This is a genomic window from Falsiruegeria sp. JB4-1 (genome assembly GCF_055693495.1).
Window position 1 is genome coordinate 3181155 of the sequence record NZ_JBVFTZ010000001.1, and the last position, 112195, is coordinate 3293349.

At 58.4% G+C, this 112195-nt stretch carries 105 protein-coding genes, 17 pseudogenes and 2 riboswitches (2 of these 124 only partly in view); of the genes and pseudogenes, 50 read left to right on the forward strand and 72 right to left on the reverse strand.

The window, feature by feature from the left end:
- Positions 1-345 carry the end of an alpha/beta fold hydrolase gene (locus ACZ1HE_RS16310; protein ID WP_472622456.1) on the forward strand. 546 nt of this gene lie to the left of the window's left edge, so the window shows 345 of its 891 coding nt (coding positions 547-891); the start codon falls outside the window, past its left edge; its stop codon occupies positions 343-345.
- Positions 342-953 (forward strand): glutathione S-transferase family protein, encoded by a 612-nt coding sequence (locus tag ACZ1HE_RS16315; protein WP_472622458.1) that lies wholly within the window; start codon positions 342-344, stop codon positions 951-953. The genes ACZ1HE_RS16310 and ACZ1HE_RS16315 overlap by 4 nt, the downstream gene beginning before the upstream one ends.
- Positions 954-1140: 187 nt before the next feature.
- Here ACZ1HE_RS16315 and ACZ1HE_RS16320 read toward each other — a convergent pair whose 3' ends face one another.
- From ACZ1HE_RS16320 to ygfZ, 4 genes are all read right to left on the reverse strand, one after another.
- Positions 1141-1539 carry a hypothetical protein gene (locus tag ACZ1HE_RS16320; RefSeq protein WP_472622460.1) on the reverse strand — a complete coding sequence of 133 codons (399 nt, stop codon included), beginning with the start codon at positions 1537-1539 and terminating at the stop codon, positions 1141-1143.
- Positions 1540-1592: 53 nt separating this feature from the next.
- Positions 1593-2201, reverse strand: coding sequence for a carboxymuconolactone decarboxylase family protein (locus tag ACZ1HE_RS16325; protein ID WP_472622462.1), 609 nt, complete (start codon positions 2199-2201; stop codon positions 1593-1595).
- Between the two features lie 125 nt (positions 2202-2326).
- Positions 2327-3253: an ABC transporter transmembrane domain-containing protein gene (locus ACZ1HE_RS16330; protein ID WP_472622464.1), complete on the reverse strand. Its 927-nt coding sequence runs from the start codon at positions 3251-3253 to the stop codon at positions 2327-2329.
- A gap of 71 nt (positions 3254-3324) precedes the next feature.
- A complete protein-coding gene (gene ygfZ / locus ACZ1HE_RS16335) occupies positions 3325-4059 on the reverse strand; it encodes a CAF17-like 4Fe-4S cluster assembly/insertion protein YgfZ (protein ID WP_472622466.1) in 735 nt (244 codons plus the stop codon).
- A 72-nt stretch (positions 4060-4131) separates the two neighbouring features.
- Between ygfZ and ACZ1HE_RS16340 the strand changes: the two genes are divergently transcribed.
- Positions 4132-4809: a TIGR04283 family arsenosugar biosynthesis glycosyltransferase gene (locus ACZ1HE_RS16340; protein WP_472622468.1), complete on the forward strand. Its 678-nt coding sequence runs from the start codon at positions 4132-4134 to the stop codon at positions 4807-4809.
- On the opposite strand, the gene ACZ1HE_RS16345 is transcribed toward ACZ1HE_RS16340, so the two are convergent.
- From ACZ1HE_RS16345 to parE, 3 genes are all read right to left on the reverse strand, one after another.
- The gene (locus ACZ1HE_RS16345) at positions 4797-5564 is read right to left on the reverse strand and encodes a hypothetical protein (RefSeq protein ID WP_472622470.1); all 768 of its coding nucleotides are present in this window, start codon (positions 5562-5564) and stop codon (positions 4797-4799) included. The two genes, ACZ1HE_RS16340 and ACZ1HE_RS16345, sit on opposite strands and share 13 nt — an antisense overlap.
- Positions 5565-5834: 270 nt before the next feature.
- Entirely contained in the window at positions 5835-6239 is a 405-nt protein-coding gene (locus ACZ1HE_RS16350) for a hypothetical protein (RefSeq protein WP_472622472.1), read from the reverse strand.
- On the reverse strand, positions 6236-8194 hold the full coding sequence (gene parE / locus ACZ1HE_RS16355; protein WP_472624515.1) for a DNA topoisomerase IV subunit B: 1959 nt from the start codon (positions 8192-8194) through the stop codon (positions 6236-6238). The genes ACZ1HE_RS16350 and parE overlap by 4 nt, the downstream gene beginning before the upstream one ends.
- Positions 8195-8438: 244 nt before the next feature.
- Between parE and ACZ1HE_RS16360 the strand changes: the two genes are divergently transcribed.
- Both ACZ1HE_RS16360 and ACZ1HE_RS16365 read left to right on the forward strand, forming a co-directional pair.
- A complete protein-coding gene (locus tag ACZ1HE_RS16360) occupies positions 8439-9683 on the forward strand; it encodes an adenylate/guanylate cyclase domain-containing protein (protein WP_472622474.1) in 1245 nt (414 codons plus the stop codon).
- A complete protein-coding gene (locus tag ACZ1HE_RS16365) occupies positions 9680-9886 on the forward strand; it encodes a hypothetical protein (protein WP_472622476.1) in 207 nt (68 codons plus the stop codon). The genes ACZ1HE_RS16360 and ACZ1HE_RS16365 overlap by 4 nt, the downstream gene beginning before the upstream one ends.
- Before the next feature lie 136 nt (positions 9887-10022).
- Here ACZ1HE_RS16365 and ACZ1HE_RS16370 read toward each other — a convergent pair whose 3' ends face one another.
- Complete coding sequence (locus tag ACZ1HE_RS16370; protein ID WP_472622478.1) at positions 10023-10562, reverse strand: winged helix-turn-helix transcriptional regulator; 540 nt, start codon at positions 10560-10562, stop codon at positions 10023-10025.
- A gap of 39 nt (positions 10563-10601) precedes the next feature.
- Between ACZ1HE_RS16370 and ACZ1HE_RS16375 the strand changes: the two genes are divergently transcribed.
- Complete coding sequence (locus tag ACZ1HE_RS16375; protein WP_472622480.1) at positions 10602-10979, forward strand: VOC family protein; 378 nt, start codon at positions 10602-10604, stop codon at positions 10977-10979.
- A gap of 167 nt (positions 10980-11146) precedes the next feature.
- Here ACZ1HE_RS16375 and efp read toward each other — a convergent pair.
- Positions 11147-11711, reverse strand: a pseudogene (gene efp / locus ACZ1HE_RS16380) (elongation factor P).
- Between the two features lie 219 nt (positions 11712-11930).
- Here efp and ACZ1HE_RS16385 point away from each other — a divergent pair.
- Positions 11931-12251: a DUF6280 family protein gene (locus ACZ1HE_RS16385; protein WP_068332272.1), complete on the forward strand. Its 321-nt coding sequence runs from the start codon at positions 11931-11933 to the stop codon at positions 12249-12251.
- Positions 12252-12307: 56 nt separating this feature from the next.
- Here ACZ1HE_RS16385 and ACZ1HE_RS16390 read toward each other — a convergent pair whose 3' ends face one another.
- The gene (locus ACZ1HE_RS16390) at positions 12308-12877 is read right to left on the reverse strand and encodes a cobalamin biosynthesis protein CobQ (protein ID WP_472622482.1); all 570 of its coding nucleotides are present in this window, start codon (positions 12875-12877) and stop codon (positions 12308-12310) included.
- A gap of 169 nt (positions 12878-13046) precedes the next feature.
- On the opposite strand from ACZ1HE_RS16390, the pseudogene ACZ1HE_RS16395 reads away from it, so the two are divergent.
- Positions 13047-14518, forward strand: a pseudogene (locus ACZ1HE_RS16395) (cobyric acid synthase).
- On the opposite strand, the gene ACZ1HE_RS16400 reads toward ACZ1HE_RS16395, so the two are convergent.
- From ACZ1HE_RS16400 to ACZ1HE_RS16425, 6 genes and pseudogenes are all read right to left on the reverse strand, one after another.
- Positions 14500-15573, reverse strand: coding sequence for a hypothetical protein (locus ACZ1HE_RS16400; RefSeq protein WP_472622484.1), 1074 nt, complete (start codon positions 15571-15573; stop codon positions 14500-14502). The pseudogene ACZ1HE_RS16395 and the gene ACZ1HE_RS16400 sit on opposite strands and share 19 nt — an antisense overlap.
- Positions 15574-15649: 76 nt before the next feature.
- Positions 15650-17069: pseudogene (locus ACZ1HE_RS16405) on the reverse strand (TolC family outer membrane protein).
- A 94-nt stretch (positions 17070-17163) separates the two neighbouring features.
- Positions 17164-17816, reverse strand: a pseudogene (locus ACZ1HE_RS16410) (protein-L-isoaspartate O-methyltransferase family protein).
- 114 nt (positions 17817-17930) lie between these two features.
- Positions 17931-18044, reverse strand: coding sequence for a DUF2474 family protein (locus ACZ1HE_RS16415; RefSeq protein ID WP_472622486.1), 114 nt, complete (start codon positions 18042-18044; stop codon positions 17931-17933).
- Entirely contained in the window at positions 18044-19045 is a 1002-nt protein-coding gene (gene cydB / locus ACZ1HE_RS16420; RefSeq protein ID WP_472622488.1) for a cytochrome d ubiquinol oxidase subunit II, read from the reverse strand. Before cydB ends, ACZ1HE_RS16415 begins: the two co-directional genes overlap by 1 nt.
- An 11-nt stretch (positions 19046-19056) precedes the next feature.
- Positions 19057-20470, reverse strand: a pseudogene (locus ACZ1HE_RS16425) (cytochrome ubiquinol oxidase subunit I).
- 207 nt (positions 20471-20677) lie between these two features.
- Between ACZ1HE_RS16425 and ACZ1HE_RS16430 the strand changes: the two are divergent.
- Positions 20678-21094, forward strand: a complete 417-nt coding sequence (locus ACZ1HE_RS16430) for a VOC family protein (protein WP_472622490.1) — start codon at positions 20678-20680, stop codon at positions 21092-21094.
- Between the two features lie 49 nt (positions 21095-21143).
- Here the strand turns inward: ACZ1HE_RS16430 and ACZ1HE_RS16435 are convergent, their stop codons facing one another.
- Positions 21144-22109, reverse strand: coding sequence for an NAD(P)-dependent oxidoreductase (locus ACZ1HE_RS16435; protein ID WP_472622492.1), 966 nt, complete (start codon positions 22107-22109; stop codon positions 21144-21146).
- Between the two features lie 123 nt (positions 22110-22232).
- On the opposite strand from ACZ1HE_RS16435, the gene ACZ1HE_RS16440 reads away from it, so the two are divergent.
- From ACZ1HE_RS16440 to cobJ, 9 genes and pseudogenes are all read left to right on the forward strand, one after another.
- On the forward strand, positions 22233-22517 hold the full coding sequence (locus ACZ1HE_RS16440; protein ID WP_472622494.1) for a LysR family transcriptional regulator: 285 nt from the start codon (positions 22233-22235) through the stop codon (positions 22515-22517).
- 35 nt (positions 22518-22552) lie between these two features.
- Complete coding sequence (locus ACZ1HE_RS16445; RefSeq protein WP_472624517.1) at positions 22553-23023, forward strand: LysR substrate-binding domain-containing protein; 471 nt, start codon at positions 22553-22555, stop codon at positions 23021-23023.
- Positions 23024-23187: 164 nt separating this feature from the next.
- Positions 23188-23398, forward strand: a riboswitch (cobalamin riboswitch).
- 88 nt (positions 23399-23486) lie between these two features.
- Positions 23487-23987 (forward strand): DUF1636 family protein, encoded by a 501-nt coding sequence (locus ACZ1HE_RS16450; RefSeq protein ID WP_472622496.1) that lies wholly within the window; start codon positions 23487-23489, stop codon positions 23985-23987.
- Entirely contained in the window at positions 23893-24918 is a 1026-nt protein-coding gene (gene cobW, locus ACZ1HE_RS16455) for a cobalamin biosynthesis protein CobW (RefSeq protein WP_472624519.1), read from the forward strand. Before ACZ1HE_RS16450 ends, cobW begins: the two co-directional genes overlap by 95 nt.
- Positions 24919-24933: 15 nt before the next feature.
- A pseudogene (cobN, locus tag ACZ1HE_RS16460) lies at positions 24934-28229 on the forward strand (cobaltochelatase subunit CobN).
- Complete coding sequence (gene cobG / locus ACZ1HE_RS16465) at positions 28226-29353, forward strand: precorrin-3B synthase (RefSeq protein ID WP_472622498.1); 1128 nt, start codon at positions 28226-28228, stop codon at positions 29351-29353. Before cobN ends, cobG begins: the two are co-directional and overlap by 4 nt.
- Positions 29353-29982 carry a precorrin-8X methylmutase gene (locus tag ACZ1HE_RS16470; RefSeq protein WP_472622500.1) on the forward strand — a complete coding sequence of 210 codons (630 nt, stop codon included), beginning with the start codon at positions 29353-29355 and terminating at the stop codon, positions 29980-29982. Before cobG ends, ACZ1HE_RS16470 begins: the two co-directional genes overlap by 1 nt.
- Positions 29979-30708 (forward strand): annotated as a pseudogene (locus ACZ1HE_RS16475) (precorrin-2 C(20)-methyltransferase). Before ACZ1HE_RS16470 ends, ACZ1HE_RS16475 begins: the two are co-directional and overlap by 4 nt.
- A complete protein-coding gene (cobJ, locus tag ACZ1HE_RS16480) occupies positions 30705-31466 on the forward strand; it encodes a precorrin-3B C(17)-methyltransferase (protein ID WP_472622502.1) in 762 nt (253 codons plus the stop codon). The pseudogene ACZ1HE_RS16475 and the gene cobJ overlap by 4 nt, the downstream one beginning before the upstream one ends.
- Here the strand turns inward: cobJ and ACZ1HE_RS16485 are convergent.
- Positions 31463-32200, reverse strand: a complete 738-nt coding sequence (locus tag ACZ1HE_RS16485; protein ID WP_472622504.1) for a cobalt-precorrin-6A reductase — start codon at positions 32198-32200, stop codon at positions 31463-31465. The genes cobJ and ACZ1HE_RS16485 overlap by 4 nt on opposite strands.
- Between ACZ1HE_RS16485 and cbiE the strand changes: the two genes are divergently transcribed.
- From cbiE to ACZ1HE_RS16530, 9 genes and pseudogenes are all read left to right on the forward strand, one after another.
- A complete protein-coding gene (gene cbiE, locus ACZ1HE_RS16490; RefSeq protein WP_472622506.1) occupies positions 32199-33410 on the forward strand; it encodes a precorrin-6y C5,15-methyltransferase (decarboxylating) subunit CbiE in 1212 nt (403 codons plus the stop codon). The genes ACZ1HE_RS16485 and cbiE overlap by 2 nt on opposite strands.
- Entirely contained in the window at positions 33407-33775 is a 369-nt protein-coding gene (locus tag ACZ1HE_RS16495; RefSeq protein ID WP_472622508.1) for a cobalamin biosynthesis protein, read from the forward strand. The genes cbiE and ACZ1HE_RS16495 overlap by 4 nt, the downstream gene beginning before the upstream one ends.
- Positions 33772-34568, forward strand: a pseudogene (gene cobM, locus ACZ1HE_RS16500) (precorrin-4 C(11)-methyltransferase). The gene ACZ1HE_RS16495 and the pseudogene cobM overlap by 4 nt, the downstream one beginning before the upstream one ends.
- Positions 34561-35889: a cobyrinate a,c-diamide synthase gene (locus ACZ1HE_RS16505; RefSeq protein WP_472622510.1), complete on the forward strand. Its 1329-nt coding sequence runs from the start codon at positions 34561-34563 to the stop codon at positions 35887-35889. Before cobM ends, ACZ1HE_RS16505 begins: the two are co-directional and overlap by 8 nt.
- Positions 35886-36614: a uroporphyrinogen-III C-methyltransferase gene (gene cobA / locus ACZ1HE_RS16510; RefSeq protein ID WP_472622512.1), complete on the forward strand. Its 729-nt coding sequence runs from the start codon at positions 35886-35888 to the stop codon at positions 36612-36614. The genes ACZ1HE_RS16505 and cobA overlap by 4 nt, the downstream gene beginning before the upstream one ends.
- A complete protein-coding gene (gene cobF, locus ACZ1HE_RS16515) occupies positions 36607-37365 on the forward strand; it encodes a precorrin-6A synthase (deacetylating) (RefSeq protein ID WP_472622514.1) in 759 nt (252 codons plus the stop codon). The genes cobA and cobF overlap by 8 nt, the downstream gene beginning before the upstream one ends.
- 28 nt (positions 37366-37393) lie before the next feature.
- A riboswitch (cobalamin riboswitch) is annotated at positions 37394-37607 on the forward strand.
- 37 nt (positions 37608-37644) lie between these two features.
- Positions 37645-37815 carry a CbtB domain-containing protein gene (locus ACZ1HE_RS16520; protein WP_472622516.1) on the forward strand — a complete coding sequence of 57 codons (171 nt, stop codon included), beginning with the start codon at positions 37645-37647 and terminating at the stop codon, positions 37813-37815.
- Positions 37816-37819: 4 nt separating this feature from the next.
- On the forward strand, positions 37820-38518 hold the full coding sequence (locus ACZ1HE_RS16525; protein WP_472622518.1) for a CbtA family protein: 699 nt from the start codon (positions 37820-37822) through the stop codon (positions 38516-38518).
- A 71-nt stretch (positions 38519-38589) separates the two neighbouring features.
- Positions 38590-39084 (forward strand): hypothetical protein, encoded by a 495-nt coding sequence (locus tag ACZ1HE_RS16530; RefSeq protein WP_472622520.1) that lies wholly within the window; start codon positions 38590-38592, stop codon positions 39082-39084.
- A 197-nt stretch (positions 39085-39281) separates the two neighbouring features.
- Here the strand turns inward: ACZ1HE_RS16530 and ACZ1HE_RS16535 are convergent, their stop codons facing one another.
- On the reverse strand, positions 39282-39644 hold the full coding sequence (locus tag ACZ1HE_RS16535; RefSeq protein WP_472622522.1) for a DUF1636 family protein: 363 nt from the start codon (positions 39642-39644) through the stop codon (positions 39282-39284).
- The gene (locus tag ACZ1HE_RS16540) at positions 39641-41191 is read right to left on the reverse strand and encodes an acetolactate synthase large subunit (RefSeq protein WP_472622524.1); all 1551 of its coding nucleotides are present in this window, start codon (positions 41189-41191) and stop codon (positions 39641-39643) included. The genes ACZ1HE_RS16535 and ACZ1HE_RS16540 overlap by 4 nt, the downstream gene beginning before the upstream one ends.
- A 119-nt stretch (positions 41192-41310) precedes the next feature.
- Between ACZ1HE_RS16540 and ACZ1HE_RS16545 the strand changes: the two genes are divergently transcribed.
- The 7 genes and pseudogenes from ACZ1HE_RS16545 to mdoH all read left to right on the forward strand — a co-directional run bounded on the left by ACZ1HE_RS16545 (position 41311) and on the right by mdoH (position 50812).
- Positions 41311-41784, forward strand: a complete 474-nt coding sequence (locus ACZ1HE_RS16545) for a DUF302 domain-containing protein (RefSeq protein ID WP_472622526.1) — start codon at positions 41311-41313, stop codon at positions 41782-41784.
- 75 nt (positions 41785-41859) lie between these two features.
- Positions 41860-43478, forward strand: a pseudogene (locus ACZ1HE_RS16550) (thiamine pyrophosphate-binding protein).
- Entirely contained in the window at positions 43465-44649 is a 1185-nt protein-coding gene (locus ACZ1HE_RS16555) for a CaiB/BaiF CoA transferase family protein (RefSeq protein WP_472622528.1), read from the forward strand. The pseudogene ACZ1HE_RS16550 and the gene ACZ1HE_RS16555 overlap by 14 nt, the downstream one beginning before the upstream one ends.
- 179 nt (positions 44650-44828) lie before the next feature.
- The gene (locus tag ACZ1HE_RS16560; RefSeq protein WP_472622530.1) at positions 44829-46199 is read left to right on the forward strand and encodes a tetratricopeptide repeat protein; all 1371 of its coding nucleotides are present in this window, start codon (positions 44829-44831) and stop codon (positions 46197-46199) included.
- A gap of 23 nt (positions 46200-46222) precedes the next feature.
- Positions 46223-47446, forward strand: a complete 1224-nt coding sequence (locus tag ACZ1HE_RS16565; RefSeq protein ID WP_472622532.1) for an OpgC family protein — start codon at positions 46223-46225, stop codon at positions 47444-47446.
- Entirely contained in the window at positions 47443-48945 is a 1503-nt protein-coding gene (locus ACZ1HE_RS16570; RefSeq protein WP_472622534.1) for an OpgD/OpgG family glucan biosynthesis protein, read from the forward strand. The genes ACZ1HE_RS16565 and ACZ1HE_RS16570 overlap by 4 nt, the downstream gene beginning before the upstream one ends.
- Positions 48946-48962: 17 nt before the next feature.
- A pseudogene (mdoH, locus tag ACZ1HE_RS16575) lies at positions 48963-50812 on the forward strand (glucans biosynthesis glucosyltransferase MdoH).
- Between the two features lie 284 nt (positions 50813-51096).
- Here the strand turns inward: mdoH and ACZ1HE_RS16580 are convergent.
- Both ACZ1HE_RS16580 and ACZ1HE_RS16585 read right to left on the reverse strand, forming a co-directional pair.
- Positions 51097-51918, reverse strand: coding sequence for a CE1 family esterase (locus ACZ1HE_RS16580; RefSeq protein ID WP_472622536.1), 822 nt, complete (start codon positions 51916-51918; stop codon positions 51097-51099).
- The gene (locus ACZ1HE_RS16585; protein WP_472622538.1) at positions 51915-52388 is read right to left on the reverse strand and encodes a rhodanese-like domain-containing protein; all 474 of its coding nucleotides are present in this window, start codon (positions 52386-52388) and stop codon (positions 51915-51917) included. The genes ACZ1HE_RS16580 and ACZ1HE_RS16585 overlap by 4 nt, the downstream gene beginning before the upstream one ends.
- 225 nt (positions 52389-52613) lie before the next feature.
- Here ACZ1HE_RS16585 and ACZ1HE_RS16590 point away from each other — a divergent pair, with 225 nt between their 5' ends.
- The 7 genes and pseudogenes from ACZ1HE_RS16590 to selD all read left to right on the forward strand — a co-directional run bounded on the left by ACZ1HE_RS16590 (position 52614) and on the right by selD (position 60722).
- Positions 52614-55478, forward strand: a complete 2865-nt coding sequence (locus ACZ1HE_RS16590) for a monovalent cation/H+ antiporter subunit A (RefSeq protein WP_472622540.1) — start codon at positions 52614-52616, stop codon at positions 55476-55478.
- Position 55479: 1 nt separating this feature from the next.
- Entirely contained in the window at positions 55480-55824 is a 345-nt protein-coding gene (locus ACZ1HE_RS16595; RefSeq protein WP_472622542.1) for a Na+/H+ antiporter subunit C, read from the forward strand.
- Positions 55821-57384 (forward strand): annotated as a pseudogene (locus tag ACZ1HE_RS16600) (monovalent cation/H+ antiporter subunit D). Before ACZ1HE_RS16595 ends, ACZ1HE_RS16600 begins: the two are co-directional and overlap by 4 nt.
- Positions 57381-57878, forward strand: coding sequence for a Na+/H+ antiporter subunit E (locus ACZ1HE_RS16605; protein ID WP_472622544.1), 498 nt, complete (start codon positions 57381-57383; stop codon positions 57876-57878). Before ACZ1HE_RS16600 ends, ACZ1HE_RS16605 begins: the two are co-directional and overlap by 4 nt.
- The gene (locus ACZ1HE_RS16610; protein WP_472622546.1) at positions 57875-58144 is read left to right on the forward strand and encodes a K+/H+ antiporter subunit F; all 270 of its coding nucleotides are present in this window, start codon (positions 57875-57877) and stop codon (positions 58142-58144) included. Before ACZ1HE_RS16605 ends, ACZ1HE_RS16610 begins: the two co-directional genes overlap by 4 nt.
- Positions 58145-58157: 13 nt before the next feature.
- A pseudogene (locus tag ACZ1HE_RS16615) lies at positions 58158-58537 on the forward strand (Na+/H+ antiporter subunit G).
- A 115-nt stretch (positions 58538-58652) separates the two neighbouring features.
- Complete coding sequence (gene selD, locus ACZ1HE_RS16620) at positions 58653-60722, forward strand: selenide, water dikinase SelD (protein ID WP_472622548.1); 2070 nt, start codon at positions 58653-58655, stop codon at positions 60720-60722.
- Positions 60723-60820: 98 nt separating this feature from the next.
- On the opposite strand, the gene mnmH is transcribed toward selD, so the two are convergent.
- The gene (gene mnmH, locus ACZ1HE_RS16625; RefSeq protein ID WP_472622550.1) at positions 60821-61885 is read right to left on the reverse strand and encodes a tRNA 2-selenouridine(34) synthase MnmH; all 1065 of its coding nucleotides are present in this window, start codon (positions 61883-61885) and stop codon (positions 60821-60823) included.
- A gap of 139 nt (positions 61886-62024) precedes the next feature.
- Here mnmH and ACZ1HE_RS16630 point away from each other — a divergent pair, with 139 nt between their 5' ends.
- Positions 62025-62492, forward strand: a complete 468-nt coding sequence (locus tag ACZ1HE_RS16630) for a MarR family winged helix-turn-helix transcriptional regulator (RefSeq protein ID WP_472622552.1) — start codon at positions 62025-62027, stop codon at positions 62490-62492.
- 8 nt (positions 62493-62500) lie between these two features.
- On the opposite strand, the pseudogene ACZ1HE_RS16635 reads toward ACZ1HE_RS16630, so the two are convergent.
- Positions 62501-63167 (reverse strand): annotated as a pseudogene (locus ACZ1HE_RS16635) (SOS response-associated peptidase).
- A gap of 117 nt (positions 63168-63284) precedes the next feature.
- On the opposite strand from ACZ1HE_RS16635, the pseudogene pdeM reads away from it, so the two are divergent.
- Positions 63285-63946 (forward strand): annotated as a pseudogene (gene pdeM / locus ACZ1HE_RS16640) (ligase-associated DNA damage response endonuclease PdeM).
- Position 63947: 1 nt separating this feature from the next.
- Here the strand turns inward: pdeM and ACZ1HE_RS16645 are convergent.
- Complete coding sequence (locus tag ACZ1HE_RS16645; protein WP_472622554.1) at positions 63948-64991, reverse strand: LytTR family DNA-binding domain-containing protein; 1044 nt, start codon at positions 64989-64991, stop codon at positions 63948-63950.
- Between ACZ1HE_RS16645 and ACZ1HE_RS16650 the strand changes: the two genes are divergently transcribed.
- Positions 64896-65261, forward strand: coding sequence for a PaaI family thioesterase (locus ACZ1HE_RS16650; RefSeq protein ID WP_472622556.1), 366 nt, complete (start codon positions 64896-64898; stop codon positions 65259-65261). The genes ACZ1HE_RS16645 and ACZ1HE_RS16650 overlap by 96 nt on opposite strands.
- Here ACZ1HE_RS16650 and folD read toward each other — a convergent pair whose 3' ends face one another.
- From folD to ACZ1HE_RS16675, 5 genes are all read right to left on the reverse strand, one after another.
- Positions 65262-66164 carry a bifunctional methylenetetrahydrofolate dehydrogenase/methenyltetrahydrofolate cyclohydrolase FolD gene (folD, locus tag ACZ1HE_RS16655; protein WP_472622558.1) on the reverse strand — a complete coding sequence of 301 codons (903 nt, stop codon included), beginning with the start codon at positions 66162-66164 and terminating at the stop codon, positions 65262-65264.
- Positions 66165-66225: 61 nt separating this feature from the next.
- On the reverse strand, positions 66226-66531 hold the full coding sequence (locus tag ACZ1HE_RS16660; RefSeq protein WP_472622560.1) for a chorismate mutase: 306 nt from the start codon (positions 66529-66531) through the stop codon (positions 66226-66228).
- A 55-nt stretch (positions 66532-66586) separates the two neighbouring features.
- Positions 66587-68263, reverse strand: a complete 1677-nt coding sequence (locus ACZ1HE_RS16665) for a formate--tetrahydrofolate ligase (RefSeq protein WP_472622562.1) — start codon at positions 68261-68263, stop codon at positions 66587-66589.
- A 178-nt stretch (positions 68264-68441) separates the two neighbouring features.
- Positions 68442-69017 carry an MOSC domain-containing protein gene (locus tag ACZ1HE_RS16670; RefSeq protein WP_472622564.1) on the reverse strand — a complete coding sequence of 192 codons (576 nt, stop codon included), beginning with the start codon at positions 69015-69017 and terminating at the stop codon, positions 68442-68444.
- A 459-nt stretch (positions 69018-69476) separates the two neighbouring features.
- Complete coding sequence (locus ACZ1HE_RS16675) at positions 69477-70370, reverse strand: AraC family transcriptional regulator (protein ID WP_472622566.1); 894 nt, start codon at positions 70368-70370, stop codon at positions 69477-69479.
- A gap of 168 nt (positions 70371-70538) precedes the next feature.
- Here ACZ1HE_RS16675 and ACZ1HE_RS16680 point away from each other — a divergent pair, with 168 nt between their 5' ends.
- Positions 70539-71489 carry an SDR family oxidoreductase gene (locus ACZ1HE_RS16680; RefSeq protein WP_472622568.1) on the forward strand — a complete coding sequence of 317 codons (951 nt, stop codon included), beginning with the start codon at positions 70539-70541 and terminating at the stop codon, positions 71487-71489.
- Between the two features lie 273 nt (positions 71490-71762).
- Here the strand turns inward: ACZ1HE_RS16680 and ftsH are convergent, their stop codons facing one another.
- The 15 genes and pseudogenes from ftsH to ACZ1HE_RS16755 form a co-directional block, all read right to left on the reverse strand.
- The gene (gene ftsH, locus ACZ1HE_RS16685) at positions 71763-73679 is read right to left on the reverse strand and encodes an ATP-dependent zinc metalloprotease FtsH (RefSeq protein WP_472622570.1); all 1917 of its coding nucleotides are present in this window, start codon (positions 73677-73679) and stop codon (positions 71763-71765) included.
- Positions 73680-73754: 75 nt separating this feature from the next.
- Positions 73755-75008 (reverse strand): tRNA lysidine(34) synthetase TilS, encoded by a 1254-nt coding sequence (tilS, locus tag ACZ1HE_RS16690; RefSeq protein ID WP_472622572.1) that lies wholly within the window; start codon positions 75006-75008, stop codon positions 73755-73757.
- Positions 75005-75825: pseudogene (ybgF, locus tag ACZ1HE_RS16695) on the reverse strand (tol-pal system protein YbgF). Before ybgF ends, tilS begins: the two are co-directional and overlap by 4 nt.
- A gap of 3 nt (positions 75826-75828) precedes the next feature.
- The gene (gene pal / locus ACZ1HE_RS16700; protein WP_472622574.1) at positions 75829-76338 is read right to left on the reverse strand and encodes a peptidoglycan-associated lipoprotein Pal; all 510 of its coding nucleotides are present in this window, start codon (positions 76336-76338) and stop codon (positions 75829-75831) included.
- A 94-nt stretch (positions 76339-76432) separates the two neighbouring features.
- A pseudogene (tolB, locus tag ACZ1HE_RS16705) lies at positions 76433-77751 on the reverse strand (Tol-Pal system beta propeller repeat protein TolB).
- A complete protein-coding gene (locus ACZ1HE_RS16710) occupies positions 77748-78836 on the reverse strand; it encodes an energy transducer TonB (protein WP_472622576.1) in 1089 nt (362 codons plus the stop codon). Before ACZ1HE_RS16710 ends, tolB begins: the two are co-directional and overlap by 4 nt.
- A gap of 9 nt (positions 78837-78845) precedes the next feature.
- The gene (gene tolR, locus ACZ1HE_RS16715; RefSeq protein ID WP_472622578.1) at positions 78846-79322 is read right to left on the reverse strand and encodes a protein TolR; all 477 of its coding nucleotides are present in this window, start codon (positions 79320-79322) and stop codon (positions 78846-78848) included.
- Positions 79323-79325: 3 nt separating this feature from the next.
- Positions 79326-80021 carry a protein TolQ gene (gene tolQ, locus ACZ1HE_RS16720; RefSeq protein ID WP_472622580.1) on the reverse strand — a complete coding sequence of 232 codons (696 nt, stop codon included), beginning with the start codon at positions 80019-80021 and terminating at the stop codon, positions 79326-79328.
- A gap of 106 nt (positions 80022-80127) precedes the next feature.
- On the reverse strand, positions 80128-80511 hold the full coding sequence (ybgC, locus tag ACZ1HE_RS16725; RefSeq protein ID WP_472622582.1) for a tol-pal system-associated acyl-CoA thioesterase: 384 nt from the start codon (positions 80509-80511) through the stop codon (positions 80128-80130).
- A gap of 296 nt (positions 80512-80807) precedes the next feature.
- Complete coding sequence (locus tag ACZ1HE_RS16730; protein ID WP_472622584.1) at positions 80808-81092, reverse strand: hypothetical protein; 285 nt, start codon at positions 81090-81092, stop codon at positions 80808-80810.
- Positions 81082-81960: a hypothetical protein gene (locus ACZ1HE_RS16735; protein WP_472622586.1), complete on the reverse strand. Its 879-nt coding sequence runs from the start codon at positions 81958-81960 to the stop codon at positions 81082-81084. Before ACZ1HE_RS16735 ends, ACZ1HE_RS16730 begins: the two co-directional genes overlap by 11 nt.
- Positions 81961-82131: 171 nt before the next feature.
- Positions 82132-82542 carry a DUF4383 domain-containing protein gene (locus ACZ1HE_RS16740; protein WP_472622588.1) on the reverse strand — a complete coding sequence of 137 codons (411 nt, stop codon included), beginning with the start codon at positions 82540-82542 and terminating at the stop codon, positions 82132-82134.
- The gene (locus ACZ1HE_RS16745; RefSeq protein ID WP_472622590.1) at positions 82539-84026 is read right to left on the reverse strand and encodes an FAD-binding oxidoreductase; all 1488 of its coding nucleotides are present in this window, start codon (positions 84024-84026) and stop codon (positions 82539-82541) included. The genes ACZ1HE_RS16740 and ACZ1HE_RS16745 overlap by 4 nt, the downstream gene beginning before the upstream one ends.
- Entirely contained in the window at positions 84023-85021 is a 999-nt protein-coding gene (locus ACZ1HE_RS16750; RefSeq protein WP_472622592.1) for an alpha/beta fold hydrolase, read from the reverse strand. Before ACZ1HE_RS16750 ends, ACZ1HE_RS16745 begins: the two co-directional genes overlap by 4 nt.
- Before the next feature lie 274 nt (positions 85022-85295).
- Positions 85296-85856: an ABC transporter ATP-binding protein gene (locus ACZ1HE_RS16755; RefSeq protein WP_472622594.1), complete on the reverse strand. Its 561-nt coding sequence runs from the start codon at positions 85854-85856 to the stop codon at positions 85296-85298.
- Here ACZ1HE_RS16755 and ACZ1HE_RS16760 point away from each other — a divergent pair.
- Positions 85855-85977 carry a hypothetical protein gene (locus tag ACZ1HE_RS16760; protein WP_472622596.1) on the forward strand — a complete coding sequence of 41 codons (123 nt, stop codon included), beginning with the start codon at positions 85855-85857 and terminating at the stop codon, positions 85975-85977. The two genes, ACZ1HE_RS16755 and ACZ1HE_RS16760, sit on opposite strands and share 2 nt — an antisense overlap.
- A 26-nt stretch (positions 85978-86003) precedes the next feature.
- On the opposite strand, the gene ACZ1HE_RS16765 is transcribed toward ACZ1HE_RS16760, so the two are convergent.
- From ACZ1HE_RS16765 to ACZ1HE_RS16820, 12 genes are all read right to left on the reverse strand, one after another.
- On the reverse strand, positions 86004-86735 hold the full coding sequence (locus ACZ1HE_RS16765; protein WP_472622598.1) for an ABC transporter ATP-binding protein: 732 nt from the start codon (positions 86733-86735) through the stop codon (positions 86004-86006).
- Entirely contained in the window at positions 86719-87678 is a 960-nt protein-coding gene (locus ACZ1HE_RS16770; protein WP_472622600.1) for a branched-chain amino acid ABC transporter permease, read from the reverse strand. Before ACZ1HE_RS16770 ends, ACZ1HE_RS16765 begins: the two co-directional genes overlap by 17 nt.
- A 1-nt stretch (position 87679) precedes the next feature.
- Positions 87680-88531 (reverse strand): branched-chain amino acid ABC transporter permease, encoded by an 852-nt coding sequence (locus tag ACZ1HE_RS16775; RefSeq protein ID WP_472622602.1) that lies wholly within the window; start codon positions 88529-88531, stop codon positions 87680-87682.
- 65 nt (positions 88532-88596) lie between these two features.
- A complete protein-coding gene (locus ACZ1HE_RS16780) occupies positions 88597-89877 on the reverse strand; it encodes an ABC transporter substrate-binding protein (RefSeq protein WP_472622604.1) in 1281 nt (426 codons plus the stop codon).
- Between the two features lie 96 nt (positions 89878-89973).
- Positions 89974-90384: a Rid family hydrolase gene (locus ACZ1HE_RS16785; protein ID WP_472622606.1), complete on the reverse strand. Its 411-nt coding sequence runs from the start codon at positions 90382-90384 to the stop codon at positions 89974-89976.
- Positions 90381-91562, reverse strand: coding sequence for a malate dehydrogenase (locus ACZ1HE_RS16790; protein ID WP_472622608.1), 1182 nt, complete (start codon positions 91560-91562; stop codon positions 90381-90383). The genes ACZ1HE_RS16785 and ACZ1HE_RS16790 overlap by 4 nt, the downstream gene beginning before the upstream one ends.
- Complete coding sequence (locus ACZ1HE_RS16795) at positions 91562-92185, reverse strand: BMC domain-containing protein (RefSeq protein WP_472622610.1); 624 nt, start codon at positions 92183-92185, stop codon at positions 91562-91564. The genes ACZ1HE_RS16790 and ACZ1HE_RS16795 overlap by 1 nt, the downstream gene beginning before the upstream one ends.
- On the reverse strand, positions 92182-93561 hold the full coding sequence (locus tag ACZ1HE_RS16800; RefSeq protein WP_472622612.1) for an aldehyde dehydrogenase family protein: 1380 nt from the start codon (positions 93559-93561) through the stop codon (positions 92182-92184). The genes ACZ1HE_RS16795 and ACZ1HE_RS16800 overlap by 4 nt, the downstream gene beginning before the upstream one ends.
- On the reverse strand, positions 93561-94745 hold the full coding sequence (locus ACZ1HE_RS16805; RefSeq protein ID WP_472622614.1) for a hypothetical protein: 1185 nt from the start codon (positions 94743-94745) through the stop codon (positions 93561-93563). Before ACZ1HE_RS16805 ends, ACZ1HE_RS16800 begins: the two co-directional genes overlap by 1 nt.
- 22 nt (positions 94746-94767) lie before the next feature.
- Positions 94768-95076, reverse strand: a complete 309-nt coding sequence (locus ACZ1HE_RS16810) for a BMC domain-containing protein (RefSeq protein WP_472622616.1) — start codon at positions 95074-95076, stop codon at positions 94768-94770.
- A 42-nt stretch (positions 95077-95118) separates the two neighbouring features.
- Positions 95119-95385: a EutN/CcmL family microcompartment protein gene (locus tag ACZ1HE_RS16815; RefSeq protein WP_472622618.1), complete on the reverse strand. Its 267-nt coding sequence runs from the start codon at positions 95383-95385 to the stop codon at positions 95119-95121.
- Entirely contained in the window at positions 95385-96677 is a 1293-nt protein-coding gene (locus ACZ1HE_RS16820; protein WP_472622620.1) for a glutamine synthetase family protein, read from the reverse strand. Before ACZ1HE_RS16820 ends, ACZ1HE_RS16815 begins: the two co-directional genes overlap by 1 nt.
- 91 nt (positions 96678-96768) lie before the next feature.
- On the opposite strand from ACZ1HE_RS16820, the gene ACZ1HE_RS16825 reads away from it, so the two are divergent.
- Positions 96769-97908: an FAD-dependent oxidoreductase gene (locus ACZ1HE_RS16825; protein ID WP_472622622.1), complete on the forward strand. Its 1140-nt coding sequence runs from the start codon at positions 96769-96771 to the stop codon at positions 97906-97908.
- Here the strand turns inward: ACZ1HE_RS16825 and ACZ1HE_RS16830 are convergent.
- The 5 genes from ACZ1HE_RS16830 to ACZ1HE_RS16850 form a co-directional block, all read right to left on the reverse strand.
- Positions 97905-98255, reverse strand: coding sequence for a hypothetical protein (locus tag ACZ1HE_RS16830; protein ID WP_472622624.1), 351 nt, complete (start codon positions 98253-98255; stop codon positions 97905-97907). The two genes, ACZ1HE_RS16825 and ACZ1HE_RS16830, sit on opposite strands and share 4 nt — an antisense overlap.
- A gap of 88 nt (positions 98256-98343) precedes the next feature.
- Complete coding sequence (locus ACZ1HE_RS16835; protein ID WP_472622626.1) at positions 98344-99039, reverse strand: type 1 glutamine amidotransferase; 696 nt, start codon at positions 99037-99039, stop codon at positions 98344-98346.
- On the reverse strand, positions 99036-100460 hold the full coding sequence (locus ACZ1HE_RS16840; RefSeq protein ID WP_472622628.1) for an FMN-binding glutamate synthase family protein: 1425 nt from the start codon (positions 100458-100460) through the stop codon (positions 99036-99038). The genes ACZ1HE_RS16835 and ACZ1HE_RS16840 overlap by 4 nt, the downstream gene beginning before the upstream one ends.
- Positions 100445-101158: a GltB/FmdC/FwdC-like GXGXG domain-containing protein gene (locus tag ACZ1HE_RS16845; protein WP_472622630.1), complete on the reverse strand. Its 714-nt coding sequence runs from the start codon at positions 101156-101158 to the stop codon at positions 100445-100447. Before ACZ1HE_RS16845 ends, ACZ1HE_RS16840 begins: the two co-directional genes overlap by 16 nt.
- Positions 101155-102099: a class II glutamine amidotransferase domain-containing protein gene (locus tag ACZ1HE_RS16850; protein WP_472622632.1), complete on the reverse strand. Its 945-nt coding sequence runs from the start codon at positions 102097-102099 to the stop codon at positions 101155-101157. Before ACZ1HE_RS16850 ends, ACZ1HE_RS16845 begins: the two co-directional genes overlap by 4 nt.
- A gap of 128 nt (positions 102100-102227) precedes the next feature.
- Between ACZ1HE_RS16850 and ACZ1HE_RS16855 the strand changes: the two genes are divergently transcribed.
- Positions 102228-102899: a GntR family transcriptional regulator gene (locus tag ACZ1HE_RS16855; RefSeq protein WP_472622634.1), complete on the forward strand. Its 672-nt coding sequence runs from the start codon at positions 102228-102230 to the stop codon at positions 102897-102899.
- A gap of 493 nt (positions 102900-103392) precedes the next feature.
- Here the strand turns inward: ACZ1HE_RS16855 and ACZ1HE_RS16860 are convergent, their stop codons facing one another.
- The 5 genes from ACZ1HE_RS16860 to ruvC are packed head-to-tail and all read right to left on the reverse strand — an operon-like array spanning position 103393 to position 106560.
- The gene (locus ACZ1HE_RS16860; protein WP_472622636.1) at positions 103393-104010 is read right to left on the reverse strand and encodes a hypothetical protein; all 618 of its coding nucleotides are present in this window, start codon (positions 104008-104010) and stop codon (positions 103393-103395) included.
- Complete coding sequence (locus ACZ1HE_RS16865; RefSeq protein WP_472622638.1) at positions 104007-104315, reverse strand: nucleoside triphosphate pyrophosphohydrolase family protein; 309 nt, start codon at positions 104313-104315, stop codon at positions 104007-104009. Before ACZ1HE_RS16865 ends, ACZ1HE_RS16860 begins: the two co-directional genes overlap by 4 nt.
- A 40-nt stretch (positions 104316-104355) precedes the next feature.
- Positions 104356-105375, reverse strand: coding sequence for a Holliday junction branch migration DNA helicase RuvB (gene ruvB / locus ACZ1HE_RS16870; protein WP_472622640.1), 1020 nt, complete (start codon positions 105373-105375; stop codon positions 104356-104358).
- 7 nt (positions 105376-105382) lie between these two features.
- Complete coding sequence (gene ruvA, locus ACZ1HE_RS16875; protein WP_472622642.1) at positions 105383-106066, reverse strand: Holliday junction branch migration protein RuvA; 684 nt, start codon at positions 106064-106066, stop codon at positions 105383-105385.
- The gene (gene ruvC, locus ACZ1HE_RS16880) at positions 106063-106560 is read right to left on the reverse strand and encodes a crossover junction endodeoxyribonuclease RuvC (protein WP_472624521.1); all 498 of its coding nucleotides are present in this window, start codon (positions 106558-106560) and stop codon (positions 106063-106065) included. Before ruvC ends, ruvA begins: the two co-directional genes overlap by 4 nt.
- Positions 106561-106895: 335 nt before the next feature.
- On the opposite strand from ruvC, the gene ACZ1HE_RS16885 reads away from it, so the two are divergent.
- Positions 106896-107111 (forward strand): DUF1127 domain-containing protein, encoded by a 216-nt coding sequence (locus tag ACZ1HE_RS16885; protein ID WP_472622644.1) that lies wholly within the window; start codon positions 106896-106898, stop codon positions 107109-107111.
- 131 nt (positions 107112-107242) lie between these two features.
- On the opposite strand, the gene ACZ1HE_RS16890 is transcribed toward ACZ1HE_RS16885, so the two are convergent.
- From ACZ1HE_RS16890 to ACZ1HE_RS16905, 4 genes and pseudogenes are all read right to left on the reverse strand, one after another.
- Positions 107243-107587 carry a hypothetical protein gene (locus tag ACZ1HE_RS16890; protein ID WP_472622646.1) on the reverse strand — a complete coding sequence of 115 codons (345 nt, stop codon included), beginning with the start codon at positions 107585-107587 and terminating at the stop codon, positions 107243-107245.
- Positions 107588-107687: 100 nt separating this feature from the next.
- The gene (locus ACZ1HE_RS16895) at positions 107688-108566 is read right to left on the reverse strand and encodes a 50S ribosomal protein L11 methyltransferase (protein WP_472622648.1); all 879 of its coding nucleotides are present in this window, start codon (positions 108564-108566) and stop codon (positions 107688-107690) included.
- Positions 108566-109960 carry an MATE family efflux transporter gene (locus tag ACZ1HE_RS16900; protein WP_472622650.1) on the reverse strand — a complete coding sequence of 465 codons (1395 nt, stop codon included), beginning with the start codon at positions 109958-109960 and terminating at the stop codon, positions 108566-108568. Before ACZ1HE_RS16900 ends, ACZ1HE_RS16895 begins: the two co-directional genes overlap by 1 nt.
- Positions 109961-109966: 6 nt before the next feature.
- Positions 109967-111198: pseudogene (locus ACZ1HE_RS16905) on the reverse strand (MFS transporter).
- A 284-nt stretch (positions 111199-111482) separates the two neighbouring features.
- On the opposite strand from ACZ1HE_RS16905, the gene ACZ1HE_RS16910 reads away from it, so the two are divergent.
- Entirely contained in the window at positions 111483-111725 is a 243-nt protein-coding gene (locus tag ACZ1HE_RS16910) for a hypothetical protein (RefSeq protein ID WP_472622652.1), read from the forward strand.
- A gap of 93 nt (positions 111726-111818) precedes the next feature.
- On the opposite strand, the gene ACZ1HE_RS16915 is transcribed toward ACZ1HE_RS16910, so the two are convergent.
- Positions 111819-112195: the 3' portion of a bifunctional metallophosphatase/5'-nucleotidase gene (locus ACZ1HE_RS16915; RefSeq protein ID WP_472622654.1), read on the reverse strand. Its footprint extends 1201 nt past the window's final position; only the last 377 of its 1578 coding nucleotides appear in the window; the start codon falls outside the window, past its right edge; the stop codon is at positions 111819-111821.

Sequence of the window (112195 nt, forward strand, 5' to 3'; positions counted from 1 at the left end):
ACTCTGGCCAAATACAGGATCGAATGGGCGCGCCCTGGTCGGTTGAACGCCATGTTGAACTGGTACCGCGCCTCGCCCCTGCAAGTGGCCGCCCCGGGACAGCCGATCATCGACCTGCCCGCCCTCCCCCTGGACCGTCTGCGTGTACACTGCCCTCATCTGCTGATTTGGGGACCGGACGACAAGGCGCTTTTGCCGCAATCGACCGAAGGCCTGGAAGATTTTGCCGCAGAGCTGACACGGGTTACCATCCCCAACACCGACCATTGGCTGATCCACCAGGATCCGCGAGCTGTGGCACAGGCCATTCTGGACTGGATGCCCAACACAGGAGCACCATCATGATCAAGGTTCACCACCTCAACCGCTCGCGCTCGCTGCGCATTCTGTGGCTGCTCGAAGAACTGGGGGTTGATTATGATGTCATCCGCTACGAGCGGGACGCCAAGACCAACCTGGCCCCACCGGAGTTGCTGACCGTACATCCTCTGGGCAAGTCTCCGGTGATCGAGATCGACGGCCAGATGGTATCGGAATCGGCAGCCATCGTAGAAGTGCTCTGTGCGCTTTATGGCCCCCATCTGGTGCCGCACGCGGGTACACCAGAGCATTGGCACCATCTGGAGCTGATGCATTTCGCCGAAGGGTCAGTGATGACACCCATCCTGTTGAACCTGTACGTCGGGATGCTGGGGGACGCGGGCGCACCGCTTCACCCACGCATCCAGAACGAGTTGACTAACCACTTCGATTATCTAGAGAGCGTCCTGCGGCCCTCGGGCCACTTTGTTCTGGATGACCTGTCGGCGGCCGACATTATGCTGAGCTTTCCTGTCAGTATCATTGGTCGCCTGGGCCGCAGCAGCGAATACCCCGGATTGACGGCCTTTACCGAGACTATCGAAGCCCGACCAGCCTATGTTCGCGCATTGGAAACTGGCGGCGGATCCTGAGTCGAAGCACTCCCGCCCCCGCGGCGTGCCCTGACGGGCCCTTGCGGCGTTGGGCCCAGCGCCAGGCCAAGGGCCTGGCGCTGCCCCGCCCAACGGGAGGAGGTGCATCTTTGATGCATTGACGACGGGCGGGAGCTCGCCTTACCCGGGCCCAAATCACTGGCGTCCCGTTCTTATCCGCTGTGCTTTAGTTAAAAGATCCGATGGCGTTCAACTCAGCAACCGCCACATTGTCGGCCTTACCAAGTTTTTCAACGTAAACCTGTTCTTGTCCAACCGGCACCACAAACAGGGCGATACGCAGTTCGTCATCGTCAAACAGCATTGACTCAAAATGGATGGACTTGTCCCGCTCCAAACTCCTTATCGTTTCCCGGGCCATTCCAGCATCCGCGAATTGAACGATAACCATTCCGGGTATAAACTCGACCTGTGCAGATTGGTGTTCAACTTGTTCAGACAGTTTTTGTGGTTCCACATAGGGCGCACTGTCAATTGCCGTTGAGAATATCACTGCTGCAGCCATCAGAAAAAAATTCATCGGATTCAGGTCTCGGCTTTCATAGTTTGTAAGTTCGAAACCCAACTATGCCTTCACCTTTCGACTTCAATACTGTCAGGCACGACATTTTACCGGACTCAATTGTGCCCCCAGTCATCTGGGTCGGTCGAATTGTTGGGGGATAAGCCCAAAACATCACCCTTGGTCGAACACCCAAGTCCCAGAACCGTCCGATTGGCGTATGAGAAATATGAACTCACCTGATTGATCTCTAGAATGCAACCATCGTCCCATCCCACAGCACGCAGTGCGATCACATCAGCCTCGACCATTTCGGCCGGAGCCTCGGTCAATTTGCGAGCGTATAGCATGGCCGCCACCTGAGCCTCGTCCAAAGGCACATCCGTCAGATCACGCGCTTCTATCCCGGCGCGGACCGCCAGGCCACGCTGTTCATCCCCCAGCAGGCGTTGCAAGCCCTGGAAATGATGCTCGACGCAGTAGGCACAGCCATTCAGCGAACTGACCCAGACGCCCAACGTTTCCAGAAACCATTTCGGGATCTTGTTGCCCGTATGGTGCAAAACGTTCTTGTAGAGCACCATGTGCCCTTCCATGGAATGCGGCCGCAGGGAATGGGACATCATGATGTTGTCCACATTGTTGTCCGGGCCCGTCACACGTTGATACAGCTTCTTGAGCTTGCCTGTTGCCTGTTCAAACGGAATGGTATCAATCCAGCTCATGGGGGATGGTCCTTTGTCTAGGTGTTTCAAACAGAGCTTAGTGACGATCTATTCCAACTTCGAGGCAGAAACGACCGCCAACTTGCAAGGTCTCTGAGCAGTACAGGCGGGCGTTCCAGATCCGCTTAGGCCACTTGTTCCCTGGGCTGCGCAAACAACTCGCGCAGCAATTCATATTTGATCCGGTTGGCACTGACCTGACGGTAGAACGCGATCAAGAAAGCAGTCGGAGCCTGAATGCGCCCCAACCCGATTGTCGCGGCAACCACCGTGCCGATGTCCGTCTGCCCATAGATCACCATCCATCCCCCAAGAAGCAGAACGGCCACTGTTCCTGTTCCATTGATGGTGCTGAGCAGAAACTTGGTCGACAATTTCCAGATAAACATGTGACGCCGCGCTTCAAATATCTCGTCAAAATGAGCTTTAACCTCAGCTTCGGCCTCTCGCACGGCGTTGGCCGTCAACTGGTCTGTCGCCTTACGCAACACCCGCACTCGTTCGGCGACATATTGATTCACCTTGCGCTGTGTTCCCAAAACAATGACCACCTGCGGCAGGATCATCAGAAGTGCGATGGTCCCAAGACCGGGTTGCGAAGTTGCAATAAAGCCGATCACACTGATCAATGTGCCGATTTGCACCACCGGTTCCGAAATGGCCGCGCCTGCAAACTTGCCCAGCTCTTCGGCCTCGGCGGATACAGCCGTCGACAGGGTCCCCTTGCGCAGGCCGCTGCCCTGAGTTTCAGCGGTGATCGCCCCCTCGACCAAGCGAGTGCGGATCAGGCGGATGATGTCCTCGCCAAGCAACCCCGACCGATAGCCCATCAGCCATTTCAGGCCCAGGCTCAGCAGGATCGCCAGCATCATGAACATGCAATACCAGAGCAGATCCTCGTCGTTGATCTCGTTCTCGGTCAGCAAGTTGACGATGTCTTTTTGAAATTCCAACGGTACAGCTGCCAGAAAGGCAATCGCGAGCGACAGGATAATCAGGACGATCTGACGCCCCGAACTGACCCGCCAGATGGCTGCATAAAGCTGAAACATGCGATGTGTCCTTAAGACCCCTATCCTGACGACACTCTGCCGGTCTTTTACTTGGATTTCAAACTGTTGAGTTACTCGAGGTGAACAGTGGCCTCTCCGGCTTGCATATCCCCCTTGGCACGGTCAAAGCGCAGATAAGCGATCCCCTTGCCACCCGATTGGGTAAAAAGCGTGCCCACCGATTTGCCATTGGCCGAGATTTCCGTACCCGTGGGGGCCGCCCCGTCTATCAGCACCTGCCGCAATCCTTTGCGCAGTTCGGTCTTGTGCTTCATGCGTGCCGTGACCTCTTGGCCAACATAGCAGCCCTTTTTGAAATCGACGCCCTGCAACACCTCAAATCCGCATTCCAGAACATAGCTGTCCGGCGTCAGTTCGATCCCGGTTTCGGGGATGCAATGCTCGACTCGGATCGCGTCCCAATCACTGCCATCATCGCTGGTCGGTGCCGTCGTATAAGCGCGCCAGCCCATCGCCTCATGCCTCGGATCGGGCAGCGCATCTTCGGGCGCATCGCCGGTGCCGCGTTGCAGGTTCATTCCGCTGTCGGCAATCTGAACATCGGCGCGCAACTTGTACATGCTCAGCCGTTTGACCAGCCCATCGGCCAGCTCCTCGGCCACGTCCAGCAGAACATCACCGCCATCGCGCACCAGAAAGAAATCGGCCAGATACTTGCCCTGCGGCGTCAGGATCGCGGCATAGACCAGTCCCTGATCCAGCTTGTCCACGTCATTGGTCACCAGCCCTTGCAGGAAGGTGACAGTGTCCGCGCCGCTCAGGCGCAGGATACGGCGGGCGGTCATGGCGGTCCCTCGTTTCAAATCCACGCGCCAGTGATATAGGAGAACGCAAGCCAGTGACCAGAGGGGACATACATGCCCGCCAAAATCAGTATCGTGATCCCCACTCTGAATGCCGAGACCACGCTGGCCCGCACGCTAGAGGCGTTGATGGAAGGGCTCGGACAAGGCTTGATCCGCGAACTGATCATCACAGATGGCGGATCGACCGACGCAACGCTCAAGATTGCAGAGGAAGCGGGGGCCGAGATCGTGACAGGTGCGTCCTCGCGCGGCGGGCAACTCCGCCGTGGATGCGCGGGGGCCAAGGGCGATTGGCTGTTGATCCTGCACGCCGACACCGTGTTGGAGGCGGGCTGGGCCGAGGTCGTTGCCGAGCATATTCAACACAACCGACAGCCTGCATGGTTCCAGCTGAAGTTCCGCGCGCGAGGGATTATGCCTGCTTGGGTCGCGGGTTGGGCCAACTTGCGGTCGCGCCTCTTTGGGTTGCCCTATGGCGATCAGGGGCTGTTGGTGCGCCACTCTGACTATGACAAGGCGGGCGGTTATCCTGATCAACCGTTGATGGAAGATGTGGCACTGGTCCGCGCCTTGCCACGTAAGACAGGACTGCCCGTGCGTGCGATCACCAGCGCCGAGCGATATCAGCGCGCAGGCTGGCTCAAGCGGGGCACCCGAAACCTTTGGACGCTGATGCGCTACTTCGCCGGAACCTCACCCGAGACGCTGGCTGACGGCTATCGCCGCTGATCCAGCAGTTCGACCACGGATTTGCCCAGCCGGAAGGGTGCCGCGAAGCTGACCAGACACAGCGCGATCACCTGCAGGATCAGGATATGGGCGTTGTCCTGCAGATACTCCCACTCGTCTTTCAACTTGCCGACCTGCTCAACCAGATCGTCATAGGCCATCGCCAGGATCAGGTAATCGCCCGCGATCGTCGGCACCTTGCGGCGCATGTTGTCTACGGCGGTTTTGGTGGGCTCATCGAGCGTTGTGAAGACAAGGAACTGATCAGGATCGAATGCGTTGGCCTGTTCAACCATCTCATCCATTTCGTCCGTGTCATCGCCGCCCCAGCCGAACAGCAAGCTCAGCCCCGCCAAAGGTGCGACCTCATTCGTGACGGCGATGAACAGCGGCAGTTCGGCGTTGGACGCGGTGGAGGCTGAAAGGAACTCGACCTTGTCACACAGCACCGCAATGTCGCTGTCATACGCGGGGTCACAGAACCGCAGCCGGAACCGCGCGGCGTCGCGGTCGAAGGCTGATGTGGCGGCATAGGCGATGTCGATCTGGCGATCCAGGCGCGAGCTGTCGGCTTTGTAGAGCCCCGCCAGCACCGCCACCAAGGCCCCGATGCCGCCCAGTACGACCCAGACCAGATCCGCCAGCTTCCACGCCCGGTGGCCAGCGGGTTTGCGGAACAGAAACCCGGTGCCGATGCAGCCTGTCAGGAAAAAGGCAATGAGCAGGGGGAGTTGGTTGTCAGCGATGAAATTCATGGGGGAGTTTAGGCGGCTGGATGGGTGACGCAACAGCCCTCACGCATTTGTAGGGTTTGTGTCGCCCTCTCGGTCACCCCCAAGCAAAATGCCCGGCATTTTGCCGCGCCTGACCTTCCCCCCGGGAAGGCGCTTCACGCCTCCCCAAGGTCAGGCGCGCGACTTTTCCCTTCTCAGAAGGGTCGTCTAAATCAATTCAGGAAAGATTGGACAAATCTAAGAACGTGGCAAATTTTTCAACGGCCTGTCTTTGCTGTGCTTTCGCTTGATCTACGCAGCCTTGTTCCTTCTCTCTCTCTTCTCTTTCAAACAAAAGTTGAAATCACGGCCAAGATCGTCTGCGTTCGACAATAGCGCTTCGATCTCTGTTCCGAAGAGAATCCTAGCGTGATGTTTCTGATACTGAAGTTCTCTGAAGTACTCGTCAGAGACTTTATTGCGCCAAATTATTTCATCCAAAAAACGAGTGTAGGTTTCGTAGACCTTGAAGCGTTTATCATACAGTGAAGCCGCAACAGCTGCTTTAGAGGCGCGAAATTGGCGATAGGCAAAGACGACGATGGCGAGGGCGAGGCCCATTTCGGCAATGGCGAGCCAAGGTTCGCCTATAATAACCTTAAGAAGTTCGCTGAATTCCCGCAGGTTTTCCCTCGCAGTAACAGTCGTGCAACTCAAACATCCAACTCCTCCACAAACCGCGCGTTCTCCTGAATGTACTGGAACCGCAGTTCGGGTTTTTTGCCCATCAGGCGTTCGACCAGGTCTCCGGTTTCGCCCGGTTCGTCCTCGTCAATCGTCACCCGGATCAAGGTGCGCGAGTTCGGGTCCATCGTGGTCTCTTTCAGGTCCTTGGCGTCCATTTCGCCAAGACCCTTGAAGCGCGACACGTCGATCTTGCCCTTGCCGCCCAGACCCTTTTCCAGCCACGCGTCCCGTTCCGGCTCGTCTACGCAATAGACGCGCTTGGCGCCTTGGGTCAGGCGGAACAGCGGCGGGCAAGCCAGATACAGGTGGCCCGCGTCAATCATGGGGCGCATCTGGGTGAAGAAGAACGTCATCAACAGCGCCGCAATGTGTGCGCCATCCACGTCCGCGTCGGTCATGATGATGACCTTGTCATAGCGCAGGTCATCAACGTTGAATTTTGTCCCCAAGCCAACGCCAAGCGCCTGCGTTAGGTCGCTGATCTCGGCGTTCGAGCTGAGTTTCGAACTGGCCGCGCCCAAAACGTTCAGGATTTTACCACGCAGGGGCAGCAGGGCCTGGGTCTTGCGGTTGCGTGCCATCTTGGCCGAGCCACCCGCCGAGTCGCCCTCGACAATGAACAGCTCGGTGCCGTCGCGGTTGTTTTGCGAACAATCCGTCAGCTTGCCGGGCAGGCGCAGTTTCTTGGTGGCCGATTTGCGCGCGGTTTCTTTTTCCTGACGCCGCTTCAGCCGCTCTTCGGCGCGCAGGATCAGGAAGTCGAGGATCGCACCGGCAGATTTCGTATCCGCCGCCAGCCAGTTGTCGAAATGGTCGCGGACCGAGTTTTCCACCAGCCGCTGCGCCTCGACCGTGGCAAGGCGGTCTTTGGTCTGACCCACAAACTCTGGCTCGCGTATGAAGCAGCTGACCAGCGCACAGCCGCCCGTGATCAGGTCCTCGCGGGTGATCTGCGCGGCTTTCTTGTTGTTGACCAACTCGCCATAGGCCTTGATCCCCTTGAGGATCGCCGCCCAGAACCCGGCCACATGGGTGCCGCCTTCGGGTGTGGGAACGGTGTTACAATAGGACTGGATGAAGCCATCGCGCGACGGCGTCCAGTTGATTGCCCATTCCACCTTGCCCGGTGTGCCAAACTTTTCCTTGAAATCGACCGTGCCACCAAATGGCACTTCGGCGTAGGTCGATGCGCTTCCCAAGGTCTCGGTCAGGTAATCCGACAGACCTCCGGGGAAGTGGAAGGTGGCGCTGGTTGGGGTTTCGCCATCGTCGATTTCCGATTTCCAGCGGATTTCCACGCCCGAAAACAGATAAGCCTTGGAGCGGATAGATTTGAACAGCCGCGCGGGTTTGAACCGGTGATGGCCAAAGATCTCTTCATCTGCGTGGAAGGTGACCGTTGTGCCACGCCGATTGGGGGCCGAGCCGACCTTTTCGACGCCACCCAAAGGAATGCCGCGCGAGAACCGTTGTTCAAACAGCTCTTTGTTGCGCGCAACCTGAACCACCATGGAATCAGACAGCGCGTTGACGACGGATGCGCCTACGCCGTGCAGGCCGCCCGAGGTCTCATAGGCGTCGCCCGAGAACTTGCCGCCCGCGTGCAGGGTGCACAGGATCACCTCGAGCGCGGATTTGTCGGGGAACTTGGGGTGCGGATCAATCGGGATGCCGCGGCCGTTGTCGCGAATGGTGATCGCGTAATCTGCGTGCAGCTCAACCTCGATCCGGTTGGCGTGGCCTGCAACGGCTTCGTCCATCGAGTTGTCGAGTACCTCAGCCACCAGATGGTGCAGCGCGCGCTCATCGGTGCCGCCGATGTACATACCGGGGCGTTTGCGGACCGGTTCCAGCCCTTCGAGCACCTCGATCGAGGAGGCGTCATAGGTTGCGGAGGGGGCTCCGCTTAACAGATCTTCAGGCATGTCGCTGCTCATGTTCTTGGGCTCTTGTTTGGCAGTCATTATGGCAGGTGATGTGGTTGGGGAAAAGGGGGCGCAGGGTGTTGTGTACAACTTGGCGCGTCGGCGGTGCCAGCGAACTGCCTATTTGCCCGTGTTTTGTATTAAATGCCAAGGCTGTCGGGCGATGACCTGGAGCTTTCACGTGGCTGCTCTGTTGCGCGCGCCGTCCTTGCCCGCGTGATCAGAATCACGCAAGCTCTGGCTCATGTCACAACCCAATCACGACTTTGCCGCGAACCCAGTCAATGAGGCTGACGCCATCCGCGAGTTGAGCGTCGAGAAGTCCGTGGAAACGGTGCGCAACATTCCAGCCACGGTCTTTTCCAATTTGGCCATCTGTTGCCTGACCTTCATGGTCAGCCCGACTTGGGTCATCGCCTCTGGGGCGATCTACGCTTACGCGTTGATCGTGTTTCACAACGCTCTGTTGATGCGCCTCTATCTGTATTTGAGGCGCAAGCCACGACCCAAGCAGGTTCGGCAAAGGACACATCGGCTGTCCGCGCTTATCTCGTTGTTGGGCGGCTGTGGCTGGGCGATTTTCATCCTGCTGGTTCTGGCGTCGTCCCCAACTGACGTTGCCCTGCTCATTTCCATTTTTGTTGTGGCCACATCCATTGGGGCGCTTGTCATCTCGCCGAGCTCTCCGGCGGTCAGCTTGGCTTTTGGGTTGCCGATCCTGTCTGCCTTTTCATTTGGCGCAGGCATGTTCGGTCATTTTAGCCCGGTGTTGGCGGCCATGGTTTGGGTCACGGCTATGGTGGGTGTGCCTGGTTTTGCCTTGACCAATGCGCGCAACGCCTGGGATCGTGCGTGTCTGCATGTTCAGATTGCCGAAGAGCGAGCAGAACGATTGGCCATGATGGAGCAACTGTCCGAACGGCTTGGCAAATACATCTCTCCGCAGCTGTATCAATCGATTTTCGCCGGAACGCAAAAGGTCGAGGTGGCCTCGCAGCGCAAGAAGCTGACGGTGCTGTTTTCGGACATCGTGGAGTTCACCACCATGACCGAGCGGTTGGAAAGCGAGGAACTGACTTCGCTGCTCAATCAGTATCTTACCGAGATGTCCGATATTGTGTTGCGGTATGGCGGAACACTAGACAAGTTCATCGGCGACGCGGTGGTCGTCTATTTTGGGGATGCCGCAGACGGGGCAAGCGCGCAAGAAAACGCAATCAGTTGTGTTCAGATGGCACTGGCGATGCGAGCGCGGATGTCGAAGTTGCGGGAGTCGTGGCGAGAGCAAGGGTTGGACGCATCCATCGATCTACGCATCGGAATTAACACGGGGTTTTGCACAGTAGGCAATTTCGGTTCCGATCAGCGCATGGATTATACGATCATTGGGAGCGAGGTGAACTTGGCCGCGAGGATGGAAGCATCCGCTGACGCCGGGGAATCCTTTTGGCTCATGAAACAAATGCCTTGGTCAAAGGCGCGATTTTGACCGAACCTGCCGGAGCTGTGACGGTAAAAGGGTTCGCCCGCCCTATCGAAACATACAACGTTCTTGGCACAAGAGAGGCCCATGTCCCTTCAGAGCACAGCGCGGCCGTCACGTTCGTAAAAGATCCCTCGCGAATGACATCTTTGGAAAAGGAACGCGCACGCAACGAGCTGCAACAGGCGATGCAGCGTTTGAGCGATTGAAGGGCCTGTTTATTTCGAAAGCTGAAGCCGAACTTCACTTTTGAGGTCTGCGGATGCGTCGATGTCCCAAGCATGGGCTGCGTCAAAACCTGGTGGCGACCCGGCACGTGTAAGTAATGAAAGGTTTGTGCGCACGTCAGCGCAGCGTGATAAACGGACAAGCCATCTCGCTGATCGCATGCCCGGTGTTGATCGCGTGATAGATCGGATGCGGCGGCCTGCCGGCGCCATCCACGGTTCGGCTGATCCAGTCATGGTCTTCAAGTATTTGCAATGATTGCGACAGGGCGCGATCCGTGATCGTCCCGAGCTGATGTTTGACGCTGGTAAAGCGGCTGGGTCGGTTCAAGGTCGTCAAAATCGGCAGGGTCCACGATCTTCGCAGCAATGCCTTGTGATCGCCAGAAACGGTATGAATACGATGCGCCAATCCAGCTGCAATCTGCCCGTTCGGGGTCAATCGAAACTCTGGACGCAACGGATGACCATGCCCTGGGTTGCGTTCCAGAAGCCCGATGTCGATCAGATGGGCCAGGCTTTGCGCAAATGCCGTCCTGCTGGCGCCAGTTGCAGACAATAGTGGCGCCTGGCGTCCCGGAACTCCGGAATGAAGGTGCGCTAGGATCGGCAGCGCCCAAGCCCGTGAGGTGATGTTGACAAGTAGCTTTATGTCCATAAAGTATAGCTAGTATATTTTATGTCGAAGGGAAAGTTGATGTCGCTCGTTTCATTGGAAAACACCATTACGCTCGCCATGTCGGTCAAAGATCGCCACAAAAGCGCGCTTTGGTTTCATGACATGTTGGGATTTGATCTTGTCTACCACGCCGATGATGCTGGATGGTCCGAGGTTCAGACCAAAACAGCGGGCGTTACCATCGGTCTGGGTGAGCAAACCGAACCAATCCCCGGAAATTGCGTGCCCGTGTTCGGAATTGGCGATCTTGACGCTGCTCGCAGGGACCTCGAAGCCGCAGGTGTTGCCTTCGATGGCGCAACTGAAGTGGTCGAAGGCATGGTTAAAACCGCAACCTTCTACGATCCTGACGGCAACGCAATGATGTTGGCACAAGATTTGACGAGCGGCAGTTGAATTTCAAAACCATAGTTGTAGGTGACTGAACTCGGGCCAAATCTGACCGACGCAGGGCAAAACGGTTTGGATCTGAATCGTGCAATTGGACATGCTACCAAATGAAAAGCGCCGCCCAATTTGGGCGGCGCAGTATGTCTATTGCTCTTTGGTCACAAGTACGATTGTCAGGCGCGTTCCGAATATTCCATCGTCTCGGTGTTCACCACGATCATTTCATCCTGACCAACAAATGGCGGGACCATGACTTTGACGCCGTTATCCAGGATCGCCGGCTTGAACGAGTTCGCCGCTGTTTGACCTTTGACAACCGGCTCAGTCTCGACAATCTGGCAGGTCACTTTCTGCGGCACGGTGGCGTTCAGCGCCTCAGCTTCATAAAATTCGACAACAATTGTCATACCATCTTGCAAAAACGGGCGACGATCGCCCAGCAACTCGGCTAAGCAGTTCGATCTGCTCATAAGTCTCGGTATCCATAAATACGAGCATACCGTCGCTTTCGTACAGGAACTGTTGGTCTTTCTGCTCAAGACGCACACGTTCCACCTTGTCGGCAGACCGGAATCTTTCGTTAAGTTTCGATCCGTTGCGCAGGTTACGCAGTTCAACCTGGGCAAAGGCACCACCCTTCCCCGGCTTCACATGATCGACCTTGACCGCGGCCCACAGACCATCGTTGTGTTCCAGAACATTGCCTGGGCGGATTTCGTTCCCGTTGATCTTGGACATGACATATTTCCTTCACACATGCTTGATGCACAGTTTCGCGATCCTATATCTGGCGGGACGCGACCTGGCAAGACAACGATACCTTGTGCTGCACACGCAGAAAGCCATGCAAATGACGCAACGGCGCTATGCAAAAACAGGGTACCCGAATCGGAACCGATCGGTCATAAGGAACGCCACGCCGGAAATTGCAAGAGCAAGAACAACAAGGAAGACGAGATGAAAGATTTCGTTGACGGCACTGCCTTTAATAATGAGCAAGGCAATCGTGCACGTAAACTTTTCGCAGCCGTTGTGTTGGCTGCGCTGGATGACGCCATCGCCGACGACAAGAAGTATGGCAATGGTCCTGAGCAGATCGCTCGTTGGGCACGGTCACGCGATGGCCGCGAAGTGCTGAGCTGTGCTGGAATCGACCCGAACGAGCGTGTCGTATCCGGCCTGATGGAATTCGTAGGCCGTGGTGTGCGCACCTCGGTTGCTCTGTCACGCGAAGAAAGCGAGCGTCGCAACGCTGCGCAACAGGCAGAAGCCGCCTGAATACATTCTGCTGCTGAATGAAAAAGCGTGCTCCTGGGGAGCGCGCTTTTCCTTTTTTAAAAGTGCACAAGCCATTGGCTGGCCACCCATAGTTCAGCCGCTAGCAGGCTGCCAAACCCAACCCTGCCCCATTCGTTAATCCCTCGGTGCCACAAGTGAAGGTAAGCCAGCACACAAGTCGACACTGCGATCGGAACAATCCAATGCGCGTGATGGCCGCGGTCCCAATAACTTAGGGGGCTATGAAACACCCAAGTGCTAAAGGGCCAGAAATGCGCACGACCGTCGCCGGCATGCAGTAGAAAATCAGTTCCCAAGTGTAAAAGCCCTGCACTGGCGAAGGCAGTCATCGGACGCCATTCCAACCTCAAAGCAGCGAACAACAGCGCTCCCCAGACGAAAAAAGAATTGTCGACGGCAAATACCGTTTGCCAGGCATTCGAGAAGTAGAGCTCGCCAAACACCACATGCTCGGGGATACCCAAGACAAACAGGGACACTCCGGCCAGCAAGTATAGCGAAACATCGGGCGTCACTGCGCCAAGCAACGCGCTCCCCATAATGCGGCGGTGACCGGGTACGCCAAATGCAGCGGCACCGATCAGAAGATGAGCGGGTGTATTCATTTGTCGTGTGCCCCGCTTCGCAGACAGCATCGCGCACCCAAAAACACGTTCGGTCGACGGCGAGAGCAGCTTTTTTCGTTTTCGAACAAACGGGATACACACATGGTCGCTTCCGGGCTTTCCCTTTTAGCTCAAATCAGGTCATCTGCCCCCAACATAGGAGGCACGCATGGTTCGGACCATCATGATTCAAGGCACCGGCAGCAATGTCGGCAAATCGATGTTGGTTGCGGGACTCGCACGTGCTTTTACACGCAGGGGACTGCGTGTCGCGCCGTTCAAGCCGCAGAACATGTCCAACAATGCCGCTGTTGCCGAAGGGGAGAGATCGGGCGCGCCCAAGCATTGCAGGCCCGCGCGGCACGACGTGCGCCACACACCGATATGAATCCGATCCTGATAAAACCCGAAACCGACACTGGGGCACAGGTCATCGTACAAGGCCAGCGACATGGCACCATGCGCGCCGGGGATTACCGTAAAGGCAAGGCTCAGTTGCTTCAGTCGGCGCTTGAGAGCTTTCACCGGCTTTGTTCCACTGCTGACCTCGTGTTGATAGAAGGCGCAGGTAGCCCGGCCGAAACGAACCTGCGTGAAGGCGACATTGCCAACATGGGCTTTGCCTGCGCAGCGGGGGTGCCGGTTATCCTTGTCGGCGACATTCATCGTGGCGGCGTCATCGCGCAAATCGTCGGCACGCAGGCCGTCCTGGAAGATACCGATCTGGCACAGATCAAAGGTTTTGCCGTGAACCGGTTCAAAGGCGATATTTCCCTGTTTGACGAAGGGCGGGATGACATTGCTGAGCGCACTGGCTGGCCGTGTTTGGGGGTTGTGCCGTGGTTTCACGACGCCTGGAAACTTCCAGCCGAAGACATGATGGACATCCGGTCTCACAAGGGTGGCAGTTGCAAGGTCGTGGTCCCACAGTTGGAGCGCATGGCAAACTTCGACGATCTGGATCCGCTATCCGGAGAACCCGGTGTGTCGGTCGAGATTGTTCCCGCAGGCCGCCCCCTACCCGGAGATGCTGATTTGGTCCTTCTGCCCGGCAGCAAGTCGACGATTGGCGATCTGGCCTATTTTCGAGCGCAAGGTTGGGACATTGACTTACACGCTCACGTCCGGCGTGGCGGGCATGTTGTCGGGCTCTGCGGTGGCTATCAGATGCTGGGCAAAACAATTGACGATCCAGATGGAATCGAAGGATTCACCGGTCAAGTTGAGGGATTGGGACTGCTAGACGTTCACACCGTTATGGTGGGACAGAAAAAAGTCACGCAAACCGAGGCGACCGACGTTCACACCGATTTGCCGCTTTATGGGTACGAGATTCATATCGGCCGCACTGAGGGTCTTGATTGTGATCGTCCCTGGTTGCGTGTCGGCGAGCGCCCTGAAGGTGCAGTTTCAAAATCAGGGCGAGTTCGCGGGAGTTACCTGCACGGTCTGTTTTCTTCTGACGCCTATCGCGCCAAATTTTTGCAGAACCTTGGCCACTCTTCGGATCTCGCCTATGAGGACAGTGTCGAGGAAACCCTGGATTCCTTAGCCGACCATATCGAGCGTCATATGGATCTCGACCTACTGTGGACCTTGGCTCACAAACCAAAGGCCGGTTCTCATCTTTCCAGTTCGTGAGCCGTCAACGCCCGGTGAATTTCCCGCCGCACCAGCTTGCGAACGTTTCGGGTGATCCGTTCACCCAAAGCACCCTGCAATTCTTCGCGCACGATGTCGGCCACCAATTCCCGCAGGCTTTCCTCATCAAGAAACGCCTCATCTGACGGGAATGCGGAAGCATCTTCGCCCTGATACTCAGTGGTTTCTTCAGGCGAAACATATGCTTTTGCGCGGGCGTGCACTGCCTCGGCTACTTCGTCAACTGCCTCTTCAACCACGGCATCCGACGCTATGTGGTCTTCCCACTCCATGGCAGCGATCCGCGTTCCGGCATAAGCATCCTGCCCCTCGTCATCGGGTTCCCACTGCTCTTGGGTCTGCGCAATGGCTGTTTCCAAGGCTTCGATCTTTGTCGTAAGCCGTTCCACATCTGGATCGGCTTCCCAATCCACCTCGTCCACTTGAAGGTCCGAATCCTCTGACATCGAGTCGGCTGTGCCGAAATCCATGCCGTAAACGCCGCCTTCACTTTCGTCAGATGCCTCAACGTCTTCGTCTTCGGCTTCGGCTTCGGCTTCGGCTTCGGCTTCGGCTTCGGCTTCGGCTTCGGCTTCGGCTTCGGCTTCGGCTTCGGCTTCGGCTTCGGCGACTATGTCCGATTCCGGTTCCGAAACAACTTCAAATTCTGAATCCAGAACAATCGGTGCGGATTGATCGACATCCTCGACTTCGTCATCGGAATCGACATCGGACGCATCAATATTTTCGCCTGCGTCCTGGGCCGCTTCGAACAAAGTCGCATTTGGATTGTTCCAAGGTGCGGCAAGGTCTCGCATCTCCACTTCGGCTGCTTCATCTGGCGTGTCTTTATCTGACACACCCAGATCAGCCTCCGTGGGCTCTTCCTCGATAGGGTCAGCGACCCGCAGCGCAGGCGTCAACACCAACCTATCTACGCTTGGTGTCGGCTTTTCTACCTTTTGCCGCGTCTCTGTACGACTATCTTCGCTTACCAGACGTCTGATCGAAGACAGAACATCTTCGATCTGAACATTGGTGACTGGATCAGACATGTGTTGCTACCACTCTTAACCTCAGGTCGTAAGTGTAGCGGTAGTCAGGGATTCTCACAACAGATAGAGAGAATTCTCATTTCTTCCCTAGTGCTTCCAAGACACGGTCCAAGTCCTTGCTGCGTTTTGAAACAGCGGCAGGAGCATCCTTGACGAGATTGTAATACAGGGTCGGGTCGTAAATTTGCACCGCAAGCCCAAGACGCTCGGCTGTCAACAACCCTTGAGCGGACAGCAATTGATAGGCTGCCAGCGAACGCTCAACACGCGCCCGGATTTGAGATGTCTGTGCGTCCAAAAGTTCTTGTTCCGAGGTCAAAACATCCAGCGTCGTCCGCGCACCCAGCGTCGCTTCTTCCCGAACTCCATCAAAAGCCACCTGTGCTGCACGAACCCGCTCGTTGGTTGCAGTCAGGTTGGCTCCGGCGGTTTCAAACCGCACATAAGCCTCGTTCACCGCCTGAATGACGTCTTTCTGAATGTTCAACAGGTTCGCCTTGATCGAGATCGCGTGTCGCCATTCCACGACGCACCGTGGCCGCGATGCGACCACCTGCGTAGATCGGTTGCCGCAGCTCGATCGCAGCACTTGCCGTGTTGTTGTAGTCCGAAAGACCGAAGTTGTCGGTTAGACCGATGTTCGCGCGAAATTGAGCAGTCGGCCCGAGTGAGGCTCTGATCTGATCTACCGTCAAGTCAGCTGCCTTGACCTGATGTTGCGCCGACAGAATGCTGGGATGGTTACGCACCGCTATCGATACGGCGTCGTTGATCGACGCAGGATGATTAGGCAATCTCGGCTGCCCTGCCGTCCGTCCCGGATCCCGCCCAACAGCAGTCACATATTCAGCTCTCGATGCAACCAATGCACCTTGGGCGTCTGCCAGGTTGGCGCGTGCAGCCGCAAGTCGCGATTCGGACAAGGCAACGTCGGTACGGGTCACTTCACCGACTTCGAACCGATCCTGCGAAGCCCGAAGCTCTTCGCCCAGAACCCGCACGTTGTTTTGACGTAGCACAACGTTCTCTTCCTGAAGCAGAACGTTCAGATAGGCCGAGACAGCCCGGAACAAAATGCTTTGCTCGACCTGTAACAAGGTCTGTCGCGTGGCCAACACCGTTTCCTGTGCCGCTTGCTTGGCCAGAACGCTGGCCCCACCGTTGTACAGGAGTTGCGTGAACTCTAGACCAGTGAAACCGGTCGAATTTCGCGTTTCTGTTACCAAGTTGCCTGTCTGGTTCCGAACCAGCGCTCTCTGGATCCGAATGGTCCAGTCAATTACAGGTCGCAGCGCTGATACTGCGATAGCCACATCTTCGTCTGCAACCCGCAGCAAAGCGCGGTTCTGCTCCAGAAGCCCGCTCGTGTTGTATGCTCCAATCAGCGCATCAGCGAGGTTGTCCGCATGCCCAGCCTTGGGCACGAACCCGATCATCAAGGCACCCGCCGAAACTGCGAGGGCCTTTGCAAGTTTTTTTACTACTGCTCTGTGCATTGCCAGCCTCTCTACCGCTGTACAAATTTTTGTTCAGATTGCGCCCAAACGGGCAAACAGGCAAGGTCACGACCAAACCGAGCCTGCAAAAATGTCACAACACGAACTTTCGCGCCCGTTCAAACCCGGGAAGAACAGGTGCTGTGGCATTAAATTGAAACTTCCAAACAACACGCTCTTTGGATTTGTAGCCGATCTTGGCGCTCCCCAAGTCACCTTCCATAAAAATACACCCGATGCGTCCGCCTTCCTTGACCTGATCCAACAGAGTTTGCGGCACGTCTTCTACACCGCCCTGAATCAAAACAACGTCATACGGCCCGTGTTCAACTGCCCCTTCGGCCAAAGGTCCAACATGCACGACTGCGTTGTCGGCGCCTGTTTCCATCAAAACGTCCTGCGCTTCGCTGGCAAAAGTTTCGTCTTCTTCAACGGCCACTACCAATTGCGCCATTCGCGCAACGACGGCAGTTGAATACCCATGGGCCGAACCGACATCCAGAACAGATTCATCGATCCCGATGTTCAGCCCGTCCAACAGTTTGGCCAGTGTTCGAGGCTCCAGAAGGCAACGCCCCCTCCTAAATCAAGTAGATCCTCTGCATAGGCAGCCTCGCGCAGGGTATCGGGCACAAAATTCTCACGCGGAACGCTCAACATTGCTTCGATGATGGGGAATTTGGTCACATCAGAGGGCCTTACCTGAGTGTCGACCATCATGCGCCGACGCGCAGAGAAATCTGTCATAGCGAGCTCATCATTCTAACTGTTGCTGGGCTTTTGCCATATCCCGACACGCCCGGCAACGCCCATGAAAAAATATCATGTTCCAGTTCAGCGAAACCATCCGCTTTCGCACCTTTAAGTACCGGGTATGATTTGCCGCAAAAGCAGGGCAACGATGGCGATTGCCGCAACTGACATTATCCAGATCGCAACAAACCAAATAATGCGCTTCATCAACCCGCGTTCCATCAATGGTACCCGGCATCGGCATCAATTTTCCCTCGAAACACCCAATAAGCATAGGCCGTATAGGCAAGGATCATCGGCACCAGAATAACCGTTCCCACCAAAGCAAAGGCCAGACTTTCATCCGGCGCTGCGGCTTGATGAATTGTAACCGAGGGCGGCACCATGTCGGGATAGAAACTGATTCCGATGCCAATGAAACTGATCACAAAGACGGCTTGGCTGGCCAGAAACGGCATCACGTCCCGCCCGGACGTCAGCCCACGGTACAGCATGTACCCGGCAAACGCCAAAAGCACTGGGACGATCCCCGAATACAGGATCGCCGGGAAGGTGAACCACCGCTGGAAGTAGGCCGGATCCTGGAACGGGGTCCACAGGCTCACCGCGCCGATCAGGGCAAAGGTGGCAACACCCAATGGCAAGGCCCGTGCGCGCATGGCCGATTGTAGCTCGCCTTCGGTTTTCATCACCAACCAGGTCGCCCCCAATAGCGCGTAGCCCACGACCAACGCACATCCGGTGAGGATCGAAAACGGCGAGAGCCAATCCCACCATCCGCCCGCATAGGCGCGATCCATGACCTCGATCCCTTGCACCAGCCCACCAAGGGCCACGCCCTGACAAAAGGCCGCGACGGTTGACCCGCCGATAAAGGCTGCATCCCAAACGCCGCGCCAGCGTTCGGTCCGCCAGCGGTATTCAAACGCCACTCCGCGAAACACCAGTGCCAACAGCATGACGATGATCGGCATGTATAGCGCGGGCATGACGATGGCATAGGCCACCGGAAAGACGGCAAAAAGCCCTCCGCCCCCCATCACCAACCAGGTCTCGTTCCCGTCCCAGACCGGCGCGACAGAGTTCATCATGACGTCGCGATCCTTCTTTTCCTTGGCAAAGGGAAACAGGATACCAATGCCAAGGTCGAAACCGTCCAGCACCACATAGGTCATGACCGCAAAGGCGATGATCCCTGCCCAGATTGTCGGTAGATCCAGCATGCCCGTCCTCCTTACTCGCCCGGCGTTTGTGATGTGTCGTATTGCGCAGGCGGTACGATCCCGGCTGTTCGCAACGGTCCTGCGCGCGTTGGGTCATCCGTGCGCTCTCCGGGTGCCTTGTGCATCAGACGAAGGATATAAAACGTGCCTGCACCAAAGACGAAGAAATAGACCACGATGAACATCAGAAGCGATGTCGCCACGGCTAGGCGCCTCGACCGGAGACAGCGAGTCGGACGTGCGAAGTAGTCCGTAGACCGTGTAAGGCTGCCGTCCGACCTCGGTCGTGATCCAGCCTGCCAACACGGCGACAAATCCGGTTGGCCCCATCAACACGGCGGCGCGGTGCAGCCAGGTTGAGGTGTAGAGCCGCCCCCGCATCCGTTGCAGCAAGCTCCAAAGCCCGACGCCCAGCATGGCAAAGCCAATCCCTACCATGACACGGAACGACCAGAACACGATGGCTACAGGCGGTTCCTCGTCATCGGGCACCGTGTCCAAACCATCCAGCGGCGCGTTCAGGTCGTGTTTCAGGATCAGCGACGACAGCTTGGGGATCTCGATGGCATAATCGACGCGCTTTTCCTTCTGGTTCGGGAACCCGAACAGGATCAGTGGCGCGCCATCGGGGTGGCTGTCGAAATGCCCCTCCATCGCCATGACTTTCACCGGTTGATGCTCTAGCGTGTTCAGCCCGTGGGAATCGCCCGCAAATATCTGGATCGGTGTGACGATGGCGGCCATCCACATGGCCATGGAAAACATCTTGCGCGTGCCATCTGTCGCCCGGCCGCGCAAAAGCTGCCAAGCCGCGACACCTGCCACCACAAAAGCGGTCGTGAGATAAGCAGCCAGAACCATATGGGCCAAGCGGTGTGTGAACGACGGGTTGAACACAATGGCCCACCAATCAACGGGAATGAACTGCCCCAATTCGTTGATGTCGTACCCTGCAGGTGTTTGCATCCAGCTGTTGACGCTCAAGATCCAAGTGGCTGATGTCAACGTTCCAACCGCCACAAGTCCCGTGGCCATCATGTGCAGCCTCTCGCCCACCTTGTCGCGTCCAAAGAGCATGATGCCCAGAAACCCAGCTTCAAGGAAGAACGCTGTCAGCACCTCGTAGGCCATCAAAGGCCCGATCACTGGTCCGGCTTTTTCGGAGAACACCGCCCAATTGGTGCCGAACTGGTACGACATGACGATGCCCGACACGACGCCCATGCCAAAGGCGACGGCGAAGATCTTTTTCCAGTAGTTGAACAGCGTCAGATAAACCTGATCCCGGGTCCGCAGCCACTGCGCGTTGAGCACTGCCAGATAACTGGCAAGCCCAATCGAGAAGGCCGGAAAGATGATGTGAAAGGACACTGTAAAGGCAAATTGCATCCGCGCCAGCATCTCGGCTGAAAAACCATCAAACATTCAGACCCCTTTCTGGAACATAATCCCGGGTTGAGTACTTGGCCTTGAGGAGACTGGTCTGAGCCTATTGCTTTGTCATTCTTTTTCAATGGTTACGGATGACGCATGGTAGAAATGCCGTGGCGCTTTGCGCAGCTGTCTTGATCGCTGGTGTCATGCCAAAAATGCGTTAGGGTCAAACAATCATCGCAAAAGGAGCGGACCAGTATGATTGCATATGTGACGGTCGGGGCCGACGATATGACGCGCGCCGAACGCTTCTATTCTGCTTTTCTACCGGCCCTGGGATATAAGCTGGACTGGTATCATGGCGACCTGAGTTACGCGCTGCCGGTCGCACCGGGTGAACGGCCGGTTTCGCCGGATTTTTACGTCAAAGCGCCCTTTGACGGTGCAGCCGCAACACCCGGAAATGGCGTCATGGTTGCGTTTGAAGCGCAAAATCAGGCACAGGTGCGCGACCTTCACGCCGCCGCACTTGTCGCAGGTGGTCATGACGAAGGGCAGCCGGGGTTTCGCCCGGATTACGGTCCCCGCTTCTATGTCAGCTATTTGCGCGATCCACAGGGCAACAAGATCGCGCTGTTTTCCAGCAACCCGGACGACCCCGCCCGGGATGAATAGTAAAGTGCCGCACTTTGCGGTGCGGCACTCTTTGGTTCACAGATAAGATCTATTCCGCCGCTTGCTGCCCTTTGCCCTGCGGGATCACCTCATATCCGGGCTCTTCCGGCTCATCATCGCACATTTCGGGCGGAAAGCCGGGGGCCAGAATGTCCAGACCGGTCGCTTCTTCCAGACGCTTGATGATGTTGGGCGACAGCTCACGCTCGCCAAAACGCGCGATGCCATCGTCAAAGATGTCTACCAGCATTGGTGCGATTTCGAGTGGAACATTGTTGCGTTTTGCCACCTCATGGAACAGACCTGCGTCCTTTTTCACGAGATCCATGGTGAAAGAGATGTCGCGCGAGCCGTTCAGGATCACCTGACTTTCGGTTTCATGCACAAAGGACGTGCCCGAGCTGATTTTCATCGCCTCATAGGTGGTGTTCAAATCCATGCCCGCCGCCTTGGCCGTCACCAACGCCTCGCAGCAAGTGACCAAGTTTGCCGTCGCCAGATAGTTGGTCACAACCTTCAGAATCGAGGCCGACCCCAACTCCCCCGTGTGCAAAACGCGGCGGCCCATCGTGGTCAGGAACGGCAAGATGCGCTCGAACGTGTCGCGATCACAGCCCGCGAAGATCGAGATGTTGCCAGTGTCCGCACGGTGGCACCCGCCAGATACCGGGCAATCCACGGCTGCCCCTCCACGTTCGATCACCATTGCGCCCAGACGTTTGGCTTCGGCCTCGTCCGTCGTGGACATCTCCATCCAGATCTTGCCTTCGGTGACTTCGGGCAGCATCTCCTGCATCACCGCGTCGGATGCCGCGGGCGACGGCAGGCAGGTGATTACCGCGTCGCAATCGCGCATCAACTGCGCCGGGCTGTCCCCCCGTGCCGCACCGCGCGCCACGAAGTCATCGACCAGCGCCGCGTTCAGATCATGCACCGTTAAATCGATGCCATTGCGCAAAAGCGAGCCCGAGAGCTTGCCGCCCACATTGCCCAAACCGATGAAGCCAACTTTCATGATGTATCCTCCCAAGCGGGCTGCTTGCCCGCATATACGATTCTTGGGCGAAGTATTCCGCGTGACATGCGCCAAGAGAAACGAATAATAATGCAGTAAATGACTAAAATATTTTGGTGATAAATGAACCGCCTTCCCAATCCTATCTGGCTGCGCACGTTCGAGGCCGCCGCCCGGCACTTGAACTTTACCGAGACGGGGCGCGAACTGGGACTGACCCAAACCGCCGTATCGCTTCACATCCGCTCGCTTGAGGGCAATCTGGGAGCCAAGCTGTTTACCCGCGCAGCACGTCGGTTGGATTTGACTGAATTGGGGCAGTCTTATGCCCTGACCGTACGCCGGGCGCTATCGGACATCTCACTCAGCACCAATGCGCTGTTTGGGGGGACAGCCACCAAACCCTGACAATACGCGCCGCCATTTCGACAGCAACCTATTGGATCGCAGCAGAGTTGCCCGCCTTCAATGCCCTCTACCCCGACATTCCTGTGCGTCTGGTGTCGAACATCTGGGTCGACAGCACCAAGGTGGATGACGTCGATGTCGAAATCCGTCTGGGCTATGGCGATTGGCCGGGTTTGCGTGCCGAAAAGCTGTGTGATGAAACCATTGTCCCGGTCTGTCGCGCTGATACCCCGAAGCCAAACCTCGACTCGCTCCAATCGGGGTCACTGATCCACATCTTGGGCTATGAAGACAACTGGGCCCGATACTTCGAGGCGCAGGGCCTGCCCCCGGCCAAGCAACCGCCCCGACATTCGGTGGATACAACGGTCGCCGCCCTGCAACTGGTCATGGGTGGCGCGGGTTATGCCACGATTCTCGGCCGGTTTGCCCAAAACGCCATCGATCAAGGCGCTCCATTACAAATCGCAGGGCCTGCGATTCCTTTGCACAGTCGCACTATCTGATTCATGCCGACGAGCCAGTGACGCAATCCGCCTCATCCCAGCTATTCACCGCATGGCTGCGCGACAGGATCGACGGTCATGCCGCTGGCTGACCACATCCGGTCGCTTTTCTCTGACAGGCTCGCCGCACATCCGTCGCAAGCTTGACAAGGCCCGCCCGCATGGCCCATGTCGCTTGCGTTGGTGTCTGTGAAAACAGATGAAAAGGGAATGTGTCAGTCAGGTCCAACTTGATCAAACACAGCCGCCCCCGCGACCGTGACCGGAGAGGGTGCCCAAGCCACTGGCCTATCAGGCCGGGAAGGCGGGTCACCCAACAGAGAATCCTCTCTGATATCCGCAAGCCGGGAGACCTGCCAACACATGAAAGACCAGACCGGACGGGGTGTTCCGGTGACGGCCCATGCGTCTGACCATGGCCCGCGCATACCCCGTCCCCCGAAACCCAAGGGGGATGAGAGAGATGAGTGATTTTGCACCAGTTGAGCTGCTGGTCTGCACCACGTGCCGACGTGGGCTGCCGATCGAAGATGACGCACAACGACCCGGCACATTGCTGCACAAGGCACTGGAACAGGCAGAGCTGCCCGAAGGCGTAGCGCTAAAGGCCGTCGAATGCCTGTCCAACTGCGATCAGGGCTGCTCGGTCGTGCTACGCGGCGGTCCGTCGCGCTGGACCTTTGTTTATGAAAACCTGAACGAATCCGACGACGTCGACGTGATCGTTGAAGGTGCCACCAAATACCACGCCACCGCTGACGGGATTGTCCCCTGGCGCGAGCGTCCCGTCCATTTCCGCAAAAACTGCGCCGCGCGCATCCCCCTCTTGGAGTGTGAATATGTCCTCTCTCGAAAAACTCCCCGTTACTGTGATCACCGGCTTCCTCGGCTCGGGCAAAACCACGCTGGTGCGTCACCTGATGCAGAACCCGCAAGGCAAGCGTCTGGCGGTCATCGTCAATGAATTTGGCGATGTGGGTGTCGATGGCGAGATCCTGAAATCCTGCGCCATCCCCGATTGCCCGGCAGAAAACATCATGGAGCTGGCAAACGGCTGCATCTGCTGCACCGTGGCTGATGATTTCATCCCCACGATCGAGGCGCTGATGGCGCTGGAGCCGCGCCCAGAACACATCCTGATCGAAACCTCTGGTCTGGCGCTGCCCAAACCGCTGCTGAAAGCCTTTGACTGGCCCGATATCCGCTCAAAAATCACTGTCGATGGTGTGATCGCTCTGGCCGATGCAGAAGCCGTCGCCGCTGGTCGTTTCGCGCCCAATGTCGAGGCCGTGGACGCACAGCGTCTGGCTGATGACAGCCTTGATCACGAAACACCCCTATCCGAAGTGTTTGAAGATCAGATTTCCTGCGCCGATATCATCCTTCTGACCAAACCCGACTTGGCTGGCCCCGAGGGCATCGCCAAGGCGAAAGAAGTTATCGCCGCCGAAGCACCCCGCCCCCTTCCGGTGGTTGAGGTTGCCGAAGGTGTCGTTGACGTCCGTGTTGTTCTGGGGCTGGAAGCAGCCGCCGAGGATGACATGGACGCCCGCCCCAGCCATCACGACGGCCACCACGATCACGAGCATGACGACTTTGAGAGCATCGTTGTCGAACTACCTGAGCTGACAGACCCAGCAGAGTTGGTCACCCGGATCGAACGTCTGGCCAACGAGCTGAACATCCTGCGTGTCAAAGGTTATGCGGCTGTCGCGGGAAAACCGATGCGCCTGCTGGTTCAGGCCGTTGGTGCCCGCGTGCGTCATCAGTTCGACCGCCCGTGGAAGGCGGAGGAGAACCGTTTGGGTCGCGTCGTGGTCATCGCCGAGCATGACGACATCCAAGAGGCGCGCATCCGCGACATCCTCGCCGGTCAAACCGAACCGGCAGAATAAGGACCAAGACCGCCAATGCACGTCGTCTTTCGCGAAAGCCACGGCCTGGATGAGGCCGATACACCGATGGACCTGGGCCAAACGCCCGGGGATCTGGTTGTGCTGTCATTCTCGGACAGTGACCTGGGGGCTTTTGCGGCAGGCTGGCATCGCGGCGGCGGTCCCGAGGGGCGCATGCCCTCGCTGCGGCTGGCAAACCTGGCCGCGCTGAAACATCCCCTGTCTGTAGATACCTACGTCGAACAGACGCTTGAGGGAGCCAAGGGCATCCTGATCCGCCTGATCGGCGGGGTGCCTTACTGGGCCTACGGCTTGCAGCAGGTGCTGGCCTTGGCGCAGGCCAAGGGGTTGGCGCTGGCTGTTTTGCCTGCTGATGGGCGCGAGGATACGCGGCTGGACGACTATTCCACCCTGCCCGTCTCGACCCTTCGGCGGCTGGCGCATTTATGCGATACCGGTGGCGAAGTGGCTGCCCAGGCGGCCTTAGCACAGATGGCGCTGGCAACCGGGCTTTATGCCGGACCGGTCATGGGGTCCAAATCCCTGCCCGAGTTTGGTGCCTGGTGTCCTGATCACGGTGTTATTGCACCCGATGTTTCATTAGAAGGCGACAAACCCCGCGTATTGGTCACCTTTTACCGCGCCTATCTGACGGCTGCGGACACTGCTCCCGTCGCGGCCCTGATCACGTCACTTCGCAACCGTGGCTATGATGCGGTCGGCCTGTTTGCGCCATCGCTGAAAGCCCCAAGAGCCGCCGACTGGCTGCGCGAGCAGATGCAGGTGCTGTCCCCGGCGGCGATCATCAATGCGACGTCCTTTTCGGGACGCGGCGCGTCGGGCACCTCTCCGCTTGATGCCGCAGAGGTTCCGGTGTTTCAGGTCGCCCTGTCGACCTCGCGGCGCAAGGCCTGGGCTGAAGCCGAACGCGGCCTGTCGCCTGCGGACCTTGCCATGCATGTGGTGCTGCCCGAGGTGGACGGGCGCATCAACACCAGCGTTGTGTCGTTCAAGGAACCGGGCAAAAAGGACGTGGACCTTGAATACTCCCGCTTCACCCATCGGCCAGACGCGGACCGGATCGAAGCTGTTGTTAACCGCGTCAGCGGCTGGCTGAACCTGACGGCCAAACCCAAGGCGGACCAAGTGCCGATCTTGGTGCTATCGACCTATCCCGGCAAGGACTGGCAGATGGCCCACGCCGTGGGTCTGGACGCTTTGGCCTCGGCCGAGGCGATGTTGGTGGATTTGCAATCTCAAGGCTATGCAACTGAAAGCAGCGCACCAATTGCTGAGGAATTGCAAAATGCGGCTATTTCGTGGCCGGTTGAAGAATACTGCCAAGCCCTCGCCACAGTCTCGCCTGAGTTACGCCAAAATTTGCAAGACACATGGGGTGAACCCGAAAGCGATACGGCATTTTCGCAAGGAGCATTCCACTTCACAGCTCTGAAACGCGGCAAGGCGATCATCGCCCTGCAACCCGAACGCGGCACGCCAGACGTGCGCGAAGACGACTATCACGACCTTGGCCGCACCCCGCGCCATTCCTATGTCGCCTTCTACCTTTGGCTGCGCCACGCGCTGAACGCCGACGCTCTCATCCACATCGGTGCGCATGGCACGTTAGAATGGTTGCACTGGCAAATCCGTGGCTCTGTCACACGACTGCTGGCCCGAGGCGCTGGTGGGCGAACTGCCCGTCATCTACCCCTTTATTGTCAACGACCCCGGCGAGGCCGCGCAGGCCAAGCGCCGCATCGGTGCCGTCACCCTTGGCCACATCCCGCCCGCGATGCGCGAAAGCGGCACACCTGATCGGATGGTGCGGCTCGAAGCATTGCTGGATGAGTTTTCTAACGCCGACGGGCTTGACCCCAAACGCCGCGACCGGTTGCAATCGGACATCCGGGACGAGGCGCAGGCGATCGGGCTGGAAAACGATCTGGGTCTTGACCGCGCCACCAGCACCGCCGAGGCAATCACCCGCATCGACCGCTTTGTCTGCGACATCAAAGAAAGCCAATTCGGCGACGGGCTGCATATCTATGGCCGCGTGCCAGAGGTGACAGGCAACTTCGACCCCACCGCCTCGGCACATTCGGAACGGCAGGGCCTTTTGGACGCGCTGGCGGGCAAACGGATCGAATCTGGTCCCTCCGGCTCGCCCTATCGCGGGCGGACAGATGTGCTGCCCACAGGCCGCAATCTTTACACCACCGACCCGCGTTCGGTACCGACACGCGCAGCCTATGCCCAAGGGGTAAACCTGGCCGAAGAGCTGGTCCGGCGGCATCTGCAAGAGGAAGGCGACTACCCTCGGGGCCTGATCGTCGACCTCTGGGGCTCGGCCACCATGCGCACTGCAGGTGAGGAATTCGCCATGGCACTGCACCTGCTGGGCGTAAAGCCCATCTGGGATGCGGGCAGCGAGCGCGTTTCGGGGATCGAGGTTCTGCCAATCACCGATCTGGACCGCCCCCGTTTGGACGTCACCCTCCGTGTATCCGGCCTGTTTCGCGATGTTTTCCCAACGTTGTCAGCACTATTCGGCCAAGCCATTCGCGCGTTGTGCGCCCGCGACGAAGCACCCGACTGGAACCCCTACGCCGGTCAGAAACCCGCCGCGCGTGTCTATGGCCCCGCGCCCGGCAGCTATGGTCTGGGCATGGGGGAACACAGTGAGGCCTATACGGATGAGGCGCGCGAGGCCGCCGGAAACGCTTGGCTCAACGCCAGTTCCTTTGCGCTGGAAGGCGAGCATGTCGCGCAGGACCTCGACGGGATCACCGATCGCGTGGCCAAAGCCGACAGCTTTGTCCACCTGCAGGACCTGACCGAAACCGACCTGCTGCTGGCCAATGACTATGCCACGCACGAGGCGGGGTTCGCGGCAGCCAAGAAGGTAACCGGCGGCACCGCGCAGCTTTATCATCTGGACAACACCAACCCCGAAAACCCGCGCGCGCGCACCCTGCCCGAGGAAATCAGCCGCGTCGTGCACGCCCGCGCCGCCAATCCCGGCTGGATCGCAGGTATGCAGCGGCATGGGTTCCGTGGTGCTGCCGAGATCGCTGCAACCCTTGATCACATGGCCAGCTTTGCGCATCTCTCGGGCAGCGTCGCGCCGCATCTATTTGATCTCTATCACGACGCCACCTTGGGCGACGCGCAAGTCGATGCCTTCCTGCAAGAGGCCAACCCCCAGTGCGCATCAGGCGATGCTCGACAAGTTCCGCGCGCTTTATGAGGCCGGGCTGTGGGACACCCGCCGCAACTCGCTGCGGGCCGAAATGGAGGGGCTGCTGTGACAGACCCACTGGTCCGAGGCTGGTGCCCAAGCGCCCATCGTCCGATGATGTCGGGCGACGGCCTTGTGGTGCGCGTCCGGCCCCGGATGGCCCGGCTGACCGCGAAGCAGGTGATTGGCCTGTGTGATGTGGCCGAGCGTTACGGCAACGGTACCATCGACCTGACCAACCGCGCCAACCTGCAAGTGCGCGGCGTGGCTGAGCGGGACCACGCGCCATTGCTGGATGACCTGGCCGCGTTGGATTTGCTGGATGCAGCGCCGGGGATCGAACGCAAGCGCAACATCCTTGTCAGCCCGCTTTACAGCGAGGGTGACCTGACCACACGCCTGGCCCAAGAGCTGACAGACCGTCTGGCTGAACTGCCTGATTTACCTGCCAAGTTTGGCTTTGCGGTCGACACTGGCAATGCCCCGGTTCTGTCTCAGAATTCCGCCGACATTCGGCTGGAATGCAGCAACGATGGTTTGATCGTGCGCGCCGATGGTCGACCAACCGGGCGGCAAGTGACCGAAGAAAAGGCCATCGACCAAGTCATCGAACTGGCACACTGGTTCGCCGACAATCACACCGACGCGCTGCGACGGATGGCAACGCTGACCGAGCATGTGGACCTCCCCAGCACCTGGCAGGACACCGCACCAAATCCGGTCGGCACACCCTTGCAGCCCGCACAAACCCCGATCGGCCCTGCTTATGGCGCACCTTTTGGTGCTCTGCCCGCTGTTGCGCTACGCACCTTGATCAACACAGCAAAGGCCAACGCATTGCGGGTCACGCCGTGGCGGCTCTTCCTCCTCGAAGGTCGCGCACCGACCGAGGCATCGGATTTTGTGACCGCAACAAACGACCCGCTTCTGATAACCGACGCCTGCCCCGGCGCGCCGCTCTGCCCGCAAGCCGAAGTTGAGACCCGCGACATCGCCCGAGCGCTCGCCCCAAAGGTGGGTGTCAGCCTGCATGTTTCGGGCTGTGCCAAAGGGTGCGCCCGCCAATTGCCTGCCGATGTGACCCTGATTGGCCGCGACGGACATTTTGATCTTGTAAAACATGGCCGCGCGGGGGATGTGCCCAGTCAGCGCGGGCTGACACCCGAAACACTGATGAGCATGGATCTGACCTGATGCCTTATGAATACGAAACCAACGGCGCGGCCATCTACAAGCAGTCTTTTGCGACGATCCGGGCCGAGGCCGATCTGGCCCGCTTTGACGCCGAGGAAGAACAAGTCGCCGTGCGCATGATCCACGCCGCTGGCATGGTTGGGCTGGAGGAGTTTGTTCACTTCTCGCCCAATTTTGTGAAGGCTGCCCGCGACGCCATGGAGGTCGGCGCACCAATCTTTTGCGATGCGCGCATGGTCTCCGAAGGCGTCACCCGCTTTCGCCTGCCCGCCGACAACGAGGTGATCTGCACCTTGCACGACGAGCGCGTGCGCCCCTTGGCCGAAAAGATGAGCAACACCCGCTCGGCAGCTGCTCTTGAACTGTGGCGCGACAAGCTCGAAGGTTCGGTCGTGGCCATCGGCAATGCGCCAACCGCGCTCTTTCACCTGCTGAACATGCTCGAAGACCCCGACTGCCCCCGCCCCGCCGCCATCATCGGTTGCCCGGTGGGCTTTGTCGGCGCGGTGGAATCCAAAGACGCTCTGTGGGAGGCGCAACCCGTGCCGTCCTGCATCGTCAAGGGCCGTTTGGGCGGCAGCGCTATCACCGTGGCCGCCATTAACGCCATCGCGAGCCGCGCAGAATGAGCAAAGGCGTCATATACGGCACTGGGCCTCGGCCCCGGGAACCCGGACCTGATGAGCGTCCGCTCGGACCGCTTGCTACGGAATGCGCGCCATGTGGCGTACTTTCGCAAGGCCGGCAAATCCGGTCAGGCGCGCGGCATCGTCAACGGCATGCTGCCCGAGAGCGTGATCGAGTTTCCTATGGAATACCCGGTTACAACCGAAATCCCGCTGAGTGATCCGCGCTATAATGAAATACTTGCAAGCTTCTACGAAGACTGCACCGCGCACCTCAAAGAACTGTCGGATCAGGGCGAGGATGTAGTGGTTCTGTGCGAAGGCGACCCGTTCTTTTACGGCTCGTTTATGCACCTCTATTCCCGCTTGCGCGATCAGGCCGCGGTTGAGGTCGTGCCCGCCATCACCGGCATGTCAGGCGCCTGGACCGCAACTGGCGATCCGATCACTTGGGGCGACGATGTACTGACCGTGCTCGTTGGCACCCTGCCCGAGGATGAATTGACCCGCCGCATGTCGGACACCGACGCGCTGGTGGTGATGAAAATCGGACGCAACATCGACAAAGTGACACGCGCTCTGAAGGCATCCGGCCTCTATGACCGCGCCTGGATCGTGGAATTTGCGCAGATGCCCAACCAGCGTGTTTGCAAGCTGAGCGAGAACTGCGAGGGGCTGACACCCTATTTCTCGATCATCATCGTGCACGGACAGGGCCGCAGACCATGACAGGCTGGGTCAAGATCGCAGGCCTTGGACCGGGGAACGAGGCACTGGTGACACCTGAAGTCACAGCTGCACTGGCCGACGCCACAGACATCGTAGGCTATATCCCTTACGTCGCGCGCATAGCCGAACGCCCCGGCTTGACCCTGCACCCCAGCGACAACCGGGTCGAGATCGACCGCTCGCAACACGCGCTGGAAATGGCCCGCGAGGGCAAGCGCGTGGTCGTCGTCTCGTCGGGTGATCCCGGCGTCTTTGCCATGGCGTCCGCGGTGTATGAGGCCGTGGACAACGGCCCGGCAGACTGGCGCAACCTGGACATTCAGGTATTGCCCGGCATCACCGCGATGCTGGCGGCTGCGGCCCGTGTGGGCGCGCCCCTGGGACATGATTTCTGCACCATCAACCTCAGCGACAATCTGAAACCGTGGGATGTGATCGAGAACCGCCTGCGGCTGGCAGCACAGGCCGATTTCGCGATGGCGTTCTACAACCCTCGCGCCAAATCCCGGCCTGGCAAGTTCGAACGCACGCTCGAAATCCTGCGCGAGGAATGTGAACCCGAACGGCTGATCATCTTTGCGCGCGCGGTGTCGCGGGCAGATGAGGCGATCCGGGTTTCTACATTGGGTGAAGCCACCCCCGAGATGGCGGATATGCAGACCATGGTGATCGTCGGTTCTTCGCTGACACGCACTATTGATCGAGACGGTGATCCAATCGTCTATACCCCGCGCTTCATCGCAAAGGCCGAGGGTTAGAACCCGTTATGCGCCAGCCAGTCCAAAATCTGCGTCGTGGTCCCCAGTTCCGTTCTTTCCGGAACCTTGGGCCGATCGATCATAAGGACGGGCAGACCCAAGGCGCGCGCCGCATCCAGCTTGGCCCGCGCGCCACTGCCGCCCGCATTCTTGGACACAACCAACTGCGTGCTATGGCGGCGCATCAGCGCGACATCGCCCTCAACGGTGAACGGCCCGCGCGAGACCTCTACTTCGGCGTTGGGCATCGGCACACTGCCCGGTTCGTCCACCAGGCGCAGCAGGTAGTGGTGCTGGGGCTGGGCCGCGAAGTCCGCCAGATGCATGCGACCCACAGCCAGGAACACGCGCTGAGCAGGACCGCTCAAAGCCTCGACAGCAGTGTCGATATTCGCGACATGGATCCAATTATCTGCCTCTCCTTCCACCCACGCAGGGCGCGTCAATGCAGCCAGCGGCGTGTCAGTCTGGGCGCATGCCTGCGCGGCATTCCCGCTCATCTGCGCGGCAAAGGGGTGCGTGGCGTCGATCACATGGGTCACGCCATGGTCGCGGATGTAACGCGCCAAACCTTCGGCCCCACCAAAGCCGCCAACGCGGGTTGGCAGCGGCTGAGGGCGCGGATTATCGACGCGCCCCGCATAAGAATAGGTCGCGTTGAGCCCCTGTTCTGCCGCAGCTTTGGCCAAGGCATTGGCTTCGGTTGTGCCGCCAAGAATAAGGAGGTTGGACATGTCTGACATTCCGTTCGAAAAACCGTGGCTCACCGTGATCGGGCTGGGCGAAGATGGACTGGATGGCCTGTCGCCCGCAACCCGTCAAGTGCTGGATCAGGCCGAGGTCATCATGGCCCCACCCCGGCATCTGTCATTGGTTGCGCACGGGCACCAAGAACGGGTCGAATGGCCGGTGCCATATGCGGACGGATTTGCCAAATTGCTGGACCTGCGCGGACGGCAGGTGGTGGTTCTGGCCTCGGGCGATCCATTCTGGTTCGGTGCAGGTTCGGTCATCGCGCGCAATATCGCTTCGGGTGAATGGACAGCGCTACCCGGCCCATCAACATTTTCGCTGGCCGCCGCGACGCTTGCCTGGCCGCTTGAAAAAACCCTGACTATGGGCCTGCACGCCGCACCGCTGACCCGGTTGCGTCCACATCTGGCGCCCGGTCTGCGCGCCATTGTGCTGCTGCGCGACGGGGACGCCGTGCTGGCGCTGGCGGATTGGCTGACCGCACTTGGGTTCGGCGAAAGCAAACTGAACGTCATGGAGGCGCTTGGCGGACCCCACCAACGCCTGCGCTCGTCCAAGGCCTGCGACCTGGAATTCGATGACATTCAGCACCCGGTCTGCGTGGGCATTGATGCGGCGGGCGGTGGCCTGACCATTCCCAAAGCCAGCGGCAAACCCGACGCGATCTTTGAAACTGACGGGCAGATTACCAAGCGCCCTGTACGTGCGCTGACCTTGTCGGCCCTGGCCCCGCAACGCGGTGAGCACCTGTGGGACATTGGCGGCGGCACCGGGTCCATCGGGATCGAATGGCTGATGTGCGACCCGAGCCTCACCGCCACCACGGTGGAGCCGCGCGCCGACCGGGCCGAGCGCATTCGGCGCAACGCCGACGCCTTGGGACAGGATCGGTTGGAGGTGGTGCATGGCAAGGCACCAGCCGTTCTGGACGGCCTCGAAGCACCGGATGTGGTGTTTATCGGCGGTGGCTTGAGCGACGATCTGCTGGCCTGGCTCGAGGAAAACCTGGACACGGGAAGCCGCCTTGTCGCCAATGCGGTAACCTTGGGAAGCGAGGCCGTTCTGGCGCAGTGGCACGAGAAACTGGGCGGCGATCTACTGCGGATCGAACTGGCACACTCAGCGCCTTTGGGACCGCGCCGCGGCTGGAAGTCGACCTATCCGGTGGTCCAATGGAGTGTTACGCTATGATCGTTGCAGGCCTTGGGTTTTCGTCGCAGGCGACGGCGGACAGCCTGCGCACGGCCTATGCTCTCGCCAGCGTCGGGCATGACGTGATGGCAATTGCGACCGTTGCCGACAAGGAAGGTCACCCGGCCTTGACCGAATTCGCAGACAGCTTGAACCTACCGCTGCACCTGTTGCCCGCTGCCGATCTGGCAGGCCAGCGGACGCTCACCTGTTCTCCCCGCAGCCGTGCCACTTATGGGACCGGCAGTGTAGCCGAGGCCGCGGCCTTGGCCGCCGCCGACCATGGCTCCCGACTGCTGGCACCTCGACATATCTCGACCGACCGTCTTGCCACTTGCGCGGTCGCAATTGGAGTATCCTCATGACCGTTCATTTCATCGGCGCCGGACCGGGCGCTGCCGACCTGCTGACCTTGCGAGGCCGCGATATCATCGCCTCTTGCCCGGTGTGCCTCTATGCCGGATCGCTGGTGCCAGAGGAAATTCTGAGCCACTGCCCAGACGACGCCAAAGTGATCAACACGGCGGCAATGGATTTGGATGCAATCATCGCCGAAATTAAAGTCGCTTATGATGCGGGCCAAGATGTAGCACGACTTCACTCCGGCGACTTGTCCGTGTGGTCTGCCATGGGCGAGCAGATCCGCTGCGGCTGAAGGCAGAGGGCATCCCCGTAAGCGTCACGCCCGGTGTGCCGTCATTTGCCGCTGCTGCCGCCGCCCTGGGCACCGAACTGACTCTGCCCGGTTTGGGGCAATCGGTGGTGCTGACCAGAACACCAGGGCGCGCGTCGTCCATGCCCGAAGGTGAAAGCCTTGAGAACTTTGCCCGAACCGGCACGACGTTGGCGATCCACCTGTCGATCGGCAATCTGGACAAGGTGATCGCGGACCTGACTCCGCACTATGGCGCGGATTGCCCCGTCGCAGTGGTTTATCGCGCCAGCTGGCCCGATGAGCAGATCATCCGTGCCACGCTGGAGACGCTGAAGGATACGCTGGACGAGAAGATCTCGCGGACCGCGCTGATCCTCGTGGGGCCGGTCTTGAAGGGCGAAGGGTTCGACGAGAGCTGCCTCTATTCCACCGACTACGATCGCCGCTATCGCCCGCAAAGCGCCGATAGCCCTTGGTCAAGCTGGAGCCATGGGGATGACTGAAGCGATGACAAACCCTCCGGGCGTCCTGATTTCGGCCCCCTCCTCGGGGACCGGCAAAACAACCGTCATGCTGGGTCTTTTGAGGGCCTTGGCCGAGGACGGCCTGACCGTGCAGCCGTTCAAAAGCGGGCCGGACTACATCGATCCGGCCTTTCATCTGGCCGCCGCCAAACGCCCCTCGTTCAACATGGACAGCTGGGCGATGGGAGAGGAACTACTGGGCGCAATTGCCCGCGAGGCCGAGGGCGCCGACATCGTTGTGGCCGAAGGATCAATGGGCCTCTTTGACGGGGTCGCCAAACCGGGCGCGGTTGGGCATGGTACAAGTGCCGAGACCGCTTTGCGCATGGGGTGGCCCGTTGTGCTGGTGCTGGATGTGGGCGGACAGGCGCAGTCGGCTGCAGCCACCGCGTTGGGCTTTCGGATGTACAACCCGGACCTGCCCTTCGCTGGCGTCATCCTGAATCGTTGCGCCAGCCCGCGTCACGAGCGGTTGACTCGTTTGGGCATGGAGCGTGCGGGCCTACCTGTTCTAGGTGTCCTGCCCCGCCGCGGTGACTTGACCTTGCCCGAGCGCCATCTGGGCCTGATCCAGGCCGTAGAGCATCCCGATCTTGAAGCTGCTATCACCGGCTATGCCGCGTTCCTGCGCGAACATGTTGATCTGGATGCGATCCGGGCGGCGGCCTCCTCTAGCCCCACGGGGCCATCATCGGCCGCACTGCCGCGTCCCCCGGCGCAACGGATCGCCCTGGCCCGCGATGCTGCGTTTTCTTTTACCTACCCGCATCTGTTGAAAGGCTGGCGTGAGGCTGGAGCTGAGATTCTACCATTTTCGCCCTTGTCGGATGAAGCCCCCGCACAAGATGCAGATTTGGTTTGGCTGCCCGGTGGCTATCCCGAACTGCACGCGGGTACGTTAGCAGCGGCAGAAACCTTCCGCACGGGCCTGCGTAAACACGCCGAAACCAAACCGGTTCACGGAGAATGCGGTGGTTACATGGCTTTAGGCGAGGCGCTGGTCGACAAAGAAGGCACACGCCACCAAATGGCCGGGTTGCTTGGCCTTGTGACTTCCTACGAAAAACGCAAGTTCAACCTGGGCTATCGCAAGGCTCAACTGGTCGCTCCAATGCCCGGTTTTGCTACCGGCACGGGGCTGCGCGGGCATGAGTTCCACTATTCCTCAATCCTGGAACAGCCCGATGCACCACTTGCACGCGTGTTTGATGCCGAAGGGGCGGAAGGGCCACAGACCGGCTCGGTTCGCGGTCATGTCACCGGCACTTTCTTTCACCTCATTGCAGAAGACAGCAAATGACAGGCTTTGTTTCCTTTATTGGTTCTGGCCCGGGTGATCCGGAACTGCTGACGCTCAAGGCCGTGAATCGGATGGGCGATGCCGATGCAGTGCTGTTTGACGATCTGAGCAGCGGTCCGATCCTGACCCACGCTCGCGATGACGCAGACCTTGTGGGCGTTGGCAAGCGCGCAGGACGCCCTTCGCCCAAGCAAGATCATGTGAGTCGCCTGCTGGTGGATTATGCCCTGACCGGGGCCAAGGTGGTGCGCCTGAAATCCGGCGATGGTGGAATGTTCGGACGGCTAGAGGAAGAATTGGTTGCCTTGCGCGAGGCCGGGATCGAATACGAGATCATTCCCGGCATCCCTTCGGCCGTGGCCGCCGCCGCTGCTGCGGGCATTCCCCTGACCCGCCGCCTGACCGCACGCCGCGTACAGTTCGTGACCGGCCACGATGTCAGTGGCAAGCTGCCCGATGACCTGAACCTGCCCGCATTGGCCGACAATCAGGCAACAACCGTGGTTTTCATGGGCAAACGCACCTTTCCATTGCTGGTTGAAGCATTGCACGAACACGGCTTGCCGCTCGACACACCCGCTCTGCTGGCCGAGGCGGTTTCGACCCCGGATCAGGCTTTGCATCGCTCAACCATGGGCGAGCTGGCCCAGCGCCTGAGCACCGAGATCGGCACGGCACCCGCGCTTATCCTTTACGGTCCGCTGGCGGAGTTCGACGATGTATGAGCTGAACCTGATTGGCATCGGCACCGGAAACCCAGATCACGTGACCTTTCAAGGCGCGCGGGCCATCCGCGAGGCCGACCTGATCCTGATACCGCGAAAAGGCGAGAACAAAGCCGATCTGGCGGGGCTGCGCGAAGAGATCATCGCGCAGGTTACGGAAACGCCCTCCGAGATTGCGTATTTTGACATCCCCAAACGCCGCGCCGAGGATGGCTATTTGCGCGGTGTCGACGAATGGCACGACGCCATCGCCCTGCGATGGCAAGAGGCTATTGCGGCGCACCCGCACGCCAAACAGGTGGCGCTGTTGATTTGGGGCGATCCATCGCTTTATGACAGTTCACTCAGAATTGCGTCGCGACTGGAACCTTACCCGACGACGCGTGTGATTCCGGGCATCACGGCCCTGCAAGCACTGACGGCGGCTCATGCAATCCCGATCAACGATATCGGCGCGCCTTATGTGGTTACAACCGGGCGTCGCATTCGCGACGATGGTTGGCCCGAGGGTATGCACAAAGTTGCTGTGATGCTAGATGGCGAATGCTCGTTCCAGAGCCTAGAGATGGACGAATATCACATTTGGTGGGGCGCTTACGTGGGGATGAAGGAACAGATTCTCATCTCTGGTCAACTCGACTCGGTCGCAGATGAGATTCTCGCAACACGGGCCAGAGCACGAGCCGATCACGGCTGGATCATGGATATTTATTTACTCCAAAAGCGTCAAAACGGCGCGGAAGCGTCGTAAATCGCAATTGCACCATCCCCCTATTCGCGGTTACATGAAGGGGCTTGGTCCTGCCGGAGCAATCCGGATGCTAAGAGGGAATTTGGTGCGGTCATGCAAGTGATCAAGGCCAAAGCCGCCCCCGCGACTGTAAGCGGTGAGCCTTTGCTCAAACAGCCACTCTTGGGGATTGCCCCTTGGGGAAGGCGAGCACAAGGCGCTGACCCGCGAGCCAGGAGACCTGCCAGGCACGGAACTTTAACACCTGCCGTCGGGTGCGACGGCTTAGGAGGACGACACATGACGACCAAAACCATCAAGGCATCCGCCGCCGGTTCAAGCATTCTGCCTGCTCTGTTTGCAGTGGTACTGGGCCTGGGGATCATCACCGTAACCGGTCACGTTCAGGCATCGGGCCTGCATGATGCCGCGCACGATGTACGCCACGCAACTGGCTTCCCCTGCCACTAAGGCCATGATCAGTCGTATTCTGACCAGCGCGTTGTTCGCTGGCGCTGCAGCCGGGTTGATTACAGCCCTGCTGCAGTTGGTATTTGTGCAACCCGTGTTGCTGCACGCCGAACTCTACGAGGGCGGTGAATTGGTGCATTTCGGCGCCGAAGCCGTCAGCGCGCATCCCGACCTGCCAGGCATGTTCGCCGATCCGGTGCGCGACGGGTTGAGCATCATCTTCACCATGCTGACCTACACGGGCTATGCACTGGTGATGGTGGCCCTGATGTCTGTGGCCCAGGGCCAGGGGCACGAGATCAATGCCCGCACCGGGCTGCTGTGGGGTCTGGCAGGCTTTGTGGCATTCCACTTTGCTCCTGGCCTGTCGCTGGCACCTGAGGTGCCTGGCGTGGCGGCTGCCGAAGTCGGCGCACGTCAGATCTGGTGGACTGCGACGGTCGCTGCTGCTGGCATCGCAATGTGGCTGATCGCCTTTGGTGGCAATATCGTCAGCTATGTAGTCGCAGCGTTGCTGCTGATGGCGCCGCATCTGATTGGTGCGCCGGAACCGTCCGTGTTCAGTGGCCCGGTCCCGACCGAAATCGGTGCGCTCTTTGCCGCCCGCGCTTTTGGCGTCGGCATGGCGGCCTGGGCTTTGCTGGGAACATTCGCCGGATACTTCTGGCAATCAGAGAGTGCCCGCGCCGAAGCCACGGCCTGATCTTAATGTCATAAGACCCTGCCGAGCGTCTCTCGGCAGGGTTTTTCTTTGTCTTTTCCTGAGGATGGTACATGTCCCGATCCCTCGCTCTTTTTGCCATCGGCCTGGTGTTTGGTGGCGGTGCAGGCTTTGTCGTCGCCGCAAGCAATGGCGTGACTTTTGATGGTCACGATCACGGCGATCCGGCTCATCACGGTGTGGCTGCCACCGAATCCATGGCGCACGACCACTCGACGCCGGTGAACATCGCGGCAGGCAGCGACGCGCCATCCGTGAGCGTCGAGGCCTTCAAGGACCCGATGTCTGGCTGGAATCTGAAAGTCACGCCTGTGAACTTCGCCTTTTCACCCGAAAACGCGTCACGTGCAGACGTACCCGGCGAAGGCCACGCCCATGTCTACGCCAACGGTGATAAGCTGGGGCGTCTCTATGGCAACTGGTATCATCTGACGAACCTTCCCAAGGGTGAGGTCGAGATCAAGGTGTCTCTGAACGCCAACAGTCACAGCCCGTTGATGGTGGACTCGGTCCCGGTCGAAGCAACGACAGTCATCCAGGTCGATTGATTGCGACCACTGTGGCGAGGGCCCTCCCGCCCGTCGTCGATGTTTCTGACGAAACACCTCCTCCCGTTGGGCCAGGCATTGCGCTTCGCGCAATGCCTGGCCCAAAGCCGCTAGCGGTGCCGACGCAGTCGGGATCGCTCGGGTGCGGGAGTTTCCCCTGTTTGATTTCAATAGATGGAAATTGGAAACCTAAAGAATCAAAGGGCGGGTATCCGCGCCCTCAGACAATGCCGCAGTCGCCCGCAGGGACGAGCGTCTTCTATCCAGCCGCCTGGACTGTCCAGATAGGTTTGACAGGTGGCGGCTACGTCCGCTGCATCTTCAATCAGGGACAGCCCTGCAAAGACATAGCTCGCCCTCCCCTTACCTTGCAGGCTGATAGACACTGGCTGCGCGCAAGCGCTAAAGCATTCGTGCTCGGTCAGCGTCACGAGATCCAGCAACCCTGCCTGTTGCAAAGCCTGCGATAGTGCAGCCCTCTCGCCTGCGCGATCGCGCTCTCCGCTGCACGTTGTGCACAAATGCAAAGTCATCAGTTGCACTGAAACTGCTTCGCTCACATCGACACCTCGATGAAGCGTGGTCCCGCGACGGCAAAGGCATCCTCCAATGCATCCGAAAACGCCTCGGCACTTTCAACCCTCACACCATCAACTCCCATGGCGCGGGCCTGTGCGATCCAGTCGATCCGAGGGCGGTCCAGTGTCAGCATATCGATGGCACGCGGTCCGGGGTTTTGGACGCCCACATTGGTCAGCTCGCCGCGCAGGATTTGATAGGAATGGTTGGCCCAGATCACCACAGTGATGTCCAGCTGCTCACGCGCCATGGTCCAGAGCGCTTGCGGCATATAAAGCGCTGATCCGTCACCGGTCAGCGTCAACACCTTGTGATCCGGGCAGGCAATCGCGGCGCCGATGGCACAGGACAGTGAATAGCCGATGGAACCGCCGCAGTTGTTGAGCCAGGTATGAGGAGCCGCCCCTTTGGTCACGGGGTGAAAAGCGCGGCCCGTGGTGATGGATTCGTCCACAACGATGGCGCCTTCGGGAATTTTCTGCCCAAGCACCTGAGCGATACTGTCCGGGTTTAGGGGCCCGGTCACCGAAAACTCAGGGTTGCGCGTTGCCAGATCAGGCTTGGCTTCCTCTGCCCTTGCTGCCCGACAGAGTCCCTCCAATGTGCCGTGCAGATCGGCGCTCCAATCCGCCAATTCAATGATCTCGGCCCCGTCCGCTGTCAAAACCGCAGGCTTGCCGGGATAGGCAAAAAATCCGATCGGAGCCCGCGCGCCAACCAACACGATGCGTTTGAAGGGCGCCAGAACCTCGACTGCCAGATCAATCGGATAGGGCACGCGCGCAACCGGCACCCGGCCTGCCCCGCGCTCCATCCGGGCGTTGGACCATTCCGACAGCAGGGCGCAGCCCGTCTGCGCCGCGATCTTGCCGGCCAGTTCCAAGGCCTCGGCCGTCAATGCGTCACCGCCCAAAAGCAACAAGCTCTCGGGTCCGTCCAAGGCTGCGGCGGCCTCTGCGATGTCAGCCTCCGTCGGCGCTATGCGGATCGGGGCCGCCAAGGGCGCGGCCACTTGGCCGCCATTTGTCCAAGCCGTGTCAGACGGCAAGATCAACGTCGCGACCTGTCCCGGCGCCGTGTTTGCGGCCTGCACCGAGCGCGCCGCATCCGCCCCAACATCCGCAGCCGATTTGGCGCTATGCACCCAATGAGACACCGGGGCCGCCAGCCCTTCGATATCCGCCGTCAGCGGCGCGTCGAGCTCCAGATGAGAGGCCGCGTGTTCGCCCACGATGTTGACGACACCCGACCCGGCTTTTTTGGCGTTGTGCAAGTTCGAGATGCCATTCGCCAAACCCGGGCCAAGGTGCAGAAGGGTCGAGGCCGGTTTGCCCGCCATCCGATAATACCCGTCTGCGGCTCCGGTCGCGACGCCTTCGAACAAGGTCAAAACCGAACGCATGCCGGGGATGTGGTCCAACGCAGCAACGAAATGCATCTCGGACGTGCCGGGGTTGGTGAAGCAGACCTCGACTCCGCTATCCAAAAGCGTGTGCACCAGGCTCTCTGCCCCGTTCATCTCCGTCATCTCTGCCTCACTCACTGATGTTCTCGGCGACCTTAGGGCGACAATCTGGGCCACGCAATCGTGACCACACCCGCGCGGTGTTTGATGGCACAAGGATGTGGTCGCAAAAAGGAGAGGTCATGTTTCGGATCGTCGCTGTATTGGGTGCTTTGATGCTTGCCCTGCCCGCATGGGCGTACGACCTGTACCCGCGCGAAGGGTGGGCCGTCCATTCCACGACACAGACCTTTGAGGGTTTGATCAAGGCCGTGAAAGACGCCGTCAAATCCAATGGGTTGATTGTGGTAACACAAGCGGGCCCCACCAAGGCGGCTGCCAATCGCGGTATTACGATCCCCGGAAACCGGGTGATTGGCGTCTTTAACAATGACTTCGCCGTGCGTGTGCTGGAAACCTCGACAGCGGCGATGATCGAAGCGCCAATCCGTATGTATGTGACAGAAAACCCCGACGGAACCGCGACGCTGTCTTACAAACTGCCCTCGCATGTTTTGGCCCCCTACGCCGACGAGGGTGGCGCTGCGTTAACAAGCATTGCCAAGGAATTGGACGACAAGTTTCAGGCCATCACCGAGGACGCAACAAAACAGTAACACTGACGTGATCGGCCTTGCGCCTGCCTGCGCTCTCCGCAATCTCGCATTTTGAAACAGTTCGGAGTGACTCGTATGTCCAACCCATCCCCTCGCGCCGCCGATCTACTGGCGCGTCGCCTTTTTGAAGCCGGATGCCGACACGCGTTCGGGATGCCGGGGGAGAAGTGTTGACGCTGGTAGATGCGCTCGAACAGGCAGGAATTGCCTTTCATTTGGCCAAGCATGAGAACGCTGCCGGCTTCATGGCCGAAGGCGTGCATCACGCCGACGGTGCGCCTGCCATTCTGGTCGGCACGCTTGGACCGGGGGCAATGAACGGGATCAATGTGGTCGCCAATGCACTGCAAGACCGGGTGCCGATGATCGTGCTGTCGGGCTGCGTGGACGAGGATGAGGCGCTGACCTACACCCACCAGGTGATGGATCATCAGGCCGTTTTCCGCCCCATCACCAAAGGCAGCTTTCGCCTGACCGCCAAGGGCGCCGACATTATTGCCGACAAGGCGGTGTCGCTGGCGATGCAACCCCGCCCCGGACCGGTTCACATCGACGTCCCAATCTCGGTCGCTGACACCCGGGTGACAGGCGTGCCCTTGCGCCGTCTGGCCCCGGCGGCCCCCGTCGTGCCACAAGGCGCAAAGCTGGCGCAGGCGCGGGATTGGCTGTCGCGCAGTGAACGTCCGATTGCGATTGTAGGTCTGGACGTGCTGACCGAAACATCGGCCTGCGTGTTGCGCGCTTTTCTTGAGCATTACCAGATCCCGTTTGTCACCACATACAAAGCCAAGGGCATCCTGCCCGAAGATCACCCCCTGTGTCTGGGCGGCGCGGGCCTGTCGCCACTAGCCGACAAGCATCTGTTGCCACTGGTTGAACAGGCGGATTTGATCCTGTGTCTGGGCTATGACCCCATCGAAATGCGCCCGGGTTGGCGCGAAGCCTGGGATCCGAACACTCAACGCGTGATCGACGTCGCCACCGTGCCCAACGACCACTACATGCATCAGGCCAGCCTGAACTTTGTCGCCCATGTCGGTGAAACGCTTGAGGTTCTGGCCAAGGGCAACGCGGCCCGCGCGGTCTGGACCGGCGGGGAACCGCAAGCAACCAAAGCAGAACTGGCCAAGGCCTTTCCACAGGATGACGATTGGGGGCCTGCTGCTGTGATCGCCGAAACCCGCGCCGTGATGCCATCTGATACGTTGGCCACAGCCGATAGTGGCGCGCATCGCATTCTGCTCAGCCAGATGTGGGGCTGTTCCGAACCACGCGGCCTGATCCAGAGCTCGGCGCTTTGCACCATGGGCTGCGCCGTGCCAATGGCGATTGGACGCAAGCTGGCACAACCGGATCGCCCTGTTGTAAGCTTCTCGGGGGATGCGGGCCTGTTGATGGTTGCCGGGGAATTGGCAACCGCCGCCGAACTGGGCACCAACGCGATCTTTGTGGTCTTTGTCGATGCCAGTCTTGCCTTGATCGAGCTGAAACAACGCCAACGTCAGATGCCCAACCGAGGCGTCGATTTCGGTCACCACGATTTTGCCGCCATGGGGCGGGCCTTTGGTGGCGCGGGTCATACCGTCCGCAACCGCGCCGAATTGCGCTCAGCTTTGGAACAGGCAATGCAGGCCGACACCTTCACCGTGATCGCCGCTGAAATTAAGCGGGAGGGATACGATGGCCGTATCTGAGGGCGCGCTTGCCGGCGTCAAGGTTCTGGACCTCAGTCGCATTCTGGCCGGTCCCACATGCACGCAATTGCTGGGGGATCTTGGGGCCAGCGTCCTGAAGATCGAAAACCCGGTCACCGGCGGTGATGATACGCGGCAATGGGGTCCGCCCTATGTCACTGATGCGGATGGAAACAAAAGCGACCTGAGCGCCTACTTCATGTCCGCCAACCGCAACAAGAAATCCGTAGCAGTGGACATCACAACCTCAGAAGGTCAGGCCACAATCCGACGATTGGCGGCCGAAGCGGACATTCTGATCGAAAATTTCAAACCCGGTGGGTTGGCGAAATACGGATTGGACTACGCGAGCATTTCAAAAGAGTTGCCCGGCCTCGTCTATTGTTCGATCTCAGGCTATGGCCAAACCGGCCCCAATTCATCGAAACCCGGCTACGACCTGATGGCGCAAGGGTACGGCGGGATCATGTCGCTGACCGGGGAACCGACAGGCGCACCGATGAAAGTGGGCGTTGGCATCGCGGATGTGATGTGCGGCATGTACGCGACCGTGGGCATTCTGGCCGCGTTGCGCCATGCCGAGCGCACGGGCGAAGGCCAACAGATCGACATCGCGTTGGTTGATGCGCAGGTGTCCTGGCTGATCAACGAAGGCGTGAACTATCTGACCAGCGGCACCCCGCCCCAGCGACGCGGCAACGGGCATCCCAATATCGTGCCCTATGACGTCTACGAGACGTCGGACGGACACGTAATCCTGGCTGTTGGCAACGACGCTCAATTCGGACGCTTCTGTGGGTTCCTCGGGTTGATCGACTTGCCCGGCGACGCCCGCTTTGCCACAAACCCGGCGAGGCTGGAACATCGCGACGCGCTGAACGACATCCTGCGTCCGGCCCTGCTAAACCACGACACACAAACAGTGATTCGTGAATTGGAGGCACTTAAAGTGCCAGTTGGTCCGGTTCAGACGCTGGATCAGTTGTTTGACAGCGATCAGGTTGCTGCACGTGAGATGCAGATCGACATGGATGCCGCCCCCGGCGCCGTGCGTTTGATCGGCAACCCGCTGAATTTCAGCCGCACGCCTGTAACATATCGCCATGCCCCACCGACCTTCGGGGCGGACACCGAAACAGTCCTTAACGCCAAAAAACCCTTCGAAGACTGAAACACATTGGCGGTTTGCGCGGGGTTTTGCTGAAACAAGGTGTTGAATCGGCGAGAATTCCCACTTTTCCTGCACACGTCTTTTCACCAATTCGCGAGCGGCGTCGATACTGTTACTGGCCTCCCATACAGTTTGCTAAGGCATGATAAGCCAGCACTTACAAAGGAACGGACCTTGGCATGAAACAAGACATTTTCGGACAGATGAACACCCTGACCCGCGACGACAGTGTCGAGGCGTGGAATGGTGTGCTGCTCGGGTTCATGGCGCACGCCGCCGTCACACCACAACATCTGGGTGCTGTGCTGGCCTCCGAGCCTGACTTTGCCCTTGGGCATGCGGTGAAGGGTATCTTTACCATCTTGCTGGGTCGGCGCGAATTGTATTCGGTAGCGGAACAGGCACTGAAAGACGCGCAGGCTGCAATGCTGGCTCGCCCGGTCAGCCCCCGCGAGCGGCTCTTTGTCGAAGCGCTGCAAGTTTGGCTGGCTGGCAGCCCGACAGCCGCCGTGCAAAAGTTCGAAGAGGTGCTGCGCGCCCATCCCGAAGATTCGCTGGCCATGAAGCTCAGCCACGCGGCCCGTTTTGTGCTGGGCGACGCCGCTGGCATGCGACGCTCGATCGAACGCGTCATGCCTGCCTATGCGCCTGATCATGCCGGGCGCGGATATCTGCTGGGCTGTCACGCCTTTGCGTTGGAAGAGACCGGCGCTTATGAAAAAGCTGAAATCGCAGGCCGTCAGGCCCTGTGGATGGTGTCGGATGATGCCTGGGGCCTGCACGCGGTCGCGCATGTTCACGACATGACCGGCAATGCCACCCAAGGTCTGGAATGGCTGGCCGGGCGCGAAGATGCGTTCACCCATTGCAACAACTTCCGCTATCACGTCTGGTGGCACAAGGCGCTGATGCACCTGGACCTGGGTCAGATTGATCAGGTCATGGCGCTCTATGATGCCGAGATCCGCGCTGACAAAACCGACGATTACCGCGACATCTCGAACGCGACATCGCTGCTGTCTCGTCTGGAGCTTGAGGGCGTGAATGTCGGCAGCCGCTGGGAAGAGCTGGCTGAATTCAGCGCCGCCCGCACCGAAGACGGCTGTCTGATATTTGCGGACCTGCATTATCTGCTGGCCCTGACCGGCGACAAGCGCGAGGACGCCGCCACCGCGATGCTGCGCCGGATCACGCGGGATGCCAAGGAAAACAACTGCGACACCACCCGCCGCATGGCACAGCCGGGCATGGACGCTGCCCTTGGCCTGCACGCCTTTGGCGACGGCGATTATGGGTTGGCGTTCGATCATCTAGCCAATGCGCGCGGCTCGATGCAACTGGCCGGGGGAAGCCACGCCCAACGCGACGTGTTCGAACGCTTGACCATCGATGCGGGCCTGCGTGCAGGCCGCTTGGACGCGGTCGAAAGCATTCTGGATGACCGCAAGGCCCAGCGCGCCGGTGGTGAAGACAATTATGCCCTGGCCCGCCGCGAGCTGATAGCGGCTGGACGCGGCACCGAGAACGCGCAAAGCGTCCCCGCAGAATAAGAACTAATAGGACAGTACCCGATATGGCGACCGTTTCGCCCTCAACTGATTTTGCCCCCGTCGCGGCCTCGACCGCGACGCCAGCGGTGCGCGTGCGTGATCCGCGTTTGGATTTCTATCGCGGCATCGCGATGTTCATCATCCTGATTGCGCATATCCCGGGTGACCCCTGGGCCCGTTGGATTCCCGCCCGTTTCGGGTTCTCGGACGCGACCGAGATCTTTGTGTTCTGCTCGGGCATGGCCTCGGCCATCGCTTTTGGCGGGGCATTTGTGCGCAAGGGCTGGTGGATGGGAACCGCCCGTGTGGCGTTCCGCATCTGGCAGGTCTATTGGGCGCATATCGGGCTGTTTTTCTTTGTGGCCATGTCAATGGCAGCGCTGGATCAGTCGGGACTGTTCGAAAAAAGCTACATCAACTCATTGAACCTCCAGCATTTCTTCAAGGATCCAGCCGCGCAGATGGTTGGCCTCTTTACACTGACCTACGTGCCTAACTACTTTGACATCCTGCCAATGTACCTTGTGGTGCTCGCGCTGATGCCTGTTTTTGTCGGCCTGCAACAGAAGCTCGGGTTCTGGGCTGCTGCTTTGGCCTCGGTCGCGCTGTGGGCAGTGGCGCAAACCGGTGTCCTTGCGCTTCCGGCCGAGCCGTGGTCGGCGCGTGAATGGTTCTTCAACCCCTTCGGATGGCAGCTTTTGTTCTTTACCGGCTTTGCATTCATGCGTGGCTGGCTTCCTGCCCCGCCAGTGTCCAAGACCCTGATCTGGGTCAGCGCATTGTTCCTTGTGTTGTCCGCACCCTTTGGTTCGTGGAAAGTTTTCCTGTGGGTGGATGCCTGGAACAGTGACATCGCCGATCAGATCCGGAAAGTCTGGCCACTGACCAAGGAACTCCGCGACAAGACCGAATTTGGCCTGTTCCGTTACATGCACTTCCTTGCGCTGGCTTATCTGGGCTGGGTTGTCGCCGGTGACAAAGGCGCACGTCTGATCGCCACCGGAACCGGAGCCGCGGCGCAGGTTTGGCAAGTCGTCCTGACCCTGATCACCAAAGTGGGACAACAGTCCTTGGCCGTCTTTGTCTTTTCCATGGCAGCCGCGCGTATTCTGGGTGTCTTGCTGGATCAGACCGGACGCGAGTTTTTCGCCGTTCTCTTTGCCAACCTGCTTGGTTTTGCGCTGATCATCGGCGTGGCCTATCTGGCGGGCTGGTTCAAATCGCACCCCTGGAAGGCCAAGAAATGAAGCTCTCCCGTCGTCACTTCCTTGCCTCTGCTTCGGCCCTGGCTCTGGCACCTGCCGTAGGAGCCACCGGCGCAGGCGTGCTCTTTGACCGCGAGACGGTTGTGGCCGAGGCCCGCGATCTGGCCAGCCGTCCCTATGCCCCACGCGAAAAGGTACCAGAAGCCTGGCAAACCCTCAGCTATGAACAATATCGCGAGATCCGGTTCCGTTTGGATAAAGCGCTTTGGTACGGGACCGACACACCCTACAACGTCGATTTCTTCACGCCCGGCCTCTACTTTCCGCAGGCAGTCAAAGTCTTCTCGGTCGAGGATGGCCTGTCCACGCCGGTGCCTTTTGACCTTGGGATGTTCAAGAAGTCTGACAAAGTACCCGAGCTTCCAGTGGATGCCGACACGCTTGGCTTCTCGGGTCTGCGACTACGTACCGAGCTGCACCGCCCCGGCAAAACCGATGAGTTTTGTGTGTTCCAGGGTGCCAGCTATTTCCGCGCCATTGGCCTGGGCGAGGCCTATGGCCTGTCGGCCCGAGGTCTGGCGCTGAAAACCGGCGACCCTGAAGGCGAGGAGTTTCCCGATTTCATACGCTTTTGGCTGGAACGTCCCAAAGTCGGCCAACGCAACATGGTGGTTCACGCCCTCATGGACAGCCCCAGCGTCACTGGTGCTTATCGGTTCGACGTGACCCCGGGTGAGGATTGCGTGATGGAGGTCGAGGCGACACTTTTTGCCCGGACCGAGATGGAGCATGTGGGCCTTGGCCCGTTGACGTCAATGTTCCTGTTTGACGAGACCAACCCGACCCGTTTCGACGATTTCCGCCCGGCTGTCCACGACAGTGACGGGCTACTGATCCACAACGGCGCGGGTGAAGTACTGTGGCGCCCCCTGGCCAACCCCAAGCACCTGCAGGTGTCGTCCTTCGTCGATACCAACCCGCGCGGTTTTGGCCTGATGCAGCGTTCGCGGGAGTTCTCGGACTTTGCTGACCTGGAGGCGCACTATCATCGCCGTCCAGGCCTGTGGGTCGAACCCAAGGGCGAGTGGGGCAAGGGCACCGTGCGCCTGGTCGAGATCCCGGCGGATCAGGAAATCTATGATAACATCGTCGCTTATTGGCGCCCGGCAGAACCTTATGCCGCCTACCAACAGGTCGACATCGCCTATCGCCTGACGTGGGGCGAGCACCCATATCGCACGCCCCTGCCTGCAGTCATCAACACGGCCATGGGCAAGCGTCACTTTGCCGAAGGTCGCGTGGCAGTGATCGATTTCGAGGCGTCAGAGCTGTTCGATGATCTGGACACCATCGACATCTTCACCCAATCGCCGCATGTCGAGGTGTCCAAGGGCGTGCTGCAGCGCAACCCTGATACCGGCGGTGCACGTCTGGCGTTCTCATTTGATCCTGGCGAGCGCGATCATGTCGAGCTTCGCGCACAACTGCGCAAAGACGGCGCAGCGGCGTCCGAGGTCTGGCTCTATCGGTGGACCGCTTGAACCACGATCTGCACATAATGCCCCCCGAGGCACCACTGGCCATGCCCGAGCAGGACTTTGGCGCGGCATTTCGGGATGCCGACGCCCCGGAAGCGCGCCACGCAACCGGTGTGGGTGGTTGGAGGTTTCTGGCTTTTGTACCTGCAATGGTCGCCACTCTTGGATTGCTGTGGCTCATGCAAGACTGGTTCTCGGACGAAGGGATCAGCGTGATCGAAGGCGCCCTACTCGCGCTGATCTCGTTCAACTTTTTCTGGATCGCCTTCACCGTCTCGACCGTGTCGATCGGGTTGATTTCCCTCGCCCGTCAAGCACCGACCGCCCGCCCGACAAAACCTGAACCGTTGAACGTGGCACTGGTGATGCCGGTCTACAACGAAGTGCCTTGGTTTGTGTTGGGCAACGCTCGTTCGATGCTGGAAGAACTTCGTGCGCGCGGGGGGTACATCGTTATGCGATGTTCATCCTGTCCGACACCCGTGATGACGAGATTGCCGCCCAGGAGCAAGCCAGTGTCGAGGCCCTGCGTGCCTCGTTGATGCCGGGGACCGAACTTTACTATCGCCGCCGCCCGCTGAATACAGACCGCAAAGTGGGCAACATTGCCGATTGGGTCAGCCGCTGGGGCCGAGATTATCAGGCGATGCTGGTGCTGGATGCCGACAGTCTGATGACGGGGCGAGCCATTGCGCGCCTGACCGATGCGTTGGCCCGTGATCCCGGTGCTGGCCTGATTCAAAGCTTTCCCCAGCTTACCGGGGCGCAGTCGGTTTTTGCCCGGATGCAGCAGTTCGCCAATGGCGTCTACGGTGCGGCACTGGCCGAAGGCGTGGCGCGCTGGTGCGGGCAAGAGGGCAATTATTGGGGTCACAACGCGATCATCCGCACGGCAGCGTTCGCCAATTGCGCCGGCCTGCCGCGCCTGCGCAATCTGCGCGGGAAGGAACAGCTGATAATGAGCCACGACTTTGTCGAGGCAGGTCTTTTGCGCCGCGCCGGTTGGTCGGTTCGCTTCCTGCCCCGCATTCGCGGCTCGTATGAAGAAACGCCCCCCACTTTGATTGATCACGTGCTGCGAGACCGCCGCTGGTGTCAGGGCAATTTGCAGCACCTGAATCTGCTTGGTGCGCGTGGTTTCCGCTCGATTTCCCGGTTTCACTTGTTTCATGGGGCCATCGGATACCTGATGTCGCCGATCTGGTTTGCGTTGCTGGTGATGTGGGCGCTGATTGGCCAGGGAGAGGACGCCAGTGTTCTGCACTACTTCCGGCCCGACAATCCGCTGTTCCCCCAATGGCCGGAAATGACCGAAGGGCGTCACGTACTGATCATCGTGCTGATGTACGCCATGCTGCTGGTCCCCAAATTGATGGGTGCAGCTGCCCTGCCGTTGACGGGCACGCGTTACACAGAGTTTGGCGGCGGGTGGCGGTTTACACTGTCGTTTGTTTCCGAAGTGATCCTGTCGGTGATCTATGCACCCATCCTGATGGTTCAGCAAATGATTGCCGTGTTCCGCACAATGCTGGGGCTACAAAAAGGCTGGTCACCCCAAGCTCGTGACGGCGGAACATATGGTCTGAAGACACTGGTCCTGTGTCATACCTTGGAAACCATCAGCGGATTGGTTCTGACGGCTGGGATTGTCTCAGGATTGGTGTCGATTTGGTTGACCCCGATTGCCCTGAGCCTCGCCTTGGCCATCCCGCTTTCGGCGTTGAGTGGCGTCACGGCTAAGACCGCCCGCAACCTACTGGGCTTGCGCGAAGATTTCAGCGAGCCCGCCATTGCACAGGCCGCCCGACACTATCGGACGGAACTGAAGTTACTCTTGGACAACAAATCTTCGGTCACTCCAGCAGAGTGACTTTCAGACAGTTTGGGCATGCCAACAGAGCTCGGAGCACTCCCGCCCGTCGATCAGGCATCAAAGATGCCCTCCTCCCGTTGGGCCGGGCCTCGCTGCGCTCGGCGGTTGATGCCTGATTGCAACGGGTTTGGATCAAGAGATCACCTGCGAATTGAACGTGACGCTCGCCACCGACGGGACAGCGCCGAGCCAGTGGCGAGGCGCCCGGCCCAAGGCCGTTAGCGGGGTTGACGCAGTCAGGTTTGCTCGGGTGCGGGAGCCCCCTAGTCGGCAGACGCGCGCTAGCTCCTAGGTAGCCCTTCGTACCAGTCCACCATCAGGCCTGCCCATCCACTGGGCACCTGGTGTCCACCGGGAAACAGCACAAATTCAAGGGCGCTATTGGTTCCGCAGCTCCAGCGGCGGTGCATGAAATCTCCGTCGCGGCTGAACCCGGCAGGTTTGTGGTCGGAGCAGCCGTTTGCCGCGCGCCAGATCTCGAGACCCGCAAAAACATCACCCTGTACAAACCGCCCGCCCCCAAGCACGCGCCCCTCCAGCGGTACGACGTTGTCGGTCCAACCATGGGTGTGCAGCATCCGGACCGGGCCTTTGCACTCAGTTGGATGGGGGCGCCAAAACCCGCCTGACACCGGCACATAGGCGGAGAATGTCTCGGGTGCCGCGCAGGCCAGGTAATTCACCATGAAGCCACCAGCAGAGAACCCGCCCAACACCACCCGGTCCTCGTCCACACTGAAACGATACGCTGCATCCGACACGACCGCTTTCAAAAATGCGGTTTCATCGCGCCCTTCCCATCCCGGGTAAAAATTCCAACTCAATCCTCTGTTTGATCCGATCCTCTGCGAGCCGTTCGGAGCCATCACCGCGTAGCCGCGTGCCAGAAGACCCTCAACCATCGAGCGGTTGCGCATCGTGGCCGCGCCGTTGCCTCCATACCCGTGCAGGAACACCACGAGCGGTGGGTTAACTGCATTTGGCATTTCAATGTGGTAGCTGCCGCTTTCGATTTCGCAGGCATCTTCTGCCCCGCCACAGGCCGCCTGTGCGCTTTGTCCTGCAGCAATCAAAACCAAGCCAATCAGGAAACGTCGGATCATCCCGATCCCTCCTCAACTTGCTTAACCGGCAGGCCGGACTTCAACCAGCCTGGCCCCGCACCTGAGCCTAACATTCCCTCTGGGACGTCTACGATGTTGGAATAGCCCGCCGCAGTCAGAGCCCGGCTCAGGCGTGCAGAGCGAACTCCTCGTGCACAGATCACCGCGATAGGTCGGGTCTTGTCTGTGCCAGCCACCTGCTCAAGCGCTGTCAGGAAATCATCCTGGCGCATGTCGATTGGATAGCCTCCTTCCGGAACGCCGGTATCGGACCACTCGCGCGGTGTGCGGATATCCAGCAGCACGACATCGCCTTTCGCCGCTGCCTCATGCGCTTGCGCCACCGTCATCTTCGACCCTGCGTAGTGGGGCGGAGTTGCACGCCACCAATACACTCCGCCCGCAGCCAGAGCTGAGGTGCCACCCAAAAGAACCCACCGTCGGGTAGTAAGATGTATCTTCTGCGTCATGTTAGCGCGCTTGCGCCTCTTTCCAGGGCAATCAAAACAACTGGACTTATCTAGGACACGAACCGACAGAAAATCCACTCAAGTTCCTGTCAGAAGCCCCGAAACCCAACCAGAATCGGTAACGGACCAAAACGTCGAATATTTCAAGGACTGGACAGGCCGCGAAATATCCTTACTCAAAATATAGGTTTACGTCCAAACCAGGCAAATAGCGGAGGATTGCTTGTGTCCCTATTCCTGATAGCAGCTTTGCCGTTTCTTGGAGCGGTGTTTCCAGCCCTGCTGATCCGAGCTGGACGCAATGCCTCGTCTGCCTCTGCTGGAGCCACGACGTTTCTGGCGCTGCTGGGATTGCTGGTCAACGCCCCCGCCGTGTTTCGCGGAGAGGTCGTCACCGCACGTTTTGACTGGCTGCCCGGATTGGGGTTGAACGCGAACTTCTACCTCGACGGTCTGGGCTTTCTTTTTGCCGGGATGATCCTGGGCATTGGCCTGTTGATCATCCTCTACGCGCGGTTCTACCTGTCACGCGAAGACCCGATGGGTCAGTTTTATACCTATCTTCTGCTCTTTCAGGGTGCGATGGTGGGCATCGTTCTGTCCGATAACATCCTGCTATTGTTAATTTTCTGGGAACTCACCTCGCTCAGTTCGTTCCTGTTGATCGGCTATTGGAAGCACCTACCCGCCGGGCGACAGGGCGCCCGCATGGCGCTGGCCGTGACAGGTTCAGGCGGATTGGCGATGATCGCGGGCATGCTGATCCTGGGCAATATCGTCGGAAGCTATGACCTGACCGTGATCTTGCAGAACAAAGCGCTGATCCAGGCCTCGCCGTATTACATGCCCGCGCTGATCCTGATCCTGATCGGGGCCTTCACCAAGTCGGCGCAGTTCCCGTTTCACTTCTGGCTGCCGCACGCGATGGCCGCGCCGACACCGGTTTCGGCCTATCTGCACTCGGCCACGATGGTGAAGGCGGGCCTGTTCTTGATGGCGCGGATGTGGCCGGTTTTGGCGGGCACCGACGTCTGGTTCTACATTGTGGCCACAACTGGTCTTATCACCATGCTTCTGGGTGCGGTGATCGCCCTGTTCAAGGATGACCTAAAAGCGCTTTTGGCCTTTTCAACGGTCTCTCACCTTGGCCTGATTACCATGCTCTTGGGCTTTGGCACCAAGTTCGCGGCGGTGGTTGCCGTGTTCCACATCATCAATCACGCGACCTTCAAGGCAGCCCTCTTTATGTCAGCAGGTATCGTTGACCACGAGACTCACACCCGCGACATCAAACGTCTGGGCGGGTTGCGCCACCTGATGCCCGTGACCTTCATCATCGCCACGGTGGCGTCGCTGTCGATGGCGGGCATTCCACCACTCAACGGCTTTTTGTCGAAAGAGATGATGCTGGATGCAGCGGTCCACACCACATGGCTGAACTCGCCTTATCTGGTGCCAGGCGTGGTGCTGATTGCAGCTCTGTTCTCGGCCGCCTATTCCTTCCGCTACATCGCGCATGTTTTCCTCGGCCCTGTCCGCGACGACTATCCGGCCAAACCGCATGATCCAGGCGTTGGCATGTGGCTGGCCCCTGCCTTCCTGGTGACGCTCGTGGTCCTGATCGGTCTGTTTTCCAACGCCATCGTCGGGCCGTTGGTCGCTGTTGCCTCGGGCGCAGTGATTGGTGGAGAGAAGCTGCCCTACTACTCGCTCAAGATCTGGCATGGGTTCAATGCAGCGCTTTATATGTCCATCGTGGCCACCATTGGCGCCGTCATCCTACTGGCGATGCACGGTCGTCTCGAACGCATCTGGAACGCCTTGCCCCGCCCCGAAGCCAAGGTGATCTTTGACGCGGTCATCGGCGGCCTGACGGCCACCAGCCGCAAGATCACCGAGGGGCTGCACAACCGATCAATGGCGCGGTATTCGGCGATCTTTGTGGTCTTTGTCGTCTCGCTGGCGGGCTATGCCTATTACACAGGAACCGACTCTGTCCCCACGCGGATCGGGATTGAGGCAGGCATTATGCCGATCATTGGCTGGATCTGCCTGATGGGTGCAACCATCTGTCTGGTGGTCTTCCACCACAACCGCTTTGTTTCGCTAATTTTGGTGGGTGTTGTGGGTCTGATCATCTCGATCGGGTTCAACTATCTGTCCGCGCCAGATCTGGCCCTGACCCAGATCTCGGTCGAGGTGGTGACGATCATCCTGCTGTTGCTGGCGCTGAACTTCATGCCTAAGGAAACCCCGTGGGAGACCACAAACGAACGCCGGTTCCGCGATGTCATCATCGCCGGTATTTCGGGCTTGGGTGTTGGTGGTCTGATATATGCGCTGATGATGCGCGATTTTGCGTTCCCGACGATTTCCGAATTCCATCTGGCTAATTCCTACAAGGGCGGCGGCGGCACCAATGTGGTCAACGTGATCTTGGTGGACTTCCGTGGCTTTGATACCTTTGGCGAGATCATCGTTCTGGGGATCGCTGCGCTGGTGATTTATGCCCTGACCGAAGCGGTACTAGGCACCCGCGTGCGGGCCTATCTGCTCAACCGCAAGCCGGACATGCCGCAATCAGGTGATGCACACCCTCTGATGATGGTGGTTGTGACCCGCGTGATGATGCCGATTGCCCTGATGGTGGCGGCCTATATCTTCTTCCGCGGCCACAATCTGCCGGGCGGCGGTTTCATCGCAGGGCTGATCGCGGCCATCGCCTTTATCATGCAATACATGGCCAGCGGGTTCAGCTGGGCGGCAGAGCGGCAGAAGGTGTTCTATCACGGCATCATCGGATCGGGTGTGTTGATCGCCGCAGTGACCGGCATGGGCGCGTGGCTGAACGGCAAGCCCTTCCTGACCAGCGATTTCGGCTACATCCACTGGCCGCCACTGGAAGAGTTCGAATGGGCCACCGCCATGGGTTTTGACCTGGGCGTGTTCCTGGCCGTGGTTGGTGCGGTGATGCTGGCGCTGGAAAGCCTGTCGCGCTTTGCCTGGCAACCGGGGATCGCATCGGAACACGCGATGGACATCAACCCCGCACGCGACGACGACGAAACCGAAGAAAAGAAGGAGGTCTGAGATGGAAATCCTTCTGGCCAGTGCTGTTGGCATGCTCACCGCTGCAGGCGTTTACCTGCTGCTTAGACGGCGCACATTCCCGGTTATCGTGGGTATTTCGCTGCTGTCGTATGCGGTTAACGTGTTTCTTTTCGCAACGGGGCGGCTGGCGCTGAATGCGCCGCCGGTTCTGAATAAATACGCTGATGTTCCTTATACCGACCCGTTGCCACAGGCGCTGGTACTGACGGCCATCGTGATTTCATTCGGGATGACCGCAGTGGTCGTGATGATCGCGCTCAGCGCCTATCTGTCATCGCAGGATGACCGCATCGACATGTCCGAGAATACGGGGGACGACGTATGAGCCACCTGATTGTCGCCCCCATTGTGCTGCCAGCGGTGCTGGCGCCGTTCATCATCATGGTCCTGCGCCATCACCTAAGCCTTCAGCGGATCTTTTCCGTAGCCGGCACCGTCATTCTGTTGGCCGTCTCCCTGGCCCTGCTTGGAATGACGCTGGATGGGCAAGTTCACGTCTATGAGCTGGGTGATTGGCCCGCACCTTTTGGAATTGTCATGGTTCTGGACCGCCTCTCGGCTTTAATGGTGCTGCTGACAGCGGTGCTGGCAATGGCGGTAGTTCTTTATTCTATCGGATCTGGCTGGGACAACAGGGGGCGGCATTTCCATGCGCTTATGCAGTTCCAGCTGATGGGGGTTTGTGGTGCGTTCCTGACCGGCGACGCCTTCAACCTCTTTGTCTTCTTCGAAGTCCTGCTCATTGCGTCCTACGGGTTGATGATCCACGGCGGCGGACCACGTCGCCTGCGGGCCGGTGTGCAGTATGTTGTTTACAACCTCTTGGGCTCGACCCTGTTCCTGTTTGCGCTTGGTACGCTTTATGCCGTGACCGGCACGCTGAACATGGCCGATCTGGCGGTGCGTGTGGGTGAAATGCCCGCCGATGATACCGCCCTGTTGCGGGTTGGAGCTGTGCTTTTGCTGCTAGTATTCTGCGTCAAGGCCGCGGTGCTGCCACTGCATTTCTGGCTACCGTCCAGCTATGCCAACGCGCCGCTGCCTGTTTCGGCCCTTTTTGCGATCATGACCAAGGTTGGCGCCTATTCGATCTTGCGCGTTTACACGCTGGTCTTCGGCCCGGAGGTCGAAGCAACCGCCGGTCTGGCAGGGGCCTGGCTGTTGCTTAGCCGCGATGCTGACGCTGATAGTGGGATCACTCGGTATTCTGGGCACCCGGATCGTCAACCGTATGATCGCCTTTGGGGCCATCGCCTCAATGGGGACTTTGCTGATTTCCATCGCCCTCTTCTCCCCCGTCGGAACCAGCGCAGCACTCTACTATACGATCCATTCGACCATCGCGACGGCACTGCTGTTTCTGGTGGCGGATCAAGTACGTGAGAGGCGCGGTATCCGCATCCGCTCGCATAGCCCGATGCCTCAAGCCGGTCTTCTGGCAAGCCTCTTCTTTGTAGGTGCCATAGCCATGGCGGGTATGCCACCGCTGTCAGGCTTTATCGGCAAGCTGCTGGTCATGGATGCGGCGCGTCAAAGCACCGATTTCGGGATGATCTGGGCCGTGATCCTGATCAGTTCATTCGTCATCATCGTCGGTTTTGCCCGCTCAGGGTCGATCATCTTCTGGCGCAGCCACGACCCCGATTTCATCGACGCACCCGAACCCGAGGTCGAAGTCGAAGGAACCGAGGATAAGCACGCCAAAGAGCCCGCACCGGAACCCCATCCCGGTCTCGCTTTCACGGCTGTCTTTGGGTTGGTCGCGCTTTTGGTTTTGCTGACTATCTTCGCTGGCCCCGTGCTAGAGTTTACGGGCGAGACGGCCGCACAACTTTATGATCCGTCAAGCTACATCGACGCCGTTTTGCAGGGGGGACAGAAATGAAAATTCTACGCCGGATTTTTCCCCACCCGCATCTGACCCTACTGCTCACGCTGGTCTGGATGCTGTTGGCCAATTCGCTCTCGTTGAACTCGCTGGTGTTCGGCCTGTTTCTGGGCGTCGTGATCCCCTTTGTCACGCAACCCTATTGGCCGGATCAGCCCAAGCTGCGCAACTGGTTGATGATCATCGAATACATCTTTGTGGTGCTCTATGACATCGTGGTTGCCAACCTGGTCGTGGCCCGCATCATCCTGTTCACACGCGATCAGGACCGCAGCCCCACATGGGTTTGCGTGCCGCTTGAACTGCGTACACCCGAGGCGATCACCGTCCTGGCTGGCACCATCACCATGACGCCGGGCACTGTAACCGCAGATTTGTCATCAGAAGGGCACAACTTGTTGGTTCACTGTCTGGATGCCCCGGATCCGGATACCGTTCGGGACGAGATAAAACAGCGTTACGAACGCAGACTGAAGGAGATTTTCGAATGATCACCTACGCAATCTACTTCACATTCGCCTGTTTTGGTGCGGCGCTGCTCATGAACCTTTACAAAATCGCCACCGCCGAAGGCGTCGGTGACAAGGTCCTGGCACTGGACACGATGGTCATCAACGCCATCGCCCTGATGATTTTGTATGGCCTTGCTTTGGGCACCGAGGTGTTCTTCGAGGCTGCAATGATCATCGCCATGCTCGGGTTTGTTTCAACCGTGGCCTACGCGCGTTTTTTGCTGCGCGGCAACATCATCGAATAAGGAAGGGGGTCACATGGAAACCGCATTCGAAGCACTCATCGCTTTCTTCCTGATCATCTCAGGCATCTTCGGTTTTGTCGGCTCATACGGGTTGTTGAAACTCAAGGACGCAATGTCGCGCCTGCATGCCCCCACCAAGGCCACGACCCTTGGGGTGGGCGGCGTGCTTTGGCGTCGATCTTTCATTCCGTCGCGATTGAACATCACCTGTCGCTGCATGAGCTTCTGATCACGCTCTTCCTGTTTCTCACCGCGCCTGTGACAGCGCATTTCATTGCTAAGGCTCATATCCACATGAGCGAGACGCCGGAAAGCTTGCCGAAGGCGGAACAAGACGGCATATGGGCCACCCATGATGTCGAGGTGGAAGAAGACGAGGATACCGCCACCTGACTACAGTCAAGGCAAGCAAAGGCTGACAAATGCACATCCCGCCCCTGCCCCTGACCCGCGACATTGTGTTGATCGGAGGGGGCATACTCACGCGCTGGTTCTGCGCAAATGGGGTATGTCGCCCTTGCCGGGCGCCCGTTTGACACTGATCAACCCAGGTTCCACCGCGCCTTATTCTGGAATGCTGCCGGGTTTTGTTGCAGGGCACTACGCTCGCGACGATCTTGACATTGATCTGGTTCGCCTTGCGCGCTTTGCCGGAGCACGGTTGGTTCAGGGGGCTGTGACAGGCCTGGATGCTGCCCGCAAGACGGTGACAGTCGAAGGGCGACCGCCCATAGCCTTTGATGTGGCCTCGATTAATGTCGGCATAACATCTGAAATGCCCGAGGTCCCCGGATTTGCCGAGCATGCTGTCCCTGCCAAGCCGCTTGGCCCCTTTGCTGAACAATGGGAAGCCTTTGCTCAGGGAACAGGCAACGCGGGTGTAGCTGTCATCGGCGGTGGTGTGGTAGGCGCAGAACTGGCCATGGCCATGGCGCATGCGCTGAAAACACGCGGACGAAATGCCGACGTCACCCTGTTAGACCAGGCCCGAGCTCTGAACGCTGTCGGCGCACGTGCATCCGACATAATCCGGCGCGCCATGGCGGACCTTGGCGTAACATTGATCGAGAATGCAGGTGTGGCGCAAGTTCAGCATGGCAAACTACTTCTAACAAGCGGACAGATCATCGAAGCCAACTTCGTCACCGGTGCCGCCGGAGCCCGACCTTATGAATGGTTCGCCGACAGTGGGCTGGAGTTGCATCAGGGGTATGTTGCTGTAGACGCCACCCTTCGCTCCAGTAATCCATCCGTGTTTGCCGCAGGAGACTGCGCCCATCTTTCCCACGATCCTCGCCCAAAAGCGGGCGTTTATGCCGTGCGCGAGGCGCCGATCCTCTACAACAATTTGCGCGCCGCTATCGGGGTGGGCCGAACGATTTCGTACAAACCACAGCGCGATTATCTCAAACTCATCTCGTTGGGTGAAAAGTCTGCTCTGGCCGAACGGCTGGGTACAGCATGGCGGGGCCGTTTGATGTGGAAGTGGAAGGATCACATCGATCAGACCTTCATGAACCGCTTTCGCCAGTTGCCTGCAATGCGACCCGCCAAGTTACCAAGGGCTCACGCTGACGGGATGGTCGAAGCGCTTGGTTCCAAGCCGATGTGCGGCGGATGCGGCGCCAAAGTCGGACGCACGTCCTTGCGGCAGGCGCTGACGCACGTGACCTCGGAACGGAACGATGTAACACCCCTGCCCGGGGACGATGCTGCCCTGCTGAGGACAGGCGGTGCGCAGCAAGTCATGACCACGGACCATCTACGCAGCCTGACCGAGGACCCCGTGATGATGACCCGAATTGCAGCCGTGCACGCCCTTGGCGATATCTGGGCAATGGGAGCTGAACCTCAAGCTGCCACTGTAACGTTAATCCTACCTCGAATGGCGCCTTCGTTGCAGCAGCGGACCCTGAACGAAGTCATGGAGACTGCAAGATTGGAGATTGCCAAATCTGGCGCCGACATCGTGGGTGGACATACCTCTGTCGGAGACGAATTGACGATCGGGTTCACCCTTACGGGCCTGTGCATCCGCCCCCCGATTACCTTAAGCGGAGGTCGTCCGGGCGACGCGTTGATATTATCCAAGCCAATTGGAAGTGGGGTTATCATGGCGGCCGAAATGGCAAGCCTTGCCCGTGGCGAATGGGTGGCAACGGCGCTGGAACACATGGCTTGCCCACAAGGCGGCGCATCTCGAATTCTGGCACGCGCGCGCGCAATGACCGACGTGACCGGTTTTGGCCTGGCAGGACATGTCCAAGGGCTGGCCGAAGCATCCGGGTGCGGCGCACGCATTGATATGGCCGCCATCCCTTTGATGCCCGGTGCATTGGAGCTGGCGACCCAAGGGGTGCAATCAACCCTCTTTGCTGAGAACCGCAGCTTGGCCTTGCACTTGCCAACCGGCGGTCGGACAGATCTGCTGTTCGATCCTCAAACCGCCGGTGGTCTGTGCGCTGCCGTACCTGCTGAAATTACCGAAGAGCTGTTACGAGACCTTCAGGCCGCTGGCTATCCCGCTGCGAGAATCGGGGTTCTGACAGAAGGCTCGGGTGTGAGCCTGAAGACCTGAACCCGCATTTTCAACTCACGGCCGCCTGACTGACCAATGAAGAAATAGCGCAACTCAAAAGACGCTAATCAAACTAGGGTTAGCGTGTCTCGTAGACCTCAGATGTTGGGCCCAGCGAAATTTGTGATCTTTTCGATTTGTGCAGCAGCTGCCTTTAGCCCGGACTGGTTCAGCCCCTCTACTTGAACCTGCCCGATTGACCGGCTCCCGTGCCCCTTGCGAGATTTAAGGTAGGCAGGATCATAGTGCTGCTCCATCAGAGCCCGTGTTACTCCTGCCTTGTCCCCGGCCTGGATCAACTCAAACCAGCCATCAACGACATCATTCCCACGGTGTTGACGCAAGAAATCGAGCTTTTCGCGCAATCCGTCGGTATCCGAAAGCACATCATCGTAAGCCTGCACCAAGTATTCCGTGCGTGCTTCGAGAGACGCCAGAATTTCGATTCTCGGTGCGGCCTTAAGTGCGCTCCACATCGAAGGTGGCAGAATGCGTTCGCCAATTTTACTGCTCTCGGCCTCAACCACCACCGGGCGATTGGGGTCCAGTCTGGACAACGCGGAGGCTAAAGCGGATTCAAAGGCTTTCTGGCTGGGTTGCCCACCTGGCCTGGCACCAAGCATCGACCCCCGGTGATTGGCCAGCCCCTCAAGATCAAGTACCTGAACACCACGTTCACCCAACACCGCAAGCAAATCGGTCTTGGCCGTTCCTGTATAGCCGTCCAAAGCAATGATACGGTGCGGCAGGAGGTCCTCATACAAGTATCGATTAACCAAACGCCTGTAAGTTCGATAACCTCCCTCGATCACCTCGGCCCGCCACCCGATCTGTTGCAGCATCCATGTGAAAGACCCCGACCGTTGGCCTCCACGCCAGCAATAAACCAATGGGCGCCATCTGCCTTCGTGATGGCTCAGACTCTGCTCGATGGCGTTAGCGGCATTTCGAAACACCAAGGCCGCTCCAAGTTTGCGCGCCAGAAATGGGCTTTCCTGCACGTAAATTGTCCCTACCCGCGCGCGTTCTTCATTGTTTAACACCGGCAGATTGATGGCACCTGGCAAGTGATCTTCAGCATGTTCAGCGGGGCTGCGCACGTCAATCACAGTGTCAAATCCATGAACATAAAGGTCCGGCAGAGAGGAAAACGAGATAGCCATACGATCGATGTACCCCGGTCTTAGGTCAGTGAAAAGCCCGGCGTCGGCAAGACCATGCCACTACGAATTACCATACCTTGTCATTTTCGATTGAAATGCTCAGGATCATGAGCCAAGACCGAATTCGAGAAGCTTTCAAATGACAATATACGCCATGCCCGGACACTTGATACGGCGGCTCAATCAAATCTCTGTTGCTCTGTTCATGGATCGCATGACTCAAGTCGGGCTGAGGTTAACACCAGTGCAGTTCGGGGCATTGAGCATGATTTCGGCGCAACCCGGCCTGGATCAGGCTACGCTGGCCGGAATGATTGCCTATGACCGTGCAACGCTCGGCAAGGTGATCGACCGCTTGGATGAGCGCGGACTAGTTCGACGATCCATATCGAAACAGGATAGGCGCGCGAAATGCCTCCATATTTCGATGGCGGGACAAGAACTTCTGGATCAGGCACGCCCTCACATTGAAGCGATTCAACCTGAGATGCTGGCAGGGCTGAACGACGCGGAACAGGCTCAATTCATGTCACTTCTGAAAAAGATAACCATCGCTGGAAACGCATTGAGTCGTGCGCCGCTGACAGAGGTTGCAGACGGTAACTGAACCTCTGTTCAATCTTCAAAAGGCTCGATCAGGGCGGGTCCGCTAGCCCGATTCGAATTGACCTTTGTGTCGACCCGGTGAAAGTTCAGCACCCCTTCATGGCCCGGTCGCATTAGCCGGGCGGCACCTTTGCCCTGTTCGCCCAACCACAAGGCCCAATCACCGGGTTCAAGGACCAAGGGCATCCGGTGGTGTATTTCGGACATATGCGTGTTTGCCTCTGTCGTCACGATAGCGCAGGTCGATTGCCGCGACTCTGCGGGTCCCCAATCTTGCCAGACAGCCGGCAAATGCGATCGGGGTGCCGTCCCGTCGATGGATGTACCATGGCAGCCGTGTATCCTGCGGTGACTTGGTCCATTCATAAAACCCGGTCGCGACCAAAAGACAGCGACGCTCGCGACATGCGGCGCGAAAAGCAGGTTTTTCCGCCAATGTTTCGGCCCGCGCATTGATCAACAACGGCCCGGCATTTTCTGCCTTGTACCAATGAGGCAAGAACCCCCATCGCATCGGCAACAATTGCCTGCCCATTTCGCTGCTACGCACCACATGCACCTGATTTGTAGGGCAGACGTTGTAGTTGGGCACCGCAGGCAAGTTGTTCGATGGTTGTGCCGCAAAAAGCTGCGCCATCGCATCGTTGGGCAAAGTAATCGCAAAACGTCCGCACATCGTGGCAAGCTACAACAGGTTGCTCAAGAAATGAAATACCATGGTATTGGCTGCCGACAGGAATTGCAGTGACCTTTTTCACTTGCGGGGCCGCTCCATACACGCGAAGAACGTAACATGAACGAGCTGCAGTTTTCATTTCGAGAAACACCTCTGGTGGCGTTGGCAAGTGGCGGGTTGTGGTGGCCCGAACAAGAACTGCTGTCTGTTTCAGACCTGCATCTTGGAAAGTCTGAGCGTTTTGCCCGGTTGGGACGTGGGATTTTGCCCCCTACGACGTCCAGGATACGTTGACCCGGTTGTCCTCTGATCTGAAAAGAACCCAGGCAAAAACTGTCGTTTGTCTGGGCGACAGTTTCGATGATACCGACGCAGCCGGGTCCTTGACCGAAGAAGTTCGACTATGGGTCGCGAAGCTGCAGTCTGGGCGAACCTGGTTTTGGATCGAAGGTAACCACGATCCAGGCCCTGTTGGACTAGGTGGAAGTCACGTCGCAATACTGAAACTCGGCCCGATGACGTTCCGCCACATCGCCGAACGGAATTGCGTTGGCGAAATTTCCGGACACTACCACCCGAAAGCACGACTCAGCCTTAGAGGCAGAACGATTACCCGCCCGGCTTTTCTTGTAGACGACGATCGGATCATTCAACCGGCGTATGGTACCTATACCGGCGGGCTACGCAGTGACGAAGGCCCATTGCAGGACATAATGGGGCCCTCGGCAAAGGCAATTCTAATTGGGCCGAGCCCTTGCATCATACCAATGCCCCGTTGATTCAAACGATGCCTGCTTCTTCGAGATTAGGCTTATATTTACGGCTAACCGGAACACGGTCACCATTAATCAACCGTATGTGTATGCGCCCGCCCGAGCGTTCCACGCTTTCAATGGCTTCTCGTGTGATCCAATGAGATCTATGCGTGCAATACCCGACGATCGGCTCCATTTCGTCAATTGCATCGGCGAACCTTGATCTGATCGTGATCGTTTCGCTTAACGTCACTACGTCAACACTGTGATCGCGCACCGTCAATCGAAGAACCGGACCTTCGAATGCCTCGGGCAAACGGCGATACAAGCGTGGAATGGGGGGCAACATTCCTTCGAGGCTTTGTTCGGCCTCTACCCCGGGGAAGCATCGTCTCAGCACAAGAAGCCCGCTGGAAAAGATCAATCCGTACTGCGCCAGTGTCGCCAACCTGGGAACATCTTGCATCGATGGCAGAGCCAAAAGCCAAGTCATCACCCAAAGAACTGGGGTAAAAAGTACAGTCACCAGCGTAACAGTCATCACATCCTGGAAAAGTTGCCGACGATCTTGAAAGCATTTTTGAATCCATCCTGCGCTGGAATACGCAATAAGTGCCCCCGTACCCATGAGTGCAGACCAGAACAGAAAACGAACGATAAACGTTACACCTTCAACCCCAAATGGATTGGCCTGAGCGGCAAGAACTGTCAGAAAAACCAACAACGGCAACGAAACCAAAAGGTTATTTTCCGCTAGTAGTTTTTTAATCTTGGAAAACATGAACAATAAGAACTTAAGTAAGTGGTATGTAGCGTTTTTTATTCGAGACGTGGAACTTCCACAAATCCCCAAAGCATCGGTAACAGGAATTTCAGAGTAATATTTGTACTGGACGCCGAAAGACAACACCAGAGGTTGAGTTGAACAAATATGAAGACGCGAGTTTCTGATAGCTTTTCCAAACAAGGCATGATGACCACCCTCGGAGCGCAGCTTGAAACGATTGAAAAAGGCCGGGTTGTGGTTTCTGCCCCGATTGCGCCCGAATTTACGCAACAACAAGGCCATGCCCACGCAGCTCTCAGTTTTGCTCTAGGAGATACCGCGGCCGGATACGCCGCTTTGACCTGCGCACCCCCGGATCACGAAGTTGTGACCGCCGAGATTAAGATCAACCTGCTGGCTCCGGGCCAGGGTGATCGACTGAAAGCAATCGGCCGGGTGTTGAAACCCGGCCGACGATTGATTGTTGTGGCGGCTGACGTCTATGCCGTCAGCGAAGGGGCGGAAACACATGTGGCAGCCTTGCAGGGCACCATCGTTCCTGTCCCTGTCTAGTCAGGCGGTCAGGCCTTCGGGCTCGGACAGGCCATTTGCGCGGCAGCAAGCTGTTAGTGTGTTGGCCAGCAGGCAGGCGATGGTCATGGGGCCTACACCGCCGGGAACCGGGGTGATGGCGCCGGCGCGGGCTGCGGCGCTTTCGTAATGGACGTCGCCCACGAGGCGGGTTTTGCCTTCACCTTTTTCCGGCGCGTCGATGCGGTTGATGCCCACATCGATGACGGTGGCGCCTTCCTTGATCCAATCGCCCGGTACCATTTCGGGGCGGCCAACAGCGGCGACCACAATGTCGGCGCGGCGGACTACATCCGGCAAGTCCTTGGTGCGGCTATGCGCGATGGTCACGGTGCAGCTGTCTCCCAGCAAAAGTTGCGCCATCGGTTTGCCCACGATGTTGGAACGGCCAATCACAACCGCGTCCATGCCCGACAGGCTCCCATGGTGATCGCGCAGCATCATCAGGCAGCCAAGCGGCGTGCAGGGAACCATCGATTTCTGACCGGTGCTCAACAGGCCCACGTTCGAGATATGGAAGCCGTCGACATCCTTGGCCGGGTCGATCGAGTTGATCACCAGATCCTCGTTCAGGTGCTTGGGCAGCGGCAGCTGCACCAGGATGCCGTGCACCGCCGGATCGGTGTTCAGCTGATCGATCAGCGCCAGCAGATCCGCCTCGGAGGTGTCCACATCGAGCTTGTGTTCGTAAGAGTTCATGCCGACCTCGACGGTCTGCTTGCCCTTGGAGCGGACATAGACCTGGCTGGCCGGATCTTCGCCCACCAGCACCACCGCCAGACCGGGGGTGATGTCGTTTTCCTCTTTCAGTTTGGCCACGTGTTCGGCCACCCGGCCCCGCACATTGGCTGCAAACGCCTTGCCGTCGATAACCTGCGCTACCATGTCTCTTGATCCCTTCGCTAATATACCACGAGCCCTGCTACCGGCCCGTCAGCCTATGCTGTCATTCCACGCCGATCACACGTTCCTCTCGCGCGATCGACCAGTCAATCAGAATGCGCCAAAGCTGTTCCGCGAGATCGGGGTCCATCCCCTTGTCCCGGGCGGTGGCGCGGACATTCTGAACCACTTCTTCGACACGGGCCGGAATGCGGGCGGGCAAGGCTTCGCCCGGTTTCAGCTGGGCAGCGCGGTCGATGTAGCTTGAACGGGTGACCAACAGGTCGATCAGGTGGCGGTCCAGCTTGTCGATCTCGACGCGCAGCGCCTGCATTGATGCGCAATCGCTTGGCGGTGTCAAAGAGGGCATTTAAGAACTCCTGCGGCCCGGAGGTTACCGGGCCGCAGAAACCGTATTTTGGAGCTTAGAACAAGCCCTCGATCTCACCTGCGTCATTGAGGCAGATGCTTTCCGCCGCCGGTTTGCGCGGCAGACCGGGCATGGTCATGATCTCGCCGCAGACGGCCACGATAAAGCCCGCACCGGCGCTCAGGCGTACTTCGCGCACCGGAACCGAATGGCCCACAGGTGCCCCGCGCAAGCTCGGGTCGGTCGAGAAGGAATACTGCGTTTTCGCCATGCAGACCGGCAGGTTGCCGTATCCGGCAGCTTCCCATTCCTTCAGCTGGTTGCGGATCTTGTTGTCGGCCAGAACCTCATCGGCGCGGTAGATGCGCTTGGCGATGGTGTCGATTTTGTCAAACAGCGACATGTCATCGGGGTAGATCGGCGCAAAGTTGGCAGTACCGCTTTCGACCATTTCCACGACCTTTTCGGCCAACGGAGCGGACCCTTCCGAACCCAGTTCCCAGTGACGCGACAGAACCGCCTCGACGCCGTGCGTCGCGGCATAGTCCATGACCGCCTGAACTTCGGCGTCGGTGTCGGTGACAAAGTGGTTGATCGCAACCACAACCGGCACACCAAAGGATTTGAGGTTCTCGATGTGGCGGCCCAGGTTGGCGCAGCCATTGTTCACCGCGTCAACGTTTTCCGCGCCCAGATCAGCCTTGGCCACGCCGCCGTTCATCTTCATGGCGCGCACGGTGGCAACCAGAACGACTGCGGAGGGTGCGATGCCTGCCTTGCGGCATTTGATGTTCATGAACTTTTCAGCACCCAGGTCGGCGCCAAAGCCCGCCTCGGTCACCACATAATCGGCCACTTTCAGCGCAGTCTTGGTCGCGATGACCGAGTTACAGCCGTGCGCGATGTTGGCAAACGGACCGCCGTGCACAAAGGCCGGGTTGTTTTCCAGCGTCTGCACCAGGTTCGGCTGCATCGCGTCCTTGAGCAGAACGGTCATTGCACCTTCGGCCTTGATGTCGCGGCAGTAGACCGGGGTCTTGTCGCGGCGGTAGGCCACGATGATGTCGCCCAGACGCTTTTCCAGGTCCTTCAGGTCGTTCGCCAGGCAGAGGATCGCCATAACCTCGGAGGCCACGGTGATGTCAAAACCAGCTTCGCGCGGGAAACCGTTGGAGACGCCGCCCAGAGACGCGGTGATGGTGCGCAGAGCCCGGTCGTTCATGTCGACCACACGACGCCATGCAACGCGGCGGGTGTCGATTTCCTGCTCGTTGCCCCAGTAGATGTGGTTGTCGATCATCGCCGACAGCAGCGAATGCGCGCTGGTGATCGCGTGGAAGTCGCCGGTGAAGTGGAGGTTCATCTCCTCCATCGGCACCACTTGCGCGTAACCACCCCCCGCAGCGCCGCCCTTCATGCCGAAGTTCGGACCAAGCGAGGCCTCGCGGATACAGATCATCGCGTTCTTGCCGATGCGGTTCAGACCATCGCCCAGACCCACGGTGGTGGTGGTCTTGCCCTCGCCCGCAGGCGTCGGGTTGATCGCCGTCACCAGGATCAGCTTGCCATCGTCCTTGGACTGAACCGAGTTGATAAACTCCTGGCTCACCTTGGCCTTGTCGTGGCCGTAGGGCAGCAGATCATCCGAAGACATGCCAAGCTTGGCACCAATCTCCTGAATGGGTTTCTTGTTCGCCTCGCGGGCGATCTCAATGTCGGATTTGTAGCTCATCAGCAAGATCCTTGAAGCATGTCGGCCAATGCCGAAGGGGAGCCCCTTCGGCGCTGTTCAACCCATAACCGGGGGTCTTGTGAAATAGGGTATAGATTCCGACATTTTCATGCTTTGAAACGGCGTTGGAGGCCGTAAGACGTTTCAAATCGGAAACGCGGTATCCCTTGGGATACTTTCAGGGCGCCCAGGCACGTTGATCGGGGATGAAAAGCTGCAACCGATCACCAAGCGCCAGTCCGCCCGGGCGTTCGACCCAGGCTGTGATACCACGGCGATTCTTTGCGGCCGGTTTGAACGAGGCACCGTAGCCGGGTGATGCCGCCTCGATCTCACGCCCGGGCAGCACGCAAGGGCGGTTTTCCATATCCACGGTCAGCGTGGCGCCAGACGGTCCTTGAAGGCGGCTGGACGGCGGGACAAAGGTGAAGTCAGGAATACCCTTGATCACGACCGTTGCCCCCAACAGACCGGGATCAAGCACGTCGAGCCCCATGTCGCTCGCAATTACGTCCAGTTCCTCTTGCGACAGGATTGTAAGCTGCCGAACATTGCGGATGTCCGTACCCTCGGCATAGAGATTGCGCACTCGCACGCAAGAGGCTCGATTTGTCCCTTCGTGGCGTTCTCCGGGTACACCGGAAAATCCCAAGGTCAAATGATCAGTGGCCTGCGCTTTAAGCGTGCGCCCGGATGGCACATGCCCCAACCAGACGATTTCCCCTGCATATTGTGTCTCCTTGAGCACCGGCATCCCGCGCCTCCTCAGCCTGTATCGGACGTTTTGAGTGATTTGGGGACACCATACGGCAAATCCCAATAGGTTCCAGAAAAACAAGGCGCTCCCGCCGGTCGGTCGTGCATCAAAGATGCCCCCTCCCGTTGGGCCCAGCCTCGCTACGCTCGGCGGTCGATCTCCCATTACTTATGCAGCGATCAATGGCGATCCGATGGCACGACAGACAAGCGCGTTGATACGGCCTCAATGAACTCACGAAGAGGAAGGACGGGACCCAGCCGGATATCTACCGTGTTCTCTATCTGCCCTGGTTCTACATGGGCCCGAAAATCGGAGCGAGCGTCGAGAGGTTCCGGAGAGCAGTGTCGCCCAAGAAAAGAGTTGTCTGAACAAAAAAACTTTGCGTCTTGGCCACCCGGCCCCATCCCCCTCTTCGCAGCGAAACAATTGATGCGTCTCAAAACACCAAGCAGTCTATCCCGCCATTCCCTCCGATGGTGAATTGGAGTGTCTCCACTGCCTGGGAGATTGCCCATACACACGTTTGAACTCCCGACTGAATTGCGAGGAACTCACATAGCCCACATCCATCGCGGCTTCGGTTACGGTCTTTCCACCGGCGATCTGCATCGCGGCGTTGTTCAACCGCATCGACTTCACGAATTGGATTGGTGACATCGTCGTTGCTTCCTTGAACCGGCGATGGAACACGGCGCGGCTCATGCCAACCTGCGAGGCCATGTCGTCGATTGTGACCGACTCGTTCAGACGGGTGGACAGGTAGTCGATCGTGCGCGCAATTTCGTTGCCAACGCTGAAGGCTCGCATGGCTGCGTCCCCGGCCTCGCCTTTAAGCACAGCGTAACAAAGTTCCCGCAGCCGCCCCTGCCCAAGCACTGCCGCATCCATCGGGCTTTCGAGCAGCTCCAGCAGCCGGAGCAGTGCTTGCGTGAAGCCCGCGTCCCATCTCGCCAGCGCCAGTCCCTGCAGGGCTGCACCGTCGGGCTTGCGGCGGGCAACGGCTGCAGTCTCGATCTCAAGAGAAAGTTCCCGCATCACTCTCGGATCCAAAGAGATCACTGCGCCCAAAAGCGGATTCTCTGGCGAAGCCTGAGGCGTGCCCGCCTCCACCGGCATGGTCATCGGGCAAAGCATGTATCGGTTGCTGTCATAGGTGTGCCGATTGCCATCGAGGATGGCTTCCTTCACCCCGCTGACGATTGCCACGACAGTGGGCTCATAGACTGCGGGCACGCAGGGCATTGCTTCGGTCACCCGGAAGAGCTGCACGCCCTTTAACGCCGTTTCCACCAGGCCAGCCTCGGGGAGGTGGCGTTCGATTAGCTGTTTGATCTGCTCTCTGCTCATGGTGCGAAGATGGTGTGAGAAGTGGCACACTGCAATGAGGCTGAGACAATCAGGCATGTATTCAAGATGATTTCGCCTATTTCTAGCCAGCAACGATAGTTATCTACCATTTCGAGACAAGCAAAGATCACACACAAGTTGCCAGCCAGTACTGACAGGAGAAGAGAAATGGCAGACACGACTTTCGGATCGCAAGGCTGGACCCCCGAGCGCCTCGGCTCGCTCAAAGGCAAGACTTACCTGATCACTGGTGCCAACGCTGGCGCAGGATTTCAGGCTGCGCGGACCCTTCTGACCAAGGGCGCCAAGGTGGTGATGTTGAACCGCTCGGTCGAGAAATCACAAGCCGCCATTACGGACCTAAAAAAGGAACTTGGGATCGGCGCCGAAGTGAGCTTCGTCCGCATGGACCTCGCTTCACTTGCCAGCGTGCGCGAAGCCGCGGCGGAGGTCCTAAAAACCGTTCCCCGGATTGACGCCCTCATCTGCAACGCCGCCATCGCGCAGGTTCCGACCCAGAAACTCACCGTCGACGGGTTTGAAAGCATGTTGGGCACCAACCACTATGGCCACTTCCTACTGTGCGGTCTGCTCTTCGAACGGATCGAGAAATCGATAGGCCGGATCGTGGTTGTTAGCAGCCTTGGTTACAACATGGGGATCAAGACCATCCAGTTCGACGACATGAACTGGGACAAGAATTACCACCAGAACAAAACTTATTCACAAAGCAAGCTGGCACAAATGATGTTTGCCTACGAGCTGCAGGACAAGCTGACCGCAGCAGGAAAAACCGATGTCGAGATTTATGTCTGCCATCCTGGTTCGTCGCGGACATCTCTCATCACGACCAGCGGTAACCTGGCGACGCGGATCATGTTCTGGGTCATGACAAAACTACCCATAACACAGTCGGCCGAACGGGGCTCCTGGCCCGAGGTAATGTGCGCAACCGAAGATGGGTTGGAGCAACGCGCGCTTTACGGCCCCACAGGTCGCATGGAGTTCGTCGGGCCAGTCGGCAAGGGCACGCTGCACCCGCATGCCCATGATAAATCGGTCATGGAGCAGCTCTGGGCGCTTTCTGAAAAAGAAGTCGGGTTCGAGTGGAGCGTATGATCAGCAGGTCGCTACGAAATCCGAAAAACATGAATTTCGGGTAGACTTACCGCCTTAGTGTCAATCCGGATCAACACGGTGGGCAACAGAACCATTGGGTTCGATCTTACGTCATGAGCAACGTCTCAAGCCGCTGATCACAAAAAATGGCCGCAACTCATCGAGTCGCGGCCATTCGTTTTTTGGCTCTCCGGATGGATGAGCGGAAAGTCTGTTCCCCGTCGCGCGGTATGCGTCTGAGGTGTCACCAGGGCTTTTTGCAATCTCGTCGGCTTACGCCGTCGGTTCCGGTTCCATCCCGCCGTCGCCTGACGGTTTCTTGGGTTTGGTCTTGGGGATGGCGGTCACGCTTGGTGCGCTGCCTTCATCCGGGCTGTCGCCATCGTCATCACCCGCGCTCGGCGGCTCGCCGTTCATGACGCGCTTGATCTCTTCCCCCGTCAGGGTTTCGTATTCCAGCAATCCTTGCGCCAGACGATCCCACTCGGCTTTCTTCTCGGTCAGGATTTGGTACGCGCGTTCATAGCCTTCTTGGATGAAGCGTTTCACCTCTTCCTCGATCAGCTCTTTGGTGTTGGCCGAAACCGAGAAGCCTGCGGTGTTGCCACTGTAACCTTCATGCGCTTCGGCGTAGTCGATGTTGCCGATCTTGTCTGACATGCCCCACCGCAGAACCATCGCACGGGCCAATTGGCTGGCTTGCTGGATGTCACCGGCCGGACCGTTGGACACGTGATCTGCACCATACTTGATGATTTCCGCAGCTTTACCAGCCATCGTCATCGCCAGCTTTTGCTCGCATTCCGACTTGTGCCAGTTCAGGCGATCAATCTCAGGCAAGGACACAACCATACCCAAAGCACCACCGCGCGGAATGATCGTCGCCTTGTAGACCGGGTCGCATTCCGGCAGCGACAGACCAACAACCGCGTGACCCGCTTCGTGATAGGCGGTCTTTTCTTTTTGATCCTGGGTCAGCACCATCGAGCGGCGCTCGGCCCCCATCATCACCTTGTCTTTGGCGTTCTCGAAGTCTTCCATAGTGACAAAGCGACGGCCCACACGGGCAGCCATTAGTGCGGCTTCGTTCACCAGGTTGGCCAGATCAGCACCCGAGAAGCCCGGCGATCCCCGCGCGATGATGCGCAGATCAACGTCAGGACCCAGAGGTGTCTTGCGCGCATGAACGCCCAAGATCTTCTCGCGGCCTTTGATGTCGGGGTTGCCAACAGTCACGTTGCGGTCAAAGCGGCCTGGACGCAGCAGAGCGGGGTCCAGAACGTCCTTGCGGTTTGTCGCCGCCAGGATGATCACGCCTTCGTTGGCCTCAAACCCGTCCATCTCGACCAGCAGCTGGTTAAGGGTCTGTTCGCGTTCATCGTTACCGCCGCCGTAACCTGCGCCACGATGGCGACCCACGGCGTCGATCTCGTCGATAAACACAATACACGGCGCGTTCTTCTTGGCTTGCTCGAACATGTCACGGACACGGCTTGCACCAACGCCTACAAACATCTCGACGAAGTCAGACCCTGAAATTGTAAAGAAAGGCACGCCCGCCTCACCCGCAATGGCGCGGGCCAGCAACGTTTTACCGGTACCGGGAGGACCAACCAGCAATGCGCCTTTGGGGATTTTGCCGCCAAGACGCGAGAACTTCTGCGGGTTGCGCAGGAATTCAACGATCTCTTCCAGCTCTTCCTTGGCCTCGTCAATGCCGGCGACATCGTCAAAGGTCACGCGACCATGCTTTTCAGTCAGCATCTTGGCCTTGGACTTACCAAAGCCCATGGCACCACCCTTACCTCCACCTTGCATCCGGTTCATGAAATAGACCCAGACACCGATCAACAGCAGGAACGGCAGCAGCGTGATAAGGAATGATTGGAACCCGGATTGCTGTTGTTTCTCGGCCCGCACGGGCACATTCTGTTCAATCAGCAAAGTTGTAACTTCTGCGTCACCGGGTTTGATGGCGACGTAGTCTTTGCCATCCGACATGCGGTAGCGAACCTGTTCACCATCCAACGTGACTTGGCTGACATCGCTAGCTTCAACCGAACTCACAAAGTCCGAATATGTCCGTTCCTGGCTCTGCAGCGTCCCACCCGAGCCGCTAAACAAGTTGAACAGAGCAAGAATCAGCAGAAACAGTACAACCCAGAAGGCGATATTGCGTGCATTGCCCAAGGAAACTCTCCTAAATCTTTCGGCTTTTGGGGAATAGCCGATCAGACCACTAAAATAGAGAGGATTGTGGCAGGTTCAATGCGATAAAAGCGTTGCAAGGAACTCTTCTGTGCTTGTTGGACCTTTGGCCGACCATCCGTTCGCCAATCCCGCCATCGGGGCCGCGATCAATTCCGAACCGTCCCACACTGCAGGTGAGGCCAGCAGCGCGGCATGTGGTCTGCCTGTTTCGCGCCAGTTCAGGCATTGCCTCAGGCCGCTTTCACCCAGTGCAGAAATCGTGAAACCTTCCGCTGTCGGCCCCTGCATTGTCCAGCGATTGTCCCATCGCCGCATTACTGACACCCGCAAATCTGCAACTGCATTCCACTCTCGACAGACCCGCATGTCGTTGCGTTGCCTTACAATACGGCACCCACCCAACTGAGTTGGTGTGCTGTTTTGAAGGGCTTGCAAAGCAGCGTCCATCGGTCGATGTCTAGGACGGTCCGCGCCACCATTGACCCACATCAACGCCCCCAAAAGAAGACGACGCGCTGTTTCTTGTGGCAATGCCAGATATTGTTCCATGTTTAAGACGATGTCACCGGCATCGACAGTACAAACCGCGCGTGCTGCGCGCTGTACGTGATACGAAAGTGCGCTGCGTGTTTGAGCCATATTTTGCGCAATCCGCACCAGCGCCTGAGTTGTAATTCCCAATTCAGCCAATGCGTCACGTGCTTGCCGTACTTGAATACGCTCAAACCGAGTGTCCTGATTCGTTGGATCGTCGATCCAACTTATGCCCAGATCCATCAAATACGCCCGAAGCTCATGTCGCGTGTTTCCCAGAAGAGGACGCAAAACTGGGATGCCGTTCAAAACGCGGTGTGCAGGCATGGCCGACAGCCCATCCACACCAGATGCACGCCGCAATCCCATAAGGACAGTTTCCGCCTGATCATCCGCAGTGTGGCCTAACAGAATCGCCTTGATCCCATTGTCTTTGGCCCAACCCGTCAACAATCGGTACCGAGCTTTTCTCGCCTGTTCTTGCAGATTACCTTCGACAGGTTGGTCTTGCCATTTCAGAATCGTGTGAGAAAGGCCCAGTTCCGCTGCCTTGTGTTGAACGATTGCGGCTTCGTCCGCGGCCTCAACTCGTAATCCATGGTCCACAGTCACAACATGAATGTTGATATCTCGGTCCTGCGCATACGTGTGCAGCAGGTGCATCAATGCCACGGAATCCCCACCACCAGATACGGCAACGGCGACATCTCTATATGGATGCCTGCCAAAACAAGCATCCAAGGCTACCAGAAGACCCCGGTATCGCTCGCTCAAGAACATCCCAAGCTGGTCATTTCGCTTCGTGCCTCGGCAACAGCGTCGGCCACAGGGAAACGTACCGCTACCTCTGCAAGTGTCACACAGGCCTGATCGACTTGTCCCAGCCGACCCAGAGCGGCGCCGAGCTCGTACAACGCCTCGGCCGCAACCGGGCCTGTGGAATCATTGGTAAAGCTTGCCAGAAAAGCGCGTGCGGCTTCTCGTGTATCGCCCAGACCCTCTAATGCCTTGCCGCGGTTAAGATGCGCTTGCGGTCCCAGAGGGCTGCCGGGGTAGGAAGCGTCGAAATTTGCCAAGAGATCCGCTGCCTTTTTATGATCCCCTGCATCCAAGGCTGCCTTGGCTGCGTCGAACTCTGCCTTTTCGCCCACGGCCAGTTCGGTGTCATTGGAATTGTCAAGTTCGGCAGTGGGTGTTTCAGAGATGACGGCTGTATCCCCACCCAAAGTGGTGGTTTCACCCAAGGCGGAAACATCCCCCCTCAAGCTCGACCAGTCGGAACTCCAGATCGCCAATGCGGTTGGTACCATCAGCGACGACGCGGTCGATCCGTTGACTCATCCGCTCGGTCTGACTTGTCAGGCGTTGCAACTCGGCTTCTATCGTGTCGACTCGCTCTAAAACAGAGCCACCTGACAGGTTCGGTGCTGGCTGCCCCGGTTGTCGAAAGCTCGCGCTTGAGGCGCTGAACTTCGACGTGCAGAACGGTCAGTTCCTGACGAATATCAGCCAATGTCTGCGCGTCTTGCGCGTGTGCCACACCTGACGACAGCGCAATTGTCGTCGCAAATATCAACCCCCGAATGCCCATGTCTTACCCCGTCAAGCCACCGGCCAGTACCGTAACCGCCCGTCGGTTGTTGGCATAACAGGCCTCTTCGCTGCAAATCTCGATCGGGCGTTCCTTGCCATAACTCACGACCTTAAGGCGGCTTCCCGCCACTCCGCGCGAAATCAGAAACTCACGAGCCGCATTTGCCCTGCGCGCGCCAAGCGCCAGGTTGTACTCCCGGGTTCCCTGCTCATCTGCGTGGCCTTCGATCGTTGCCGAGAAATCCGTATTCTCCAGCAACCAATTCGCCTGGGCCAACAGTGTCGCGCGTGCCGCGTCATTGAGCGTCGATTGGTCCACCTCGAACAGAACCCGATCTCCCACAGCCTGTTGGAAATAGGCCGGAGAACTGGGGTCCGCAGCCGACCCTGCATTGGCACCAGTGCTATTGAGGTCGACAGCGCCGTCCCCACCGTCAAGCGCCGATGTGTTGCTGCATGCCGCGACAGCCAACAACGTCGCCGCAACTGCAAACTTGCTCAATATTTTCATCTCAAATGCCTCGCGCGTTTCGCCTGTTGTTGTTCTTTTCGTATCACAGCCCTCGCGCCATGTGAACGCAAGGGGAACTGTGGTAAAGAGCTTGTCATTTCTGAAGTGGTGACCACGAGGGATCACTGCCACCATCCGGAGTACGGACCGGACGCAAATTGCGCCCCGATATGTCCACAGTGTAAAGTGCGGACCGGCCATTTTCTCCGCGGGTTTCCCGAGTGAACATGATCACACGACCATTCGGTGCCCAAGTTGGTCCTTCATCGAGGAAAGATGCCGTCAAAAGGCGCTCTTCGCTACCGTCTGTGCGCATCACGCCGATGTGAAACCGCCCCTTGTTTTGTTTGGTAAACGCAATCAGGTCACCGCGTGGCGACCAAACCGGGGTACCATATCGCCCCTGCCCGAAGCTTATTCGCTTTGCGTCTCCCCGCTGGCGGGCATGACATAGAGCTGCGGCGTGCCTGACCTGTCGCTTTCAAAGACAATCTGCCGACCGTCCGGAGAATAGCTGGGAGCGGTTTCGATGGATGGCGTGCTGGTCAACCGCTGCGCCCGACCGGAAGCAATATCCATGGTATAGAGGTCGGTGTTGCCACCCTGGCTAAGCGAATAGACCACCGTCTTTCCATCCGGAGAGAATCTGGGTGCAAAACTCATGGTGCCTTCGGCACTTTCCAGCACCCTCCGTTGAACCTGTCCAACATCCAGAACATAAATACGGGGAAAACCGCTTTCGTAGCTGGTGTACAGAACCCGGTCGCCGGTTGGGGAAAACCGAGGCGCCAACACAATGGCAGCGCTGTCAGTAAGGTACTGAACGTTGTACCCGTCATAATCCATAATGGCCAACCGCTTGCGCCGCTGATTCTTTGGGCCATTTTCCGAAACATAGACGACACGGCTGTCAAAATATCCACCTTCGCCAGTGATACGGCTGTATACGGCATCTGCCACTTTGTGCGCCATGCGACGCCAACCATCCCGCGTACCCGAAAACTGCATGCCGGGCTCAATCTCTTTGTCCGAGAACACATCCCACACCCGGAAGCGAACCGTGACGCGATCGCCTGAAACGTTGACTGCACCAGTAACCAGTGCCTGCGCATTGATCGCTTTCCAATCCGCAAATTTGACCGGAGCCTCAAAACTGTCGACTTGACTGATATAGGCACTGGCAGGCACCTCACGGAACAGACCGGTACCGGAAAGATCAGCTGCAACCACGCGGGCGAGTTGGCTGGACAACTCGGATGCGGCCCCGGTGTCGGGAACAAAATTTGGCACGGCAAATGGCAAGGGTTCAATCACCCCTTCGGTGATCTCAATCCGCAAGGGCTGGTTTTGTGCAATGGCCTGTGACGCCAGCAACGCGAGCCCCAGAAACAGGCTTACCAAGAACTTCATCATTTGATCCGCATCCTCTCGGGATTGAATGTCACTTCGATGTCTCGCCACTGGCCGTATTTCTCGGCGGGCAAATCATAGCCTTTTGCGCCACATCGGATAATAGCACGTCTTGCCGCCTGATACGCCTGTTGCGCCGAGGACGCAGAGCCACCCGAACTGTCTAACATGCGGATCGAGCCCGTTTCAGGCTTGCCATCCCTTTGCATCGAAAAGGCGACAGTCACTGTCGTTTGCAGAGCCTCGGATGACAGCGCGCCTACGTTCCAGCATCGTGACATGGCCAGGCGCAGCCCTTCCTTTTCCCCTCCGGTCAAAGGCGGTCCAAGTGGAACATCTTCCTGAGCGCCTGCAAGCGCCTCGGCCAGGGCGCTTTCGACCCCGGTTTGTGCCACCGGCTTTGCCGCCTCGGTTTCGGCAGTCTGAGTTGTGGTCGGTCGCGTAGGGCGCCGTGCCGGAGGTCGCGGAGAGCGCAATGGTGCTAGTTCGTCACTCTCTTCCGCCTCTGTCACAATTTGATCGGTGGCTTCTTCTGGTGCGGACTGCTCCTGTTCGGGTTGCGGCGTCTCCGCACCCTCTTCGGCGACAACAGGCGGGGTTTCCACATCGTCAGGCGTCGCGTCAGGTGGCGGTGCTGCGACTGGCTGCGGAGCCACCCGCTCAACAGGGCGTGGCTTGGGTCGCTTTCCTGGTGGGTTGAGGTCAATCGTTGGATCTGGATCAGGCTGCACCAGGACAGCCGTGTCTTCGCTTACTTGAGGGTCCGGTGCCTCGACAACTGGATCGGGCAAAGGTTCTGGCTCTGGCTCGGCGACAGGGTCGGGTTGTTGCTGTTCCGGTTCGGGCTGCGGTGCCTCAGGCACAGCGACTTCTGACGTTGGCGTCTCGGGCTGCTGCAGGGCGTCGGGTTGCTGCGCCAGCTCGGGCGTCTGCACCGGCGCACTGAGGGCCGCGAACTCCTCGGCGGAAATCACCGAAACATCCTGCACGTCAAACGGCAAGGGCTCGGACCGGAAGGCTCCGCCGAGAAACGCCCATCCGACTAGGGTCACATGGACAACTGCCGAGATCTTGGTGCCGGTCTGCAAACCGCTGCCTCACTCTCCGCCTTCGTCAAAAGTGGGTCCGCCGGTGTCGGTCACAAGACCCACATTGGTAAACCCGCCCGCATTCAACGCCCCCATGACCTGCATCACCAGCGCGTAAGGCACCGCCCCATCCGCACGCAGGAACACCCTATCGCTGGAGCGTTCAGCCGCGATGGCGCGTAGCTTGGGCACCAGTTCGTTGCGGGCCACACCTGTCGTCTGAATTTCAACAGCACCCTCAGCGGTGATTGTCACCGTTAACGGCTCTTCGCTTTCGGACGGCAAAGCACCCGCAGCTGTCTTGGGTAGTTCAACCGGCACACCAACCGTCAAAAGGGGTGCGGCCACCATGAAGATGATCAGCAGCACCAGCATCACGTCGACAAAAGGCGTCACGTTGATTTCGGCCATGGGGCGCGCGCGACCACGTCTGCGCCCACGTCGCCGCCCGCTGTCTTCGGCCGGTTGCTGTACACCCGCGCCCATCGTTCAGCTGTCCAGCTGGCGCGACAGGATGGTGGCGAACTCGTCGGCGAAGGCCTCGTACCCTGCCACGATGCGATCGCTGTCTGCGCTCAACTTGTTGTAGAAAATCACTGCCGGGATCGCAGCCAACAGGCCCAGACCTGTCGCGAGTAGCGCCTCGGCAATGCCCGGCGCGACGACTGCCAGATTGGTGTTTTGCTGCTCGGCAATCTCGATGAACGCATTCATGATGCCCCAAACGGTGCCGAAAAGGCCAATGAACGGCGCGGTCGAGCCCACGGTGGCCAGAACCGGCAGGCCCTTTTGCAGGGCTTCAGATTCTTTGTTGATCGCCACATCCATTGATCGATCGATACGGGCCTGTGCGCCTGCGATCAGCCCGCCATCGGTGCGATGCGAGCGGCGCCATTCGATCATGCCCGCGGCAAAGATCTTTTGCGAGCTGCCCTTGGGTTCCGCCCCGATCTGTTCAAAGAGACCATCCAGCGGCTCTCCCGACCAGAACGATTGATCGAAAACATCCGCCTCGCGCCTGGCCGCGCGATACATGATCAGCTTTTGAATGATGATGGACCACGCCCAAAACGATGCCACCATAAGGATCACCATCACCAGTTTGACGGTAAGCGTCGCGCGCGCAAACAATCCCCAAAACGAGAAATCGATCTCCTGCGCCAGCGCCAGAGTTTCTGCTTCCATGAACCTGCTCGTTCTTTGCCTTGCGACCGGTTTTGTCGGCCTTGTTTGGGCAGACGCTACCTCAGATCGGGGTGAAATGCCAACATAACCACCCCCAGCACACGATTTATTGCATCAATGCGCGAATCTCTGCCGGAAGGCGCGTGGGGCGGCCTTCGGTTGTCATGCAGACAGCAGTAACCGAGGCGCGGAAAATTTCGGTGTCACCGCGCGTGATCAGCTGGTTCATGGTCAGTCGAACACCCGACAGATTGGCCACCTCGGTTTCTATTTCCAGTTCGTCATCGAACTTGGCTGTATTGAGGTATTCGGCCTCGATCTTGCGCACAACCCAGACCAGACCAGCATCCTTCATCGCGTTCTGGTCATTGCCTAGATTGCGAACCCAGTCCGAGCGTGCCCGCTCGATGTAACGCAGGTAATTGGCATGGTAGACGATCCCGCCCATATCGGTGTCTTCGTAATAGACGCGAACCTGGAATCTATGCATTTGTTTCTGCAAGATTTTTCACCCTATGCTGTCATCATTTTGCGTAACCAGAGGTTTTGAGCAACCTAGGCATCGAAGCAACACCCATGCACATATAAGATCACCTACGCATAAATGAAAACGCGCAACTTCGAACGGAAAAGAAAAACACAGGCGGGCCCCAAATCGGAACGCGCCAAAATCAGTGACTGCGTTTTTTTCAAACTTTTCTCTGGCCGCGACCTCACGGTTATCACGGCGAAGCGGACATCACTTTCACGATTGGGAAATTTCGAGTGTGTCGGTCGGAATCGTACTTACGAAAGCGAGAAGCAGCCCCTAAGCCCAGCTGGCAACACAAGCAAAGCTCCCTTCTGATACAGTCGGCGTGCAAAATCTGTTTCGTCGGATGCCAATGTCACAGTGAACGGCGTGGCAGACAACACTGCCGTATCTTCGGGCATTTGTTCTAAGAAATCTTGGCTTGGAAACATCACCAACGCGGCAGGTGCGTCATCGGTAAACAGGGTTATCCCTGCAAGAATGGCGACCCATCCAAACACAAACAGCGAAACTGCTAGAACGATGCCTTTAATAGTCATGGATATGTTCCAATACCCCGGTGCCATCATCCAAGGCGCGTATATCTGAGGCGATATCGGCAACGTCAGTCAAGATGAGGTGGCGGTAATCTTCAAAACCCTGTCTGGCATCACTGTAGATCGATTTGGGGTGCTCGGCATTGTCAGAAACAATAGTGAACATGATGTTGTCGTTTCCGGCGATTTCGACAAACTCAACACCAGCGTTTGCCATTTCCTGCATCAAATGCGTCAAGGCGCGGTAACGTACCGTTTCGATTTCGATCCCCGAATTTGTTTCATCGATAACAGTCACGCCATTCAGCCTTTCCAGAACCTCGCGATTTGCCCCATCGACAAGCATTCGCAAGGTCAGAGCATCGACGCCGACTTCCGATACCGCTGTGGCGATGACCTCGGCATAGGACGCTTTCGCACGATACTCGAGTCCCAACGCGACCCCACGCTCGCGATCTCTAAGGACTTGCGTACTGCCATCCGCGAGGGCCTGCGCATCGGCAAGGAAGTCCCATTTGTACCATGGGGTCTGTTGAAGGAACTCAGCGTAATCCTTTGCTTGTTGTGCGGACAGATCGTCCAGAGGGGCTCTGGCAGAGCCACGTAGCACTGTGAAAAGGCGGCCAAATGTTTCCTCATAGACCGCCTTGGCCAACAATTCCGCGGTAAAGCTGACACCGATCACGTAGACCAATTGCTTGGTTGCGCCGTCTATTGCCCCAAGCTCACCCGAGGCCTTGGAGAGGGCACAAACCGATCCCCAAAAACCAGAAATTCCTTTGAGAAACCTGTATTGATGCGGGTCACCCTTTTCGAGGACGCGCGCGTAATCCTCGTAGGCGTGGACAATATGCCATTCCGGATAGGTCATAAGGGTTCGGGCTTCCGGACGATGGTACGCGGGTTTCAGGATCGCCTCATAAGCTCCAGTGCTCGCCTGTCGGGCGACACATGATCTCTGAATAGGCAACCGGAGATAAGAGGCCCAACACAACCACGACAACAACTACGATCAATCGCTTGAGCCACCTCCAGAGCAATCTCATGCCGGACGTCCGACGTTCCTTAGCCCAGCCCAAACAGCCAGCCCACCCAGCGCCAAGTGGGGTACATTCGCAAGCACCCTGCCCAATGAAAAATCCAAACCGGCGGAGGCATTCGTAAATATGCCTAGGTCGAGGTATCCGTAGCCGGTGAAGAAGCCAAACACTCCGTCACCGAGATACGCAAGGCCAAACAAGATCATGAACATGCGGGCAGCCCGGTGGGACAACAAGCCTGCTATCAATGCCCATACCGCAGAGGCGACATGCAGAGCATCATCATAGATATCGAGCGCAAAAATTCCGAACGCGAGCCCATCCTCGTCCGTCAGTCCCGGGATATAATTAAGTGACGCTGCGATCATCAAAACCACGAAATAGGCGAAGCAGAGTTTTTGCATGGTTGTCATAGGTGCACCAAGTAGTTGTCCCAAAGGTTGTTGCGCAGGACCAATTGCGGATCCAACTCACGCTTTCTAGCCGAAAACCCGGCTGCGCCCGAATAAACTCGGGCCAATTGATCAACGCGTGCATGGGGGCGATAAGGCAGGTAATATGCACCGCCGTCTTCGGCAATTCGGTCAATCAATTCCTCGGTCATCCGCTTCATATCGGCTTCGGCACGTTCAGTCATCTCTTGGCTAAAGGACATGACCGCAGCGATACGCGGGGTTGTGGCAAATGACAGATCACTTTGATCGTCCTGCGCCACAAAGCGAAGGGTCACGTTCAGAAACTCTTGGTAAGAGGCAGGGATCACGTCTCGACAGGTGGCAAGAAACGCGTCAAACGCCTCGAAACTGACAAAATACTCGTGAAGAATATCGGTACGGTTGGGGTTGCGGTCATCAAGCGTCACGACCGGCTCGTTGATCAACGAATTGCGGGTCACTTCCCCACCGCCGAGTGCAGGTCCAAGGGTCGTCTCATTCCACCAGCGAAACGACTTCATCGTCTCATTGCCGAGCTGCGCGCGATAGAGTCGACTTGCTACATGCGACATCCAGCCAGACCCGGATGCAGGCGGCAGGTCGGATTGATTGTCGGTTTGGCGGTAGGCGACAAGCAATGCCCGTTCAAAAAAGGAATCTCGTTCGACATTCAGGCGACCGTAAGCCATCGTGATAGAAGGGTCGTCAAGGGCGGTCTGAAAAGCTGCAGGGAAGGCACTGGCGGTCATGGTTTCAAAGGTCGGAACCAGACGGGTATTAGCCACCATGTCGACCTCTAGATCCAGGATCACCCCAACCAGCCCATACCCGCCCATGGCCAAATTGAAGAGATCAGTGTTTTGAGTGGGCGAGCATGTAACCAAGTCACCAGATGGCAGGATCATGCGGAGTGACCGAACCGTTGCCCCCATGGGGCCATAGGGCACTGGCCAGCCGTGCGCATTGACAGAAAACGTCGCAGCCAAGCCAAAGTCATTATTGGATTGCATGACGGCGGGCGACCAGCCGCTGGGGTCCAGCGCTGCGATAACTTGTGACCAACGGGCCCCCGCATGTGCCCGATAGCGGCCATTGGCGCTGTCGATTTCCACCGTACCATTGTCGAATGTTACGGCTGTTCCATCCCGTGGGATGGCCTGCCCGCCCATCGAATGACGGGCCGCGCCTACATTGAAAGGCCGGTTCGCGGCGCTTGCCTCAGAAAGTTCACGGCGAATGGCCGCGATCAGCGCGTCATCCGCATTCTCTGAAAAGACCAAATGCTTGTGGATCGGTGTAGAAGACAGCCCGCTTGCGTCATTCATCACGGTCCCGGTCGGCGCCTGATCCAATCGCTGAGTGCCGTCTAAAACTGGAAGATCGTTGTCAAATGCACGGGCAGCGACCCATCCCGCCGCTGCACCACTAAGAACGAGAGCTGATCGCCGGGTGAAAGACTTCATTTCTGTTCTCGCTCCTGTTTGTGGAGGTGTGTCATCGATTGCAACGCATTGATAAGTGCCACGGCAAACTCTGAAGGGGCCTCCAAGTGTGGAATGTGGCCGACATCTTCGAGAACCGTCAAGGTTGAGTTCGGGACAAGCGAGGCAAGCTCCTTGCCCTGAGATACAGGGGTGACGTCATCTTGTGCCCCCCATATCAAAGCGAAAGGCAGGTCAATCGCTGCCCATTTAGCGGGATCCAGACTCAACGCATGAATCGGAGTTGTAAACAGCTCAGGAACCCAGTTTGAGACAACACTAGTATAGCCTGCTCGGATCATTGGCTCTTGCAACATCGCGACCACTTCTGGTGTTGCCGCCTCCCGTCGATGCATGAAGTCACGCAGAAATTTACGGGTCAGCAGCGGGTTCGTCGCTGTTGCAGCCGTCAGATATTTCCGGATGCTGGAATTGCGCAAAACAATTGGCGGCTGTTTTGGGTTGTTCCGATCACCCAACCCAATCGCCCCGGCAACAATCACATAGCCTGACACCAACTCCGGCCGCGTCAGTACAGCCTCGGATACCGGTCCGGCTCCAACTGAATGAGCCACAACGATGGGACGGTCGCCCAAAGATTCCAGCAAGGCAATGACGCGGTTAGCCTGAGCTGACCTACTATAGTCTGCGATCTCCGGATGCTCGGACCAGCCAAAGGGCGGCATATCGAATGCGGTCGAGAGATAGTTGGCCTTTGACACCTCATTCATGGTTTCACGCCAAATCTCGGACCATGCCGCAGTCCCATGAGCAAAAAGAACACGGGGCGTTTCTGCTTTTCCTGATTCGAGAATGAAAAACGAACCTTCAGGTGTCTCAATAAACTTCCCACCTGTCGGCATTCCAACTGCAAATGGTACAATCTCGCGATGATGCGCTGTCCACCGGAACGTCAGGATCGCTACAACACACACTGCCAAGAAGACGGCAACAATCCGACAAAACCAATTGATCATAAAATCTGTTACTCAACTTACGTTCAAATCCACAATTGCATCACCTGAATCAAAGACAAGTCAGGAATCCCTTAGGTTGCACATGAGATTGAGTAAAAGTTCAAAAGAACTGTATCGATAGGTACAACACGAAAGAACGGTCAATCGCTCGTCGCCTCATCCGCCAAGCACTCAGAGGTCGGGAGTTGTTTTTTCCCGATCTGATCAGTGCAAAGGGTGGTGCGGTGGCATCTTCGGTTATTAAAACAAACACTGCATGGCTTGTTGCTCTGGTTCAATGACCGCCGAAATAGGCTTCTAGCAAGCGTTTGTCGTTTCTTAGTTCGGCTTCGGTTCCCGATGTCTGCATCCGGCCCGACTCCAGTACATAGATTCTGCTTGCGAGAGACAAAGCAAAATTGGCGTTTTGTTCGGTTATCACGACGGTCAGGCCGTATTCCGAATTCAGCTGGCGGATAACCTCGGCGATTTCGAGACAGATCTTGGGGGCCAGGCCGATTGTTGGCTCGTCGATCAACAGCAATTCCGGGCTGGTCATCAAGGCACGCCCAAACGAGACCATCTGCCGTTCTCCTCCGGACTGGGTGGATGTTTCCTGCCCTTCACGCTCTTTCAGTCGTGGAAAAAGCTTGTGAACGATATCCAGATTGCTCTGGATATCTTCGCGTGCGGTAAAGGCGCCGACCATAAGGTTGTCGCGCACGGACATGTAGGGGAACAGATTGAACCGTTCCGGCGCGTACCCTACCCCACTGCGCACAATCTCTGACGAGCTGCGGCCAACCAGACTGTGGCCGCGCAAGCGAATGTCGCCTTCGGTCTTGACCAAACCCATGATGCTGTCCAGCAATGTCGACTTGCTTAGCCCCGTTTGGACCAACCACCGCAACAATTTCACCTGGTTGAACTGCTATCGAGATATCGGTGAGCGCTTGCGCCTTGCCGTAGAAGGCTGACAGCTTATCGATTTCAAGAAAAGACATCAGGCGCTCCCCAGGTATGACGCCTGCACGGCCTTGTCGTCCATCACGTCGCCGAACGTACCCTCGGCAATCATGGTGCCGCGTTCTATGGCGATGGCCCGGTCGATCAACGGTTCAAGCGCAGGCAAATCGTGGCTCACAATAAGGAAAGTCATGCCGTCCTTGCGCATGGATTGAATGAGATCAGAAATCTGTGCAATTTCCCCCACCGTCAGACCGGCAAACACCTCATCCAATAGCATCACACGCGGCGCGGTGGCCATCGTGCGCGCCATTTCAAGCTTCCGCAGATCACCCATGGCCAACTCGGACGGGAGCCGTTCAAGATCGGCCTCGGCAAAACCCACACTCAGCGCCAGTTCGCGTTCCCGTTCGGTATCAGGGGGCGAGACGATCATTCGCCAGATGTTGTCGGGCATCAGACCCACGCGGATGTTCTCGGCCACGTTCATGTCTCCAAAGGGCCGCGGGATCTGATAGGTCCGGCTGACACCGGCGCGGATGCGCTGCGGTGTGGATTGTGCGGAAATTTCTTGTCCGAACAATTTGATCGTGCCGCTGTTCTGACGCAGCTCGCCCATGATCTGGCTGAACACAGTGGTCTTTCCGGCACCGTTGGGACCAATCAGTCCCAGCGACTCGCCCTCTTTGAGGGAAAAGGACAGATCATTTGTGGCCACCAGCCCGCCAAACCGTTTGACCAGGCCAGAAACTTCAAGCGCCACAGTCATGCCACACCCCTTTTCGCAGTCTGAGAACGCCGGTTCTGACCAGTTCGACTAGGCCCTTGGGTTGATACATGTATAGGAGCAGTGCAATCGCGCCGTAGACAAAGTATCGCTCGGCCCCCGGCAGGACCGGGCGCAGATATTCCAGAAGAAACGTCATGAAGAAGGCCCCGATCATTGGACCAACTATGGTCGACGTACCGCCCAACAGGGCCGCAACGATGATGGTGAACAGGAAATTGATGTCGAACAGTGCCCGTGGAGCCAGAGAGCCAAGGTAATGAACATAGAACGCACCACCCAACCCGGCGATGAACGCACTGGTCAGAAAGGCAAACGCCTTGAGCCGCGTGCTGCTCAGGCCCGAGCCGCGCACGCTTTCCTCGTTCATACCGATGGCGGCCAATGCGGTTCCAAGCCGGGTTTTCATCAGCAGCCACATACTGACAGCAACACTGAGCATCAGCGCCGTTGACAGGTAATACCCATTTGCCGCCCCCCGGGTCAGGGTCTGGATACCGGACATTCCACGCGTGCCGCCGGTCAGATCGGGTCGGATGACCTGCACCAGTTGATAGAGCAACTCCATGAAAGCCAGCGTGACCAACGCGAAATAGCTGCCGCGAATGCGCAGCGCAGGCAACAGCACCAAAAGACCCGCAATCATGGTGCACACCACTGCGATCGGGATCGAGATTTCGACCGGCACATCGAACCGTTTGGTCAGGATCGCCGTTGTGTATGCGCCGATGCCGATCAGAAACGGATGCCCAAAGCTGACATACCCCGTGCGACCAGACAAAACGTCCCAGCTGATGGCAAAGATGGCCAGATAGTTGGCGAAGATCATCGTGCGCATGGTGCCGTTGGACACCACTTGAGGCAGCAGGAACATACCCGCGATCAGACCGCCCCAGAGAACATAGTGAAACCAGCGCAGGCCCATATTATAACTCCTCGCGGCCAAAGAGGCCTTGGGGTCGTGTCACCAGCACGCCGATGATCAGAAGCATGGTAAAGACCCCCCGCAATTCCGGGGCCAGCGTTGCAACCACGATCACCTCAAGAAAACCGATGATATGAGCGACCACCAGCGTTCCTATGATCGATCCGATCCCACCCACGATCACCACGGCAACCGAGATGATCAAAGGGGCCACCCACATGGATGGGGACAGCTGCGTGTAGCTGGCAAAAAACACGCCCCCGAGCGCCCCCAAGGCCCCCGAGATACCCCAGGTGATCAGGTTGATCCGATCCGGGTCGATTCCGGAGATTGCCGCCCCTTTGGCGTCCATCGACACTGCCTGCATGGCCCGCCCGGTGTGCGTCAGCCGCACAAAGGCATAGAGACCTAGCAAGATGGCCCAGCTGATCATGGTGGCAATTAGGATGTTGTACGTCACCGATGCCCCGGCAACGTTGATCACCCCCGGCACAATCGGCAAAAGAATTTTGCTGCTGTCGCCAAAAACCAGAACAATGCCTGCCTGGATGACAACCGCCAGGATCAGTGTCGAAATCTCGACCGCCACGTGATCGTCCTTGAGCGTTTTGACGATCAGGCGGTATTTTAGCACGCCCATCACCACGCCCAAAGCGGCGGCCACGACAACCCCCATCAGCTTGGGCATCCCCAGCGTTTGCGACACCCAGAAGTAGATGTAACCGCCGACCATAAGGTAAGCGCCGTAGGCAAGGTTCAAGACACGCCCGATGCTGAAGATCAGCGTAAAGCCCATTGCGATGAGCGCATAAAGACCGCTGAGCAAAAGCCCCTGAATCAAGATCTGCAACATGATGGGATTCCTTGTTGCGGGCGCGCGTCACAGCGCGCCCGGTTCAAGCTATTGATGCGACTGGATTACTTCTTGACCCAGCTGGGTACCGTGAACTCACCTGTCGCGTATTTCTCGGGATAGACCACGGCGGCGGTACCATCCTCGTACCATTGGACCACAACCATGGACGGGGCCGCGTCATCAAACGGTTCGGACAGGTCAAAGCGGATGTTGTGCGGATAGGTCCGGCCTGTGACGGGCTCAACTTCGTCATCACCCCAGAAGGCGTAGCGCAGCCACAGCTGACCATCCAACTCCAGAACCAGGTCCTGCTTTTTCATCGCATCGGCCCAACCTTCGACATTGTCAAAGCCACCGGCCTCTTCAGCTGCGGCCATGGCCTGTTTCAGGCCGTGATAGGCGTTGAAGCCGTTGAAGTGGGGCAGCAACGGACGGCTGTCATATTTGGCTTGATAGGTGTCGACAAAGGTCTGACTGGCCGGATCCAGACGGAAGCCAACCGAGGGGACAGGCGACAAGGTCGAGATACCCCCACCGGCACCGCCGGTGTCTTCCCAATATTCCATGCCAAGCGCGGATACGTTCACGCCCGTCATCGCCATTGGCACTTGCAGCTTCACATATTGCGACGAAACCACCTGCGAGTTCACCGACGAGACCTGGTAGATGAAATCGGCCCCTGTGTCCTGCGCTCGGCTGAAGATCGGTGCGAAATCAACGGTCGCCACGTCGTATGTGATGATTTCCTTGACTTCGATACCGGCAACAGGTGCCAAGGCCTCGGTCACCAGCCCGGTGATCGCTTCACCAAAGGCGGTGTCTTCGGCCAGAATGACCACGGAATCCCAGCCCATTTTGCCCTTTAGAACGTCCGCGCCAAAGTTGATGTAGAGCGTGGCCAACGCCTCGTCCGAGGCGATGTTCATGAAATAGGGCGCCATGCTTTCGGGATCTTCGATCACCATATCGATGATGCCGATGTAAGACGTCCAGGTATCCAGTGTCGGAATCTGGTATTCCTGCATTCGGGGCAGCCAGCCCAACGACACATCGTCAATCGAGCCTGAGATGATGAAATCCACCTCTTCGGTTTCGGCCAGATATTCATAGGCGCGTACGCCTTCGGTCGGGTCCTGTCCGGTGTCGGCTGAAACCAGCGTAATCTGTTCACCCATCACGCCGCCATTGGCGTTGAGTTCCTCGATCGCGATTTCTGCCCCGCGCAGGGTCGACAGGCCGGTATCCGAAGATAGCGATCCAATAAATCCAACCTTTATGTCTGCTGCGGCCGCCGAGGCCATGAGCGCGAGGCATGTCCCGCTGAGTAGCGTTGTCTTGATCATCACATTAGCTCCCTGTGTCTCATTATGCCTTTCTTGTATTCTGTATACAGTACACAAGAAGGTGGTTCGATCAAATCCTTTCTTGAAAACTCATGTTCAGAAACCGCTGATTTTGCCGTTTTGGTCGTGGATTACTGCGTCCACATCGATTTCGACCACCAATCCCGGCTGGGTCAGGCCCGCTTGAACTGCGGTCAGGACGGGATCGATCCCTTTGAACACCTCACCATGCGCCTGCGCAAAAGCGCCCGCCTGGGACAGGTCAGTCAGATAGGCGCGCACGCGGCCCACGTGGCGCATTTCTGCGCCGACCTCACCCAGTGCTTCCTTGATGCGAGATAGGATGTAGCGGGTCTGTGCCCCAACATCCCCCGGCGCGTGGATCCGGCCAGAGGGTTCGATTGCGGTGGTTCCGGCAATCCAAACAAAGGGGCCGATGCGTTTGGCGCGAGAGTATGAGGCAACTTCCTCAAAACGCCCGCCAGACTTCCATTTGCGCAGGGTCACAGGCCCAGCCTTTCGTGGATCGCCTCGGCCGCGGCTTGCAAGGCCACCTGCTCTGTTTCGGTCAACCGCAGCTCTTCAACCTCGACCAGGCCGCCCGCCCCCAGATGGGCTGGCACACCCAGAACAACACCATCGATCCCGTATTCACCCTGCAACATGACCGACACCGGAACCGGGCCGGTGCGGGCACCCCGGATGTGATCGATCAACTCGATCGAGGCATGGGCCGGGGCGATGGTTGCCGAACCGGATTTCTTGAGCGCAACGACCTGACCGCCGCCAGTGATCGCGTCTTTGACGCAGGCCTCGATCTGATCCGATGACAGGAACACGTCCAGCGGTCGTCCCTTGATCCGCGCACGGCTGGGGATCGGGGCCATCTCATCACCATGGCTCCCAAGAGTGAACGCCTCGACATCTGCAGGCGTGACGCCTGCGGCCATGGCAAGCGCATTGCGGAACCGGCTGCTGTCGAGCGTTCCGGCCATACCCAGAACCTGCTCACGAGGAAATCCAGTCGCCCGCAGCATCTCGACCGTCATCTCATCCAACGGATTGGTCACGACGATCACGATGGCATTTGGCGCAGCAGACCGGATCGCTTCGGCAGCTTGCCGAATGACACGCGCGTTGACGTCGATCAGATCCGCGCGGGTCATTCCCGGTCTTCGAGCCCGTCCGGCAGTGACGACAACCACCTCGGCTCCGGCCACCAACTCCATCGTCTCGCCCCCGACACATCGCGCGCGCGCGCCGGTGATCCCGGACGTGTGGTTGAGGTCCAATGCGGTCGCAGCGGCCAGACCCGGAGTGATATCGATCAATGCAATTTCATCAGCGATATCTGCCATCGCCGCCAGATGCGCGACATTGCCGCCAACACCTCCTGCGCCGACCAACGCCAACTTGCCCAACCTGCGCGCCTTGCGCGGCGCGCGTGATGGCGCGACCCATTTAGGCGATCGGCGATACAACACCCGACGCATCGAAACCGCGCCGTCCGTACGGGGTGCCTGCGGGCGTTCCAGCGGGCCGTCGACCAGAGCGATGCCAACCCGTTCCGCCGTTTCGCGGGCAAGCGCGGTCACGATGTCGCCGGGCAGGACCTCGAACACGATCCTGCCGCGACGGCGGGCATCCTCGACCGCGTCCGAGCCTATGACACGCGGCGCAACCATCAGGCGGCTTGCCCATCCACAGCCTCGATGGCCTGGGTTGCAGCCTCGACAGCGGTTTTGACAGAATTTTCTGATCCTGAAATGAACAGGCGACCAAACCGTCCTACGGCGCGCACTTCGACGATGTCGATCTCGGCGGCTTTCTCGGCCTCATTTGCGGCAATCGAAATATAGGCCGCGGGCGCACACTCGACGATGCCAAGCGTCTGTCCCGGCACGATCAGCGCGCCCTTGCGCCATTTGTTCAACAGCTGCGCCTGATAGGGTTCGACGCTGGTGATGATCTGGGTAGAGGTGATGGCCGGCTTCAGACGATCCGACATTGACGCGCCCAGTTCGGCAAGCATCGCATCCCGCGCGGCAGACACCTCGGCGTTTGATGGCGATCGCAGGATGAAAAACCCGAACTCGCGTTCCACCATCTGTGTTGTCGCCTCGACCGAAGACGCCTTGAGCGCCCGGTCAATCAGTGAAAACACCCCGTTGCCCGGCGCAAACTCTCCGATCAGCACGGTATCGCCCGACAAGGGAACTGATCCCTGCACCGTCGCGCCATTGTAGGCCGCGAATTTGGGTTGCAGGTTGTCGATCTGCATCAGCGCCCGGATGGTAATCTCGCTCATGCGCCATACTCCTCGTAAATGTCGCGCCAGGGTCTGCTTTCATAGGCGACCCGTTTGATGTTGATGAGATGCAGGGCCGTCACGTTGTCCGAGGTGATCGACCCCGACCAGGTGCCGGTGCCCAGCATGAAGGACGGCTCCAGATCAGTTGAGTAACCCATGCCACCCATGATCCCCGGTGTGTTCACCAGCACCCTGCCGGTGGGCACTGTGGCAAACCGAGCCACGATTTCGGGATCGTCGGAATGAATGACCGATGAATGACCCCAACCCTCGAACTTGGCGATGGATTGCGCCAATTCGATGCCGTGATCGGTGGACTTCGCCTCATAGAAAGCCAAGACCGGGTTCAGCTTTTCCGCCGACAGCGGGCGGTGCCAGCCCACTTCGGTTTCCTCCGACACCAGACAACGGGTGCGCGGTGGGATTGAAAATCCGGCGGCGTCGGCCAGAGCCTGCGGGCTTTGCCCGACCCGCTCGGGATCCATCGCTTGTGCGCCCTTGAAGATGACGCCAGCAAGCCGATCTGCCTCGGCCGGGGTGCAGAAATATGCCCCTTTGAGCTTCAACTCATGCCGCAGGTCGCGCGCAATCTCGGGATCGGCCACTACTGCCTGTTCACTGACACAGGCAGTGCCGTAGTCAAAACTTTTCGAGGTCACGATCATCTCGGCCACTTCGGCCAGATCGCGGGCTTTGGATTTGTGCACATAGCAAGGCACGTTCCCTGCCCCCACCGCAAGCGTCGGCTTGCCGCTGGAATAGGCAGCCTTGACCATTGCGGGCCCACCTGTGGCCATCACGACCGAGGTCCGCCGGTGCCGCATCAGTTCGGCCGTACCTTGAATGGTCACCGCGTCCAGGCATTGGATCAGCCCCTTGGGGGCACCCATCTGTTCGGCCACGCGCGCCATGATGCGCACAGTTTCGATGCCGCAGCTCACGCCGCGCGGATGTGGGGCACAGACAATGGCGTTGCCCGCCTTAACGGCAGACAGAACCTTGAAGATGATTGTCGAGGTTGGGTTGGTGACCGGTACCAGCGCGGCGACCACGCCCATAGGTTCGCCAAAAGCCGCGATCTTTGTGGCGTCGTCCCGCCACAGCATGCCCAGGGTCGTCACATCCCGCAGGTAATCCGCGACCGACAGGGCATTGAACAGGTTCTTGACCCGTTTGTCTGGCACATTGCCATAGCCGGTTTCCTCAACCGCCAACTGACCCAGCCGTTCCGCTTCGGGTTCGATGGCACGGGCCATGGCGTCAACGATGGCATCCACTTGCGCCGGGTCTGTTCCAAGGAAAGCGCGGTAGGCCTCGAATGCTGTTTCAGCAGCGCGCCGTGCGGCGGCGATGGATTTCAGATCAGCGTCCATCACATGTCTCCGGTGGCGATCGTGTCAAAGATACGGCGTGCCTGTTCGACATCGCCTGCGGATATTCCGATGGTGTCCAACCTGCGCCCCGCCGCGGCAACATCTGCGCCAAGGATACGGTCGGTCATCGCAATGAGGCTTTCCGTCAAAGGTGCCGAAATGCCTGCGAGCTGTGCGGCCGAGACGAGCGGTACCAGCGATCCCAACACACCATCGCGCATCAGTTGGCGCGCGGCATGGCTGTCCGGGACAGGACGCGCGCCAGATCCCCGTTCAGTTCCGGCAAAGGTAGCAATCCAATCATCGGTGTCAGGCAGGGTCCGAATGCCAAAGGCCGATGCAACCTGTCGTCGCTCGTCAGCCAATCCACAGATGACCTCGCGCTGATCGGGCCCGATGAGCGCGGCGAAAGTCTGGTTTTCCTTCAGCGGCACACCACCCATCGGGATGGCCGGGCCGCCGGAGCCCAAGCCAGCGCCTCCAAGGATCAGGGTCGGGATCTCAACCGCGGCCGAAAGGTCGGCGAACCCCGAAGCCAGAACCGACTCTGTCGGCTGGATGTTGGATAGATACGGGGACAAGGCTGCGAGAACGTCCTCTCGCCCACGCGGAAGAGTTGCGGCAGCCATGGGTGCTACCTGTGTCAGGGTCAGCCCGGCCCCTTCGGCTTGATACCAGTACGGCAGGCCCTGCACCTCGACGAGCGTGACATCAGCCGAACACCCGCCAATGCGCAGCATCCAGGCGGCCTCAACCGCGCCCAAGGACCGACCGGGTGCCATTACCAGGACCTGCCCATCACTCAGATGATCGGCCAGAACCATGGCATAAGTCCGCTGTTTATGGATCGGCCCAGTCAGAAAGATCGCCTGCGCGTCACGCACTGCCGCATCCAATTCCGCCGTAGTACGGATCGAAGGCCCGTCACGGTCGACCTGATATGTGCCGACCGGTCCTTCGCCCCGAATGCCGATGCCCGAGGATTGGGTCAGAAGCGTCAGCTCTGCCCCATAGGCCGAGAACAACGTGACCTCGGCCCCTTCGGCCAGACACAGCGCGGCCAGCAGACGAGCATCCGGCCCGCCGCCCAACACCGTTATGCGGTCAAACCTTTGGCTGACGGGTGCATCCCGTGTCGCGCTGCGTGTCACCGCGCGCGTGAAATCCTCGAAACCGGCTGACATGGTATCTCCTCAAAGGGTCGGATCAGGCAGAAGACCCGGCACCCAGCTCGTCGATGATTGCCTCAAGCTCGTCATGCGGCCGTGCGATCACATGGACCGAAACCACCTCGCCAACCTTGTTGGCAGCCGTTGCGCCCGCATCTGTCGCGGCTTTGACCGCGCCAACTTCACCCCGCACAAGGGTGGTCACCAATCCGCCGCCTGCTTTCGTCTGGCCGACGATGACAACGCTGGCCGCCTTGACCATCGCATCCGCTGCCTCGATCGCGCCGACAAGGCCACGCGTTTCGATCATGCCCAGAGCCATTTGCCCTGCCACTGGTTTCGCCATTTTCTGTTCCTCCGAAGATAAATGTTTTGTGTATGTCGTGTTTCAGGACGTCGAGACGTGGTCGACAATCGCAATAATGGCCAAGTCGACGGGCGCCGTGGACAACCCCGCGGCCATCCGCGCCGCTGACCCGCTAGCAACCAGCACCATGTCTCCGACCCCTGCGCCGCAGGTATCCACCGCGACCCGAGCGGGATCGATCACTTTGCCCTTGCTATCGACCATGTCGGTCACCATGAGTTTTGTGCCAACCAGCTTTGCGTCCTTGGCGGTCGCAGTAACTGTTCCGGCAACTTTACCCAGCTGCATCAGAATGCCCTCAGATATCGGTCAAGCTCGACTTGTGTGACCTGCTGATTGAAGAACTCCAGTTCCCGTTCAGCCTGTTGCAAAACCAGTTCCCACAACAACTCGCCCATCACGTCCTTCAGCCAATCCGACCCGCGCGCCAGTTCAATCGCTGTCGGCAAATCAGTAGGAATCGGATCACCAATGCCTTCTTCATAGGCGTTCCCCAACGTTGGTTCGGACGGGCTCAACCCTTGTTCTATCCCATCAAGCCCGGCTGCGATTTCGGCAGCCAACAGCAAATATGGGTTGGCGTCGGCCCCGGCGTCCCGCTTTTCGGCACGCACCGCGCTGTCGGAACCTTCGATCACGCGAATCCCCACCGTTCTGTTGTCATACCCCCAACTCGTATTGGTCGGGCAGAACGTATAGGGCTGGCGACGGCGATACCCATTTACTGTTCCGCTGCCACAGATTGCCGTTTCGCACATACGTTTTTGCAAGCCAGCCACAAAGGCACGCCCAACATCATTGATCTCCCCGTTCTCGGCAAAGGCGTTCTTTCCGTCTTTCCACAGCGAATAATGCGTATGGAAGCCGCTACCGGATTGATCGAAAAACGGCTTCGGCATGAAGGTCGTCAAATAGTCATTTGCAATGCCCAGTTGACGGATGAGCGACTTGAACAAAACAACCCGGTCTGCTGCCTGCAGCGCCTCGCCGTACTTGATGTTGACCTCAACCTGGCCTGCCGCATACTCCGGGTTCGATTGCTCAATCGGAATGCCGCATTCGTTGATCTGCTGTCGGATTGGCCCAACGATATGTTCCATCCTGGCAGCGCGCCCAAGACCGTAAACCTGAATACCGTTATCGCGGGGCAACCCGGTTTCGGGATCCAGCAAATAGAATTCCAGTTCGGTGCCGACATTGATCTCGAACCCCATGTCGCGGGCCCGTTCCACTTGTCGTATCAAAGCCTGACGCGGATCAATGGGTACGGGCTTGTGATCCATGCCCTCGGCACGACCAAAGCAAACCGCCACACCCGGCTCCCACGGAACGGCAACGGGCTGGGTCATCGGAAAGAGATGCATGTCAGGATAGCCATTGTCGAAATTGACGTACGGCGTGTCCCAGACATCGCAGGTCATATCGATCGCCATAAGCGCAATCGACAGTGCATTGCCGCTCTTGCAGACATGATCCCAATGGCTGGCTGGAATGCGTTTGCCGCGCATGATGCCGTTGAGGTCCCCAACACCAAGTATGACGGTATGTGTGCCCTCGGGCAGATCAAACCCCGAACTCATTTGCGTGCGCTCCCTGTTTTTGGCTTTATATTTGCTGTATTCTGTATACAGTATTCACAAAGACAGACAGGAAACAAGGAAAATCTGCGCCATGTCCAAAAGCTCGGTTATCGTTGTCGGAGGTGGCATAGTTGGCGTCATGACGGCGCTTACACTGCAACGGCGCGGCGAGCCCGTGACGCTGATCGACAGGTGGGAACCAGGACATTCCCGTGCATCTTCAACGGATTACAACCGGGTGATCCGCGCGATTTCCGGACGTGACGAGTTCTATACACGGTGGGCGCGCGAAAGCCGCCTGCGCTGGCTCGAGCTGCAGGCCGAAAGTGGGCAGAACCTGATGTATGAATGCGGCGCGTTGATTCTGGCCGCGGGCGGCCACAGCGACTGGGAAGACGCCACCGCCGAGACTTTTGATCGCGTTGGCGTGCCCTACTACAAGTTTGATCAACAAGACATCGAATCGCGGTTTCCCCAGTTTCGCGTACCCGACATCGAATACGCCCTGTTTGAACCCGAGGCTGGAATGTTGATGGCACATCGATGTGTTTTGACCGGGTTGAGCTTGTTCCGGCAAGCAGGCGGCAAGGTACAACGAGGCCGCGTCACTACCGACGGGTCAGAGCGCCCAATGCTGGACGGCAACCCGCTAGAGGCGGATTTGATCGTTATCGCAACCGGCCCTTGGATGGCCGACATGTTCCCCAGAACGATCAAGCCAATCTCGACCGTTGTGGGAGTCAATGTCCTCTATACCTCGACACCCGACGGGTCCGAAGAGTTCGACATGACCCGCATGCCCTGCTGGATTGATCACGGACAGGGGTCGTTTGGTCTGCCATCGTCCGAAGGGTCGGGCGTCAAGGCGGCCGTTGTGATCCCCGACAAGATCGATCTGGACAATGACGAACGGCTGATCCGCCAAGAGACACTGGGCCGCACCCGCAGCTATATCCGGCACCGCCTTCCGGGGCTTGAAGGGCAGCGCGTTGTGGATTCCAAGTTCAACCAGATCATCCTGACCCCCGACACGCATTTCATTGTCGACTGGCACCCAGAGCATGAAAACGTGCTGTTTGCAGGCGGATGCTCAGGCCATCTTTTCAAACACGCACCTGTGTTTGCGGAATTTGCGGCAGGCGTCGGGCTCAAGGACTTTGGCACCGCTGATCGGTTCAAAATCTCTGGCCGCAGAAAGTTGAGCCCCAAAGAAAGCCCCAGCGGTCGCTAGAGGTCTGAAAGTGCGCGATATACTTCGGCATTGGGGCACTTGCTCTGCGGAAGGGACACACCGGCACGAATGGCATCGCGGCAGGTTTCGGCCTGCAGACAATGTCCGCATTTCTCTGCCAGCTCCAAACCCAACTCCGATTGTGCGTTCAGATCCGCTTCGGTAAGTCCGAATTGTTCGGCCATCGCAACGATGCGCTCGCGGGCCTGGGGTGCACCAGATCGAAGCATCGCCAGATCCGCGCGCGAGAGCCCAAGATCCGAAAGCTCTCGACCACTCAGGTGCTCATCACGGGGTGCACTGATGACGCGCGCCATTTTCTGAAAGAAATCTGCATATCCCGACATCTCGCGGCCTCCTCCTCCACGCTATGTATTCAGTATACATATCGCACCAAAGCCGGGTTTGATCAGGATCAAACAGGGGTTCAGGATTTCATTTTTGGGTGAAAGTACCGCGAAATAGCTCCACGGCTTGCGCGGCAGCCAGGTCCTGCGGCACGCGGGAGCTTTCAAGTGAGGCCTGCCCATCGTCTGCCTGCTGCGCCGTAAGGAAAATGTCGCGTCCCCGCGCGAAGAGGTCGCGCAAATGGTGCGCCTGATATTCAGGATGAAACTGCACCGACCGTGCCGGGAAGGCATAGTCCAGCGCCCCAACGGGACAGTGGTCGGCAGCACCTGTGACACGGGCAGAGGGCGGAACGGATGTGACCTGATCCTGATGCCAGACATAGCCATCCACACGGGTTCCGTCATAGTCGAACCCACGGGCGCCGACAATGTTGCCCACCTCGGCCTTCTCGGCCTTGCCGCCATAGACATCAGCCATGATCTGATGACCAAAGCAGATGCCGAAAACAGGCTTGGCCTGCGCGCGACATCCTTCCAGAAAATCACGGAGGGGCTGCATCCACTCTGTGTTGTCGTAGACCCCGAATTCGGACCCTCCGACCACGACCCCGTCAAACTCCGAGAACGCGGGCAACGGCGCGCCGTCCACAACATCGACCGAAGTAAATTCAGCTTCGGGCAAATGCGGTGCCAGCCAGTCGCGGATCTGCCGCGATGTGCGCGGCAGCCCCTCGAGCAGCGGTAGCGGATGCCCCGTCAATTCGAGAACCGCAATCCTCACCAGTCATAGGCCCTGTCGATGCCCGCCATCTTGACGCCGGTAAAGGCCGACGCCTGAAAGCTGAGCGCACGGAGATCTTCGGTTTCCAAGTTGTGGACCGAGGATTTACCGCAGGCCTTTGCCAGTGCCGTAATCTCCATCGTCATTGCAGTCAGATACCGGGCAACACGTTCCGCGCCTGCATGCGGGTTCATTCTTGCTTCAAGCTCGGGATCTTGGGTGGCGACCCCAACCGGACAACGACCCGTGTGGCAGTGGTGGCAAGCGCCTGGCGAGGTGCCCAACGCCTGATAGTCTTCCAGATACCGCGGGCTGTTGCATCCCAACGCAACCATCGCCGCGTTGCCGATCATCACCGCGTCCGCCCCAAGCGCCAGGCACTTGGCGGCATCCACGCCCGAGCGGATACCGCCCGCCGCGACAAGAGACACCTTGCCGCTCATCCCGCATTCATCCAACGCCTCACGCGCTGCGCGAATGGCGCTCATGGTCGGAATGCCCGTGTGGTTCAGAAGCAGTTCCGGCGAAGCTCCGGTTCCGCCCTCAGCCCCATCTACAACAACTACGTCCGCGCCCGCCTTTGCGGCGACTGCCACGTCGAACCGCGGGCGGGTTGCGCCCATTTTGATGAAGATCGGCACCTGGTAGTTCGTCGCAATCCTCAGTTCCTCGATCTTGACCGCCAGATCATCCGCGCCCAGGAAATCTGGGTGCCGGATGGTCGAACGTTGATCGACCCCCTCGGGCAACGTCCGCATTTCACTGACGCGCGGGCTCACCTTCATGCCAAGCAGCAGGCCGCCCGTGCCGGGTTTGGCCCCCTGCCCCACCACGATCTCCAACGCGTCAGCGCGGCGCAGGTGGTCCAGGTCGACACCATAACGGGCGGGCGACATCTGATAGAGCAGCCGTTGGGAGGCTTCACGCTCCTCTTCCAGCATGCCGCCTTCGCCCGTGCAGGTCATGGTGCCCACTTTCGAGGCGCCATAGCCCAGTGACGCTTTTGCCGAAGCCGATAGCGCGCCAAATGACATCGATGCGATGTAGATCGGGATTTTCAATTCCAGTGGACGCTCGACCAATCCGCGTCCGCCACCCAGAACGGTGGTTGTATCGCAGCTTTCCCGATACCCCTCCAGCGGCAGACGGGTCATCGTCGCCGGAACAAACGTCAGATCATCAAAGGTAGGCATCTGCTTGTTGAACGTGTTGTAACCGCGAACCTGGTACCGCCCAAGCTGCGCCAACGCATGCACTTCCGAGATCGCCTCGGGTGTCCACCTGGTCGACCCGCCTTCATCATACGAGGACGGCACACCGGCTGGGCGGCCTTCGATCGCGCCTGCGTCGCGGAACCGGATCTCTTCCTCGGGCGCGACATCGAACGGATAGTCATAGGGTTTACTCAGATCATGAGCCATGCGCTTGCGTCCCTGCTTTCAAAATACCAAAGGCGCTGGCCAGACACCAGTTTGCGCCAGTTACGAGAGCTGTCGACCAGCCCCAGAGGATCAAGGATTGCATCGACCTCGGCCACCTCTTTTGCCGTGGGTTCGATCACGTCGACATCCACACCAAGGCTGTCGATTTCGCCTGCGACCCAGACCTCGCCTTGCCACAAGGCGTCGGCACAGGATTCACCGGCCCCGCCAAGCGCAATGATCCGTCCGGCATGCGCCATGAAGCCGGATTGATAGCCGATCTTGCCTTCGACCACGATGTTGCCGCCCTTCATGGCGACGCCTACGCGCGGCCCTGCATCGCCTTTGACGTGGATTGTTCCACCGATCATCGCGGCCCCGCAGGACATACCCGCATAACCTCCAACGGTGATGTGGCCCTTGGCCATTCCCTCGCCCACAGCCCACCCGCAATTGCGTTCAATGGTGATTTGAGCGCCGGTGTTCAGCCCGCCGCAGTAATATCCGACCGAGCCCTCAAAGGTGATGTCCACATTGTCAGGCAGCCCCACACCCAGATTGTGCCGTGACAATGTGTTCACGACGCGTATCGGCTGCCCCGAGGCACAGGCCGCCATAATATCGCGGTTCACCTCGCGGATATGGCGCTGGCCAACTTCGATGACAATTTCACCTGTCTGTCTTGCCGCTTCGCTCATGCTGCCAGACTCCTGTTGCCGACGCCCCAGATGCCAGTCAGCGAAGGGCCGTCATAGTTGATCACGTCACACTCTTCGGTCATCACGCGGCGCACCGCCTGTTCTTCGGTTGCCGCAGCCAGGTCGCCGTTGCGATTGACCACAACCAGTGGCTTCATGGCGAACCGATCCTTGGCAAACCCAATCCCACCTGGCGTTGCGATCATGTAGGTGAACACCCCGTCGATAGAGGTGATCGACTTCTTCAGCGCCTGCTCCATCGTCAGGCCTGCTTTCATTTGATCGCTGACCCAAACGGCGATCAACTCGCTGTCGTTTTCAGTCAAAAAGCGATAGCCCATCCGGATCAGCTTATCGCGCCAGGTGAAGTAGTCGGTGATCTGGCCATTGTGCACGATCGCCACGTCAGAAAAGGGCCTTGCCCAGAACGGGTGGGACGCATTTGGCAGAACCGAGCTTTCGGTCGCCAATCTTGCGTGACCCAACCCATGCGTGCCGACCATGTCGCGAACGCCGTGTTTCTCGGATACGGCTTCGGCACCGCCAATGTCCTTGATAATCTCGAGGCTGCGGCCGCAGGATTGAATCTCGATCCGGTCCGTCAACTCGTCCGCATCCCGGACCCAGGCTTGCAAATCAGCCGGATCCGAGATTTCCATCCGAAAGCAATAATGCTTGCTCTCGTCCGTCAGGATTTGCGGATCAGACAGGAAGCTTGTGCCATGTTCCTTCAGCACCGCTTCAAAGGCATCCAGATCAGCGTCTTGCCGGGATTTGTCAAATCCCATGCCCCTCAGGACGTATCCTTTTTCTCGCGGCAAGCCATATATTGCAAACCCGGTGCTGTCCGCGCCTCGATGTTCCTGTGCATCCATCAGGTCCACCAAGTCGGCCCCAACGCGCCCGGGCGCTGCCAGAATCCGTCCAGCGATTCCACACATGAAGAGCTCCCTTTCCAATCACATCTGTATACTGTATACAGTACACGGCCAATAGCAAGCCCATTCGCCTTGGCACCCGATGCTTTTTTGAATACAGAATTCACAAAACACCGAAAGAGAGGCTCCGAGTGGCTCTGAAACAGATCAAAACACAACGCAGACGGCTGGCCGACGAAGTCTATGACCAGCTGGTCGAAGCGATCATGAGTCGCGACATCTCGACCGAGGATCGCCTGGTACAGGAAAAACTGGCCGCTGAATTGAACATCAGCCGAACGCCTGTGCGCGAAGCCCTGATGCGGTTGGAAACCGAAGGCGTTCTTGAAGTAGCCGCAAGCGGTGGTTTTCGATTGGCACGCATGGACCAGGCCGAGGTGCGTCAGCTGTACCAGGCCCGCGCTGCAATTGAAGGGCAAGCCGCCCGCATTCTTGCAGTTCACGCCGAGCCCGAAGTGCTTGATCGCCTGCGAGACCTCATTCGCCAGGAAGAGGATCTCAGCAACCCCACCACCCGTGACTACTTTGTCGCGAACCGACGTATTCACCGCGCTTTCATGGTCGAAGCAGGTAATAAATTTCTGCTCGACATGTTCGACATGATCTGGGGCAAGGCCATGGCATTTCACCTATTCTCGGCCATTGAAAATGTAGACATCTCAATGTCACTCGGTGACCACTTGACGCTTGTCGATGCCATCGGGACCGGCGACGTCACGGAAGCGCTTGAAACTTTCACTGCCCACATCCAAGCCGGATTTGATCTACAAATCGAAGGGTTGAAGGAAGTGGAGCGCGACTAGGAAACGATCCGCCAAGCTTGGGGATGGCCTGGCGATTGCGTTTCCACTGAACTCACAGAGCTTAGGCCGTCTCTCCGGCGGCCTATTGCCGTCATCCACTAACGGGTCGGCACACTGTGAAAGAACATTTTTGTACATTCACCCGTGCGGCAAGGTCCTCACGTTTCGGGCAGGACCGGACGGCGGGCGTGTGATGTTCAGTCGTCCTCAGCAAGCTGCATGAAAATCTGGAAAGGGCACTTGGGGTGAAAAATGGGGCACCTTCAAAAGTACCTTTGAAAATGACCTGCCGCCCCTTGAAGCACTGCTTCGCGCAGCACAGGAAACCTGGTCATCTTAATCGTGCGTTGAAAAACATTGCCATGCTTGGCCTACGCGTCTCGCAGGTTTCCCCCGTGAAAAAACCAGCTTCCGGAAATTACCCACTCCTTGGGCCAGTTCATTGAAATGCAGCATATTCCGCGTTGCGAACGGCGAAGAAGAAAGAGGTGCGTTACTGCGTCACCCGGGCAAAAATCCGCAAGGCGAGTGACGCATCCTGCGCCGACGTTGGCAACACCGGATCGTATGCTGCCCGGATCACATCGGCCACATCCGGCCGCAGGATCGTGGTCTCACCCGCCAACGCTAGGGGTGAGCGTTCTCGGAACGCCAGATCGGACCAGAGCAGCATGATCTGCACCACCTGACTGAGCGCCAGGGTTTCAGCCGGAACCTTAGACATCTCAGCATCCATCCGCAGGAACACAAAGGCCGCCTTGATCGCGCCGTCATCTTCGAACCGGAAGGTGCGGTACTGGTTCGCGCCCATTTCAGTCAAGCGTTCAACCAGTGTGGCAAGCTCGGGCACCAGACGGTCCAAATCAGGAACCTCCAGCAATTCCGACCAGTTTCGGAAGAAGAAGACCATGCAATTGGCGCCCAATTCAGGGTCAGTTTCAGCCATCTTGTGATTGGCCAGCGTCACTACTGCCTCAAACGCGCCTTTGACTGTTTCCAACGTCTGATCTTCCACGCCAAAGACGATCGGCACGATCGGACGAGACCATCGGGCAAAGACAAAGTCACCATCTTCACGGGTGAACAGTGCCTCAATCTCTTGCGGTGTCATGCCTCTTGGGCCTCCAAATAGCTGCCCCATTTGCGCTGCAGGGCCATACCGGGATCTATGCCTTGCCAATCGGCAAACAGCAACACAAAGCCCAACAGATCGGCGACCTCATCCTCTAAATCCGCGCGCGATCCTGCACCACGTCCCTGCCCCGCCAGTTTGAGATAAGCCGAGGTCACCTCGCCCAGTTCCTCAGTCATCTTAGCCAGATACCAGGTGGCATCGCGTTCCACATCGAAACGCTCGGCGTAGATGTCGGAAATCTTCCGCGCCAAAGCGCTCAGGTCTGAAAGTCGCTCGTCCATAATTTCTTCTTGTTCCAAATACGGCCGCCGAAGGCGTCCCTCATCCAAACAAATCACTCTGACTTTTGGGCATGGGCAATCCCAGATGCGCCCAAGCCTTTTGCGCCAGCATTCGCCCACGCGGCGTGCGCTGGATCAGGCCCTGTTGCAGCAGGTAGGGCTCGATCACCTCTTCCAGCGCATCCCGGCTTTCCGACAGGGCCGCCGAAAGCGTTTCTATCCCGACCGGACCGCCGCCATAATTCTCGGCGATTAGCTTCAGATAGCGGCGATCCGCGCCATCCAAACCCAATTGGTCAACGCCGAGGCGGGTCAAAGCCCCGTCGGCCAACTCGCGGGTGATCCGCCCGTCGCCTTCGACCACGGCAAAATCCACCACACGCCGCAGCAACCGCCCGGCGATCCGGGGCGTGCCTCGTGCGCGCCTGGCGATCTCTCGTGCGCCTTGATCATCGGCGGGTGCGCCCAGTTTGCGAGCGTTGCGGGTGACGATCTCGTGCAGCTCGTCGACGGTGTAGAATTGCAATCGGGTGGGGATGCCAAACCGGTCGCGCAGGGGCGTCGTCAGCAACCCCATACGTGTTGTCGCACCGACCAGCGTGAAGGGCTGTAGCTCGATCCGCACCGTGCGTGCGGCAGGTCCTTCGCCAATCACAAGGTCCAGCTCAAAATCCTCCATCGCCGGATAGAGCACCTCTTCAACCGCTGGATTCAGACGGTGGATTTCGTCGATGAACAAAACATCGCGGCTTTCAAGATTGGTCAGGATCGCGGCCAGATCACCCGCCTTGGCCAGTACGGGCCCAGAGGTCATTCGAAAGTTCACGCCCAATTCACGCGCCACGATCTGCGCCAGCGTGGTCTTACCCAAACCAGGGGGGCCATGAAACAACGTGTGATCCATAGCCTCGCCACGCTGTTTGGCGGATTGGATAAAGACGCGCAGGTTGGCGCGGGCCTCGGCTTGGCCGATGAATTCACCCAAGCCTTGCGGACGCAGGGCCCGATCATGGTCTTCGGGCAACGGTTCAGGGCGCAATGTTGGGTCGGCATCGATCATCCGTCACTCAGCCTTTCGGAGCCAGCAGCTTCAGCGCCGCGCGGATCAGGTCCGCCTCGCCAGCATCAGGGTTTGACGCCGCTGCTTCGGCCACGGCCGAGGTCGCGTCTGATGGGCCATATCCAAGGTTCGATAGGGCCGACAAAGCCCCCGCCGAGGCCGCAGCCGCGCCTGATGGGCCTGCCGGCTTCTTGCGTGGTTTGGGCTTGGGCGCAGTGTCTGCGTCGTCAATGACGTCCAGGTCGGGGCCATCCAATGCCTCGGTCACCGTGCCACCCAGGGCCATCACACCCGGCGCCTTGTCCTTGAGGTCCAGCACCACGCGCTGTGCAGTCTTGGGGCCAACGCCCTTGGCCGCCTTGACCGAGGCCCAATCGCCCAACGCAATCGCGCGGCTCACGCCATCCGGCCCCAACGTGCCGAGAATAGCCAAGGAAACCTTGGCGCCGATGCCTTGCACCGAACACAGCAAGCGATGCCATTCTTTTTCGATCAGCGAGGTAAAGCCGTAGAGCTGCATCAGATCCTCACGCACCACCATGTCGGTATAAAGCGACACCGCCTCGCCTACTCCGGGCAAAGACGCGAGCGTACGATCCGAGCAATAGACAATGTAGCCGACACCGCGCACATCGATCAGGATGTGATCAGCAGCCCGGTAATCCAACCGCCCTGTCAGTTTGCCAATCATGCTCTTACCTCGCGCAGCCGGACGTCGTTCTTGCCCCCATAATGCGCATGGCACATGGCAATGGCCAGAGCGTCGGCCGCATCCGAGCCTGCCGGTTCACAACCGGGCAATTGCAGTTTGACCATGTAGAGAATTTGTTGCTTGTCTGCGTGGCCCGCTCCGACGATGGTTTTCTTGACTTTGTTCGGCGCGTATTCACCGATCGGCACTCCTGCTTGGGCCAGGGTCAGAAGGGCCACGCCCCGTGCCTGACCCAGCTTCAGCGTACCGGCGCCGTCCTTGTTCACAAACGTCTGTTCGATCGCGGCCTCATCCGGCGCAAAACGGGCCACAACATCGGTGAGTTGCTCGTGAAGGGACAGCAAACGCTCTGCCAACTCTCCGGTGCCCGACGTGCAATGACCATTGGCAATGTGACTCAACCGGCTGCCGTTTGATTCGATTACGCCCCATCCCATGGTCCGCAATCCGGGGTCGATGCCCAGAATTCGCATAAATCTGCCCACGCCCTGCTCGTTTTTGTAACGTTTCTCACGGACTAGCACGAAAGGGGAACATTTTCCAAGCGCTTTGCGATCACAGAAAAAAACGACACCCCCTGTTCTGCACACGACTTTCGGTCCGAAAACGACATGCTGCAATGCAGAAAACGACACTTTTTCGACGCCTGATCACCCTTTATTTCATGACTGTTTCAGTCATTTTGACCCTTGCAGAAATTGCATAGGACACATGCAATTTTGATCTCTTGTGCCGGTGATTTGGTCGACATAAGTGCGGCTCAGAACAAACACAGTGACTACTCACACAAACCAGAAGGAACATTGATATGGCTGCACTGGACACCACCCGCACCTATGGCTCGACCGGCCTCGTTGGCCGTATCGGCGCAACATTCGCATCCGCAGTGAACGCAATCGCTCTGTGGAACGACGCTCGCGTCACCCGCAACGCTCTGTCGGAACTGTCCGACCGCGAACTGGAAGACATCGGTTTAATCCGCGGCGACATCGACGGCGTTGCAGAAGGGTCGCTCCGTTTCTAAGACATTTCCCACGTCTCCCTTGGGAAACAAAAAAACGCCGCGTGAATAAATCACGCGGCGTTTTTTGTGCTGCTTGGTTGAGAAGAAAAAATTCGCCGTCCTTGAAACTCGTTAAATCGAGAGCTGGCCTATCAGCGAAGAACAGGACCGATATTGGACGCGATGAACTCTGTAACTGGGTCAACCGCCATCAAAACGGCGCCCCCTTGTTCGACAACTGTACCCTGGCTCAATATTGCCAGCCGATCCGAATAGGCCGCTGGACCGAGGTTTGCCAGCAAGAAGCCCTTGAAGACCAAGAAGCCGAATACAAAAATTATTAGTGCACGTAGCGAAACACCCGGTCGTGTTCGGCGGGGTTTCATGACAATCAGCCCGTCCGAACGCATACTGTGCGTATACCCTCGCGACATGGCCTTGTGTTTGCGCGTCAGATTTTGAACGCGACGATCAAATTGGAGTTGTTCCTCAACCATGGCAGCCTCCGTATCACCGGCCCCCACCAGCGATTAAAAGAAGCTACGGCCAAAATGTGGCCAAACCAAGACCTACACCTAAAATGCCCGTAAAACTGGTCTAAATTGCGGCATTTCTTTGAATTGTGAGGGTTGTCCATTCACCAATTTCATCGCGATGGACCAGATTGTTTCCAATTTGCGCGTAAACCTCGACAACTTCGTCGGCCTGTTCGTTCAAAATGCCGGAAAGAATCGCATAACCGCCAGGGCGCAGATGGGATGTCACATCCGGTGACAGGGCCACCAGAGGACCTTTGAGGATATTGGCGAAGACCAGATCATAGGGCGCATGGGCTGCTAGATCCGGATGATCGAACCCCGCCGCTTCCAGGCATTTGACTGTTCCTTCCATGCCGTTGGCCTTCAGGTTGGCTTCGGCTACGTCGACTGCCACCTCGTCAATGTCACTGGCCAGGATGTCTCCGTTCCAGACCCGTGCAGCCGCCATTGCCAAAACGGCAGTACCGCATCCAATGTCAGCCACCTTGGTGCCTTCGAACCCGTCCGAGATCAGACGGTCTAGCGCGCGCAGGCACCCCAGCGTGGTGCCGTGGTGGCCGGTTCCAAACGCCATCGCCGCCTCGATCAGCAACGGGATGCTGCCTGCGGGCACCTTTTCAGCGTCGTGACTGCCGTAGACAAAGAACCGACCCGCTTCGACCGGGGCCAATTCACGGCGCACATGGGCGACCCAATCGGTTTCTGGCAGTTCCGAAATCACGAATGGCTTGGCTTCGAACGTCACCGCCAGCAAGGCCAGGCCCGCCTCGTCGGGCGTTTCGGTGAAATAGCCGCCGACCTCCCACAGGCCCGAGCCATCTTCGACCTCGAACACACCAATGCCGGTTGGTTCAGGGGTCAGGCGCTCCATCGCCTCGCCCAGGGCTTCGGCGGGGGCTTTGCCCATCAACGTGGTCAGTGCGGTAAAGGTCGGCATCAGCGTCTCCTGAATCTATCCGCATGCGCGTAGGGCCGTGGCGGCTCGAGGTCAAGCTTTGATGCCATGGTTCGGCCCAGGGATTGCACATAGAGCCAACCCCACCAGGCCGCCCCTGCCCCAACGAGGATGGTAACCAGCGCTTGCGCATAGATCACGCCCGGTGCGCCGAACCAACCTGCAAAAACCCAGGCAAAGGGCAGCGTCAGGATGCCATCCCGGATCCAGGACACCAGAGTGGCCCAGCCGGGCTTCGCCAAGGCATTGAACGCGGCCGAGGCCACATACAGCGCTGACGCAAAGACGAAGCCACCCGCGCCGAGATAGACAAAGCTCAGGACAACCTCGACACCAGTTCCAGTCACAGCAAAGGCCTGTACGATCCAGGGGCCAAGCAGCGCCAATAGCGACCACGTTACTGTAGTGTAGATCAGCCCAAAGATCAGCGCATCTCGATAGGTGCGGCAAAGACGGTCATGCCTTTGCGCACCGAAATTCTGGCCAAAGATGCCACCGATGGCACCCGACAGCGAAAAGATCCCACCAAACGCCACGACGGTCAGGCGGCCCACGACAGCCCAGCCTACCATCGCCTCGTCCCCAAAACCTGCCATGACGGTCGTTAGCAAGTAGTTGCCCACAGGTGTCGCCATCTGCGCTGCAATCGCAGGTAGGGCGATGGCAAAATACGGCCGCACAGTTTCACGCAAGCCGGTCAGGCAAGGCCGCGCAAGCAGGTCATGCGTGCCGATGGCAAACCGCAACGCCACCACTAACATCACCACGCGCGAGATGTTGAGCCCCATGGCGGCGCCATCCAGGCCCCACCCAAAGCCCACGATCATGATCGGGTCGATCACCATGGCCACTACGCCCGAAGTCAGCGTGACCATCATCGACCGCATCCCGTCGCCCTCGGCACGCAACGTACCGTTGGCAATCATCGACACCGCCATGATGCCAAGGCTGGGCACCGACATAGCCAGATAACGCGCGGCCAGCGCAGCCGTCTCTCCGGTCGCGCCCGACAGAGCAATGATATCATGTCGGAAGATAAAAATCGTCGCGGCAACCGAGCTTTGGATTGCAAATGCAATCATCGCTGCGCTTGTGGCATTGCGGCGTGCCAGCGGGCGGTTGTCTTCGCCAATACGGCGCGACACCAGTGCAGTCGAGGCGATCATCAACCCAATGCCCGCCGAAACCGAGAAGTACTGGATCGCAAAGGCGAACCCGATGGCGGCCATCAGCTTGGGGTCGCCCAGTTGCGAGATCCAGAACAGGTTGGCCGCGTCCACTAGAAAGACAAAGGTGATCCCCATGGCGCCGGTCATGGTCATGCGCACCACATGCCCCATGGTGGAGCCGGTCAGGAACCGTCCCTTTTCAGCCATGTGCGCTCATTCCGCCGGGGCCGGTTGTGGGCGGGCAAAAATCGTCTCGTGCCCAGGTTCCGGATGACGCGGGATCAACAGCGACAGCCCCAGCGACACCATCGCCATACAGGACGCCATCACAAAGACCGCCGCCGGTGAGACCACCCACAACAGGCCCAGCAGAACCGGCAAGAAGACCGCTGCGATATGGTTGATGGTAAAGGCTACCGCCGCCGTAGGGGCAATGTCCCCGGGATCGGCGATCTTCTGGAAATAGGTTTTCAGGGCCATCGCCAGACCAAACAGGATGTGGTCGATCACGTAAAGAAACGCTGCCAGCATGAAGCCCCAACCAAACCAGTAGAGACCTCCGTATGCCCCGAACACGAGCGCCAGCCCGATGTATTCGAACATCAGCGTCCGGCGCTCGCCGAACTTGGCAACTGCCTTGCCCAGGAACGGCGCGGCAAACATGTTGATCACAAGGTTGATCAGATAGAGGCCGGTAAGTTCGTGCACCTCGAACCCGAAGCGTTCAACCATCATGAACCCGGCGAAGACCATGAAAATCTGCCGCCGTGCTCCCGACATGAATTGGAGCGCGTAGTATAGCCAGTACCGTTTCCGCAGCACCATCTTCTTGACCTGCGGCGTTGGTGCCTCGAACTGCGGATAAGCAACCAGACAGAACAACGCGATAGCCGCAGTCACCCCGCCTGAGAGCATGAAGACGATGTTGTAGGTCAGGTTGAGCGTATCCCACATCATCACGATCAGCACAAAAACCACTGTCGTCGTGGCAGACCCGGCCGCCATCAACCAACCCAGCATCTGCGGCGCGCGCTCTTTCGGCAGCCATTGCAGTTGCAGAGATTGGTTCACCGTCTCGTAATAATGAAATCCGATCGAGCTGAGCAGTGTCAAAAAAGCAGGCCCTGCAAGCTGGGAAACCATGCTGTAAAGGCCGTGGCGACCCCAAGCATAAAAAGTGAGATCAGCCCAAGAACCTGTTCTCGCACAAAAATAATTATGGCGATGACCCCAACGGCCAGAAACCCCGGGATCTCGCGCACGGTGTGCAATAGGCCGATGTCGGCCCCATCAAAATCTGCGACCTCGATGACGAAGTTATTCAACAGAGCATACCAGGAGTAAAAGGCAATCGGCATCGCCATCGCCGTGACAAACAGCAAGGTAAACGGGCGTCGCCAGAACGGCAGGCTGTGTGCCTCGGCAAGGGGGATCGGTTTCATCATGAGAGTTCTCTACGCCTATTAAGTAGGCTTGGCGAGACCCCACACGCCAACGCACAGTCAGCCTGCGTCAACGCGCAGACCAGTGTTTGCCACTTCAACTCAGGGCCATGTGCATAGCGTCTTACGTTGACCAACAAAACTAAGAGGGCCGGTTGACCCTAAGGGCTTGCCAAAGCGAGTGGTGGATTCTTCAATTTGGCCACCACCTTCGGCGCGATGTTACACCATAAACACTTCACCCTTATTTGCGTATGGTCAGGATAAATTGATTTTCGAAGAACTTGATGCTTCACGGGTCGAAGAACGGCGAAGAACAGACCGTGATGATCGATACCACCTATATAAAAGGTACTTTGCACCGTGACCTGCATGGTCAAAAAAATGAGATGTTATCAATTAAGGCCAATCTTGCGGTTCCGTTTGGCCCAAGAAGGAACCTCAGAACGCTTGTGAAACACACTTTGCAGAAAGTGAAAGCGTCTAAAGTTCGAGCGGCGGTCGACATTCCCCCTGAGTTCGGCAATTGATTTGCCGCCCCATCAACAGAGTGAACGAACCGCAACAAAAAAGGAGCGCGAGATTAACCCGCGCCCCTTGTGAAACCTTGGTATGATCTGACCTTACTTCTGCTGGATACGGCCATCCACATAGGGTTGATATGGCGCGTTGGCAGCCAGATACTCGGCTGTCACATCCGCCAAGTCCGGGCCGAAATCATAGGCGTTTTTGTCTTCGCCTGCGAACATCTTGTAGCCATCGCCACCGTTACGAACATAGTTGTTGGTGACCACCATATACGTAGCTGCCGGATCAATTGGCACAAAACCATCTTCGCTGGCCACCATGACGTCGCTTACACGCCCTTCGTTAGGGGCAACAGCAGGATCCCAGCTGAATGTAAGCCCGGCGACTTGTGGAAACCGACCTTTGACTTCTTCAACTTGGCTAACACCATTTTCCAACGCATCGATCACGCCCTGACCATTGATTTCAAAAG

Bases quoted from the DNA above. Each gene is read 5' to 3' on its own strand.
- ACZ1HE_RS16315 (WP_472622458.1), top strand. From the start codon at position 342: ATGATCAAGGTTCACCACCTCAACCGCTCGCGCTCGCTGCGCATTCTG.
- ACZ1HE_RS16325 (WP_472622462.1), bottom strand. From the start codon at position 2,201: ATGAGCTGGATTGATACCATTCCGTTTGAACAGGCAACAGGCAAGCTC.
- ACZ1HE_RS16330 (WP_472622464.1), bottom strand. From the start codon at position 3,253: ATGTTTCAGCTTTATGCAGCCATCTGGCGGGTCAGTTCGGGGCGTCAG.
- ygfZ (WP_472622466.1), bottom strand. From the start codon at position 4,059: ATGACCGCCCGCCGTATCCTGCGCCTGAGCGGCGCGGACACTGTCACC.
- ACZ1HE_RS16340 (WP_472622468.1), top strand. From the start codon at position 4,132: ATGCCCGCCAAAATCAGTATCGTGATCCCCACTCTGAATGCCGAGACC.
- ACZ1HE_RS16345 (WP_472622470.1), bottom strand. From the start codon at position 5,564: ATGAATTTCATCGCTGACAACCAACTCCCCCTGCTCATTGCCTTTTTC.
- parE (WP_472624515.1), bottom strand. From the start codon at position 8,194: ATGCCTGAAGATCTGTTAAGCGGAGCCCCCTCCGCAACCTATGACGCC.
- ACZ1HE_RS16360 (WP_472622474.1), top strand. From the start codon at position 8,439: ATGTCACAACCCAATCACGACTTTGCCGCGAACCCAGTCAATGAGGCT.
- ACZ1HE_RS16370 (WP_472622478.1), bottom strand. From the start codon at position 10,562: ATGGACATAAAGCTACTTGTCAACATCACCTCACGGGCTTGGGCGCTG.
- ACZ1HE_RS16375 (WP_472622480.1), top strand. From the start codon at position 10,602: ATGTCGCTCGTTTCATTGGAAAACACCATTACGCTCGCCATGTCGGTC.
- ACZ1HE_RS16385 (WP_068332272.1), top strand. From the start codon at position 11,931: ATGAAAGATTTCGTTGACGGCACTGCCTTTAATAATGAGCAAGGCAAT.
- ACZ1HE_RS16390 (WP_472622482.1), bottom strand. From the start codon at position 12,877: ATGAATACACCCGCTCATCTTCTGATCGGTGCCGCTGCATTTGGCGTA.
- ACZ1HE_RS16400 (WP_472622484.1), bottom strand. From the start codon at position 15,573: ATGTCTGATCCAGTCACCAATGTTCAGATCGAAGATGTTCTGTCTTCG.
- ACZ1HE_RS16415 (WP_472622486.1), bottom strand. From the start codon at position 18,044: ATGGAACGCGGGTTGATGAAGCGCATTATTTGGTTTGTTGCGATCTGG.
- cydB (WP_472622488.1), bottom strand. From the start codon at position 19,045: ATGCTGGATCTACCGACAATCTGGGCAGGGATCATCGCCTTTGCGGTC.
- ACZ1HE_RS16430 (WP_472622490.1), top strand. From the start codon at position 20,678: ATGATTGCATATGTGACGGTCGGGGCCGACGATATGACGCGCGCCGAA.
- ACZ1HE_RS16435 (WP_472622492.1), bottom strand. From the start codon at position 22,109: ATGAAAGTTGGCTTCATCGGTTTGGGCAATGTGGGCGGCAAGCTCTCG.
- ACZ1HE_RS16440 (WP_472622494.1), top strand. From the start codon at position 22,233: ATGAACCGCCTTCCCAATCCTATCTGGCTGCGCACGTTCGAGGCCGCC.
- ACZ1HE_RS16450 (WP_472622496.1), top strand. From the start codon at position 23,487: ATGAGTGATTTTGCACCAGTTGAGCTGCTGGTCTGCACCACGTGCCGA.
- ACZ1HE_RS16470 (WP_472622500.1), top strand. From the start codon at position 29,353: ATGCCTTATGAATACGAAACCAACGGCGCGGCCATCTACAAGCAGTCT.
- cobJ (WP_472622502.1), top strand. From the start codon at position 30,705: ATGACAGGCTGGGTCAAGATCGCAGGCCTTGGACCGGGGAACGAGGCA.
- cbiE (WP_472622506.1), top strand. From the start codon at position 32,199: ATGTCTGACATTCCGTTCGAAAAACCGTGGCTCACCGTGATCGGGCTG.
- ACZ1HE_RS16485 (WP_472622504.1), bottom strand. From the start codon at position 32,200: ATGTCCAACCTCCTTATTCTTGGCGGCACAACCGAAGCCAATGCCTTG.
- ACZ1HE_RS16495 (WP_472622508.1), top strand. From the start codon at position 33,407: ATGATCGTTGCAGGCCTTGGGTTTTCGTCGCAGGCGACGGCGGACAGC.
- ACZ1HE_RS16505 (WP_472622510.1), top strand. From the start codon at position 34,561: ATGACTGAAGCGATGACAAACCCTCCGGGCGTCCTGATTTCGGCCCCC.
- cobA (WP_472622512.1), top strand. From the start codon at position 35,886: ATGACAGGCTTTGTTTCCTTTATTGGTTCTGGCCCGGGTGATCCGGAA.
- cobF (WP_472622514.1), top strand. From the start codon at position 36,607: ATGTATGAGCTGAACCTGATTGGCATCGGCACCGGAAACCCAGATCAC.
- ACZ1HE_RS16520 (WP_472622516.1), top strand. From the start codon at position 37,645: ATGACGACCAAAACCATCAAGGCATCCGCCGCCGGTTCAAGCATTCTG.
- ACZ1HE_RS16525 (WP_472622518.1), top strand. From the start codon at position 37,820: ATGATCAGTCGTATTCTGACCAGCGCGTTGTTCGCTGGCGCTGCAGCC.
- ACZ1HE_RS16530 (WP_472622520.1), top strand. From the start codon at position 38,590: ATGTCCCGATCCCTCGCTCTTTTTGCCATCGGCCTGGTGTTTGGTGGC.
- ACZ1HE_RS16540 (WP_472622524.1), bottom strand. From the start codon at position 41,191: ATGACGGAGATGAACGGGGCAGAGAGCCTGGTGCACACGCTTTTGGAT.
- ACZ1HE_RS16545 (WP_472622526.1), top strand. From the start codon at position 41,311: ATGTTTCGGATCGTCGCTGTATTGGGTGCTTTGATGCTTGCCCTGCCC.
- ACZ1HE_RS16555 (WP_472622528.1), top strand. From the start codon at position 43,465: ATGGCCGTATCTGAGGGCGCGCTTGCCGGCGTCAAGGTTCTGGACCTC.
- ACZ1HE_RS16560 (WP_472622530.1), top strand. From the start codon at position 44,829: ATGAAACAAGACATTTTCGGACAGATGAACACCCTGACCCGCGACGAC.
- ACZ1HE_RS16565 (WP_472622532.1), top strand. From the start codon at position 46,223: ATGGCGACCGTTTCGCCCTCAACTGATTTTGCCCCCGTCGCGGCCTCG.
- ACZ1HE_RS16570 (WP_472622534.1), top strand. From the start codon at position 47,443: ATGAAGCTCTCCCGTCGTCACTTCCTTGCCTCTGCTTCGGCCCTGGCT.
- ACZ1HE_RS16580 (WP_472622536.1), bottom strand. From the start codon at position 51,918: ATGATCCGACGTTTCCTGATTGGCTTGGTTTTGATTGCTGCAGGACAA.
- ACZ1HE_RS16585 (WP_472622538.1), bottom strand. From the start codon at position 52,388: ATGACGCAGAAGATACATCTTACTACCCGACGGTGGGTTCTTTTGGGT.
- ACZ1HE_RS16595 (WP_472622542.1), top strand. From the start codon at position 55,480: ATGGAAATCCTTCTGGCCAGTGCTGTTGGCATGCTCACCGCTGCAGGC.
- ACZ1HE_RS16605 (WP_472622544.1), top strand. From the start codon at position 57,381: ATGAAAATTCTACGCCGGATTTTTCCCCACCCGCATCTGACCCTACTG.
- ACZ1HE_RS16610 (WP_472622546.1), top strand. From the start codon at position 57,875: ATGATCACCTACGCAATCTACTTCACATTCGCCTGTTTTGGTGCGGCG.
- selD (WP_472622548.1), top strand. From the start codon at position 58,653: ATGTCGCCCTTGCCGGGCGCCCGTTTGACACTGATCAACCCAGGTTCC.
- mnmH (WP_472622550.1), bottom strand. From the start codon at position 61,885: ATGGCTATCTCGTTTTCCTCTCTGCCGGACCTTTATGTTCATGGATTT.
- ACZ1HE_RS16630 (WP_472622552.1), top strand. From the start codon at position 62,025: ATGACAATATACGCCATGCCCGGACACTTGATACGGCGGCTCAATCAA.
- ACZ1HE_RS16650 (WP_472622556.1), top strand. From the start codon at position 64,896: ATGACCACCCTCGGAGCGCAGCTTGAAACGATTGAAAAAGGCCGGGTT.
- ACZ1HE_RS16645 (WP_472622554.1), bottom strand. From the start codon at position 64,991: ATGGCCTTGTTGTTGCGTAAATTCGGGCGCAATCGGGGCAGAAACCAC.
- folD (WP_472622558.1), bottom strand. From the start codon at position 66,164: ATGGTAGCGCAGGTTATCGACGGCAAGGCGTTTGCAGCCAATGTGCGG.
- ACZ1HE_RS16660 (WP_472622560.1), bottom strand. From the start codon at position 66,531: ATGCCCTCTTTGACACCGCCAAGCGATTGCGCATCAATGCAGGCGCTG.
- ACZ1HE_RS16665 (WP_472622562.1), bottom strand. From the start codon at position 68,263: ATGAGCTACAAATCCGACATTGAGATCGCCCGCGAGGCGAACAAGAAA.
- ACZ1HE_RS16670 (WP_472622564.1), bottom strand. From the start codon at position 69,017: ATGCCGGTGCTCAAGGAGACACAATATGCAGGGGAAATCGTCTGGTTG.
- ACZ1HE_RS16675 (WP_472622566.1), bottom strand. From the start codon at position 70,370: ATGAGCAGAGAGCAGATCAAACAGCTAATCGAACGCCACCTCCCCGAG.
- ACZ1HE_RS16680 (WP_472622568.1), top strand. From the start codon at position 70,539: ATGGCAGACACGACTTTCGGATCGCAAGGCTGGACCCCCGAGCGCCTC.
- pal (WP_472622574.1), bottom strand. From the start codon at position 76,338: ATGAAAATATTGAGCAAGTTTGCAGTTGCGGCGACGTTGTTGGCTGTC.
- tolR (WP_472622578.1), bottom strand. From the start codon at position 79,322: ATGGGCGCGGGTGTACAGCAACCGGCCGAAGACAGCGGGCGGCGACGT.
- tolQ (WP_472622580.1), bottom strand. From the start codon at position 80,021: ATGGAAGCAGAAACTCTGGCGCTGGCGCAGGAGATCGATTTCTCGTTT.
- ybgC (WP_472622582.1), bottom strand. From the start codon at position 80,511: ATGCATAGATTCCAGGTTCGCGTCTATTACGAAGACACCGATATGGGC.
- ACZ1HE_RS16730 (WP_472622584.1), bottom strand. From the start codon at position 81,092: ATGACTATTAAAGGCATCGTTCTAGCAGTTTCGCTGTTTGTGTTTGGA.
- ACZ1HE_RS16735 (WP_472622586.1), bottom strand. From the start codon at position 81,960: ATGACCTATCCGGAATGGCATATTGTCCACGCCTACGAGGATTACGCG.
- ACZ1HE_RS16740 (WP_472622588.1), bottom strand. From the start codon at position 82,542: ATGACAACCATGCAAAAACTCTGCTTCGCCTATTTCGTGGTTTTGATG.
- ACZ1HE_RS16745 (WP_472622590.1), bottom strand. From the start codon at position 84,026: ATGAAGTCTTTCACCCGGCGATCAGCTCTCGTTCTTAGTGGTGCAGCG.
- ACZ1HE_RS16750 (WP_472622592.1), bottom strand. From the start codon at position 85,021: ATGATCAATTGGTTTTGTCGGATTGTTGCCGTCTTCTTGGCAGTGTGT.
- ACZ1HE_RS16760 (WP_472622596.1), top strand. From the start codon at position 85,855: ATGATGCTGTCCAGCAATGTCGACTTGCTTAGCCCCGTTTGGACCAAC.
- ACZ1HE_RS16755 (WP_472622594.1), bottom strand. From the start codon at position 85,856: ATGGGTTTGGTCAAGACCGAAGGCGACATTCGCTTGCGCGGCCACAGT.
- ACZ1HE_RS16765 (WP_472622598.1), bottom strand. From the start codon at position 86,735: ATGACTGTGGCGCTTGAAGTTTCTGGCCTGGTCAAACGGTTTGGCGGG.
- ACZ1HE_RS16770 (WP_472622600.1), bottom strand. From the start codon at position 87,678: ATGGGCCTGCGCTGGTTTCACTATGTTCTCTGGGGCGGTCTGATCGCG.
- ACZ1HE_RS16775 (WP_472622602.1), bottom strand. From the start codon at position 88,531: ATGTTGCAGATCTTGATTCAGGGGCTTTTGCTCAGCGGTCTTTATGCG.
- ACZ1HE_RS16780 (WP_472622604.1), bottom strand. From the start codon at position 89,877: ATGATCAAGACAACGCTACTCAGCGGGACATGCCTCGCGCTCATGGCC.
- ACZ1HE_RS16790 (WP_472622608.1), bottom strand. From the start codon at position 91,562: ATGGTTGCGCCGCGTGTCATAGGCTCGGACGCGGTCGAGGATGCCCGC.
- ACZ1HE_RS16795 (WP_472622610.1), bottom strand. From the start codon at position 92,185: ATGAGCGAGATTACCATCCGGGCGCTGATGCAGATCGACAACCTGCAA.
- ACZ1HE_RS16800 (WP_472622612.1), bottom strand. From the start codon at position 93,561: ATGGACGCTGATCTGAAATCCATCGCCGCCGCACGGCGCGCTGCTGAA.
- ACZ1HE_RS16805 (WP_472622614.1), bottom strand. From the start codon at position 94,745: ATGTCAGCCGGTTTCGAGGATTTCACGCGCGCGGTGACACGCAGCGCG.
- ACZ1HE_RS16810 (WP_472622616.1), bottom strand. From the start codon at position 95,076: ATGGCGAAACCAGTGGCAGGGCAAATGGCTCTGGGCATGATCGAAACG.
- ACZ1HE_RS16815 (WP_472622618.1), bottom strand. From the start codon at position 95,385: ATGCAGCTGGGTAAAGTTGCCGGAACAGTTACTGCGACCGCCAAGGAC.
- ACZ1HE_RS16820 (WP_472622620.1), bottom strand. From the start codon at position 96,677: ATGAGTTCGGGGTTTGATCTGCCCGAGGGCACACATACCGTCATACTT.
- ACZ1HE_RS16825 (WP_472622622.1), top strand. From the start codon at position 96,769: ATGTCCAAAAGCTCGGTTATCGTTGTCGGAGGTGGCATAGTTGGCGTC.
- ACZ1HE_RS16830 (WP_472622624.1), bottom strand. From the start codon at position 98,255: ATGTCGGGATATGCAGATTTCTTTCAGAAAATGGCGCGCGTCATCAGT.
- ACZ1HE_RS16840 (WP_472622628.1), bottom strand. From the start codon at position 100,460: ATGGCTCATGATCTGAGTAAACCCTATGACTATCCGTTCGATGTCGCG.
- ACZ1HE_RS16845 (WP_472622630.1), bottom strand. From the start codon at position 101,158: ATGAGCGAAGCGGCAAGACAGACAGGTGAAATTGTCATCGAAGTTGGC.
- ACZ1HE_RS16850 (WP_472622632.1), bottom strand. From the start codon at position 102,099: ATGTGTGGAATCGCTGGACGGATTCTGGCAGCGCCCGGGCGCGTTGGG.
- ACZ1HE_RS16860 (WP_472622636.1), bottom strand. From the start codon at position 104,010: ATGACACCGCAAGAGATTGAGGCACTGTTCACCCGTGAAGATGGTGAC.
- ACZ1HE_RS16865 (WP_472622638.1), bottom strand. From the start codon at position 104,315: ATGGACGAGCGACTTTCAGACCTGAGCGCTTTGGCGCGGAAGATTTCC.
- ruvB (WP_472622640.1), bottom strand. From the start codon at position 105,375: ATGATCGATGCCGACCCAACATTGCGCCCTGAACCGTTGCCCGAAGAC.
- ruvA (WP_472622642.1), bottom strand. From the start codon at position 106,066: ATGATTGGCAAACTGACAGGGCGGTTGGATTACCGGGCTGCTGATCAC.
- ruvC (WP_472624521.1), bottom strand. From the start codon at position 106,560: ATGCGAATTCTGGGCATCGACCCCGGATTGCGGACCATGGGATGGGGC.
- ACZ1HE_RS16885 (WP_472622644.1), top strand. From the start codon at position 106,896: ATGGCTGCACTGGACACCACCCGCACCTATGGCTCGACCGGCCTCGTT.
- ACZ1HE_RS16890 (WP_472622646.1), bottom strand. From the start codon at position 107,587: ATGGTTGAGGAACAACTCCAATTTGATCGTCGCGTTCAAAATCTGACG.
- ACZ1HE_RS16895 (WP_472622648.1), bottom strand. From the start codon at position 108,566: ATGCCGACCTTTACCGCACTGACCACGTTGATGGGCAAAGCCCCCGCC.
- ACZ1HE_RS16900 (WP_472622650.1), bottom strand. From the start codon at position 109,960: ATGGCTGAAAAGGGACGGTTCCTGACCGGCTCCACCATGGGGCATGTG.
- ACZ1HE_RS16910 (WP_472622652.1), top strand. From the start codon at position 111,483: ATGCTTCACGGGTCGAAGAACGGCGAAGAACAGACCGTGATGATCGAT.